Source organism: Dorea sp. D27 (genome assembly GCF_001185345.1).
Classification (GTDB): domain Bacteria; phylum Bacillota; class Clostridia; order Lachnospirales; family Lachnospiraceae; genus Extibacter.
This window is the reverse complement of the sequence record NZ_KQ236745.1, coordinates 195,668-311,010: the sequence shown is the minus strand read 5'-3', so window position 1 is coordinate 311,010 and position 115,343 is coordinate 195,668. Positions and strand designations below refer to the sequence as shown.

The window sequence follows — 115,343 nt, the reverse complement described above, 5'->3', positions numbered from 1 at the left end:
TTTCTATGTACTGTTTGTCCCCTGCAAATGCCTGCTGTGCACTCATCGCCTTCGGATAATAAATCATTGTAGGAATTCCTGCGCTCTTAAGCGCTTCCTGCACCTTTGTCCTTTCTGCCTCATCACTGAAACGTATCGTATACTGTGCCCAGCTGGAATAAAAGCCTTCTGGTACGGCCGGCGTAGGAACAACATCTTTAAGCAGCTCCGTATAGCACTCCGCCACCTTGTTTACAGCTTCCAGCTCATATTCAACAAATGCTTTTAATTTCACCTGTAAAACTGCTGCCTGCAGCGTGTCCAACCTGGAGTTCCATCCGATTCTTACATTGTCATATTTGCCCTTAGTTCCTTTTCCGTGCACTCTGACGGACCTGAGATATTCTGCCACCTCATCATCATTTGTGAATATAGCACCACCGTCACCATAACAGCCAAGCGGCTTAGCAGGAAAGAATGAGGTCGTCGCTGCATCACCAAAGCTGCCAGCTCTCTGCCCGGCTATACTTCCTCCAAACCCTTGTGCCGCATCTTCAAGCAGCAGAAGGTCGTATCTATCAGTCACGGCTTTCAGAGCTTTATAATCCGCAGGCTGCCCGAACAGGTCAACTCCGATGACCGCTCTCGGTGTAAGCCTGCCCTCTTCCAATACTGCCTGTATAGCTCTTTCAAGAGATTCTGCATCTGCATTAAATGTATCTTTATGAACGTCATAAAATACCGGTGTCGCCCCCTCAAAAGATACCACCTCACCAGAGGCAAAAAAAGTAAAATCAGGAACAAATACCGCATCAAGTGGTTTGATGTCCCATGCCATCATCATCATTGTAAGAGCATCCGTACCATTCCCACATGTTACACAATGCTTTACTCCTACATAGTCTGCCAGTTTTCCTTCCAGTTCCTGCACCTGTTTTCCATTAATAAAATTACAGTCTGCCATTACTCTTCCAACTGCTTCGTTAATTTCGCCCTCTAAACGTTTATACTGGCTTTTTAAATCTCTGAATTCCATAAAAACCTCCTAATTTTTAATCCTGCTTTTGAGATAAAGCAATGTTTTTTCATAAAGTCTTCTTTGATATCCATCACTGGCTGCCGATACTGTAGAATTATGCCAAAGTAAAACGGCCTCGCCATTATATTCAAATACGTGGTCCAGCAGCCTGCACACCTTTTTATAAGCTTCCTCTTCCGTTAATCCCATATATTCACTGCCATCTAACGTAACCTCCATCACGGTCATAGGGTGTAAGGTTAAGGGTGTTATTTCTTCTTCATTAAGATCAATCCATTTCACGGCTCTGCAGGTTCCTAACCTGAATCCGGCAGCATCTGCGAAGCCCATTGTAAAATCATCCGTTATACCAAATCGTACTAAATGTTTTAATTCGAGAGGATGTCTGCTGGCCAGATAGTGATATCTGTTTAAGGTTATTTCATGATTGCAGATTCCCTCAATCCTCTTCTTCTCCTTTTTTATATTCTCCGGTGCTTTACCTGCCTCATAACTGATATGAATGCCGACAGTAGCACCGTTATTTTCTACATAATTCACAAAATCTTTTACATCTTTTTCTTTGTCAATGTACCCAAAGTCTCTCTGCGAATGTCTGCACCCCATTATGAAATAAACACATTTGCACTTTTCTGTCAGGGTCTGTACCGAATTATCCATCTTTAAAAGCCATGGAAACGTATATATGGGGTCATATTTTTTATAATTCAACCGCGCCTTGATACTTTCTGTTTTATTGCTTTTATTTAATACGATTCGTTTTGCCATAGTCCTCATCGCACTTAATAAATTTTTCCATTGCCATATCTGATCGACGTCATGGGTGAGATATATACGCTCGAATCCTTTCTTTACCGTTCTAACGGGAATGCCCAGTTCAGCAAGACATGTTCTCAATAAATTTCCATATTCATCAACCAAAGGCCGTTCCAGACAGCCGGCTTTATATAAAATAGAACCCTTACCCAGATACCGGCCATGTCCGTCTCTGTTATCTGTCCGGATATATTCCTCATATCTCGTAATCATAAAAAAAGCCGAGGCGATGATATCTGCGCCCAGTACAATCTTATTATCTTTTTTCTCTATAGTATTATCACCAAATAAGATAGGTAAACCTTTCAGTTCCTTTAAAGGAAATGAAGGTAAGCTGTTTTCAGTCATATAAGTATCCGGCTTAAAAAAACCAGATTCCTTGATTACTACTCTTCCACTGTCCTCACCATATGAAATATATCGGGACAGCTCATCATTTTGCGGACCTAGAAGAAACTTTATGACATAATCTATAATTTTAGTTTTCATTACATTCACACTTGTTTAAACCTGTTTAATATTTTATAATATAGTAACTTCACCGGGGATACAAATTCTTTTTCTATTTTAAAATAAGGCAATTGCCTGGTTCCTAATTTACTAAATGAATCTTCTACACTTTCAATCATACTGCCTTCCATATCAAAACATTTCACCTTGCCAGACAACCTCTTTATCATTTCAAATACTAAAAGTGTCAGAGCACCACTACTTCTAAAATCAGGGTAAATAGCCGAAATCAAATCAAATGCACATTCATCGTCCCAAATACAAAACACAGCAGCTTTTATATTTCCATCAGCATCTTCAGCATAAATTGCCTGTCCAGAATTATTATCATATGCTGCATTATAAATTTTTTCAAATAAGCAAAATGAATATGAGATGTCAATACCACTCAATATTAGACTCTTTTTATGCAATTCATAAAAATCTTTAGCTGACAAATTTTCTCCAACCTTAACTCCACATTTTGTGGCATGTCGTATCTGTTTCCTTTTAGACGAAGAAAAACTGTCAAACACTGCATCAGCATTTGATATATCCATGATACGATATGAATAAAAGGTTGTTTGTCTATAACCTTTCCAATAAAAAGGAAGCCAATTTGTTACTCTATAATCTTGTGTTTGTAAATAGCTAATTAAATTTTTACTTTCAAGCTGTTCAATTAGCTTTTTCATAATCTCTTTTTCATAAGACAATTTTCTTTCATAGTTTTGATTCGGCGGGTATGAAATTACCACTCCACTAGACTGAGTAAACTTAGGCTGTATGACCCTTATTCTATTACCTAATCGAATAAAAGCATAAACTAAGCAGCCTGCTATTTGTCCACCTTTTTCTACTAAAATAACATCCCAATTATCTTCTCCGCAAACTGCATCCATCCAAAATGGCTTTTGAAAAATATTAACTCTTTCTTTAGTACAAAATTTTATATATTTTTCTTTATTACTTAGATTTAAACTGTTATTTTTTTCCATTTAAATTTCCACCATTCTACATAATAATATCTTTTTAAATAACTAAATCCCACTTTTTTCAAACCGAGCTGAGAAGGTCTGTTATCAAAGGATGTTGTTATAGTGAACTTCATAATATCTTTGTCAGTACTGCATGTCTCAATCAAGTACTTCAACATTAACGGATATATATTATTGCCCCTGTACTTTGAATCAACATAGCAATAGTGTATATACGCACTATTTTTTACCTTAAAAGCCCCTTCAATATTATGCGGCAGCACACACGCAGCATGTCCCGCCATCCTACCGTCTACATAAGCAAAAACACATACTTGTCCTTTGCTAACCATATTTTCAAACGCATACTGAACATTCTTATTTCTCACAGCACAGACATCTTTACACATATGATTTGTAACCGTCTCTATCCTGAGACGTGGTTTTAAATTAGAATCAACTTCTACTTTCGTCCCCTGGTCGAGATAAAATATTATACCTCTTTTTATATGAGGCAGATATTTGTATATTTTATTCATTATGCTCATAACGATATCCCACTTTCGATACTATAGCTGTGACACAAAAAAATAAATACCATAGATGACCACCGAACTGCCGACAATATATTTTGCCACAAAACCGGCGAATCTCTTCATACTAAACTGCGTAGTCTTTATACACAAAAAAATATTCACAAAATTGCAGATACCATCACAGAATGCATAAAAAATTACCGTCTGTACTACCGTCAGGCTTAATACTCTTGCTATTACAAAACATGCAATGTACTGTAATAATGAATATATTGAACAAATCAATGCCAGCTTCTGCTTTTCCACAATTACAAAAGTTCCGGATATACACGCAGAACAATACTTCAGCAAATACAGAAAGCCCAGGGCTGTAATATATATTCCTGATACAGCCCATGCAGAACCTAATACAAACTCAACTATCTGCTTACCTGCTATTACAAGGATTCCTATAGGTATTACTGCAAGTTTTATATTCTTCTCCACCATGTCAAAACATAGGCCACCGATGTCTTCCCCTCTGCTGTACCTCTCGGCAGCTTCTCTGTAATACACTCGATTTACAGGCGTAGCAAGTAAGGTTACGGGTACGCTAAGAATCTTACATGCCATTGTGTAACCACCTAACGCAGCGCTTCCAAATATACGTCCCAGAAACTGAATCGGTAATTGAGCTGAAACTATGGACACCATATTGGCGGGCATCTGTACGAGTGGATACGCTTTATATCTGATAAGAGTGTCTTTTAAATCCTTCAAGCCAACATGCCCCTCATATGGATTAACTTTCCTGCGCATATGGATTATACATACAATATATGACAATAATGTTCCAATAATATAGCCTGTTGTACCCAGCCCTGCTGCTCCCAATGCAATTGAAAACCCAGAGTTCGCTATTGCAGAAAGGATAGGATTCCAGAACAATATCTTATACATCTTCTTGCGGTTAACAAATGCATAATAAACATTCTGTTCATTAAAGAGCAAAACATATAAAATCAAAAATACTACGGATAAGTAATAATTTCCCTTAACATTAAATATATGAATATTGGGTGAGACAATAAGAATGCCGACAAAAATCACTAAAAGGAATAAACAATTAGCTGTCCTGATCAGCTTGCAGATTTTTACCGCCTCACCGTCCTCTTTCGGTATCATTATTGCAACCAGCAAAGCCATGGTCACAAAACTGGATATGATATTTCCATTACTTAAAATCAAATCATATTCACCCAATTCAGATGGGGTAAATATTCTGCTGATAACAGGCAGAAGAAGCATATTAATTGCATAACCAATAACAACTCCCGATGCAAGCACGGCTATATTCTTTAATATATCGGAATTCTTTATCTTCTCAATATATGATTTTATCATAAATATACTGCCTCTATCTCTCCAATTTTTTCCCGCAGACCGGACAGATAAGATTATCCGGCAGTACCTCTCCGCATTCGCAGACCCAGCCAATCTGTCTGGCCGGAACTCCGGCCACAAGGGCATGGTCCGGGATATCCTTCGTAACAACAGCTCCCGCCGCAATCATAGCCCATTTTCCAATTGTATGCCCACAGACAATCGTCGCATTGGCACCAACCGTGGCTCCTTCTCTTAAGATGGTCTTCCTGTAGCCGGCATTTCCTTTTGGATATTTTGCCCTTGGAGTAGTATCATTGGTAAAAACCATAGAAGGACCACAAAAAACGTAGTCCTCTAATTCAACACCTTCATAAATCGAAACATTATTCTGTACTTTAACACCATTGCCAATTCTGACATTATTAGATATATTGACATTCTGTCCAAAGGAGCAGTTCTTTCCTATAACGGCCCCACTCTGGATATGAGAAAAATGCCACACTTTCGTGCCTTCTCCTATTATAACATCCTCATCTATATAACTGCTTTCGTGAACAAAATAAGCACTCATTAAAACTCTCCTGTCATATCGATGCTGGCAAAATGTTCCACCGGAAACTTCACCGGCTTACCTTCCTTCTGACTCTTATAGATTGCCAGAACGAGTTCCAGTGCATTCTTGCCTGCACGTGCATTAACATATGGTTCTCTGTCGTTTTGAATTGCATCAATCACATCTGCATACAGGCTTGTATGTCCGTTGCCATATACATTACTTGTCTCCTCCTCAAGGCCTTTGTTCTTTTTATCCTCATCGGTTTCATCGGCAAAATCCCACACATCGATGTTGTTGGTTGATTTTCCTCCCAGCTTGACAGTACCATTCTCTCCAAATACGTATAACGTTTCCTCCAGATTCTGCGGATACACATTCGTAGTTCCCTCGACAGTAGCGACAGAGCCATTCTTAAACTTGACAACAGCCATGCCAATATCTTCCGCCTCCAAATAATCGTGGAACTGCTGGCGTGTCACACCGTAAACCTCATCTATATCATCTCCCATCATCCACCGCAGCAAATCTATACCGTGTATACACTGATTCATCAATGCGCCGCCGTCCTGTGCCCATGTTCCGCGCCAAGGTGCCTGGGTGTAATACCCTTTATTACGATTCCATCTGACGTGTATCGCCCCATGTGACATACGGCCAAACCGGCCTGCTTCTACTGCTCTTCTCAATTCCTGAACAGCTACGTTAAAACGATTCTGATGGCAGGCAGATACTTTTACACCTTTTTCGTCCGACAATTTAATTATCGCTTCTGCATCATCCAAACTCATAGCCATCGGTTTTTCAATAATGACATTGATTCCATGCTCGATACAATAAAGGGCAATTTCTGCGTGATTCCCACTTTCAGTCGCAATTCCGGCTAATTCAATCTCATTTTCTTCAATAAGTTTTTTATAATCAGTATATCTCTTAATCCCCACATCCCCTTGTAAATCATGCTTCGCTAACAGCTCCTCCATATGCTCGGGGATAACATCACATACCGCGACAAACTCGAGGTTATTATTTACAACCGCCTTCACATGGTTCGTAGCAATACGGCCACAGCCAATCAGTGCATATTTCATCTTATATGTCCTCCTATAGTATTTCTACATTCTCTTTATTTTCCACATTTTTCATAACATTCTTTGTATCAAATACAGCGGTTGCATTTTCCTGTACCATCTTATAATCCACATTAGAATGAGCTGTCGTAATCATAACCAGATCATAGTCTTTTATTATCTCTGGAGATATCTTTTCAATGCCTTTTTTTACAGTGCCGTTATATTTGTATTCAGCTACCCACGGATCATAGAATTCCACATTAGCCTTCTCTCTCTTAAGTATTTCGATTACCCTAAGAGCCGGGCTTTCACGATAATCGTCAATATCCTGTTTATATGCTACTCCTAATACCAACACTTTAGCACCATTCATAGCCTTCGAGTGCCGGTTCAAAATCTTGCTGGCCCTCTCGACACAGTATTCAGGCATCCTGTCGTTAATCATCATTGAACTCTCTATCATGGAAGTATGGAAACCATACTCTCTTGCTTTCCATGTGAGATAATAAGGATCAAGCGGTATGCAGTGTCCTCCCAGACCCGGTCCCGGGTAAAATGCCTGGAAACCATATGGTTTCGTCTTTGCGGCATCAATAACCTCCCACATACTGATACCCATTTTCTGGCACAGCATTGTCAGCTCATTTACCAGTCCTATATTGATATTCCTGTATGTGTTCTCCAATATCTTTTCCATCTCAGCAATTGCAGGAGATGACACTTCACATACATCACCCTCTAATACGGAACGATACATGGAAGCGATAACTTCTGTAGCGTCTTTTCCGATGGCTCCTACTACTTTTGGTGTATTCTTTGTCTTATAGATTAGATTACCCGGATCTACTCTTTCAGGTGAAAAGCCCAGATAAAAGTCTTCCTCACATTTTAATCCAGAGCCCTCTTCCAATATAGGCCTGATGAGTTCTTCAGTTGTACCCGGGTATGTAGTAGACTCTAATACTACCATAGTACCCTTCTTTAAATATTTGGCTATCGCTTCTGTAGAAGATTTGACGTAGCTGATATCCGGCTGTTGATGCTCGTCCAATGGGGTCGGAACGCAGATAGCAATAAAGTCAACATCCTTCACAAAACTGAAGTCTGTTGTTGCCTTAAACATACCACTCTCTACTAGCTCTTTCAAATCATCATCCACAACGTCACCGATATAATTGTGCCCTGCATTAACCATCTCAACTTTGGCATCCTGGACATCAAAACCTATTGTTTTAAAACCAGCTTTAGCTTTTTCAACAGCTAAAGGAAGGCCGACGTATCCAAGACCTACAACACCTACCGTTAATTCTTTTTTTTCGATTTTCTTCAATAATTCCTGTTTCATGTTTCTCTCCTAACTATTTTTATTTTCAACTATTAACTGTTATCTTTTTTCCTGTCAAATTTTATCTTTTTAAAATCATCTTCTTTATTATAGAACAAACAAAGAAAAATTAAAACTGTAAGTGGGCCAAAGAGTATCGAATCTATAATACCTCCATCATTTAATATAAATATCGCAAAAAAACTGATTCCTAACGCAAATGAGTATCCGTTCCATTTTGCAAACTCATCAATCACAAGGATTAGCAGCGCAAATAGTATACCTACCAACAGGATACCGAAAAGCCCAAATCTATAATACCCCTCTGCCCAAAAGCCTGTATTAGAATTCATCTCCGGTTTATTAAAATACTCCTTAGATATAATAATACCAATACGTTCTTTATACGGAAATTCTATGCCCAGGAACTTCCCCCACAACGTCCCTGCAAGACCTATCAATGTATGGGTTGAGAAATAATCATAATATATAAATTTTAAGTTTGCCGACAGAATAAGCACTCTTCTGACGAACAAATCATAAAGCTGATAGAAGAAATTCAATTTGAACCCAAGTGATGTTACTAATACAGTACCCATTGACAGTCCACAAAATGCCAGCTTATTAAAACTTTTTAAGTTAGAAACAATCGCAATTCCTACAACAAGCGGTATGACAAACAATATACTTTTCTGCGCCGCATATAAATAAGCCAGGAATTGTAAACCGCATAGTGTAATCACAGTTACATACTTTTTTCTGTCTATTGCTCTGACAATAAGAAACGGTGTTATTATCGTATACTGCCAGTTAAACAGATAACCTACATACTTGTTTAATTGGAAGTCGCTTCTTACAGAATATACTTCATATATATCAAGTGCTTTTAAACTAAACATTCCATTTTGCAGTACGATTGTAATATATACGATAATAGTTATAATATAGAATGCTATAATGATAATCTTACTCGCCAGATTTATTTTTGGTATGACTATATCCTTTCCCATCCAGACGACAATTTCCGCCACGGCAAAACCGGAGCAGACAGCTGTATAGTACAAGATGTTTTCATTACTGAATGCAAAGATAACCGTAATTGGTATAATAGCCATAAAATATTCAAGTTCCAAAAAAAAGACAGACGGTTTTCTTATATCATGTCTAATCATGGCAAAAAGCAAAAAACACCAGATAAAGCCTAATAAATATTTCCCCAGATTAAAGTCATATCTATATACTCCCAGGCCCCAGTATGCCTTTGACAGCAAAAACCAAAAACCCAATTCCAAGGCTAGTTTATATATCAGCATTATTATCAGCAATATCATACTATTTGTCAAGTTTTTATTTCTCTGCTGCTTCTGACACACATTCACTGCCTCCAGTCTATATTAGGATTTTTAAATATTCTTGAACAACCTTGTTCCAGGTATACTCTCCCTTTAGATTCTGCACACCCTTCTGTTTCTCCAGAAGCAGCTCTTTCTTTTCAACTATCTCTGATAACAGTGCTCTTAAGCTATCAACATTATAGTCAAATACAAATCCACAGCCGTTAGATATTACGAACCTCTCCGGCGCCATCCCTTTGCACAAGATAACCGGGATTCCCGTGGCAATGGCTTCATACAGCTTAATCGGATATGCCGCCCTCCAGTTTGGTACTTCAATATTGTATGCGCAGTAAATAATATCCGTATCTGCAAACAGCTTTTCCGTATCCTCCGCGTAATTATAATAACCTGTTATGTCAACGTTCTTATAAGCGTGTTCAATGCTCTTTAATTCTTCATAAGCCTCGCCCATTCCATGAATCCCAATTTTAATGCCTTTCAGCCCTTGCGCTGCATCCATCAGCATTTTAAGCGACTTCACATCTCTTACGGAACCAATATAATTAATCCGGATCATAACGCTTTCTTTATGAACGATCTTGCTATAAATCTCTTCCTTAGGATAATTGGGTATATATATTACTTTATTTCTATTCTTTTCAGATGTATACTCCATTTGTTTGGGTACAACATGTACGAGAAAATCGCTGCGGTTCTGAACGTAGCCGCTTACCAGTTTGATAACCCGGTTCTTCAATGCCCGTGTACTTTGTCCCTCGTACATTTCCCTCATTACAAATACAATATTATCAACTTTTTTTCTGCCGGCCCATACTCCCGCCAAGGCCATCTCAATATTATGGCAGATAAGGCTGTCAGGTTTTTCACTTTTCAAATACTTCCTCAGCCATAATATAAAGCGTACATACCATCCAAAATAGACTACCTTTTTTAATCCGTTTCCTATTCTGCTTTTAGAAAGTCTGGATATCAGTCTGTCATCTTTACATATGAAATGCAGGGTATTTATATCTGCTATTTTATTTGCAGCTACTTTATTTCCCGCCACTTTCCTCTCCATAAGGATTGTCTCCACATTGCAGTCATGCGCCTTAAAAAAACGAGCCTCTTCCATAGGGCGGTTTTCATAATATTGTATTGTCTCGTATGGATTGATTGCCAATATTTTTATATTCTTCATCACTTATCTTCCTGAATCTTCCAATAACGATTAACCTTTTAACACTTTAATCTTCCTCTTTACCATACGGAGGAATGCCAGCATTTTTTTCCTGGAGTGATACATATCCTCCGTCTTCTTTACACCCTTCATTATACCTTCCCACTCGGAATCAGAAATATCAAGCTTTTTAAGTATGTATTCCTTATCCTCCATCATCTGGGCTTCTGTATAATCCGAATCATCCTTCATCGCTTCCAGTGCTTCTTCTCTCGTCATCTCACCACCTAATACCAGACTAGACAGATGAGAACGCTTTTTATCGTAGCCAAATCTCTGAGGCAGAAAATACCCCTGAAAGAATTTGGTGAATCTGGATTCATAATGCTTTCCACCATAATACTCCCAGCCGAACTCTCTCTCCAGTGTTTCCATTGCCTCTTTTTTAGAGTAAGGCACGTAATTGAGCAAATCTACTCTGACAATTTCAGACTGGTACTTTAGATACTTCAGTACTCCAAAATGAGGATATTTCTTTAAGCTCTTTCCCCGTCCGTATTTCTTATATACGCTCTTTATGTTGGCGTAATCTGTTGCTGTATATCCCCATGCTACAGGTGAAACGCCTTCCGTAGCAACATTGCTCCCGTTCAGCATATATTTTACATGACACTTGGAAGCATAGTTATACATAGCTGCAAGAAAAACATGGTCTTGAGGTACATCCAGATTAGCCAGGCCGGAAAACATGTATGCTCTTTGCAGCTCCTTCATAGTCGGCCAATCGATAACTACAGTGTGCAGATCTATTTTCAATTTTTCGCACATCTTTTTAATATTCTTTACGGCAACATCGCTGTTCCATCCCGCGTCAACATGGACAGCAAGCACCCGAAGATTCAGTTTTTTAGTGAGATAAGCCATATATGCACTGTCTACGCCGCCTGAGATTCCCAGTATACAGTCATATTCCTTTCCCTGACCGTCTTTTTTCATCTGGGCAACTAACCTCTTCAGCTTTTCATCGCTGCTCCCCTCACGATATCCATATAGTTCCTCGTTAGCATCAAAACGATGGCAATGATTACATACTCCATTGTCATCAAAATAAATCTTTGGATCTGATGTGTCCATTATACACCTTGTACAAATCTGATATTTACTCATCACAATAAACTCCTTCTCTATATAATTCACTTTCTTCGGGTACATTAATCAGCACTGCTTTTTTTCTGCCGAAATATACAAACATACTGCCGGCTGATACTGCATGGGCACCACCCTTCTCCAAGGCTAGCTTTAAGTCGGGCACCCCCCCTGCACCGCCGCAGGCAACTACAGGAATATTTACCGACTCAGTGACTTGGCGAATCAAATCGATGTCATACCCCTGCATCATCCCATCATTATCAATAGAATTAATAATTATCTCACCAGCACCTGATTCTTCATAATGCTTTGCCAGCTTTGCAGGAGACACTTTTATCTTTGTGTTCCCTCCGTCTATAAAGCATGAGTATTTTCCAAATAACTCTCTCTTTGCATCTATTGACGCCACAACACTTTGGCTCCCCGCATATTCCACCGCCTTCTTCAACAATGAGTCATCTTTGTTTATTGCGGAATTAATAATAACTTTTTCAAAACCAATAGCAAACAATTCTTTAATCTGATTCAGTTCCGTAATACCACCTCCATAACTTAATGGCATAAATGCTTCAGAGGCTATATTCTTAAGATAGTCAAAATCCGGGCTGCCACTGCTTTTCGCAGCCCCAATATCAAGCAGGCATAATTCATCCACGCCTTTTTCATTAAATATACGTACTGCATTAATCGGATCGCCCAGATAATTTGGATTCTTAAATTTTGTCGTCTTTACTAATCCCTGCTCCTGTAGCAGAAGACAGGGAATTACTCTCGGTCTATTATACATTGTCAACACTCTTTCGAAAAATTTTCTAATAATTTCATTCCGAAGTTATGGCTCTTTTCAGGATGGAATTGTGTTCCATAAATATTGCCATTGATTACTGCTGCTGCAAATTCATATCCGTAATCACATGTCATCAGCACATTCTCTCTAGAATCACAGACAGCATGATATGAGTGTACAAAATAGTATCTTTGCTTTTCCTCAATATCCTTCACCAGATTATTTTCTCTGTTAATTATATCAACATAATTCCAGCCCATATGCGGAACTTTCAAGCCATCATCCGCAAAGCTGAATCTTTTATTATCAAACGGAATTAAATCCAATCCTTTTTCTTTGCCCTCTTCGCTCTTTCTTCCTAACATCTGCATTCCCAGGCATATGCCAAGTATCGGTTTTTTATTATCACATACCTGTTCAATTATTACCTTATCAAACTCTTTTTCACGCAGGCATCTCATACCATTGTCAAAAGAACCTACACCTGGAAGAATAAGCTTATCAGCTTGTTCTATTTCTTTAATGCTGTCAGCTATCACCGTTTCCGCACCAATTTTATTTAACATGTTTTTTATGGAACCTAGATTACCTATTCCATAATCAAGTATTGCAATCATGCTGCCCTCTCCTCTGTTTACCTTGCTAATCGCGAATATATATCAACCAATTTCTTTTCTTCTATCCCCCAGTTATATTCTCTGCAGATTGCCTCACGTCCATTCTTGCCTAATTCATATGACATTTCTCTATCCGCAAGCAGTTTATTTACTGCATCCTCTATTTCTTTTACATTTTCGGGATCAGTTGAGATACCACATTCACTGCATTTGATAATGTCCTTCCACAGCTTAAAATCAGACGCTATAATCGGTATTCCCGCTGCCATATATTCAAACATTTTAATAGGAAGCGCCTTTCTGTGGTTAGGCGTGTTTTTCAAAATAACCAGACCAATCAGGCTTCTATTATATAAGTCATTTATCTCGGAACGGCTTAGATATCCAAGTAGCTTTACTTTTTTCCATCCCGGCAGCCGCTCAAGCTCTTTTTTATACTCCTGATTTATGGCTCCCGCAATCTGAAGCTCTGCATCAATATGCTCCATCAGCTTTACCAGTTGCGTAATGCCCCTCTGCTCCGTTATTCCACCTGCATAGCACAAGATTCTATCACGCTTTGTATAATCATCATTTTTACATTGAATATCAGATAACAGGGGATAGTTCTTGATAGATCCTGCCTTACATCCATATTTTCTAAAAATATCAGCAATATGATCTGTCGCCGTTACAATGTAGTCTAGTTTCCTTGCAATCCGTTTCTCATAATGTTCATATGTTTTTGATACAAAAGTCCTCATCTTCAACGGTATCCAGGTCTTCGCCAATATTTGCCTGGGCACATCCTCATGACTATCATATACAACTATCTTATTTTTCTTTTTAAGTTTTAACGCATATGGAAGCAATTCCGGATCATGAAAATGATATATATCCGCATTAGCAGCCAGTGCCTCCTTGTACACAAGTCGGGTCATAAATAACATGCGGTATAAACGGCTGCCAGACTTTCTCGTAACCCCTTTGACTTTTACATTATCCCTGTCAAATGATTTTCCTGGTACTACTAGAATAGTATCATACCCTGCTTTTGCCAGTGATACACACTCTTTATGAAAAATCCTTACATCCCTGCTGTCATGTGCGCTTGTCATATGGCAGACCCGTTTAACACCCATTCGTTTATGCCTCCTAATACCGCTGAATATTTCAAATTGTTACATTTTTTTACACTTGTTACATAATAACAAATTTTTTCCTCAAATACAATCTTTATGTGATACTTAATAGATTTTGCACAAAAGGGAGAGATACAGCTCCGCACCCTCCCCCATAGTTTTTATTTAATATACAACAACTGTTGTACCTTTCGGTATATTATCATATATCCATTTTGCATTAGGAATCTGAAGCCTTACACATCCGTGAGATAATGCCATACCTACGCGCCCGTCCATAATGCTTCCATCTTTATAGCACAAAACTGTATGGAAAAGATAATTGCCATAAAACTGGGTATACCAGAAGCACCTTGCAGAACCCGAATCAAAATAATACCCTTTCATCCCTACCTTGAATATTCCTCCTACCGTAGGCGTAGACGGAGCTCCATCTGCACAGTCCCAATAGTACAGATTGTTCCATAGGCCCTTGCCCCCTTTGAACACACCAACTTTGTGGGAGGCCCTGTCAACCATTATCAGATATGGGGTGGTGCTGGAGTATCCCTGGGCCATGCTGTACATACGTGCCATACGGGTAGGCACTGCGACACCATTGGCACCGATTTGATAACCGTTGATCGTCGTATTTCTCGCCATTATCTTAGAATCAGGATAAAAGTAGTACAGCTTTCCGCCAATGGTATAGAAGCCGCTGACCATATGTCCCTTAGAATTAGCATAATATTGCGTGGAACCAAAAGATACCCACTGATTCTTGTATGGGAAGCCGGTAGCCGGATTGAAATAATATTTGTTCCCCTTATATTCTCCCCATCCGCTCTTTTTTATCATTGCACCCTTCTGATCAAAAGAGTAAGCAACTCCATCTATAGCATAATTTCCTTTGACCACTACATATGCTGAGTTGCAGAAATAATTATTGCTGTCTGCGTAAAGCCAGCCTTTCCTAAGACTTCCGTCTTCCATTGCAAAGTAAGTGTTTCCATTTACCGTTATCCATCTCGACTGTCGAATGCCTTCAGCATTAAAGTAATACCTCTTCCCACTTACAGTCTGAAATCCCTTCAGGACCGCTCCGTCAGCTCCGCAGAAATAATAGTTTCCTCCCGTATACAGCCAGCCGTTTACACGAAGACTTCCGTCCTCCATTCCAAAGTATTTTTTACCATTTAAATCTATCCAGCTCCTCTGGCGGATTCCATCCGTGCCTAAATAGTATCTTTTCCCACTTATTGTCTGGAAATTCTTCAGGACTGCTCCGTCTCCTCCGCAGAAATAATAGTTTCCTCCCGTATACAGCCAGCCGTTTACACGAAGACTTCCATCCTCCATTCCAAAGTATCTTTTCCCGCCTAAATCTATCCACCCCGTCTGGCGGATTCCATCCGTACCGAGATAATATCTTTTCCCGCTTATTGTCTGGAAATTCTTCAGGACTGCTCCGTCTCCTCCGCAAAAATAGTAACTGCCTCCTGTATACAGCCAGCCGTTTACACGAAAGCTTCCATCGTCCATAGCAAAGTATTTCTTGCCATTATAATCAACCCATCGCGTCTGTCGTACCCCATCTGCATCAAAGCAATACCTTTTTCCGCTTATTACCTGCAGTCCCGAGAGCACTGCACCGTCATTGCCACAGAAGTAATAATTGCCGTCAGCATACAGCCAGCCACTTGTATGTATACTTCCATCATCCATGGCAAAGTACTTCTTGCCATTGCTATCAACCCATCGCGTCTGTCGTACTCCATCTGTATCAAAAAAATACTTTTTCCCACTTATTGTCTGTAAGCCTGAAAAAACAGCCCCATCTTTTCCGCAGAAATAATAATTACCGTCAGCATACAGCCAGCCACTTGTATGTATGCTTCCATCATCCATGGCAAAGTATTTCTTGCCGTGATAATCAATCCATCGCGTCTGAAGAATACCCGACTCGTTAAAATAGTATAATTTTCCTTCAATTGATTTCATCCCGGTTACTGCTAAGCCCGAATCATCAATATATTTCCTGCCTGCATCCGTATCCTGCCAGCCAGTAAGGATATCATCTGCAATCTCTGCTGGTTTATCTGCCTCAGAATTATTATATGCAGCTATATCTTCACTTGAATTACCCTCAGATTTCTGGACTTTATTATCGTCTTCCTTATTATTGCCCTGATCCTCGATTTCTGTATCGTGGCTGTTATCGCCCGCTATCTCCTTAAAATTTCCTTCATTATCAAATTCATAAGTTCTATCGCTGATAGTCTTTGTTACATTCTCATATCGAAAACCAGTATCCAAATCAAAATAATATACTGCATCTTCGATTTCCTGCCAGCCGGCTTGAGCATATCCCTCTTCGCTAAAATAGAATGTTTGATTTCCAATTCTATATAGTCCTGTTGCTTTTTCACCGTTTTCATCTATATATGTTCCGGTGCCTGCCGCAATATCACCTTGCCAGCCGACTGTTCCAATCTCAGTTGAATTCTCAGTCTCCGTGTCCGCAGCTGGTTCTTCTGCTATAACTGAGACAGACATGCTGCATACACATGTTATCACAAGAAGAACAGACATTACTTTTCTAAATATTTTTTTCATCGTTTCCCTCCTCAAGATTAATAATCAATTACCTATGAATTATATAGCCTCTCTGGATAAATGCCAACAGCAACCAGTTTTTGAATTGCCGCTACTACCGTCTCTTTATCTTCCTTGTATGTTACTCCGAACCATTCATCTGATGACTGCAAGACTTCAACTTCTATTTTGTTTTGACCTATCTGTTCCCCTATTATCGTTGGAAGAAGATATTCTCCATTCATATCATTTTCTTCCAGGGCATTCAAGAAATTTGTAAAGCCGTCCTCAAGTGTTTGGAAAAAATCAGGAAAACCTCCCCACATATTCATAGATACTATGGAATCTAAATCGATTTCCCTTTCATGACCACACTCGGCAACTATCGCCTTATCCCCCCTTCTTTCTATATTATGAGTCTCTACGATGCCTTCGAGAAGACCATTCGTACCCACAGTGCATATTCCCCTCGTTACACCCCCATTGTCACTTAATGTATTCTTTAATATAAAACCTATCATGCACATCTGTTTCTTATCCTTACCTTTTTGAGCATTGGATAGATAAGCGTAGGACTTTTTAAATGCTTCTTTACCATAATAATCGTCCGCATTGATAACTGCAAACGGTCCATCCACAAAGTCTCTGCAACATAAGATGGCCTGTCCAGTTCCCCACGGTTTCTTTCTGTATTTCAACTTGTGTTTGTATGCCGACGGAATATCATTCAATTCCTGATAGGCATAATCAACATCTACAATTTTCTCTATCCTGCTGCCCACAATACGTTTAAATTCCTTTTCCAAATCCTTCCTGATTACAAATACTATCCTATCAAAACCAGCATCCAATGCATCATAGATAGAATAATCCATAATAATCTCTCCATCTGGTCCGATTGATTCCAACTGCTTTATACCGTCACCGAAACGGCTTCCTATGCCTGCCGCCATAATTATTAACGTTGTTTTGTCCATCAATGCATCCTCCTGCCATGTCACTTTGATACTGCATGGATCTTATTTTTAATTTCTTCTATCTTGCTCCAGTCCGGAACCGTTACAAATAAAGGTCCTCCATCGTAAGAATAGCACCACTGCTTACCGGAATCATCTCCTGTTGCTGCCACCGACTCTATATCCCATCCCTTTCCATCATTTAACTGCATTTTAATCAAAGCCTTTATCTGCTTCTCAGACATGTTCGTCTCCGAGTTCCCCGATACACTGTTAATCATTCCATTGGCCCGAAATACAATCATTGGCGACATTGTCTTTTTAATCAACGCGGTCAGCAGCGCCTGCTGATTCTTACCCCGTTGATTATCACCGGTCGGCAGGTTCTGCCTCTCTCTTACAAAAGCCAATGCCTCTTTTCCGTTAAAGTGATTATCTCCATCCTTCACATCCATCACAAGGCCCGAGTCCTCGCTCGTCGTAAAAGCAAGCTCAGATTCCACGTCCACACCTCCCATCACATCCACAATCTCTTCCACAGATGTAAAATTTACCCTTACATAAAATGGAATCTCTGTGTCATACAGATTCTCCAGCGTCGCAATAGATGTATCTATCCCATAGATGCCTGCGTGCGTAAGCTTGTCACTCGCGTCCCCGGAGACCCCCGGAATCCTCACATAATAATCCCTGGGCGTCGTCGTGATGAGCACTTTGTGTGTCTTAGGATTCACCGTCGCTATCAGGTTCACGTCACTTCTGCTGTTCTGCGTGATATCACCATACACGTCAATACCGCTTATATAGACGCTGAAAGGTCGTTCTGTCACATCAATCCCATGTTCTTCACCATACTTTCCGCTCTCTTCACCAGTTGCAATCTTATCCAGCGCAGCATTTCCCTTCAACGCATAGAATCCGGCCACGGCAAACACCACGCTTGCGCAGATACATAGCCCTTTGCCGGACCTTTTCTTCTTACGGCTCCTACAGGCCCTCTTCTGCATATACCGCGTCAGTATCAATAGTACAATAACAATGAAGGCAAGCAATATAAGATATTTGAAAGGAATGATGCCAAGTATCAGAACCGCCACGAGAAAAAAGGCAGAAGCAAGCACTTGAATGAGCCATAGAAATCTGCTGGCTATACCCGGCTTTCTTTTTTTGTTATTCTTCCTGGGTCGCTCTTCTCTTGACCCGGTCTCTTCGTTCCATTTATGTGATTTGATAATCTTCAGCTGTTCTCTGTATTCCATGAATTCTGACTTCCCTTACAATTATTACATCCAACGCAAACACTTACGTAACCCATTATAAACTAATCTACTTTTTATAGCAACAAAACAGGGCAGGATTCCTCCTGCCCTGAAGCCTTATTTTTTTATTAATTTCCGAAATCTGATAGCAAACGCGGCAGCCAGCGCCGAAAGCAGCAGCAACAGTCCCCAAATTACTATTCGAGATTCGTCTGCCGTCTTGGATGCCTTTGTCTTATCTTCTTTGTCCGACACTTTTACCTGGGCGGACGCTTTTGATGTCTTATCAACCGTCTCACCCGAGGCCGCTTTTGCATCTGCGTCTGAACTTTGCGTCGACGGGCTGCCTCCATTCTGGCCTGATACAGGCCCGGAACCTTCCGGACTCCCTGCTGGCGGTGTACTTACTGTACCAGAAGATGGGTTCGAGCTGCCAAGCAGATTGTTGCTTCCATCCTGCACTCCTCCGTCAATATCAGGAGGAAGTACATCATTGTCAGGCCCGCTGTCAGATGGGCCTTGTTGGTTCCCGTCATCAATCGTATTTGCTCCTGCATCATTCAGTGCAATGACGTACGGCGAGAAGCCGGTGACCTCAATCGTTACAGTACCATCCGTTACAGTTGCATGATACGTTTCGAGATATGTCCTGCCATCCTTCTCCGCATAATGGAGCACCACCGCTTCCTTACCATTATGCTCTGTATCGACGTTGAAGCCGAGCTGTACTACTTCATCTTTTCCCAAGTCCTTATCAAGGCTGATATCATAAACGCCAAGGATGGTGTGGGTCTTTACAGGCTCTGTCAGCGTGCTGTAATTATCACTGCCTTTATCAATGACCTCTACCTTAAGAGATGCATCAGCAGGGATAGTTCCGCTTACCTTGATGCCATTCTGCTCATTTTTCACTTCAACCGTATTATCAGCATCGTTTCCAGAACCATTATTCTGTGACGAATCCGGACCCGGTTCTGCTTCTGGTCCATCTCCGTCCGGAGCATCCGCATCCGGTATATCTGCGTCTGGCTTACTGTTGTCCGGCTGCCCATTATCTGGTACATCTACATCCGGCGTCTCTGTATCCGGACCTGATACTTCGTCTTTTAACACCTTCACTGTCGCTTCCGCATACTTGGACGTATCGACCGTCGTCGCGGCCCTGACCGTCAGGCTCTCCGCCGTCTCGTCTGTGCCTATCTGAAGTTTTCCGGTGCTGTCTATCTTCGTATCAGCACTCTTGGCACCTGTCACGCTCCAGGTCACTGTCTGGGCCGGATTTCCCGTCCCGGCAACCGCCACGCCAAATGTCCTTGAACTACCCGTCTTCATTTCGACTGAAGCCGGATTGATGCTGACTTCTGTCACTGTAGTTTTCTCATTTACCGTAATCTTCTGTGCAGCCGTCTTAGTCACTTGGTCGGCAGTATACTGTATTGTTACACTTGCTGTACCTTTCGCTAAAGCCTCTTTCGGAAAAGTAATGTTCTTCGTCACATCCGACTCCGTGCCATCGCTCCATTTCGCCTTGACAACCATACCGGTGGCGTCGAACTTCTCCCCTTCCGTATATACCGTCTTTGCCGGAGGCGTGCTTATGCTGATTGAGCTGAGCGTCTTTGGCACTGCCGTGTCGCTTCCCTTATTTACAACCGTGACATAATCCGAGGAAATGAATGCATACATATTGTCAAAATTATATTCCCCGACGCCCGCACTCACAGCAGTTCTGCCGGAATTCAGCACCGCGTCACTCTGAATCTTATAAAAAGAGCCCGCCGCCTGTGATTCCTTCAATAATACCGCATAGCTTGTGTAAATTCCTGTTTTATATAATGCGGTGGAAGAAGTACTGTTGGAGCTTCTCACATTCACATTATTGCCGCTTCCGTATAGTGTATCCTTGATTCCTATCGTATATCTCCCAGAATCCTTGCCTCCGCCGGATGCATCCAGCGTATACATGACAGCGGCAGCTTTCTCACCCCAGAATGGATCTGACGCGTACTTGACGTTCATGCCGCTGCCCTTATTGCCAAGGAATCCTCCTCTATATCTGGAATCATTCGGATACACATATCCTCTGGACATCCAGCCGTTGGCAAACTGGCGGATGCACTCATCCACACTGGCGTATTTATCGGCACTTGTTCCGGGCGAACTGTCGACCGCGTTCAACCCGAACAGGTTATTTTTGCTCTGGCAGATGGAACTTATCCCCCATCCGCTTTCATTAGCGGCGATGCCGGCCATGACGAGCGCATTTATGCCATATGTATTCTGCTGGTTGACGAACTGTGTTCCTGTATTCCTCATCTTCGATGAAGAATTAGTTGCCTTTCCATTGATAGCGCTGCTCAACTGTGCCGCACTGTATCCTGTCTTGCTTCTGAGCGGCAGGTACTGGAAATAATTATAATATGGATTGTTCGCATTTACGGAATGGGAGCGTGTATTCTTCTGATAATCCGTAATCATCGTACCATAATTCGTGTAAAAATAATGTCCGTCATAGCTGTAATATGTAGTACCGCCGCTCAGATATGACGGTGCCGGCCCATTGTCCAGCCTGGATGCATATCCCGGCGTCGTCATATCACCCACAACGCCGTGAATCAGTCTGCCTCCTGATACATAGTAGCCGCTGACGACCGCTGTGTCAGAAAGTCTCACCACTTGTACTTCACTTGCCGAGACAAGCCCTATGACACCTGACATCATAAATTTCACTTTGCCGTTCTCCATACCAAGGTATGCCCCGTCAGCTCCATAGGCGCCGTTCGTATAGCCGGCGTTGCCGGACGCTGCCTCTGTATAATTTGTGACCGCATTACCTTTCGTATTGAAATTTACGACAAGTTCATTGGACGCCGACCTGAAATACTGTGCATTTCCGCCATTTTCAAACGTTCCGTCTGAATCGTCCACTTCAAAGACGTTACCGCTTTCATCCATTCCGGTAACTTTCTCGAGACGCTGTGCGTTCTCATCTTTCATTCCCGATACTGCAGACGTCTGCTCCCCTGACGTTCCCTCTGCATTGCTTTCCGTGCCGAACACCATCGTGGTACTCAAGCACAGGAAAAGCGAAAGTATCAGCAACTTTCGTTTTTTCGTCAATATTCTCCCTCCTTAAAACCCTTATTAATTCGTTTTGTAGATACTGATACAGATTAAACATATCATTATTTTACAAATTTTTCAAGTAAATACCATATTTTGCTATTGGTCTATTTTTTCTATCAAAACGCCGGGAATTGTTATCGTCCCACCCATTGTGGACTGATAACTTATCGTCCCCACAGATGTACCATATATAGTGACATGGTCATCCTCCAGCACTCTGCTGGATACCGTATCGGGAGAATAAGAGCCATACATAATTGTATCATAACTGTCATTTACGGCTAGCCTGATCTGGATATCAGATTTCCCTTCCATTACCTGCACCACTTTACCGCTGAATTTGACCTTTTCCCCTTCAAAGTCATCCGGCGTCCTGGCAAGCTGTTCATACGTAATACCGGTTTCGTATCCCTGTGCTTTCTTCGACTCTTCGGCAGCTTTCGCAGCATCAATCTGGCCCTGGCTCTGTTTCGCAAGCTCCTGGGCTTCTTTATCCTCTTGCGTGCCGTTGTATTTCCCATGCAGTTCTGCAGCCGCGGTTATGACTTCATCCCATTTCTGCGCTTCGTATGAGTTCTTAATTGACACAAGCATGGAAGCAGCTCCATTTTTCAGTTCTTCATTTTCGAGTTCAAGTGTATTGATCTTATCCTTCAATGATGTATTTTCCGTGCAGACGGAATTGTATTCTGCAGTCACTTCACTATATCTGCTGTTTGTCTTGGCAAGCTCCCCTTTTACCTGATAATATTTAACCGCATATACAGCAAGTACGATGACCGCAATTCCTAGCGCCAGCTTCAGCCAATGTTTTTTCAAAGTGCTTACGTCAAGCCGTTTTTTTCCACCTCCGGCCGGCGTACTGTCCCCCTCTTCGTCTGGCTTTCCGCTCTCATCACCGGTTTTTCGTGCTTCTGTTTCCTCTTCTGACACTTTCGCCTCTTCTTTTGGCTCGTCTGGTACTTCCTCAATTGCTTCTTCTGATGCTTCCTCCGGTATTTCCTCAGTTACTTCCACTTCCTCAAGATTTTCCTCGGATGCTTTCTCAGGCTCCTGCGCCGTAACGTTACCAGAGCGTACCTCCGTACCACAAGCATCGCATGTTACCGCATTCTCATCCAATTCTTTTCCACATTTTGTACACCACATATCTTTCCCTCCTCATTTAAAAATACTTAGAACGCCTCCCATTTTGTCATAATTTAATATAATTCTATCATATATTCTGACATTTTTCATCATTTCTCGACATATTTCTTCTTTTATTCAAAAGAACATAGCATGTGTCTTAGCACATTTTCCATCTGCGGTGTGTCACTACAGCGACATAATACCTTAACGCCACTGTACGTATTCCTGCTGAGGAAGAAATGGTTGGCGGTACCAGAGATGCCGCTGTCTAACGTCGCTGTCCCGAGAGAGTGGAACACTTCTCCAGTTCCGGCAATCTCTTCGAGGAGCTCCCGCCGGGCGCCTTCTTCCGGCTTTAGAGATCCCCTTGGGAATTCCAGCATGGTCTTCTGATTTTGTTTATTTGGAAAGCCTTTTCCGCCTCTTGAAGTATCGTATCTTCCTTCTCATTCGTCAGCTTGTGTGCCTCACGCGATGCATCGATGAGTCCGATGTTATATTCTTTCTCCAGCGGATGGGATATCTTCTGGCTGATGAGAGAGATTCCGCCCGTAATGACGGTATCCGCCAGCGGTGCAAGCAGTACGTGGGAAGAAGAGACGAAGTTAAGCCCAAAGCTGATAATCCCCTTTGCCGCGTTCTCGACTTTCGAGCGGATAGAAAGCTTATGCCCCTTCTCCTTCAGACTGGTATAATCCCGAGAAATCATCGCGGCTGCCAGCTTATTGCTCTCCTGGCAGTAGTTGTAAAAATACTGCTTCATCTCGTCCGGGTCATTCTTCTTTAATGCATTCAGGTATCTGGCAAAACTGTCAATCTCTTTGATTGCCAGTATCTCGCCGGCGCCGAGCTGCTCCAGCACCGCTGTATAGAACATCAGCGGATGGTCGCACGATATAGTATTCTCGTTTATCAGATCTTCTGACTGGTAACAAATCTCGTGCAGAAGCTGTGCTTCGATATCTGTATCATCTGCAAGGTGGAAAAACACCTTCTCCGGTCTGAGCAGTTCACTGGAGAGCAGACGCTCCGGATATGCGGAGGCCACATTGAGAGAATTAGGAATATTGAAGCTGTATATGATATCTGTATACTTCTTTATCACCTGTCTCGCCGGATCCGCCGGGGCGTATTGCTTCTCAAGATAATGATAGACAGACTGCCTTGTCAGCGAACGACGTGCCTTCATTGCATCCAGCTCATTTGCAAATTTCTTCGCCTCTTCATCGGATATAGGAAGCATATCCATAGAAGCGTAGATTTTATCACCAAAGTTCTGCGATATCTTCTCTTTATCCCACTGAATCGTCTTCTTAAAATCATAGAGATCCAGAATACGTTTCAATGTATCCGCCTCAAGACCATCATTCAGCGTATCGCTCTGCTTGAAATGATGCAGCAGATCGTTCATTTCTGATATATCCGAACGCGCGGTCAATACGATCAGCCCTTTTTCCAGCAGCTCCCGGCCTTCTTCCAGAAGGAACCTGTGCAGATGGGCGTTGTTGAGAAGAAAGGAATCTGCAATCAGAACCCTCCGGTAAATCAGCAGATAGAATTTCAAAATGGTAGTAAATTGTCCGTAGGTCATATGGCCTGTAAAGACATCATCTGCAAAGATGAAGTAGGCATCCCTTACATCAGGTCTGCGCTTTGGCCATCCTGTCAGCCTGTTACGCATGGCTTCCTCCCGTCTTATCTTTCGTCTGTACCTCTATTATAGAATGTTTCAAGTATATGTGCAAGACTGCCTGCGTCTTCCGTATCTTCCATTCAGATGGGGACATCCGCCTGCAGGCACGTAATCGCGGCAACCCCTACGATATCCTGGACGCTGCAGCCTCTGGACAGGTCATTGACGGGCCGCTTCAGCCCCTGCGTAACCGGCCCGTACGCTTCTGCCTTGGCGAGCCGCTGCACGAGCTTATAGCCGATATTGCCGCTGTTCAGGTCCGGGAATATGAGCACGTTCGCCTTGCCCGCCACACGGCTGCCTCTGCACTTCATCTCTGCTACGCTCTCGTCGATTGCGGCGTCAAGCTGCAGCTCTCCGTCAATCTTAAGATTCGGATACCGCTTCTTCACCCGATCTATCGCTGCGATGACCGGCGCAAGCCTTAAGTTCCCGGCGCTCCCCTTTGTCGAATAAGAGAGCAGCGCCACGACAGGCTCTTCTCCCGTCATCTGTTCAAAGCTTCTCGCAGAAGCCACCGCTATATCAGCCAGCTGTTCCTCGGTCGGATATTCTACAAGCCCGGAATCCGCAAACAGGAATACCCCGCCGCTCCCATATGTACAGTCAGGAACCACCATGAGGAAGTAGGCGGATACTGTCTTGATGCCCGGTGCGGTTTTCACGATCTGCAGCGCAGGGCGCAGCGTGTCCCCGGTGGAGTGGCATGCTCCTGCCACCATGCCGTCCACGCAGCCATCCTCAACGAGCATCGCGCCATAGTATAACGGATTTTCCAACAGCTTCGCAGCCTGCACTGTGGACAGGCCTTTTCCCTTGCGAAGGTCATAGAGCCTACGCACATAGTCTTCATATTTTCCATCGTGTCTGTAGTCCAGTATCCTTATGCCGGCAGCCTCTATCCTGTCCTGTCCCGGCAGCGGGTTCGTCCCGTCTGACAGCAGTACGACTTTTGCCAGATGTTGCTTCGCTATCTCGACCGCCGCCTGTGCAACTCTAACATCATAGCTCTCCGGCAGGACAAGCGTACAATGTTTCTCAGCTGCTCTCTTTTTAATCTGCTCTATCAATTCCATCTTATCGTTTCACCTCGTTTACGCACAGCAGGCAAGAGGAAGATCTGCCCCTTGCCTACTCATTTAAGTTCCCATACTTCGTCTCGATACTGTCTGCCACTGCAATTACACTTGCATCGATTGGCCCGTTATGGCCGCACCTCGCCGCCTGTCTGGCCGAACCGCCCTCCTGTATGACAAGCACGAGATCTCCGATACCGGAATCGGTATCCGCCCCATCAACGGCCACCGTCTCCGGCCCATATAGTTCTCCCGCCAGATTGGCAGCCCTTACGAGCAGCAGCTTCTGACCCTGATAATCTCCGTGTTTTTGCGTGGCTACGATATTACCGACTACTCTTGCTATCATCATGCCCCGGCCCTCCTGCCCTTAAGACGTGTGCAGCCTATCCTGTATACATGTCATCTACGATAGCCGTGATTCCTGCATCGCAGCACGCCTGGGGATTGGGAAGACCAAAGGCTCCTTCTTTGCTTTTTGCGTAGATGACGGTCTCGCCGATGCCACTTCCGACAGCATCCCCCGCCACAAGCGGGCTCCCTGTATTTTCGCCTCTGGAATCCACAGGCTGTATCACCATCAGCCGCACACCTTCCAATAACCTGTCTTTCTCTGTTGCCACAACCGTCCCGATAACCTTTGCGACCTGCATCTTCCTGCCCTCCCCTGTTCACACAATCTTATTCCCGGCCCCTATCATTGCTCTCATATTTTTCAAATATCTTCTTTCCATTGACATCTATATGATCCACCACAGCCATAATCGTAGCATCCACCGGCATATTTGTCGTTACTTCCGTCTGCCTGGCAGAGCTTCCAGATACGACGAGAACAACTTCCGACTCGCCCGCCCCTACCGCATCGACGGCTACAACGGGCCTTCCTTCCTCATGGAGCGTCAGCAGGCTGATCGGCTGCACGACCAGCAGCTTCAGGCCAATAAGCCTCTGCTCCTTACACGTGCACACTGCGCTTCCAACTATTTTTGCCGCATACAAGGCAACACCTTCTTTCAAACTGTTCTAGTACTTATCTGTCACTACGATATCCACTCTGCCTGACGGACACTTTTTCGTACAGTTTCCGCAGCCGACACAGGCATGTCCCGTTTCATCCTTCCCCTTTCCCGTTCCCTCGACGATGGAGATGCCATTGCTCGTCCCGATACGGGTCGCCCCCGCTTCTATCATCGCCTTTGCAGTCTTATAGTCTTTCACTCCGCCGGATGCCTTTACGCCCATATCTTCACCTACCGTCTGACGCATGAGCTTTACATCGGAAACCGTAGCTCCTCCCGTTGAGAATCCCGTGGATGTCTTTACAAAGTCCGCACCTGCCATTTTCGCGATGGCACAGACTTTCACCTTTTCTTCATCTGTCAGCAGGCAGGCTTCGATGATTACCTTCACCAGCGCTTTGCCGCGCGCTGCAAGGGCCACATTCTCGATATCATTCTTGACTAATGTCCAGTCCTTCGATTTGACGGCGCCGATATTGATAACCATGTCTACCTCATCTGCGCCTTTCTTGATGCTGTCGATTGTCTCCTGCACTTTCGCCTCTGTGCTGGCGGCTCCCAGAGGGAATCCGATGACGCAGCATGTTTTTACCCCTGAAGCGGACAATTGCTCTGCCACAAGAGGGACGTACGACGAATTTACACAGACGGATGCAAATTTATATTCTTTTGCCTCTTCGCATAACTTGATAACCTGCGCCTTCGTCGCGTCTGCCTTCAAAAGTGTATGATCTATATACTTTGCAAGGTCAGATCCTTCTTGTCCCTGTCCGGCACCGGCATTTACATCGGAAGTGACTTTGTTATAGACCTGGTCTGTAATTTCAGCTATTAATTTCTCAATATCCATATGTGCTTACACCTCTCGCTTCTCTATTTTTTTTACAGCTTCTTTCTCTTTCTTATCTTCTGGCTTGGGAAGGACGCCTTCCACGTCGGCATGCGGACTTGCAATGACGTGTACGGATACGAGCTCGCCCACCCGTTTTGCGGCAGATGCCCCGGCCTCTACAGATGCTTTTACCGCGCCTACATCTCCGCGTACCATGACCGTCACAAGACCGGAACCTATCGTCTCTTTTCCAATCAGATGTACATTCGCTGCCTTTACCATAGAATCAGCCGCTTCGATTGCCCCTATCAGTCCTTTTGTCTCCACCATTCCCAATGCTTCATTTCCCATTTCGTTACCTCCAAATACATATTATGCTATACTTTTCAAGCGCCGGTGTAAGCCGGCGCTTTCGATTACTGGGGAAGGATTCCCTCCACATCCGCGTGGGGCCTCGGAATCACATGTACCGATACGAGCTCTCCGACGCGCTTTGCCGCGGATGCGCCGGCTTCCACAGATGCCTTCACGGCGCCTACATCTCCACGCACCATGACGGTCACAAGGCCGGAACCTATCTTTTCTTTACCGATCAGATGTACATTTGCCGCTTTTACCATCGCGTCCGCCGCTTCAATCGATCCTACAAGTCCTTTTGTCTCTACCATTCCCAATGCTTCTTTTTCCATATGTCTCACCTCATATTATTCTTTATATGTCATTTAATAGTTACCTAATTACAGAAGTGACTGATACATGTCTTCGTGCAGGGATGGAATCACTTCGATATTTAATAGCATCCCTTCTGTACGCAGCTGTCTCCGGGCTGTCTCTGCAGCGGTTGTCACATCGCTGACGCTGCCGGTCACTATGACGAAAGCTTTGCCTCCGAGCCCTCTGCCAAGCCGTACTTCAATCAGGTCGATTGCCGCGCTTTTGACCGCATAGTCAGCCGCGAGTATGGCGCTTGCAAGGGAGAAGGTCTCAATCACCCCCACCGCTTCTTTCTGCTCTGGCGCCGTAGTCCTCATAATTGCAGGTATCACGTCGGAATCGATACTGGCGATTATGACGGAGTCTACTACTTTGTCCCGGCCTGCCCTTTTTCCTGCCTCTACCGCCGTTTCGACACTTGAAGTGTCTCCTGCCACGAGCAGCACATACTTTCCCGGACAGACAGGCTGGGCCATGACAAGCTTCACATCTGCTGCTTTTAACATCTCGTCCCCGGCAGCCACTCCTGATGCAATACTGTTTAATTCTACTGTTCCAATTGACAATCCCATGTTTACACTCCTATATCCTGCTGATCTCTATGTACTCTGCATTTACCGCCGTCACTGTTCCCTTTACGGATGCATGGATGTCTGCACCTAAGGAACCGTCTGCCATGCTGCCGATACACTGTCCGGCTTCCACCATGCCTCCTTCTTCCACCGCAGGCACGCATGGCGCCCCGATATGCTGCTTCAGAAGGATTCTCACCGTTCCAGGCGTCTCCAGGGCGTCTGCATAGCGGATATCTACATCGTACGGAGTCAATCCCATCCGCTGAATCAGCCTTTTGGAAGGAACTTTCGACTCATTCCGGAAGACGTTGACCATCCCTGGCTTTTGGCTGCTCTTTACCTTTTTCGCCAGTAGCTCCTGCCTCACCGCCGTTACGAACCGGCCGGGCGATAAGCCCATATTGCAGCCTACATAAGTGCACAGGCCGCAGTTGCAGCAGCCAAGGGCCGCCTGCCCGTCTGCCAGCGGTCCTGCGTTGTGAAGTGTCAGCGCCTGCATGATCTTGTGCGGCTGGACTCCAAGGCCCAGATTGCTCCTTGGGCAGATAAGCGTGCAATAATTGCACTGGCAGCAGGCTGCTTTCGCTATCATTAACTGATGGTCAAAGTCGTCTGTCTTCTTCTGCACGAGCACATGCTCTGACGGTAGGATAATGATACCGTTCGTCGTCTTCGTCACCACTTCCTGTTCAGGATGACTGGACACCCGCCCCATGAGAGGCCCGCCCAGAATCATGGCGTAATCATCCACAGTCGTTCCTCCCGCCAGCTTCAGAAGATATGAGATTGGTGTACCGATCGGCACCATCGCTGTCATCGGAGACTGCACTTCTCCTCCTACCGTCACCATCCTGCCTGTCACCGGCTGTTTTTCTACCGCCTGCGAGATATGGTACAAGGTCTGTGCATTGAGCACCACGCAGCCTGCTTTTATCGGGATATCGCCGACGGGGATGACTCTTCCTGTAACTTCATAGATGATCTGCTGCTCATCACCCGCCGGATAGTAGTTGTCCAGCAGATGCAGCGCTATCTTTTTCTTGCCTTGCATGGCCCGTTTTAACTTTTCAACTGCCGTTTGATTCTTCTGCTTTACTGCAATCACGGCTCTGGAAGCTCCTGTGATAAAGAGAACGCTCTCCAGTCCGCTCACAATCTCATCTGCATATTCTTCCATCAGATACTTGTCTGATTTGATGATTGGTTCGCATTCGGCACAATTGGCTATGACGGTATCCGGGCTGCAGTTCAGCTTCACATGTGCGGGAAAGCCTGCCCCTCCGGCCCCCACCACTCCAGCCTTCCTGATCTTATCTAACAACTGTTCTTTCATAGGCCACCTCTCTACACGATGCGGAAGGAGCCGTGAAGCGTACATCGTCTGGATCTTGTGAAATTTCTGGCAGAGGTCAGCCCCTCGCCTGTCGGCGTCGCAATGGTAAGCGTTGTATAGCCTTCCCCGTCTATCCCAAGTCCTGCGTAGGACGGAGCATTTTTCACGAAGATTGTCGTATCGGCTGCGCGCGCCATCTTCGTGAGATTACTTACATTCTCCGAATGCATCATGGCCGTATGGTGGCATCCGTTCTCGGCAATCACTGCCTTTTCTATCGCCTCCTCCACGGTCGCAACTCTTGTCACAGGAATGACCGGCATGAGCATTTCCGTCATGACGAGGGGATGCCCGAAGGGCACTTCTGCGATAATGATCTTCGCTTCCCTGTCCACGCAGATTCCTGCCTCTTTCAGTATGTACGTGGCATCTCTTCCTACATATTTCTTATTCGGTGCGTATGACCCGTCTTTTGCCGTAATCATTACTTTCCCGACGATAGCGGACAGCTCCTTTTCATCGGCCAGATAGGCGCCTTCCTTAACCATCTCCCGAATCAGTTCATCTGCCACGCACGATTCCACCAGTATTTCCTTCTCTGCAATACACAGGATACAGTTTTCATAGTGGGCGCCCTTGACGATATCCGCTGCCGCCCTCTTGATATCGGCCGTACCGTCTACGACGACAGGCGGGTTTCCGGGACCTGCCGCTATGCATTTCTTCCCTGTCTTCATCGCGGTCCGAACGACCGCTTCTCCTCCCGTCACTACGAGAAGTTTGACGAGCGGATGGGACATGATGACGGAACTTGTGTCCAGAGTCGGTTCTTCTGGAGCGCACAAGAGGTTATCCGGCCCGCCTGCGCCTACGATTGCCTCGTTCATTAGCTTTATTGTCAGAAGGGACGCCTTTTTCGCTCCAGGATGCGGATTAAATACGACAGCATTGCCCCCCGCAATCATGCCGATTCCGTTATTGATTACGGTTGCCGTAGGATTCGTTGACGGCGTGATTGCGCCAATCACCCCATATGGGGCCATCTCCGTCAGCATCAGTCCGGCGTCGCCGCTTACGGCCATCGTGTTGAGATCTTCTATCCCCGGCGTCTTATCTGCCGCCAGAACATTCTTGGCCACCTTGTCCTCCACATGCCCATATCCTGTCTCATCATGTGCGGTTTCCGCCAGCTTCCGCGCGTTCTCTCTTGCAGCGGCACGCATGGCTTCAATGAACGTTTCTCTCTCCTTAAGGGAATATTCCATCAGCCTTTTCTGCGCTTGAGACGCCGCCATGATTGCACATTCTGCATCTTGGAATATGCCATGCTCTCCTGCCGACATATGTGCCGGCGAAGGAGAATCTCCCTTTAATTCATTTTGCAGATCCAGGATGTACCGGGATATCTGCGAGGTTGATATTTCCATGCCTCTGACCTCCGTTCTTTTTGTATTGTGGGTTTTCTATGTTGTTGTAATATGTACGTTCCGTTCTTTTGCCCTCTCAAGCGCGAGCGGTGTCACGACGGCGCCTTCTTTGACGGTTAATTCCCGGTATCCTCTCTCATAATACATTTCGACCAGCTCTTCTGTGATAAGGCTGTCCGTCTCTGACGCTTCTGCCCCAGGGACTTCAAATCCCGGCACAAGCCCCGCAAAGGAGACTCCCATATCCCAGAGATCTGCCGCCAGATCTCTGATCCGTTTTGCAAACTTGCCATCCGGCAGCTCTCCGGGATCATACGGAAGACGTACTTTCACAGTCTTGTTCGTCATCAGGAAGCAGAGGGCAGCCCTTACAAATATATCTTCCTCCCTTCCTTCCCTTAAGTTCCTCAGGAAGTCGATAGAAGGGGCGTATATCTCCAGTCTCTTATATCTCCCTGTTGCTCCGAACACCTTTTTTACATCTTCCTTCCTGCCCTTATACAGAACTCCTGCCGTACCGGATGTGCATAACACAGGGCATTCTTCCTCCAGAAAAAATACCACGTTTTTTAATTCATCATATAACTCATACTCTGCAATCAGTTCCTCCGGCGCGATTGGATAACCTGGAATCATGAACAATATCTTGTCCGAATCTTCTGCTATATCTTTTTTCTTCACATAATACATGAGCACCCGGCGTATGACGGAACTGATTTCTTCCTTGCTGATCTTCATAGGCAACCGTCCAGACTCAACCGTTTGATTATATTTTTAAAGCTCTCCGCCTTCAGGCTCGCCCCGCCTGCCAGAAAGCCATCTACAAAGGGAACAGAGGCAATCTCCTTCACATTACTTTCATTGACGCTTCCGCCGTACAAGATCTGGAACCTGCCTCCGGCATTATTGCATTCGGATGCGAGGACGTCATGAATATACCGGTGGGTTTCCCCAATCTCTTTTATCGTCGGGATGACGCCCGTTCCGATGGCCCAGACCGGCTCGTATGCGATGATGCACTGCGCGAGCCTCTCTTTGCATACTTTCGCAGCCTCTTCTATCTGCCCCTTCAATACTTCTTTATAAGCGCCGCTTCTGCGCTCTTCTAACGTCTCGCCGATGCAGATGACCGGAACAATCTCGTACTCCAGCGCCTTAGACGCCTTCCTTGCCACAACGTCTGAAGTCTCTCCATAATATGCTCTTCGCTCCGAATGTCCCGCCAGGGTGTAAGAGCAGCCGCAGTCGGCCAGCATCGCGGCGCTTATCTCTCCCGTATATGCGCCCTTGTCCTGTTCCGCAACATCCTGAGCTCCATAGGCTACCGCCTCATACCGGAGCATCTCCTGAGCGTACGGCAAGTAAGGAAACGGGGGAAATATGATTATGTGCAGATATTCCGGCACATCCGTATCGCATATCTCTTTCAGAAACGCTTTTATCTCTTTTGCACTCATATTCATCTTCCAGTTTGCCGCGACAATATATTCTTTCTTCCCTTCCGGCTCCAGCCTCCGTTCCATATGCGTACGGACCAGTTGTGCAATCTCTCTTCTCTCCACCTTGTCTTCCTCTCTTCAGTTTATGTCACTGCATTTCAGGTGCAAACAGCACTTTTGTAAAGACTTCCGTCCGGTTGTACATCATATCAAACACTTCCTTGCAGTCTTCCAGGCGGACCTTATGTGTTATCAGTGGTTCTACATTTATCTTACCGAGATTCATATATTCGAGGGCACTCATCCACTCATTGATCGGAAGCGGATTGATGGATGAATTCCAGCTTCCATGTATCGTAAGCTCTCCTCTCAATATGGCAGCTATCGTGCTGTTCGGATATGTGACGTCATCATACGTAATGCCTCCATATACGACTTCGCCATTCTTTTTACACGACGCGACCGCCTGGACATGTGTGAACCTGCTGCCGGCAAACTCAATCGCGATGTCTACGCCTTCACCACCGGTCATCTCCTTGATTGCTTTCACCGCGTCTGTATCTTTTCCGTTTATTCCATATGTAGCCCCGAGCCGCTTGGCCAGCTCCAGCTTTTCATCCGCCACGTCTACGGCGAATACCTTCGTGCACCCCAGTTCTTTCAGCCACTGTACGGTGATATATCCGATAGCCCCAAGACCAAATACAGCGGCACTTTTTCCGGCCTCCATCTTCACCTTTCGCACGGCGTGAAGGCCTACGGATACCGGGTCTGTCATCGCCCCCATGTCATAGCTGACATTCTGTGGAAGCTTCAGGCAGTTCCCGGATTCGACCACGATATATTCTGCCATCGCGCCGTCTCGTCTGGAGCCGTAATAATCATATGTATCGCACAAATGTGACTGACCCACCTTACAATACTGGCACGTCCCACATGGAAGCAGCGGCATGACCGATACCCTGTCGCCGGCCTTTAAGCCGGCCCGAGCCTTTGTCCCGCACTCCACGACCTGTCCGGCAAATTCATGTCCGATCGTGGTCGGGAAGTGATACGTCCCCTTTACCATCACACGTGGTATATCGGAACCGCACACTCCGCAGCTCTTCACTTTAATGAGTACCTGCGTGTCCTTTTCAATCTCCGGAACATCCACTTCCACACATCGAATGTCTTTTGGCGCAAACAGGCGTACCGCTCTCATTTTCTGTGGCATATCTTATCCCTCCTTAATGAACATTCGTTCATTACTTAGTATATTTTGTTCCTCATTTCGATAGTATCACCGCTTCCGCCAAATGTCAATAACAAATTCTACTAGCTATGTAACATATGTTACTTATGGTTTTACGAGGACTTTCAGTGCATTATTGTCTCTGATGGAGACAAACCCGTTCTGGATGTCTTCCAGCTTACATACTTCCGAGACATATTTCTCCAGGTCAAGCCTGCCTTCTTCCACATATGCCAGAATCTGCCGCATCATTGCCGGAGTCGTCGCATGGACACCGTGGACGGACAGCTCCTTATAGTGGATCAGGTTGCTGTCGATATATCCTTTCCCGTCACCTGCCAGTCCTCCGAACAGGCTGATTCTCCCCATCTTGGAGGCAATCACCTGCGCCTCCGTATGGACAGACGGCACCGAGAGTGCAGTGATAACGACATTGGCGCCACGTCCTCCGGTTATCCGCTCTACTTCTTTGACCGTATTCTGTTCCTTCGGATTGATCATGATAATGCCCGGTATCATTTTCTTTGCAATCTTCGCCCTCACTTCGGCGATTTCCACCATGATAATCTTCGTGGCACCTGCTAGTCTTGCCAGCTCTGCATGGATGCATCCGATATACCCGGAGCCGTATATGACGACAGTATCCTCCGGCTGTATATTCAGATATTGCTGCGCGTTCCTTGCACATGCCGTTGGCTCTGCCAATACTGCCGACATGTCAGGGACGTTATCCGGCACTTTGATTACATTGCCCATCTTGATTGCCTGCTTCGGAACTTCCATCTTCTCCGCAAATGCACCTTCATATTGGAAACCGACCGTTTCCAGATGGTCACACATGTTCGTATGTCCTGTCTGGCACGGCCAGCATTGCCCGCAGCCGACAGCCGGCGCCACCGTCACCCGGTCTCCTTCCATGAGCCCATACGCCTTTGCATATGCTCCCGCATGAGTAAGCACTCCCACAGATTCATGTCCCAGGATACGGGGAGGAGTAATCTTTTCATTTCCTTTCATAAATGTCCGGAAATCCGTTCCACAGATAGACGCATATTTGATCTGTATAATCGCGTTGTTTTCCGTCGCAATCGGTTCCGGCATGTCCTGCACCTTCATATTTCTACTTTCATCCATCACATAAGCCTTCATCTTAATCCACCACCTTCCTGTTCCGCCGCATGTGCAATATCCTGCAGGTGTTTATAAAACTCATGCAGTTCAACTGTGTATCTGTCATACAGATCCATATATTTCCTGTATGTTCTGCCCATCTTCGCATCGGGTTCATATTTCTTGACTACTGTGACATGCTCTCTTGCCGCCTGCTTCAGCTCTCCGAAGATGCCGACCGCGTTTCCTGCAAGAAGCGCAGCTCCCCACATCGCCACATCCTCCCGGTTGAGCGCAGCGTAAGTTTTGCCTTGTACATCCGCGCACATCCGGCTCCATACCGGAGATTTGGCGCCTCCCCCGATGATCTTGACGCTGTCCATGGCATACTCCGGGTACAGCCTTTCGATACTTCTCACAGAAAGTGAAAAATCATAGGTAAAGCTTTCCAGCAGCGCTTTATAGAAATGTTCCCGGGAATGGCTCCAGTCAAACCCCATCCACATCCCCCTGAGCGCCCCGTCGAGCGGCATAGAGCTGCCGCCTAGCAGACCAACTGCCATGACGCCGTCACAGCCCGGCTTAATGCCGGACATCATTTGCTCCATCTGTGCGAACATCTCTTTCGTCGTTATGCCCTCATGCTTTACAAAGGTATTCATGAACCAGTCCAGCGTAATCCCCGAACCGGCGACAAAATGGGTGGCAAAGAAGTCCCCCGGTATAGCAGAGGGGATGACGTCCAGCCGCCTTGCCTCCATATCCGGACGGTATTCCTCCACGCAGCAGCTCACCTCTCCATAGGAAGAGGCTTCAAATATCATGTCCCCGTAATCGACGATTCCCGCACCAAGGCATCCAGCCGCCTTGTCACCTGCCCCTGACACGAGTGGAATTCCTGCCTTCAGTCCGGTCAGAGCCGCCATTTGCTTATTCAGGCGCGCACAGACATGGTTTGAATTCACTATCTCAGGCAGGTACTTCTGGTCCAGACCGACCGCGTCACATATCTCATCGGACCATCTGTCATTCCGGACATCTGCCAGGCCTGTCCACTGTGTAAAGGACCGGTCGATTACCGCTTCTTCTGCCGGGATATCTCCGAGCTTCCCTATCACATATCCGCTGATCATCAGATATTTGGCAATCTTCTTGCTTTCCTCCGGATATTCGGTCCGGAACCATTCGTACTTGGGTGCCATCTGCGGGAAGTTCGTGCCGCCGATACATAAGAACTTGTCTTTCAGCTCCTTCATCTGCCGCTCTGCATACGGCATATATCTGCTGTCCAGAGAGCAGGACCAGGTGGTGATGTCATTCCAGTCTCTGTCTACGCCCATGAACCCCGACATCTGGCCGGTAAATGCAATCGCTTCCACCTTCCCGCTCCTGTCACCGAGCGTCGCGGCAGCTTTCTTCATACACTCCACGACAGACCCAAGCAGCTCTTCTCCCTTTTGGATAAAGATGCCGGGGGCCGGCCGGTAGTCTTTTACCGGCTCCGTCTCTACTGTTACACAACTGCTCCCGGCATCGTATACGCCGACCTTGATAAAGCTTGTTCCCAAATCAATAGCCATCAACAATGTATCCTTCATTCCAGACATCGTCACACCTCATCTCTCATCATTTTTTTCAAGTTCTCATACAGCTTCAGATATGTATCAAACACTGTCTTGTACTTCTCATTTGCCGACATATCCGGCTCTATCACCTCGCTTGTGGTGACCATGGCATCAGCCGCCTCTTCAAATGTCTTATAGTACCTCCCCTGTGCCGCGGCGACGACACAGCAGCCGAGCACTCCTGCCTGGCTTTCTCTGTTCACCACGATTGGCCTGCCTGTGACATCTGCGATAATCTGCAGCCATGACCTGTCTTTTGTCACGCCGCCGCAGGCGACGATCTTATCGATTCTGCATCCCTGCTCCTCAAAATTTTCTACGATGTTGCGCGTACCAAATGCAACCGACTCCAGCACCGCCCGGTAAATGTGCTTCCACGTATGCTTCATGGTGAGCCCATATATGACGCCTTTGGCAAACGAATCTTTATAAGGGGTCCGGTTCCCCTGGAAGAAATCCAGTACGACGACACCCTCGGCTCCGATGTCCGTATCCTTCACGCTCTCCATCAGCCTGGCATACACGTTGTCCTTGCTGCCTTCTATGTGGAAGTTCTTCCGGAACCAGTTCACCAGGCCCGCAGCAGATATCTGCCCGCCCTCCAGCAGCCAGCTTCCGTCTATGATTGCGCTGTCATATGGCCCCCATATCCCTTTCACATCAATTCGTTCCGGGGTGAGGCACAGGTGGACAAAGCTTGTCCCCATCGTCACAGCCAGTTTGCTGGCAGTGATTGCATTCGTACCGAACATTGCCATATGCGCGTCTATACATCCCTGCACAATCTTCATATTCGGATTGATACCATACTTTTTGGCAAAGTCCTCTGATATGGTACCTACTTCTTTCCCTATCTTTATGACTTTCGTTATCAGCTTTTCCTCGTAGTCTTCCAGCCCTATTTTTGTAAAATAATCTTGGCTGAACCCGCCTTCCGACAATACATAATTCCATTTACACGTTGCATTGCAGATGGACGCGGCCATGCAGCCGGTCAGTTTGAAATTGATCCAGTCCAGCTGTTCAATAATCTTATGGCTCCTGTCATAGACCTCTCTATCGTAGCGTTTGATCCACACAACTTTTGGTATGAGCCACTCGGGTGACACTTCATACCCGCAATGCTTTAATCTATCGTGCTTTGTCGCGTTGATTTCTTCCGCTACCCCTCTGCTTCTGACATCCATCCACATCATAGCATTCGTAATCGGAACCCCTCTATCATCGACAGGTACCGCTGTCGATGAAGTCGCACACACCGTACCTGCCACGATAGCCTGCTTCTGTTCATCCGTCAGGTCAGCGCAGCATCTGCCGAATGTCTCCTCTATACTCTTCCACCACATCATCGGGTCTTGTTCCGCCCACCCCGGACGCGGGTACTCCGTCTCCCACTTCGTCTCATGGATGGTGACGATCTTGCCCGTTTCATCTGCAATTCCTATCCGTACGCCTTGTGTACCTGTGTCGATACCGGCAAACAAATTCCCCATATATGCCTCCTGTCATAAATATGGAAGGAGCAGAGACTGCCACTCCGCTCCTTCCCCTGTTACACCTCAATGAAAAGTTCTTTTTCAGACATATCTACAGAGGATAAATCATTGTGATATGCTCTCTCTGGCAGCACGACCAATACGTTAACTTCTGTTTTATGCATCGGAAGCGGCATGGAATGCCATACCCCCGGATTCAGATGAACCATCGAATACCGGGGAACGATAAATGCCTCCAGATCCTCCTGGCATGGCTCTGCTTCCGAGCCGGCCCTCGCCAGGCACAGTACCATATCATCATCCATAGGCATCATGACTTCCGCAGTATAATTGTGATGCTCCATCGCCAGTATCTGGAACTTGTCATCTCTGGCCACCGAAAGCGTGGACAGTCCCATGTTTGGAGACACCGCGCAGTATCTGACGCAATCCCTGTAAAAGATAAACAAGCCATTCCCAAAGCCAGCCGCTTCTTTGTCCAGCATGTTATGTACCTGTCCGTATTCAGAAAAGTTTTCCTTTGATATTTCTTTTGCTTTCATCTTCCTGCCCATCCTCTCTTCATGGCTTAATAATGACTTTTAACGAACCTTCTCCTTTTGCGTTCTGTTCAAATGCGTCCTGCCACCGATCAAGGCCAAATGTATGCGTCACGACGCCATCCGTATCAATCGTATTGTCCGCAATCCAGTCTGTCACAACGTCGAAACAGTATGGGCCCAGATGAGAGCCCAGGATATCCAGCTCTTTGCCGTCGCCTATGACCGACCAGTCTACCGACACCTTCTGCCCGAATACGCTGAATTCGATAAACCGTCCGAGCTTTCTGATAGAATCCAGCCCTTGCTGTACACTTGAAGGGTGGCCCGTCGCTTCTATATAGATGTCGCAACCATAGCCCTTCGTCAGAGACTTTATCTCCTCCTCTATATTACATTTCGCCGGATTCAGCACAATGTCAGCCCCAAACCGCTTTGCTATCTCAAGCCGGTCATCCATCATGTCTACCGCCACCAATGTCTTTGGATTTCTCAGACGGGCGTAATTGACCATCGCAAGCCCAAGCGTCCCGACACCTGACAGCACGACGACATCCGTATTGGATATGTCTGCCCTGTCGACCGCGTGCTTCGCACAGCTGTATGGCTCAATCAGCACTGCCTTTTCAAGTTCCAGGCCTTTTGGAATCTGGTAGATTCTCGTCTTTGCAGGCAGTACCATATACTCGGCCATGGCTCCGTTGACATGTTCCCGGAATCCGAAAATGTCTGCTTTATCGCACATCCAGTATTTCCCCGTCTGACAGAACATGCACTCCCCGCACGGTACAATCTGTTCTCCCGTTACTCTGTCCCCGACATTTACATCCCCTTCATATCCTTCGCTTACTTCCACTACCTCACCGACAAATTCATGCCCTGGTATGAATGGGGTCTTCACCCACGGTTCTGAAGTACCATCTCCCCAGTATCCTTCTGCGCCATGCCAGTTTTTGATATCGCTTGCACACACACCGCATGCCTCTATTTTTATGAGAACCTCTCCGCGTTTTAATTCAGGAACAGGATAATTTTCCTCCAGCACATATTTTCCTTTTTCGTATACCACTAACGCCTTCATTGTCTTTACTGTTTTTGCCATATCGGCACCTCCGTCAAACCGCTGTTTATTTACCTGTCAAATGGTTTCTGATTTGTTTGCTGTAAATTCCTGCAGCAGAACTGATGCTATAATGATTGCCCCTTTGATGATATCCTGGGGGTAGGCCGGCACTGCCAGCAGGTTCATGATATTGCTGATGAAGGCAAGCACGAACACACCGACGACCGTCTTAAGGACCGAGCCCCGCCCTCCGCTTAAGCTCGCGCCCCCGATAACACAGGCTGCAATGGCATCCAGTTCCAGCCCCTGTCCGATGATCGGGGTCCCGATAGCGGTTCTGGAGGATGCGATAATTCCTGCCATACCGGAACAGACACCCGATATCGCATAGACCGCCAGCTTGTACCACCTTGTCCGGATACCCGCCAGCCGTACTGCCATCTCGTTGCTGCCGATTGCGATTACGATCCGGCCGAACGAAGTGTATTTCAATACTATCCAGAACAGTACGACAAAAAGTAACGCGATGATGGCAAGCCACGGCACCGCTCCCGCAAAATTGGCGACACCAAGACGGCCAATCGTATTCTGCGGCGTCTGTACCGGCTGTCCGTTAGAAATGACATACGCGACGCCCCTGGCTATTGTCATCATGGCAAGCGACGCTACGAACGAGGCCATATTCGTAATCGCCACGAAGAATCCGGTCAGCAACCCGCAGGCCAGTCCACAAAGCAGTGGAAGGGCAATCGCCCCAAACATCCCCAGACCTTTCGTAGTGAGCGCATAGGCTACCATTACACTTCCAAGCGCAACGATGGAGCCGACCGACAGGTCAATGCCGCCTGTCAGGATGACAAAGAGCATCCCCATGCACACAATAGTTGTTCCGGAATATTGTCTCAACAGATTCGTTATATTCTGTAACGTAAAAAAATCAGGTGATATGACTGCACATATAATAAGTAATAGCAGCAGCATGATATATGTATTATTATTGATTAATATTTTTCCGATTTTATTTCCACTATTCTTCATGATCGTTTACTCCCATCGAATATCTTATTAGTCTGTCTTCGCCCAGTTCATCCTTTTGAAGTTCTCCTGCTATCGTACCCTGGCGCATGATCACCGCCCTGTCGCACATGCCGATAATCTCTGTCATCTCTGAGGAAACCATAATGATAGCCACACCCTGTTCTGCCAGATCGTTGATATTTTTATATATTTCAACTTTTGCACCTACATCGACACCTCTCGTAGGTTCATCTAATATAATACATCTGCAGTCCGCAACGAGCCATTTTGCCAACGCCACTTTCTGCTGATTGCCGCCTGACAGGCTGGCAGTAGCATCTTCGATAGAATGATACTTTGTCGCAAGCTGGCGCAGGACATCTGTCGTCACCGTCTTGTCCTTTTTCATATTGATCAGGCCTAGCAGATGGGTCACCTTTTTCAGCGAAGACATGGTCGTATTGACGCGGATGCTCTGGTGCAGCAGGACGCCCTGCTGTTTCCGGTCTTCCGGCAGCAGCCCGAGCCCATATTTTACAGCCTGCCTTGGGGACTTGAAGTTCACCTTATTGCCAAGGAACAGGACTTCCCCGGAGTCCCTCTTGTCGGCGCCGAATATGACCCGCATCGTCTCCGTCCTTCCCACACCTACCAGTCCGCTGAAGCCGAGCACTTCCCCCGCACGGACGGAAAAGGATACATCGCGCACCATCTTGCCCCTGTTCAGATTCCTGACTTCTAATACCACTTCTCCGATATCCGCATTTCTGGCCGGAAAGAGGGTGGACATGTCCCTGCCTACCATCAGGTTGACAAGCCGCCCTTTGTCAATGTCTTTCGCGTCTACCTGCTTCACGAACGTCCCGTCTTTCAGAACAGTGATCGTATCGCAGATGCGGAATATTTCTTCTAGTCTATGTGAGATATAGATGATGCTGACCCCGCTTTTCTTCAGCTTGTCAATCAGCAGAAAGAGCTTTTCAATCTCGGTAAATGTCAATACCGCGGTAGGTTCGTCCAGGACGAGTATCTTTGCATTCCTCGTCAGATTCTTGCATATTTCCACCACCTGCTGGTATGCCACAGATAACGTCTCCACCCTCTGTTTTGCGCTGATTTCTGAAAAGCCCAGCTCTGCCAGAATCTCCGTGGCCTTCTGATTCAGCTCTCTCCAGTTGATAAATTTATTCTTTGACGACAGCCTGTCGATGAATATATTTTCGGCAACCGTCAGATGAGGAGCGAGCATAAATTCCTGGTAGATTGTGGCCACGCCTAATTGCTTTGCATCTTTTGGAGAAGAAATCTTTACTTCTTCTCCATCTATGAATATAGCGCCATCATCTTTTTGAAAAGCTCCGGATAGAATTTTCATCAAAGTTGATTTTCCAGCGCCGTTTTCTCCTACTAACGCGTGTACCTCCCCCGGCCCGATCTGAAGCGACACATCATTTAATGCCAGAACCCCGCCAAATCTCTTAACGATGTTTTTCATTTCAACCCTGTAATTGTCCGCCATCCCTTCAACTCCTTATACATTTTATGCTATTTTTGTAAAGAGGATATTTCAAAAGAAATATCCTCTTTCAACTCATTCATTTTCAAATATCCCATTTAAAATGCTGCGTCTGCGTTGTAATACTCGCCCGCATTGTCGACGGTATAGCATAACGGCGGTGTGCGTGTCACTTCCTCATAATCATCGGCAGTCTTGCCATTTTCCAGCACATCTACGGCAATTTCCAGTGTCATTGCAGAAACGGTCGTCGGGCTGTTATCACCTGTCGCAAGATAATCTGTCCCGTCGGCAATCAGCTTCAGCGCTTCCTTCTGCCCGTCTGCCGCAGCGGCCAGCTTGATGCCGGACATACCTGCATTTTCAATAGCCGTCATCGCGCCCAAGAGCATATTGTCATTTTCACCGAGAACGAGGTTGATGTCCTTGTTGGCGACGAGCAGGTCTTCCATGGCCGGAAGCCCTTCATCCGCCGTCCAGTTTCCCCATCCCTGTCCGTTGATTGCAAAATCTGCTTCCTCATGATATGCCTTGCCCGTATCGATCAAGGTCTGCTCCATCTCTCTGGCCTGCTTCCATGCATCATCTTCAGAACAGCCCGTTCTCTGCTCTATGATTCCGCATATCAGACCGGTACGTCTCTCCTGTGAAACGACAGCCCCTTTGACACCTGACAGCAGAACAGAGATGATAGGTTCCTCTCCAAATGACTCGCCTACATATAAGCCGACAGCCCTTCCGTTCCTCTCATTGTCGGAACATACGATTGTCACACACTCTGCGGAAGAATCCGGTGCATTATCAACTGCGATGACCGGAATTCCGGCGTTAGCCGCATTTGAGATAGACTGGAGACATGCTTCGGAATCAATCGGATTGATAATAATCAGGTCATACCCCTGGCTTACGAACGTCTCCATATTTTCCATCTCTTTGTCAATATTTTCATCCGCATTCAAGCTGGCATATTCCCATCCAAGGGCCTCTACATCTTCTTTCAATGCCGCGTCCAGAGCAACAAAGTAAGGATTGTTCAAAGTTTTATTTGCGTAGCCTACCTTGAAGCTTTTCTTCGTCTCTTTGTCCGCGCCGCTGTCTTTACCGTCTCCTCCTTTGGAGCCCCCGGCGCACCCTGCCAGTGCCATCACCATCGCTGCCATAACGAGAATGCTGAGCAACTTTTTCATTTTTCCTTTCATTCTTCTTTCCTCCTAATCATTTGTTTTTCCGCATGCGTTTGATACTATTATTTCGTCAAAAGTAAACTTTAGTATCATTTGTTCATATATGAAACACTTTTGTAAACCAATACTATCATAGAAACAATTCATTGTCAACATCAACAAAACATTTTGTCGTGCTTAATATTTTTTGTGCATTTTATGTATAATAAAAGCCAGCGTACGATTATCCTAAACCGCACGCTGGCTTTTGCTTCTCATATTCATGTTTTATTCAAATATTTCAGGCTTTGCCTCCCTGATTGCATCTACCGTGTTTTCGTTTGTTACGAACACATTTACCACATTTCCCTTGAGAGCGCCCAATATGCTTTCAACCTTGCTCTCCCCGACAGCGACGCCAATCCTTGTGTCAATCCGTTTGATCTGCTCATAGGGGACCGCCACCGTCCTTACATCCAGATCCGGGTCGCATATATCGCCGTTGGAGTCAATCACGTGTGTACAGATATCACCGACGGCACCTCGCAGTCTCAGCTTGCTGATCTCATCCGGCCTTAAGTAGCCTGCACGGGCAAGGGCACACTGTTCCCCGAACTTCCCCATCGTAACGATGGCGATATTCACCCGCTGTGCATAGCGCAGCACGTCTGTCATCGTATGTTCCTTATCTATGGCTTCCTTTATCTTTTTATCATCGACAATGGCCGGGAAAGGCAGCACATATCCCGCACTGTTCAGCATGGCAGAAAAAGCTTTTGTTATCTCGGATACATAGACGTTTCTCTTGATATTGCTGACCCCGCCGCACATCTGGACGGCTATCATATCTTTCAGGTCATCCCGTTTCGGCAACGCTTTGGCACACTCGTATATGGTCTCTCCCCAGGAAAAACCGATGACATCTCCATTTTTCAAAATGCTGTTCATATATCTAGCCGCTGCTTCTCCCACTTGCTGCAAAGGATTTATATCCTCTACCTTGGGAACGACAATCACTTTATTCAGTCCATAATATACTCTCAGCTTCCGTTCCAGCCAGTTTTCAGACATGACAGGGTCCTCGATGTTGATTTTGACAATCCCTGCCTGTTTAGCCTCATGCAGCAGCTTGGAGATATACGGCCTGGACAGATTAATCTTTTTTGCGATTTCGTTCTGGCTCAGATCATGTTCATAATATAATCTTGCCACCTGTACAAGCAATTCCGTTCTTTGCATATCCTTGTTCCTGTTATTTCCCATCAAATTTTCCTGCCATTCTTTCATTCTATACGTATCACCACGTATACGGTATTTCAATTTCATATTAACAGCCACGCTATTTTTTGTCAATATTATCCGAACTTATGTTCTCGGTATGCTCTTGCTATAATGAAGCCGTCGTATACGAATTATAATGATTGCCTGTATACTGCAGGTGGATGACTTTCGATACCGGCCCTGCGGCATATGGATGAGGAGCCTCTATCTTGTATATATGTCCATGGACATCATAAATATAGATTTCGATACAGAGAAAATCCGCAGCCATGGCAGGACCCATATCGTCCACCCACCTGCCGGGAGTGGTAAGACTATTGATATACCGTTCACACTCTCCGTTCGTCAAAGGTCCAAAATGGGATACGGCGAGCCGGACATTCGTCCTCATGCCGTCTGCAATAGCATTCCGGATCTGCTGCTGTGATTCAGCCGTTGATTTTTTATCATTCATAGCTTCATAAACGGCATGGAAGAAGCAGTTGCCGTCCCCTTTCGTGTGATTGCACACCAGTCCTTCCGGCACATCTGCCCGCGTCTGTTCGGAAGAATGTGGTATGTGCTCTCCTTCCGTGTGTGAGACAGCAGGCACAAACCGGGCCGGTCTTTTTCCGATATCCGTGGGTATCTCCCCATTAAAAGAAGCTGTACTCCGAGATCTCTTCATTCCTGCTGTGACACGTTCTGACGCAGACGTCCGGCCGGAATAGCTCGTTGTCCTCATCAGGCTCCTGACAGCATTCTTATCCGGCAGAACTGCACCGTATACGTCCTCTTCCGTGTCAAACTTATACTTTCCCACATTTTGTATCATATTCCTGCGGACGCTTATGAGCATTTCCCTTGCGGACATATGCGACTGGGGCGGCACGATCGTGGCTATGATGTCTTGCACCGGCAACGTATCTGTGGAGGCCGCATCCAGTAATACATAGCAGTTCTTATCCTCCAGGTCATCGGGAATATAGAGTTCAAAGGCTGGTACGGTGGCATGTTCACAGGCAGAGGCAAGCTTCTCCACATACCTGTTATGATGGATCAGCACTTTGGACCCTTTGAAGAAATAGCGTTCCGACAATATATCCGCAAGAGGGCGGATTTTTCCGGATTCATGGCCGAAGCGGTCCATGATGGTACCATTTTCGGCCATTTTCATCAAAAACGGTATGAGGTCGGCCTTGCTGCTCCCTCCCATGATACGGCTCTGGTAAGTGGCGACATACTCTTTTAAATGACTCGTTGAATACGGGAGAATCCTTACACGTGTCAGATAAGACAGCTGCGGCTTCACTGCTTTCTGCAGCCTCTCATTATTCTCAGAATCAGACATGACAGACTGGAGGTACCGGTAACCGGCCCGGATGTAATTAAAATCCGGCTGCATCGGTCTGCCGTCTATTGTGAAATAAGCGGTAAGTCCCTTTTTAGCCCGCCCGGCTTCCTGTATTCCTGACGGTATACCTATCTCTGTAAACGACACCTCCCCATCGACAATGAGAGGCGCACAGCCCGATTTCAACTTAACAGGCATGATATTGTCCTGGTGCAGATCCTGCATACTGTATACCTTGGCCGCAAGCTGCAGCATCCCAAGATTGAAGAAGTAGCTGGCGGCCTGTACTGACGTCATGTCTGGCTGCTTTACAGCATACGCAGCAATATGGCTCTCATCATCGACAGGCAGTGTGGCAAAGCCCACCTGGCAAAATCGAATCTTCTCTAAAAACTCGTCCTCAGAATGTTCTTCTCGGAAAGCAGCAAAGTTTTCTTCTGTCAAAAGCCGATTCAGATAAGAAAGTATACTTGCAGGCCCGTGTCTGGCAGACTGGTCTCCTGCGGACATACGGTCCGAGGCCATATCATGTGGTTTGTACACTCCCACCGGTCTGGACGAAGGTCCATAGGTCTCTCTGTCATACAAGAAAACCGCATGCATGCCTGCCACATGTGGATCCGACCCTGTTGATTCTAGTAAAAAGCGTTCTCCGTAGGCTGCTGCCTGCTGTGTATTTGGTATCCGAGCTTTGGCAATATCAAGAATAAACTGGCTCATCATGCGAAGGCGGGGCAGGAATATATCCATATAACCTGCTATCTCTCCCTCTTTTGCAGACTTGCCCACAAAAAGAAGATGGCTTCCGGCACTTAGCTCTGCCGCTCCATTGATGAGCATATGGATTCCTTTCAGCGTACTGACAGGCAGGAGGCTGTCCAGACATTTCAAAAAGGCAGATCTTCGCTCAGCGGCTGCAGCTGCCTCTACGCCGACAGACAGATATTCTAATATCCGTGCTACGGACATAGGAGCATGAAATCTGGCGCTTGCATATCCGGCTTCTATCTGAAATGTCTCTGACGCAAGCGCATTGCCTCTTCGAACCACAGAATCCGGCTCCGTGCCAGAGTCTGTCGTCTCCGCAGCGAGCACTGCACGCTCCATGGCTTTCCACTCATCCAGAAGCCTTTTTCTGATACAAAAGCTATCATAAAAGCCGTCCCCTTCCTCCAGCAACACATTCTGCATCTCTTCCACCACCTGCATGAACAGCCTGCCGCGCACCTCGTTTCTGGCAGATCTCGGCTTATTTCTCTGCCAGATTGTAAGCTCCTGCATGATCAATTCCAGCATATTCTTTTTTTCCTTTGTGGAAGATGCATCATGGTACATTTCCAGATAGCGGTCCAGCCTGGTATAGTAGTCTCTGTTGCGTTTCCCCCTTTTGTCTTCGCCTCCCCGGTCTGTCATCTGCCGGAACTCCTCGAGAGACATCAGACGCCGCTGTATGACATTACTGTATGTCCATGGAAGGGGAGATTCCTGGACCAGCAGAAAGCCGGCACCTGTCTTCCGGTTTCCTGCCGTTGTCTGTCTCTTCTGCTTTCTTTCTGCCTGTTCATAGCTCCACATAACGCACCATCCTTTTATGCTCAGATACCGTAAGGTTACATATGGTCTGCCTCCCTCTCCAGCGCTGAATCATCATTCACCGGCTGCCCGTTTACCTTTTTCGTGGGGGCTACTCTTCCTTCCATCTGCTGTACGACATGGCTCAGTTCATGGCCGAGATGCCGTTCCTGTCCGGGACCCATATACACGTCCTGCCCCTGCGTATACGCAAGCGCCTGGAACTGTGCCGGCCGGTCAGAATTATAATGCACCTTCACATCATCAAAGGAATACCCCGAACGGTTCTCGAACTTTTCTTTTACATGATCCGGTATTCCGGTCCTGTTGACCTGTGTCCTCTTTTTTTCTTCGTACTGGTACATAGGGCACCTCCTGTCTGAACTGTATTACACATTTACTTTGAACTGTCCGGGGGCAGTTATCGTTATGACGCCCATGCCGTTCATGCACATCAGCTTTGCATCGCTGCGAAGACACGGCACCTTTTTGACAAGAGGCGCCTTTCCCGGGTTCATCCATGGTGCCGCAGCCATACAATTGCACGGCTGCGGGGTGAGCACACCGAGTGCCGCTGCTGTGGCGGACGCCACCTGCGGGTTCGCCAGCGATGTACACATGGCGAATCCCGATATATTAGTCTTCCCTGCCATATCCTGTATCGTTGCCACCGGTTTTCCGCACGCCTGGCACATCTGCTGTGAAGTTACGCGGAGCGTACACGGTACTGTGCCAAAGCTGCACGTCAGCACCGCACCGTCAATTACTGCCTGTGCCATCCCTCCTACCTCCTTTTTCACTCACCTTTCCTGTCCCCGATCATCTATCTGCCTTCCAGCTCTTCCGGCAGCATCAGTTTGCCATACTTCAGATAGCACTGCTTCACCGCTGCCTTAACGTGTCGGTCTGCTATCGCTCCCCCCTCTGCCGCTGCAAGGAACGCCGCGTTCAGCATCGTCTCTTTGATCTCGCTGCCGGAGAGCTCGAACTGCCGGGCATAAAAGTCCAGATCCACGTCGTCTCCAGAGGGAGCCTTTGCAGGCAGCGCTTTCTGCCAGAGGAGCCTGCGTTCCTGTTCGTCCGGCAGCTGGAATTCTATCATCATCTTGATACGCCGCCGGAAGGCCTCATCCATATTGTCCCTCAGGTTCGTCGTAAGGATGGAGATTCCCTCGTAGTCTTCCATCCTCTGGAGCAGATGGGCAATCTCTCCGTTCGAGTGCCGGTCATGGGAATCCTTTACACCGGTCCGCTTTGTAAAGAACGCATCCGCCTCATCGAAAAGCAGCACGATATCCATATCCTTTGCCTTGTCAAACAGGCTGCTTATATTCTTCTGCGTCTCTCCGATATATTTGCTCATCATCTGGGACATATCCACCCGGTATAGCGACAGCCCGAGCTCCCCTGCGATAATCTGGGCTGCCATCGTCTTGCCTGTGCCGGAAGGACCGTAGAACAAGGCACTGATTCCCCGTCCATACGGCTTTCCTTCATAAAATCCCCACTGTCCTCCTACGAGGCTCTTATACTTGACCTGACCGGCCAACTCCTGGAGCCGCGCTCTTGTATCTGCACATATAATCAGGTCCTCCCATGAATATGCTGCCGGCACCAGCACCGCAAATTCGCTGAAACTTTCATTTTGATACATCTCCACAGCCTTTACAATATCCTGCTCCTCAATCAGGCTTCTGCCCTCGCCGTCACGGTAGAGTCCGGCAGAACGCACTACCCGCTCAACCGCTCCCGCGTTCAGCGTATACCGCCCCGCCAGAAATGGGGCCTTTACTTCTTCAGAGACCTTTGCCTGTCTAAGATAATACTCCCAGAGCATCACCCGTTGTGTGATATCGGGAGGCCAAAGCCTGATTTCCGCCTGTTCATAGCACCCTTCCCTTGGAAGTGCAATTCTTCTGTCGGTTACCACGTAGCAAGAAATTCCTTCTTTTATAAGGCCATACAGCAGTTCGCTCCACCGTTCCTCATCGTCTTCCTTACGTCCTGCAATCAGGCAGAACATTGCTCTCTTCTCTGTAACCATGACAGACAGCACACGAAAAACGGCCGTTCCATTCTCCAGGCAGCACTGATACAGCATCTCCATATCTGCACATATGAGCTGCTCTCCCAGCCGCGCGGCCGCCTTACGCATCAGCGTTCGCCTGCCGCAGCCTTCTGCCCCCAGGATAACGATTATCCTTGGACATCCTTGCCTGTGCCGTTCTTCCATGCGGTATATCTGAACTTCCTGTTCCGCATAAACGGCTGGCCTTACCGCTCCCGTCTCTTCTTCCAAACCTGCTGTCCACAGCACATATCTAAGCTTTTCTTCGATCTGTCTTGTCATATCCATCGTCATTTTCTCCACTGCCGCCTGCATACTATCCTTAACGTCACATCCGTTTCATATTGACCCTGCGTTCTCTCACCCTTGTAACTTCCTTTGTAAGCGCGGAATCTATAGCAACCGGTGACACTTTATAAAAGAGTGACACTTTAAATGGCTCTTCCGGGAAGGACCACAGTTTCAGCTTATCTTCCGTAGACACTCTCTGCAGTTCAATCCGCGTCATGTTATCGCCAGGCAGTATGAATGAATAATCATGAAAATACTGGATAATCCTTCCGAGAATCCTCTCCTCCTGCACAGACCGGAAACGCACGTCTCCATCGGAATACGCTGTTATCATATAATAGAGCGACAGGCAGACAGGAGGATACTGCTGCCTGTCCGCGGATATGTCAATCATCGTCTGGGGACGTACCGCCTCGCTTTCCTGGATATCGTACAGGAATATGCCAAGGCTTGCATTCTCCCGCTGCGCAGGGCTGCATAGCACAATCTGCCCCGGGAACCGGATAAGCTCCGGCACAAGCTGTTCTTTTAAGCTGTCCATCATCGATTCACTGACCTTTGCAATCGCCGTAAATGCACCCATTTCCTATACCTCCCTCATGGGTCAGACCCCCACGCATTTTCCACACTGTTCCCCTGTGTCCAGGGCTCCTTCCGGGAACGGGGCTATCACGCCGTTGACATCCAGATACATATGCCCGTCGCAGCAGGCAGGTTCCTTGCCACATACGATGCGTACACGTAAGCCCGCGGGCAGGAAGCGTCCGAGTATGCGTGCGAACTTTTTGTTCCTGTCTGCGTCTGCCTGGCGCTCAAATGCAAGGAAAAGTTCCTCTTTGCCCACTTCCATAACGTTCGGTCCCGCTTCCATAAAGATGTCGCACAACCTGAGAACAGCCTCTTTCGTCCCTTTCCTCCGGTTCAGCCAGTACAGGTTCATAAGCAGCATCCTCTCTTCCTTTTCCGACAAGCCCAGACGTGCGCCGTCAAACCCCAGCCACCTTGTATACAGACGGACGAGTTCCCGGTCAGCAGTCTCCTCGTCAAGCAATGATGCGCTTTCATCTATCTTCTTCTGCATATCCCGATACAACGTAGACAATACGGAAAGGTACCGCTGGAAGAAGCCGCCCGGTTCCTGGTACACTTCCGGAAACATCTGCATAAACTCATCCCCTGGATTCTCGATAAATATATTATCCAAAACTGCTCTGCCCGGTCCTGCCACTTCTATGTATATCCAGAGATAACGTCCTCTCATGTCGTACAGCAGTACATCCTCGCTGTTTGTTCCGGCTTTCCTCCCATATGTATAGAAAAGTCCTGCTTTTTTATCCGGCCCTGCCTCTGTACACCGAAGCAGCTGTTCTATCTCTTCCCTATCATTGCCGGCCAGCGTATATATGTGGCACAGCCCTTTTTCCGGCAGGCGCATCCTGGTATGAAGCCTTCCCCACATCGTGTTCTTCTCCATACTGTCTGTTACCGGGAGAAAGACGCGTCCCGTCTCTGTACCGGGCATTACTGAAAATGTCCCATCAACTTTATATCTTTTCATAAGAGCATCCTACTCCTCACGTATTACAATTTCACCCGGATAACATGCCGCGTCCGGAGGGATGGGGATGTCTGTACCCGGGCGGATGAGTCTGCCGGGAACGCCGGCTGGAACGGTCTTAAGCTCCAGTATATGTCCGGTTCCTGGACATGCGCGTATCCGGCCGGACAAGCGGTCAAAAGAAATCATCTGCCCGATTTCCCTATCGTTTCTTCTGTCGTCCAGTTCCTTTGCAATCTCCTGCCTGGCCTTTTTAATATCCCATCTTTCCCTGTCTCTGACAGAGACGGTCACATACACGTCTACCCGTGTGTATGTGGGATCTTTGACTGTCACTTTCGCGGTCAGAATCTTTCTTCTGTCCAGATACCGCTCTATCTGCCTTCGATACAAAGGGGACAGCCGGGGAAAGGATTCTTCTGTCCCTGCCATGACGACTACACATATCTGGTCTCTCCTCTCCTCATAATAAGCCGATACCTTACGGATGCACAGACCAGGTGTCTGCATTGCCAGCACCTTATAATCCTTTTCTGTCACAGCGGATACCGGCCGGATCAAATCCTGCAGAAACCGTTTTCTTATGTCTTTTACAGATTCCCACGCCCGCCCTGCCCTTCCTTTCACAGGATTACGAACATGGACGCCTTCATTCCCGCCGGCAGATATAAGCTCGTTTCCAAAACGGATATTGCCCCCATCCCACACTGACAGCGCATAATCCGCAAGAAAGACATGGCAGCCAGTATATGCCCCTGCATCATGGATGCAGATCTGACCGCTGCCGTCATCGTAAGTGTAATAGACACTATCCCTCTTATCTGCACCCGGGCGGAAGAACATACAGCCGGCGTTCTCTTCGGTATCCGGACGTCTCACTCCGATTCGAAGCGCTTTTGCATCCGTGCCCCCGCCGGGAGGGAGGTCGAACTTCTGGTTCTCCCATCCCTCCAGCACCCCAAGCTCCCGGTGCAGCATCATCTCCCTGTTGCAGCAGATGACGATGACAGCATTTTCTTCCTCTGTAGGTGAGAATCCATGCCGTCTATCTAAAAAGCGGATCTGGATCCTTCCGTCTTCCATCTTACGTTGCTCATAATGTCTGCCTCGTACCTCTTCACTGCCCGGGCCGGCCGATTCTGTGTATCTGACATAATCCCGGCGCCCCTGCTCCTTTACATACACAAAGAGAAAGGTCTCCTCCGGATAGACCGGCCAGATCCGGATATCTTCTCCTCCTTTAAAGTTCACGGAAAAGGATTGGGTGTCCCTCTGCAGGAGAAAGAAAAGTGGACCATACACTGCTTCGATTTCCGGAGGTCTGTCATAAGCTGCTTCAACTATCCGGCAGCAGAGCATATAACCCTTCCTGGAGCCGACCTGCTCTTTTACAAGCCGGTCCGTATCTATCCACAGTACAATCCCTCCACTTTGCAGAAATCCATGTGTATCATCCTGGAATACTATATTTTCATGCCCGCGGGAGGTCAGGCAGCTCCACTGCATTCTGGCAAAATCCACCGGCTCTCCCTCAGAAAATGGGTTCCTGTTTCCCGATGTCCTTACCTCTGCATACAGCCGTACTCCTACGTTTCTTCCACGAGGCAGCTCATCAAAGAGGAAGTATACCGCATCTCCTGCCGCCGGATAGCTGCCGAAAGGGCGTGCGTTCAGCGGCACGCCTTCTTTCAGTTCCTTTACCTCATGGAATCCGTCCTTCCCCTTTACATATACGCCGAGAAGGCGGCCCTGTATCTCTCGGATACCTCCCTCTGTCTCAAAGCAGACATCATCTACATAGAACTTCTGGTGTTTCGGAAAGCTGAGCGGTCCTTTCTGGGCCAGTTCCACCGCCAGCCTTGCATTCTGCGGTTCCTGCGGCATGAATCCTGCCAGCTTCAGCAGACGGATTCTTGCATCCTCTGTCACTTGTGCAGCGGCCTCTCTCTGTACGAAATGCAGCGCGGACAGATTCTCCAATATTGTAATACCCGGGTCTGAAGGATACCTGTTCGTCCACTCCTCTGAGTATATTCCGGCTAAAGATACCGCCTCTTCCATCAACTGTTCTAATTCCTCAATCATACATGCACCTCATGTGTCCCGTTCGTACACACCATGAAGGGGGACCGGGAAAGCCTGCCAAGCTCTGTCGTATGCTTTCCATGCTCATCGGCATAGCTTACGGTGATAGCGGCATGTTCCATCCTTGTTATGGCAGAAAAAGAACGCACCGCCATAAGTATCTGGGATTCCTTAGGCATATAGCCTGCCCGTGGTTCCACACGTCCCCTTCTCTTTACCGGCCGGAAGAGATTGTACAGTCCTTCCAGGATACGGCTCCGTTCTTCCAGCGCACGTTTCCATTCCTCTACTGCTATCCATAACTCCACGGACACGTTTACAAATATCGGCTCCCTTACCAGCAAGTCTTTCTTTTTCACAGACGCCGGCGCCATCTGCAGCAGATATGCCGTCAGCTCTTCTTTTATCTGCCGGAAAGAATGAGGTCCTGCCTCGTAGTCCTGCATAAGCACTGCAAGGATAATCCGTCTTCCTCTTACCTCGCACCAGGCATTTGCAACCGTACCGGAAAATGCCTTTGCCGCGTTGACATAGTCCTGTTCTGATACAAGCCTTCCTCCTGTTCCAAGCATCATACGTCCCCGCCGTTTCACACTGTCTTCTGTCTCCAGGCTGCTGCCGCCGGATGCCGCCAGGGGGTTGTATATGCGGTTCACGTTCGGTAGAGAAAACGCAGCATTTGCTATTGCATTTTCCGGCACATTTCCTGCCTCGCCGTCACAGCTTACGATTTCCATGGTGAATGCGGCACCTTCAGTGTTCCACGGGATTCTGACTGTACGTCCGTCTCCGAATACAACTTCCTGCCTGGCCCTGTCTACCACGTAATGCCTGTCTTTTACAGTGGAAAGGTCAAAAGACGGGGTCTCCTTATAGCAGACCGTCCTCCCCCCTTCTTTTGCCCAAATCTTCACGTCCAGCAGCTGAACCGCAGGGGCGGGGAACGACATGCCCGGAACCACCTGTTCTGCGTACTGCGCTTTTATAGGGCCTCGCTCCACATTCCAGACTTCCGTGCCATTGACATAGATATGCTCCGCCACAGGATAGACAATTTCGGCCGCAGCTGATTTCCTGGCCGTGAGACGTATCCAGTATCTCGTCTCGCCCTCGACATTCATGGGAGACATGTTGGCCGGCGGTACAAAAAGGATGGTTCCCGAATTCTTCAAGTCCTCCGTATTGTTCAATACTTTAAGTGGCTGGAATCCTTTAGGGGAAGAATATTCAAAAGTAGTCTGGATCCCGCTGAAATTGATGTTTTTCTTAATTACAACGTACAGGCTGACCGGACCTCCTGCCGGCTTCTTGTCCAAACCGAACAGCATGCTCTCTCCTCTGTAAGGGAACTTCAAGAAGCCCGGCACAGGTTTCTTTTTCTTGATATATCCGGTCAGATCTGTCTCCATATTCCCCTGTCTTCTCACTACCTGCTCTGGCAGGAGCCGCGTCTCCCGCTGAGAGTACACTACCTTCATATTTGTGAGATACGGATAATGGTGCCTGGCAGGACGGTGATAGCAGTAATCTGCCTTTACAACCTGAAGGCGTATCAAATGCCCTCCATATCCCTCATGTTCCATCTCCTCCCAATCTTTCGGGCAGAGGAATGCTATCCTTCTCTTGCCTTCATATTCCGGCCCTGAGAAGATGTGGGACAGGCTTCCCTGCACTTGCAGCCTGCGGAATCCCTGTCCGTTATAATAGGATAACGATACCTCCTGTATATATACTTCCGCCATCTGCTCTTCTGTCAAAGGATTGGGCCTTCGCTTGATCATCTTCAGCTCCTCTTCCTTCGGAACGGCATCTCTCATTTCACACGATTTGAACACTAGCCCGAAGTCCACCGCAATCTCTGTTCCCTCCCTGATAAGATTGCTGTCAAAGCCGATATAGCATTCTTTATATAAGCTTATCTCTTCTCCAAAGACAGCTGCCGTATCCCCTGTGATTTCCTGCGTGCCGTCATACAGATACTTTGGCGGTGCTGACTGGCAGGCCGCAGTAAAGCATATGGAGGGGAGAAAAAACTCATCATCTGGTATACCTCTGCGTTCAATCAGAAGCGTGTCGCTCTCCGCTCCCTGTCCGATTACTATATATTCCCCGCGCCGTGTTTTTTTCGTTACGGGAATCTTCTCCCCTCCTACAAGCAGCGAAAAGGCAAACCGGCCGTCATCCATGAGAAGCTCTGCCGTTTCCGCGCTGCCAAATCCGATGGAAAACTCGGACAGCTCTCCGCGGAACAGCCAAGGATGTCTGATATACAGCTCATTCTTATATGGAATATAGGGCTCGAACCGGAAGAGAGAAATCGGGTATGCAGGTGCTTCCTCCTCTTTACAAAGAGGGATGACCGTCCTGTCCTTTTCAGAAATGGCAAAGGCAGCTGTTATTCTTGTATCGGTCAGGAACACATCGTGTGAGGACTCGAACACGACCGGCGTGTCACGTTCCCTAATCTCCGCATAAAAGCGGCTCCCTTCCTCGATAAGGCTCCCCTCCTGCATCCCCGGGGACGGTTCCAGCACTATGACTGCTCTTGCAGGCTCCGGCTTTCTCGGTACGATTCCAAGCAGCCGCACAAGCTCATCTTCATATCTTGCAGGCAGTGTATTATATTCCTGAATGACTGTTTTCAGCTGCTCTGCAAATATATACGCCAGAACAGACCCGGTATCGGGCTTCTCAAGAGAGAAGTTCCATTCTGGCGTATAAGAAGCGGCCAGCGTCTTTATTTCGGAACAGATATCGTCCATTGTCCTATTATCAAGCATCTTTGCCCTCCTATGCCGTTTCCATCGGAATCGTAAGATCGTCGTCTTTTCCCGTCTGGGCTACAGTATAATGGATGTGGATGTACAGGCAGGCTTCTTCCGCTCTGAATTCTGTTTCCACATCCACCTCCGATATGCGCGGTTCCTGTGTCAATATCGTCTCTTTTACTTGCCGTTCCAACACATGCAGCGTGGTCGGATTCGTATCTGAAAAGGGAAAAGATAAGATTCTGCTTCCAAAATCCGGCCTTGCCGGCCGCTCTCCTTTTTGTGTCATCAAAATCAGGTACACCGAATCTTTTACGCTCTCTTCTTCGTCTGCCAACACGAACCGACCGGTCGTACGGTCGATTTTGGGAGGGAATTTCATGCCTCTGCCAGGTCTTTCTCTCTCCTCCATCTTTACGCTCCTTTCCGTCTGCCTTACCGGCTCCCCAGGCTGCAATCCAGGCTATCCAAGGCTTATGGTGCTGCCCTTAACCGCTGCCATGCCATTACTTTCAAGCTTGAGTGCCGCGGATGCTGAAATCGTCGTGTTCCGGCCGGACAGTGCCGCGGAACCATCTGTCTCATGGCGCATGGAATCGCTGGCGTGGATATGCACCTGCTTTGCCTCTATCGTGACTTTACCGCTGCTGCCGTTCAGCGTCACCGTAATCGTGTCACCCACTTTGATTGTCAGCTTGTCTTCTGCCCTGACGACAATCTGCCTTTTCTCATTTTCCAGCGATATGCTCTGGGCCTTGCCGTTCGTCTGTATCTGAATCTTGTCTTTTTCTCCGTCGCTGTCCTTTACATCGAGGATGGCGATTTCATTGCCATGTCTTGAAACAATCCGTTTTGTCTCATTCTGTTCCCTCGCCGACTGGCTGATGAACCTGTCATTGTTTCTTGGCACCGAACCGACGATAAAAGGACGTTCAATATTGCCATGCTCAAAAGCAAGCAGCACCTGGTCGCCTATTTCCGGCTGGAAATATTGCCCCCACTCTTTGCCACTGTACATATGAGCCACTTTCGCCCATCGATAGATAGAATTCTCTTCCTCTCTCACTGGTATCTGTACCTGCACCATTCCGGGCAGCTCTTTCTTATAATTTTCAACCACGACCGCCAGTATGACACCGTATATTCTTTCTCCCCCGCTTTCCGCAGTCTTTTGCTGCCGGCTGCTTATCTCTTCCATTTCATCATACAAAGACATCTTTCACCCTCCGTCAACCTTTGATTTCTACGGCTCTGCCCTTCATGCGGCACCGGTAGCCTGCCGCGCTGTCCATACTGTGCTGTACCTCCTCCACATAGAAGCAGTTGTCGGCGGGGCTTCCAAGACCGCCGACTTCCATGAACTGTCCGGGCAGCAGCTCCGGTATCCCTACACATTCGCACTCCAGCGTCCCAAACCTGTATGCCGCTTTGCCTGCCAGATATGCAAGCCTTTCGGAAGCCTCTTCCCTCGAACGGAGAGTACTGTCGATATATACCTTCTCCGACTGTCCGACCAGCTTGCCGGCATAATGGCCGAGAGACAGCTTATTGTTCATCGTCTTTTTTGCCTTTACAAGTTCTCCTCTGCCATCCTCCATGCAACGGATTTCGGCTTTACCGAAGAGTCCGCCCAAGTCATATGAAATCCGGTACTGTGTCATGCCTTCTCCCGGTCCGAGCTTATAATACACTTTTTCATCGGACCATGCTTTTCGGAAATGGACTGTACCGAGCGTCGTGAAAAATTCATATCCGCAGCGTTTTGCCCACCTTACGGCAAACTCATAATCGCTTTCCGTAACCATTTCCATTGATACAAGGTTCTTGTCCGCATTTCCCCGGTTCTTGTCCGGTGTAGATTCAATTGCCAGCTTTTTTATGATTTCCCTTGCCGACAGCTCCTGATAGGCCGGCTTATCAAACAATTCACGGACTGCATCACTTACATATCTCGCCTTCAGCTGTCTGGCATAGGAGTTTGCCATCATGATGCCCTTTACATCCACAGCGGTGACTCTCACGCAAGGCTCCCCGTCTTCGTTCAGAAATTCCGTACGGGAGATAAACCCACGGAACACTTCTTTTGTACCAGAACTGTATCCAAGCCTGATAAGTACATATGAACCGAGCAGTATATAGGGCTTCAGCTCTTTAAGCCTATATTCACCTGTCTTCTTGTCCACACAGCCGCTGATAAGAAATGACGCTTCGGACGCTTCATATCCGCAGCTTAAATCTACATATACATTCCCTATCAGCATTCCTGCTTTCCTGCCATCAAAGCTTCTGCCTTCCACTTCCACTTCTGCCTTCGGCAGCTGAAAATCCCCATAAGTATTCTTCAGGCTGCTATAATTCACGATTCACCACCCCTTTAAAGTCATGTTGGATGATTTCCATGTGTACTTTTCCACGGACTGGCCTGCCCTCACTGCTGAACATATCGAAAGAGGCATTCATCCTGTCTACTTCTCCTTCAAAATCCACATCTCCCCAGCTGAATATAATCTTTCTGGCGCTTTCCCGAAAGAGCATGCCCAGAAAGCCCTGTACGGTCTTTCTCACATCACGCCCTCCCTCATCATCTATGATCAGGTCGAAGGAAAGAATAAGTTCGCCGCTGTCCGTGTTCTGCTCCACCTGACTATTCATCATATGAGTCTGTGGGTTTCCATAGGACACTGCCCCTGCCGATACCGACAAGTTCAGCGTAGAAGGATTGTACTGTACCTCAAGAGGATACAAATCACCTGTCCCGCCGGGAACGGTCAATACTGCTTTTTTTAACATCTGTCTATCCTTTGATTGAAAACAACTCTCTGTAGTCTCTATACCATTCTTCTGCAGCCATACTGCCGCTTCTGCTCCCGATGGTGATTTCTATCCTGGCCCGCACCGGTTTTCCGCCTTCCGTAAACATCTCATAAGCGGCAGACATCTGTTCCAGCAGGCCGTCAAAGCACAGCTCGTCCCACTGGAAGATGACACGTCTTTTCAGAGGATCTCTGGCTGCCTCCAGAAACTGCTCTGTCTCTTCTTTTACGCTCTTTCGCTCCAGGCTCTTGTCAAAGATCAGCAGCATCTTCAGCCGGATCCTCATACCCCGGTTGTCCTGTTCCTGCCCGGGTATTTCCCCTTTTCCTGCCTCGAAGTTCAGCTGTGCCGGGTTGAAAGGCACGTGGAACATCGTGCCCTCCCCGCTGTCCGTCCCGGCATCCATGAATTGTATGCACGCTTTTTCGACCATTTCCGGCACCTCTCCCTAAAGTCCCCGGCGCCTCTTTTCATCCTGAAGCTTCTGTTCAAGCCGCCGGTATACCTTTTCCGTCAATGCCCCCGTCTGCTCCCGCATCTGCCTGCGCACGATATAATGGACCTCATCTCTGCTCTCCTGTATGATTTCTTTTTTTATCTCATTCAATTTGTTCTGCTGACGCCTCTGCACGTCGAGTTCCCTCACCAGCTGCGCTGCATCGGCGGTCTGCTCCATATTCTTATAGATGAGCTCCGCCTTTTTCATCTGACGCAGGAATGTCTTCTGTGCCATCTCTTCCTGATAGGTCAGTCCGTTGATCAGCTTTAGTGTAATGCGGGGCTGTCCGTCAATCTTCAGGCTCAGCTGATGGGAATATCTTACATCCCCCTCCCGAATCTGCACGACAGGACGTATCCCCTCCCTATGGGCAAGCTTCTTCGGCCCGTCCGCACGTATATCACTTTCATAGAGCCGTATAATCCTGCTGTTAAATTGTTCGCTTCTCCTCACATTCCGTCACCTGCCTTCAGCTCCTGATAGCTGATGGTTATCGTCTCCACAAAGATACCACCCTTCTCTGCATTCAGCTCTCCATAGCTTTTGCGCGTCACTACACAGCCTTTGAAGGTGAGCTTTACAGAAGGATTCTTATCCTTGTCCGTACTCTTTCCTACTTCAAGCACAAGGTCATGGTTCAGATGTCCGCCTTCGGGAAAACAATCCCGGTAACCGTCTGTTACATAACGTTCAATCTCAAGCGTCGAAGGGGTGGATGCCGGTTTGGGACGAATATGTACATAACCGTTTTGCCCCCCTTCTTGTATGTACTCCTGCTCACATTCCCGGTGGAATCCGTGGATGCTCCTGCATGGAATCACTTCCTTGTCAAGCTTAAGCAGGAAGTTCATGTTCATCACCATATCGCTCATTACATTTTCCACTCCAGTATACTTTTCTCTCTCCCGGCAGACAGGCTCTGCCCCTTGTTGATGGCAGATATCTCATCACACCACCGGCGCCGCTCAGCATGTCCAAGTGCCTGCACTTCCTCCTGGCTCCAATGGTAATAATAAGCGATGAAAGACATCTCCCGGTACAATTCTTCTTCCGGGTAGAGGGTTATCCCTCCCGTGTAAAATTTACAGGTACCTCATGCACGTGTCCGCATGACGGGCACACAACCTTCATATGTGGAGGCTCCACGTCATTGATCTTCTCATACATATCCTGTAGATAGGCAAGATCTGCCGTAAATAGCTGCTCTATGACTCCTGCCGTCAGAATCTCCACGCCCTCAAGTTCCGTGATGACATAAGACAGCACCACGATTGTGAGATAAGACGGATTTGAAAGTACCCTTGGATCTCTCGTCGCACGGATTTCATCACCTGCGGTCGCAAGCCGCATTTTCCCCCGTTTATGTATGGTTCCCTGGGCATCCATGTACCCCTTTGGAAGTAAAAAGTCGTATATCGTCTGCATGTGCAGCTCCTCCTTTTATTGTTTATCTGGCCTGTACCTCCGTATCAAGGCGTATCCGCTCCGCCTGACCCACCTGATGCTCCGCCTCCCGGCGTGACAAGTTCTTCATAAGCCAGGTCGATAGATTCAATCGCGACCTCCTTGCCGGATGCATTCAGGTCAGGGGCCGAATACTTCGTCACCCAGGCATTCTTAAGCTTCCATGCCGGACGGCCGGATGCAGACTGCACCGGCTGGGCCGGTGACTCGGTCCTGATGTCTATGAGCTCTATCGTCACGTCTTTGCGCTCAAACCCGCTCCTCTGTTCTTTGATACAGTTATAAATCCACGTAATCAGCGCATTGTCTGTCGTGTACCCCATTTTCATCGTCACGCTGCCATGCTTGACGAGCCCCGGTATCTTTACGGGCGCAAGACTTGTAGAATTCCCCTGCCGGAATTCTATCTCCTCCACTGTGGCTTCTACGCCGTTGACCTCTGTAAAGGCCGCGGTCAGATTCTCCCCGAATGTCACGAGGAAGTTCATATTCGTCAAAGGATAGCTATATCCCCCGTTTCCTTCATCTGCCATAATTCTTTTCCTCCTCTACTTGCTTTCTATGCCCCTGACTCCGCTGTATTCTGTGTAACGCGGAAGATTACAAATTCTGCAGGCCGTACCGGTGCGATTCCTATGTTACAGATAAGACGGCCGTTCTGTATATCATCCTGGCTCATCGTAGTCGGCCCGATATCTACGAAGAAGCTCTCGCCTGCCGATGTCCCGGCCAGCATTCCATTTCTCCACAACGTCTCAAGGAAGGATGAGATGGAGGCGCGTACTCTGTTCCAAAGCGTCTCGTCATTTGGCTCGAATACGACCCAGTTCGTATTGGCCTTAATGCTTTCCTCCACATAGATAAATAGCCGCCGTATATTCACGTACTTGAACGATGCATTGCTGCTCGCCGTCCTGGCGCCCCAGATGCGGATACCCTGCCCCGGCAGTGCTCTGATCAGATTTACGCCTTCTGGATTCAGTATATCCTGTTCCCCTTTTGAATAGCTGACACTCAGGCCGGTACAGGCGACCGTCTCATTGGCCGGTGCCTTGTGCACCCCTCTTGTCGTGTCTGTCCTCGCATATACGCCTGCCACCGCACCGGACGGTGGAAAATAAGACGACTTCTGGCATGAACGGTCAAATACTTGAATCCATGGATGGTACATGGCCGCATATGTACTGTCAATCATATCCCTGTAGCCGAGCAGCTCTGCCGTATCGGACATACCCTTTGGCATATCGATAACCGCAAAACGGCTCTTCGTGTTCTCACAGTGGTTAACAAGGGACACGACCACCTCCGGGCTCGTGATTCCTGGCACTGCCAGAATGCTTACGACCGAATTCTCCAGAAATGCCTGGATGCCGGTCCGCTTCCCTGCCTGTTCACTCTTACCGATGAAGGTTCCGTCACTGACCTGATCCAGCGTTCCGTCTGACCCTCCTTCCAGCGTTATCACCACCTCTTCGGCACCGGCAAACAATTCCGCCGGATTTTTGATCTCATCCGTAAGAGAAACCGTTACAGATACGAGGCTGCTCTGCTCCAGCCTCGACAGGGCGTAATTGCCTGATCTCGGATTCATGTTCAGCCCCTCAAAGACTTCTGTGTCATCTCCGCACCGGACACTGACCTGGAACTCCGCCAGGTATAGTACCTTCTCCGGTACGAGGCCGGCATCTACCATATCCGCTTTCAGTTCCTCCTCAAATGTAACCTCCGTACCCTGGATAGCCGCAATCCGGCCGTACGATTCTCCTGCTGTCACTATGCTGCCTTCTTCAAAGCCGGCCACGGATTTGGCACGGTATTTCTTCTCTCCCAATTTTTCCAACAGCTGCATTTTACGCTTGGCTGAAGATTGGACGCTTACCGTAATCTTATTGCCCCAGGCTCCTTCATTTTTCGCTGCTACCGTCACGCTGCCTGCGGAACCTTCGGCCGGTTTTGCGTCCTCCGGAATGACACGTGCGATATAACAGCGCGTTCCACCATTCGCAAAAAATTGTTCTACTGCCCCGGCAAGATAACGGTATTCTCCATGTGTAAATTCGCTCAGGTATCCTCCGTAATTTCTCATAAACTCTCCGAAGCCTGTCACTAGAACAGGAGGCCCTGACGTGGCGCCTTTTTCTGCCATGCCGACAAAGCCCGCCGTGCTCGTGCCGACGCCTTCCACTCCTCTGGGAGAACTGTCATATTCCTCCACATACACTCCCGGTGATAAATAATCTGCCATCTCTTTACTCTCCTTTCTCTAACAGTGCATCGCAGACTTCTGCCGCCTTATCTGCTATGTCTTGATCTATAAGAATACAATACCCGGTATCCGGTATATTGTAGACTTCACACCCAAATTCCTCTTTCACATAATCATCTGGAATATAAACGGTTCCTTTGAACCCTGCTGCTGACGTAAGCTTCTCCTCTTCTTCCTCCGGCCCCCTGACAACAGCCGTGTCAAAGGCAGTAAATTTATAGTACGTCTTTCTGGATGCCAGCACTGCCCTCTTCCTGTTGTCGTTCCATATGTAACGGAACGATGCATACGCCGCCACGACATCCGCAGGAGCATAACGGACACCGGCCGTTCCAGAAAGCCCTGCAAATGCATAGGCCTCTTCTTCCTCCGCATATGCTTTAACTTTTCCTTTCAGCAGGTTCTCAAGCCCGCTTCCGGACGTCTGTTCCAGAAACATGGAAAGCCCCATTATCGCCGCAGTCTTGTCTTTCCCTGCAGTCTCTTCCATTACCCGGACCACTTCCTCCTCTTGAAGCTCCTGATTGAGGACAGATACGTTTTCAGCCAGGATTGCCTCTATGTCATCCAGAAGTCCATCATAGATTTTTGTTTCGTCGAGATATTTTCTGGATGCCATCTTTTCATACAGGTTCTCAAGGCTGCTTCCGGCGAGCGCCGGATTTGTGCCGCACAACGCCCCTATGCCCTCTACTGCTTCCTCCAGCCTTCCTATTCCATCCTCTCCTTCTTCCAACGCCTCCCTCGCTGTTTCTGCCATCTCCTTTATCTTTTTGGATACAGAACCATCGTCAACGCCTGCATCAAGTGCTGCAATTTGATTATCCAGTTTCTGGATTTCATTTTCAAGCTTTTTCTTTTCCTGATCCGATTTCTCGCTGTCGAGCTGTTTCTCCAGTTCTGTCTTCTGTTTGACGAGGGAAGCCGCCTCCTTGGATATGGCGTCCTCCTTTTCCTGGATTTCCCTGGCTGTCACTTCGATAAGTGCTTCCAGCCGTTTGGCTTCGGGCAGATTCTCCTCGTCAAGAGCTGAAAGCCTCTCTTCCTGCAGCTTCTCCTTCTTGTCATACAGGCCTGCCAGCCTGCTGTCTGCCGAGGATGGCCCGCCGTCCCGTGTTGACAGTTCATTCTTATAATAGGCCAGCTCATTTTTTCTAGTCTCTGTCGGATCAGCCGCATAAGCCGCCTCCGCTGCCGGTATGAGCTTCTCTTTCAGAAACTCAGCCTCCTTATCTGGATACACGCTTATGCCTTCCATAATATACGACAAGGTCGTCATATTTAAAAGAATATCATCTTTCGGCTCTTCGATGTACTGCCGGATAAATTCCGATTCCATAACGGCCATAACCGTAAGCGTGTACGTTTTTTCATCCCCTTCCGGATTATCTGGTTCGTCCGGCTCCTCGCCCGGTATGTCCGGTATGTCTGCTTTTGCATCAATATCCAGCATATTGCCGTCTGCCTCTGTCATGCTGTCACTGAGCTGTGTCATCGCGTCCGAAAGTGCATCCACATAGCCCTCGTCTGTACCATCTGCAGCGTCTATGAGCTTCCTGACTTCCTTTTCAGCTTTCTTATATACTTCATACCGTCTCAGGTCGTCCACCTTTCCCATCGCTTTGTCCAGCATATCCAGCCACGCGGCATCCGCTCCTGCAGTCTTAAGTCTTATATATTCTTTGTTCAGCGTATCCAGCCCTGCATCACACCACTTTGTCGTCTTATTCGTCACCTTAGCCTCAAATACTTCTCCTCCCTTTCCGCTCAGCCTTTTCTCTCTTGCCAGCGCGGAAAGCTCCTTCATCCCTTCCAGATCGTAGGGAGAATTGACGTCGTAGACATTCACCATCTTGTCGTCCTTCAACGTGTATGTATAGCCATCGGATTTTGTATGGTGCGTGAAGTATAATTTCTTTATTTTCGACTTGTCAGCTTCTTTCCCCTTTTCTGTTATATCTTTGATGGAGCCGGCGTCGTCAATGGAGTACCATCTCCCTTCTCCAATCTCCGACTTATAGTACATCGTATTCTGCCCTGACTCTTCTGCCGACTGGACCGCCGTCTCATATAGCTTGTCGGTAAGCGCACCCAGATAAATCAAATGCGTACCTATGATAAGTGTAGCCTCTTCGATCTTATCCGGGTCAATGTGCACGGCATCGTCTTCGTTAAAAACGGCCCCGCTCCTCTTTGGAATCTGCCATGCAAGCAATCCTGCAAGAACGAGAATGATTGCCAGGACCGCCGCTCGTTTCCGTCTGACTTTCCTCATACGTCATTCCTCCTGTACCGTAACTTCGAGCGTGTCGGGCTGAAGTGCTCCTACATACAGTATCTCCTTGTCCGCATCAAAAAACTTTATCCGCAGATTCTTCTGATCCCTGGCGGCCAGAGCCAGATAGCGGAACGGCTCATCCGCACGGACAAGCGCCTTGTCATAGATAGCCTGCCCGTCTTTATCAGCCATCTGGTAATATGCGATTCCTTCTCCGGTCACGGGCGTAAATTCAAATTCAGCCGTGCCCGTGGATGCCCGGTACGTATAAGTATAATCGGCAACCTTCTTGCTCTTCTTTTTTGCTTCTGCTTTGTACTCCCCTTTTATATCGAGCGGTCCCCGGGTCACCATGGGGTCGATTTCGCACTCATCCACAAATTTCTCATTATCATAAAAACGGATAGCCGCACTCTGAACATCGTCCAGAGTGAGCGCAAGGTGCTTCAGAGGTTCCCCGGCATCTGTTCTTTCCCCGATCTGGATGCCATCGGCCCAGAGTTCATAAGATGTAGCTTTTATTTGAAATCCTTCAGGTATATGGACGCTGAACAGGAATATATTATCTTCTATTCTGGATTCCAGCGTATAATAGGCTCCCTCTCCTTCATCCTGTACAAGATAGCTGTCTCCTCCTTCTGATACATTGACGGACAGGCTGCCTTTCTCCAGATACTTCGTTACTCCTTTGCACGTCAGGCGGTCGAAGGAATAGAGCTGGCTGCTGTAATTCGCCAGGGAATCGAGCATCTGGGCTTCGGACTCTTCATATTCTTCCTGCTGGGCGTTCAGCTCATCATAAGACAGCTTCCCCTGCTTGTTCAAGGCCTCCTGCTTCTTAAGTCCTGTCTCCATATCCCCCACGGTTTCCTGAAGGGCATCCAGAGCATTCCTGGCCGTGATCAGCGCCTCGAACTGGTCTGATACTGCTTCTTCTATCTCTCTTTTTTTCTCGTCCTGCTCCAGTTTCAGATCCACATATTCCAATACCTGCGTATATGCGGCATAAGGATCATCTTCGATATATCTCACCCCGTCCAATGCGCCTTTGAACCATTCTTTCGGTATCTTTATGAACAATATCTTGATATGCCCCTGCCACCTGCTGTCCAGCGCGTACAAAAACTGGTCGTATGCTGCTTTGAAAGCAATGGTATCTATCTTCTGCCCCTGGCGTGCCTGGTTGATATAAGGCTGGATGTATGACATATACTTATTGTACTTTGTCTTCAGAAGCCGTTCATTCAGCTCCAGGCTTATAAGGCCCGCCCGGGTACCTAGCTTTGCCTCATAATATCCCTGGTCATGGGAAAGTGTATATTCGGTCAGTTCTCCCAGCATGTCTCGTTCCAGCCTGCCCTTCACATACGGGTTCTCAAAGCGGAAGCCCCACGATAGGTCAAGGCCGACAGCAGAGCCGAGCTTTTTCTTCGCAGTTTCAGACTGCCGCATCAGAAGGCTTACATCTGTAGTCAGCTTCTTTACCTGCGCTTTTATCTTATCCACGTCAGCCTGCGCGCCCTTCCCTGCCTTTACCCTCCATATGTTTCTTTCGAGCGTCTCGTTCAAGCTGTCGAGCCTCCGCTGGGCAAACGTGATTTTCTCCTGGACACAATAGGCGGCTACATAGAGATTAGACACTTTTTCATCTACACTGGATTTTACATCTTCAAGCTGATGCATGAGCGAAGACAAGCCTGTCTGTATCTGCATCGGCTTATACAGCCAGTCATACATCGTAGCCATATCCGGCCTCTCGGGAAATTTGAACTTCAGGAGCGGAGACCAGCGGAAGGTCAGCATATTCTTCTGCTTCAGCGCGATGGATTTTACAGCTTCCGTATATTTGATTTTCTGCAGGTTAATCTTACTCTTTACTTTTGTATAATCTGTACTGCTTAAGTATGCCAGCTTTTTCGCCTGTTCAAGTGACAGGACCCTCTGCCCGGCTTCGGCTGTCCCGGCAGAACCGGTAAATATTCCTGCACATATACAGACAGAGCAGAGCACGCACAGACACTTCTTCCATCCACTCTTTCTCATTCTGCTCCTTTTCCTGCCTGGTCGTCCCTTTCTATCAGATACAGTCCAAATCCACTGTTCTTCGCATAGCTGAAGAACGTATAGCGGAAGCCTCCTTTTTCAAATGTATAGATATAGCATTCTATATTATGGGTGTATCCGGTTACTGTCCTGGCATCTGCAAGTTCTCCTTCCGTCTCTGTAGCAATATCTGCGCCATACTTTTCTTTCACCGGGCTGTAAAGCTGCTCCAATGCCACTACATCTTCAAACTGAAGTACCGTCTTCCCTTCATACTGCAACGTGCTGAAATATTCTTTGAGCTCTTTCACGGTCTTAAGTTTATTATCATCTGTCACAAACTCTTCCGACATGACATAGACCCCTGTCGTCTCCCATCGGCCGTCTATGCTGCCATCACCGCTTCGGGCGCTGTAGAGCGCATGTATCTCTGGCATGGATGCACATACCGTATCATCCATCTCATATAGGATAAGCCGGCCGCTATACCTTTCCGCAACCTCCTCTGTCGCCGTCCCAGCCAGTTCCTCGTATACAATCTCATTGTTGCGGAAGTTTCCTGTATATATAAGCTCCTCCCCGGCATTATAGAGCTTTCCCCGTCCCTGCTTCTTGCCATAATCAAACGCTCCTGTATATTCTTTCACCCCATTGGCGTGGTAGAGCGTACCTTTTCCGTGGTATTCATTTCCAGAAAATTGCCCCCTGTACAGGATGTTTCCTTCCTTCGTATACAAAGTGCCTTTCCCCTGTGCTTTTCCTTTCGCCATACGTCCGATATATGCGGTATATCCTGACTTGGCCAGCACCTCAGCCTCTCCCTCATAGAATTTTAGAGGCAGTGAATTATAGCGGAAGACCGGAATGCCTTTCTCCATACCACTCACGGATACCGGAAGCGACTTAAAGATACACCACACGCTTGCCATGCACACGATAATTGTAATCAGAACCGCCAGCCGCTTGCTCACAAGCCAGAAGCCTATCCGATAATAGTCTTGTCCATCTCTGGGAGTCAAATCAATTCCTTTTTTCGTAGGCCCTCCCCTCCCTCCTGCTCACCTGAGCAGTGACTCTGTGCCAATCTTTCTAACTGCGGACGAAAAAGCCCGCAGCAGTGGAATGTCGCCGAACATAAGCTGTGAGGCAACGAGGAGGACCGCTGCCGCCACAAGTACCGCTGTAATGATGAGCAGGATTCTGAACAGCTTATCTTTCGTGCTCTGTTCCGGATAGGGAATCCTGCCCCAGATAAGGCTTAACCTTTTCCTTCCGTCAATAAACTTTATATCATGTACCAGTTCTGTGAAACTGTTATATGCATTCCTTCTCAGCTTCTTACGTATAAGTGCAAGGCAGGACCGTTCCTCTTTCTTACCGTGCAGCTCCATGAGCTCCGCCAGCAGCCCTGCGGCAAGTCCTGCACAGTCTTTTTCTGCTTTGTCGGTATCCAGATTATCAAGCAGGATATAGTACGTAAAATACATGCTGTCGTCCTGGCGTATATTGATGCACCTCTCTTTGAGAAGCAGATATAGCAGTGGATATGGTACAGCCGCATTCACACAGGCTTCGACGATGTTCCCGTATATCCTGCGCCGCTCCTCCCAGGTGTACAGGCCTCCCTGGTAGAACTTTCCAAGCGGTCTCGGCTCCTCATATGACAGCAGTACGCACAATCGCTCCCCGTCCATACGACATTCTGCAAAAGGCGATGCTCCCTGCATTTCCATAAGCAGTCTCGCTGTCTTATGTTTTTTTATCTCCCACAGGGTATGCCATTCATCACTGTCAGTATCTGCACATACGCAGACCGTGTTCACTCTGCCCTCCTTTAAAGTCCCTATCTTCTTTAGGCTCATTCCTTTCCTCCCACAACCGCGTACACATAAGTACATACTTTCTTATATTCGCTGCAGCATATCCGGATCTCGTATATCCCGCATTTGGCAGGTGCCGTGTATATGCCGTCAGGACTGACTTCTCCGCCGTCTGCATCCATCACTTCATACAGCAGGGCGCAAGGTTCCATATTTTTGAATCTGACAGGAAAATAGTGCTTTTTTCCGGGAGCCATCCTGACGGTCGGCGTTTCCGGCACGATCTGCATGGCTCTGCCGCTCTCCTCCTGCTTTGGTAAGGCAGGAACCCGGACCGCTGTCCACCTGAGCGGGAGAACAATCGTATTCTGCTCTCCCGTAAGCCTTGCTGCAACCTGGAAGCTGCCCCGTGCCTCATATACTTTCACGGATGTCTGTGCCGAAACGCCGCGTGCGGATTTGCCGTCAAAGAGTCCGGCATCTCCATAAACGACGATATCACCTGCATTACCAGTGCCGGCGCCGTCTTCTATGTTTCGTATCCCCACATCCACATATACAGGACCTGGTCCAAGACCATGGATTATCTCTTCCGAACAGTAAACCTTTCCTTTTTTCTGCTTCAGATCCAATGGTATCTCCAATGTCCCGCCGCGTATCCATACCGGCCTCTCCCGCACAGGGGCCGTCTCTTCTCCCGCCCTCTCCGTATATGCGGGCTGCACGTTATCACTTCCATCATAAGAATAGCAGGCCAGATATTTCCTGCATATGTCCTCCGTTTCCGGCACTGGTATATATCTCTTTATACCGAACTCCTTCACCTCTTCCAGTATATGGTCATGAGCCATGTCCGCAATGACAATCCAGGCAAGGCGGACGGCATCTTCTTCATTTCCCCGGGCCTTCTCTTCCAGGTTCCTGCGTCCTGCATTCCACCTCACAAGCTCTTCAGGCGTGTGTTCCGTAAGCAGCAGTGCCATCTCCGGCTCCGGCTCACATTCTGCCTCATCTCCGTTAATGCATATGCCGGACGCTTCTTCATCCCACAGGATACTCGTAGATTCGTATCCTACTTCTTTCGTATATAGCCAGTAATCCTGCCTTTTGGTTTCTCCGCTCCCGAGCGTAATCTCTTCCTGGCTGACCCGCAGCTCCTGGGCTCCGTCCGCGGTAAGGAACGCGGGCAGCTTAAGCAGTCCATTGACAGAAACCGTTCCTTCGCTGTCAGACATATTTTTCATATACAAAGAGAGCCTTACGTGCCTGCCTTTGCACACGGCAGCCGGCATGTTAAAGCTTACTTCATAATCGGATTTGTCTAGTATCACCATCTTTGCAAAAAATTCTTCTTCCGTCGAGCACTTCTTCATATCTTCCGGACTATCCGCCAGAAAGAACTCATAATTGTCTCGTATTCTGTTGTCTTCGTATTCTTCTTGTTCTGCTCTTCTGTTCACGACACAGACAGGCTGCACCGTCTCCTCTTTGTGTTTAAGATATAGCACTGCTGTCGATTTTGTCAGACTATCGTATCCCTCAAACGCAGCCAGCTTTTTCACCGTATCGCCCGGAACGACGATGTCCCTGCCTGCACCGTCAACCGCCGCCCCGCTTTCAATCAGCAGTGTCCGTTCATCCAATGCCCGAACCCCCAGGCCGCACAGAATTCCTGTTCCCAGAACCATCTGATTCAAGAACATGCGTTTAGCGTCATGGTATCTCTGTTCTGCCTGGAAGTCCGCTGAAGTCAGCATCTTTCCGTAATAGTATCTGTTCTTTTCGAATGGATACGGCCGGTCACTCATCCTCTCTCCCCCTGTAACTTCTGTAATTATAAAGCCTGAGACGCTTTTTCACCTCAGGTGACAGTCGCTGTGCATAGGTACAATATATGCTGTCATTGAAATAAAGAATCCGGTTCTTCGTATCTACCTTTTCGACCAGATCCAAATTAACGAGTGTGGACGCCTTCGTCCGAAACAAATATGGAGCGAACTCCTCTTGCAGCGGCGTGATATCTGCACGTATCTTTCCCACTCCGTTTTTATAGACAATCTCGCAGTAATGAGTGGATTTGATCGTCTCGATATAGTAGATATCAGACAACATTACTTTCCTCCAGATATGCTCGCTGTCTTGAATGTAGATGTACTCCTTGTCTTCCGTAATGATTCACTCCTTTAGTCCGCTTACATTGAGAAAAACCTGTATTATATATAAATTACTACATAAATCCTGCCAGTGTTCATAAAATTCATATTTTGTCGTTATTTGTCATATTATGGTGGGCGATAGTAAGGCGGGAAGCCGGCTGATTGATCGTGTCGGGCTTGTGTGCAAGTATTTGCAGGTATTGCTCTCTTATCACACTGATTTTCCTGTAATTTCACATGACTTACAAAAAGACCTCTGGGGAAAGAAATCTTTCAAGATTTCTTTCCCCAGAGGTCTTTTCAAGCAATTCACGTTCTTCATGTCTTATTAATCCACGGCAAGGCTTTCAGCTTCTTTCACCTTTTATTTTGTACAAATACTGCCATGACCAAGTTCCTCACGTCAGCCAGCAGCGTCTCTTCCACAAAGTTAGGAGGCCGTGGGGTAGCCGGAGCCTCGGACACATCAGAGCAGATGTCATCCGGCTTCTGCCCGGCGTCCACTTTACCACCCCGAATTAATCCTCAAGCCCGCGTTCGACGATTGCCGTCATAGCTTTGAGCGCTTCCTCTTCCCCTTCTCCATCGCATATAAGCTCAATCTCATCCCCCTCTTTGACACATGCCCCGAGGATGCTCAGGATGCTCTTTGCATTTGCCGTCGTGTTTCTTATCTGGAACATCACTCTGCATTCATACTTTAGAGCCTCGTTGCAGAATATTCCTGCCGGCCTCAGATGCAGTCCTGTTGGGTTGGTAATCTTTACCTTCTGACTAACCATAATATCCTCCTATTCCTTATCCTCCAGTACAACTTTCACCTTGATACTCTGCTCAAGCGAACAGCTGGCCGGATATTGTATATTGACTGGTACCTCATATGTTCCTGCTTCTTTATAGGTCTTCAGGTCTATGCTCGCAGTGACATCCACACCTGCTTCCAGCTCATCCAGGATTTCTCTCGGTCCGCGTATCTGTATCTCTATATTCTCAGCCATTCCGTATGTCAGCTTCAGATTTTCCGGCAGATTGTTGACTGTTATGGAACCGAGCGGCAGCTCAAAAGATTTTGTCCCGTTCTTTTCCACGCTGATGGATACGACCACCGTACCTGAATTTTCGTCCGCCAGGTTAATATCTTTCGGAAGATATGGGGTGATGTCGACTATCTTTTCTGTCTTTTCTTTTATATCAGACACCTCCAGCGCATCCGCCGGAATCTGGATGCTTGTAATCTCTTCCAGCGCGTCCGCCTCCCCTGATATCTGTATTTCCTGCGGTTCATAAGTAATCTCAGAGTATGAGTAGCCGTCTGCTGCAGATATCCTCGACGTGTCGAACTCCAGCCCGACCTTCTTCGTGTGCAGCAGCTGTATGCTGACTCCCACTCCCTTGCTGCCCAGGTTATTCGTAAGCAGCGACTGGTCTATCTCGTTGTTGTCTTCATCATACAGCGTCAGCTGAGACTTCAGCACCGCGTCTGATGACATACCCGATACGTCTACTTCCGCCGCCACTCTGCTTATTTTACTGATGACAGATTCCGGCCCTCTTATAAATACGGACTCGGGATCTGACGCTATCTCTCCGAGCACGTAGCCGTCTCTTACAGTGCCGGTCGTCATCGGGGTAATCGGGAATTTCTTGCCCTGTTCCTTCTCAAGCTTTACCTGCAGATTTCTCGGCGTGGCATAGGCGCTGCTGTAGCGGCCCTCGTATCCATTTACCGTAATATCTATAGGAATCTGGGTCTTTAATGTCAATTCCTTCATATCAGCTGTAGCTAGGATATCCTCCGCTTTTATCTCATTCAGCAGCTTCCTCTTTCCAACCACGGTGACGCTCACCGTCTGGGTTCCGTCTACAATCTGATAGGTCTGCGGATTCTTAGGATCCGCCGTCAGTACTTCCTCATTGGTCACGGTTACCGGTATATTGGAAAATGTCTTGTCAATAACCGGATTGTCGATATTAACCACTATGAGCCACAATAGCAGTGCCGCAAAGAAGGCTAATATCTTAAGACCAATATTATTCATCAGTCTTCTCTTCATGGCTGTGCCTTCCTTTCCACATTGCTATTAATTTGTTCGTATCTGTCTTTTTGTTCTGGATAGCGGTAAGCTTATCCTTCAGCTCCTCGCGGCTGATATTCCGATACAGCTGTCCCCCGGACGCCACGGATACTGCCCCGGTTTCCTCGGAAACCGCTATCACCAGCGCGTCGCTGACCTCGCTCATCCCCACTGCCGCCCGGTGCCTTGTTCCCAGGTCTTTGCTGAGACCCATATTGTCGGATAGCGGCAGATAGCATGTGGCGGAGACGATCCGGTCTCCCCGGACGATGATAGCCCCGTCATGCAGAGGCGTATTATGTTCAAATATATTAATGAGCACCTGCCTGGACACGATACAGTCCAGACGGATGCCGGTACTTTCATATTCTGTCAGGCGGATGGCCTGCTCAACAACTATCAACGCTCCTGTTTTGACGGCACCCATGCTGAAAGCCGCATCAATCATGCTGTCCATCGTCTCTTCGCTGAACCTTACTCTCTCCCGGTTCGTCTCGAAAGGTACGACGGATGTAAGAAATTTCCGCTCTCCCAGCTTCTCAAGCGCCCGGCGCAGCTCTGGCTGGAATACGACGATAGCTGCCGTTGCCATAACCGTAACCGAATTTCTTGCCACAAACAGAATCGTGTGCATCTTAAATATAGCTGCAACAAGAATAAAAACAGCAAGCACGATGATTCCTTTCAGAAGCATCCACGCTTTCGTATTCTTAATCCATATCATTATCTGATAAATCAGAAACGTCAGAATCATTACTTCGATGATATCCGTCAGATGTATCTCAGGAAAATAAACGTCTACGATACTCAGATAGCGTTCCATCATCTGTGTAATCCGCTGTTCCATCTTGTCACCTCCTTCTTAATTATCAATACTTCCCCACCGTATTATTCTTTATCCAGATTCAAATCTTTTTTCATGCTCTGTGTCAGCAGAATCTGTTCTGTATTGCCTATCACTCGGCTCTTAGCAGAAGGCCCTTTCCTTGGAGCAGGTTTTTTCCCGCCTGCCACCTGCGCTTTTCTGGATGAATCTTTGCCGGAAGGCGCCTTTTTGGGCACGGCTCCACCGGAACGTCTTGCCTTTCTTCTCACTTCTTCCGTATCTATGATCTCTGTCTCCTGACGCTCATTGATGCGCTTTACCGTCTTTTCCGGCGTAGCGACAGATATCTTCGGAATCGCTTTCACGAAATAATAGTATTCGTCATCCTCATACTGCAGGTTCTCACTTCTGGCATAATCTACCGAAAAGAAGAAAAATTCCAGTACGAGTCCGATTATGACCGCAGCGATGCTTCCCACTATCAGAGTTCCATATGAAGTATGTACTCCAAGAGCGATATCTCCTGCCGCTATGACGACTACGTCCGCCACGGCTCCTGCCACGACAGCAATCTTCCAGGCATGATCCATGGACTGTCTGCGCAGCGTATATACGACAAAGAAACAGATGATAAATGCTACAATCACTATCCACATCTCTTTGCTCTGAAATACCTGTTTGGCATATGCGCTGATCTGTGTCATGAGTCCCTTGCCCCCACTGCCCTCTATGACAGCCGCAGTACTCTTTACATATTTGAGCATATAATATACGACCGTACCGCACGCGACCGCCACGAGTGATACCGGGGCGCTTACCAGGCCGAAAGCTACCGGGATTACATATGGAATCTTAAAGGCGAACGCAATCGGCGTGAGCAGTACGATCAGCGTCATCTTAGGCGTCAGGCGGAAATAGAAGATATACATGACGAGAAATACGATCGCTGTCACTGCAAGCGTTGCAAGAGAAACGGAAAAGGTATGTGCCAGTATAAGTACCGTTGCGGCAATGACTATCATGACCATAGGGAGAAACGTACATATGACCGCCAGCGCGACCGTTGCGGCCGGTGACGCTGCCATCTTCATAAATCCTATGTTATGATTGATCAGATAAAATGTTACAAGTGCAAGCACGAACTGGATTGCCTTATCTATAATCTTAGAATTCCTGGCATACAGTTCCTGCAGCCGTCCCCGAAGTACGAATAAACTTTCCATTTACTTATTCTCCTTTTCATACATCTTAAGCAGTCTCGTCAGATTATGATTATACTTCTTAACACGCTGTCTTGCTTTCTTATGCTTTAAATTATAAACATGGCTCGTTATGACCGCATATACGATGACCAGTACGATATAGCCTATAATCACGGCCACGCCAAGCGTAAGTATCAGACCGTTGGACATCTTGGCCATCAGGCTTTCCATGCCGGCCAGAAATACAAGTGCGAGCGCGCACACATAACCGACCGTAACCCATATGACGGAGCAGATTGTATGCATCCCTGCATAATCTTTTCTATAATATTCACTTATCTTAAAATCCTGCTTCCCCTGCGTCTGTTCATAGAAGGCAAGCTGAGTCATTAGTTTTACTCTCCGCTCATCTAACATAATCCACCTCAAATTCCTGTCACATATAATTAAACATCATTTTTAGTATAACAAATATCAGTATCCTTGTCCAATACTTATAGTCAAAAAATAGACATTTTGGACGCCGGACTTTTTCAGTATTTCGGCAGCCGCATCTATCGTATTTCCGGTCGTATAGATATCATCGACGAGGAGAACGGACGGCACTGGTACGAATCTGTCCGTGACCGCGAATACTCCCTGCATATTCTGCTTCCTCTCTCTGTTACCAAGCATCTTCTGCGGACTGGAGCTGCGTATCCTGGCCAGCCCTTTGCTGTCCACGCGTATATCCAGCAGCTTCCCGAGACAGTCAGCCAGCACTTCTGCCTGGTTGTACCCTCTCTTGCGTCTTCTGCCTGGATGTAACGGAATGGGAACAATTAGATACGGATTACATGCTCTTATAAATATACCGCAGTGTTCTGCTATTTTATTGGCATAGTAGCTTCCATAATTTCTCTGATTCTGGTATTTAAACCGATAGATTGAATTGCTGACAGGTGGTTTATGCAGCCATATGCTTCTCCCCCTGTCATAATGATGATATGTATGCGAACAGTCACGGCAATATTCCTCTTCTGTCCGCCGGACAGGTTTGCCGCACTGCATGCATCTTGGTTCTCTCACTTCCAGCCGCTTCACTATAGTGAGGCAGGCCGGGCAGGCGCCGCCCCTCCGCACCTTTCCGCAGAAAGGGCAGGTGTCCGGCCATAATAGCGACAGAGCTTTAACATCTCTCATTTTAATTCCTGGATTCGTTCCGCAAGACTCGTATTCCGGTTCTGCTCATTCGTGTTCTGAATCATTTCCTTGAATACCGTGTCACTCCCCACGAGCGTTACACACTGTCTCGCCCTTGTCACCGCCGTATACAGGAGGTTCCTGTGATACAGCTGTCTCGGTCCCTGCAGAAGCGGTATCACTACTGCCGGGTACTCGCTCCCTTGAGACTTGTGTATAGTAATAGCATATGCAAGTTCCAGCTCGTCTAATAAGCTATATGGATACTTAACCACTCTGTGTTCATCGTATTCTACCGATATCGTTTCTTCATATGTATTGATATCCTTAATGATACCCATGTCACCGTTGAATATCCCAAGCCCTTTATCTATTGTCATTCCATATTTTGTGGACACTTCCCATTCAAGCTGGTAATTGTTCTTAATCTGCATCACCTTGTCTCCGGTGCGGAATATCCGGTCTCCGTATTCCTTTTCCTTTTTGGACTCTGACGGGGGATTTAAGTATTCCTGTAGAATCCGGTTCAGACGTTCCACTCCAAGCAGACCTTTCCGCATCGGAGTGAGCACCTGGATATCATAAGGTTCTGCAGCTACATATTTCGGCAGCTTCTTCTGTATGAGCTGTATGAGAACGCTGATGATTACATTAGCATCCTGCCTTTTCAAAAAGAAGAAATCCCGGCTCTTGTTGTCGAGCACGACCTCTTCCCCCCTGTTGATCTTATGTGCATTGACTACGATGTCGCTTTCACCCGCCTGGCGGAAGATTTTCGTGAGCATTACGACTGGAAAGCACTGTGCGTCGATGATATCCTTCAGTACGCTTCCCGGCCCTACAGATGGCAGCTGGTTTCTGTCTCCCACGAGCACAAGACGGGTCCCCGGGCTGACAGCATCCAGCAGTGCCGCCATGAGCGGCAGATCCACCATGGACATCTCGTCAATAATGACCACGTCCGCTTCCAGAGGATTCTCCGCATTCCGCAAGAAACCTGTCCTTCCTTCTTCTTCCGGGTTCCCGTTCACCTCCAGAAGACGATGTATCGTCTGCGCCTCATATCCTGTGGCCTCTGTCATACGCTTGGCCGCCCTCCCTGTCGGTGCGGCCAGGAAGATGTCCATTCCTTCACTTTCAAAGAAATGTATCATCGCGTTGATGGTCGTGGTCTTACCGGTTCCTGGTCCGCCGGTCAGCACGGTGATACCGTGTCCGGCTGCTTCCATGACCGCATTCCGCTGCATATCATCGAGCGGAAGCCGCGTATTCTCTTCAATGGCATGAAGCCTGTGCCTTAAGGCGCTCTCTGCCATATCAAAGGCAATATTCAGGTCATGCAGCATTTTCGCAACGTTCAGCTCCATATAATAGTAGTGCGACGCATATACGCGCACGCCATCCACGGCATCCTTCATGACAATCTTCTTCTCCATAGCCAGATTCATGAGATACTTCTCTACATGCTGTATCTCTACGCCGAGCAACCGCCCCGAGCGGTACAGAAGGACTTCCTGGAGCAGATAGATATGCCCTTCATTGATACTCTGGAGAAGGGTATAGAAAATACCGCTGCGTATGCGGTAGTCGGAGTCTGTATGAATTCCAACCTTAGCCGCAATCTCATCAGCGGTTTTAAAGCCCACCCCGGATACATGGTCCGCAATCTGGTATGGGTTCTCTTCTATTACCCTGTATACGTTCTGTCCGTAATGCTGGTATATCTTTGCGGCCAGGGCTGTGGATATCCCATACTTCTGAAGGAATATCATAGCCTGGCGCATGTCCTTCTTTTCCTCCACCTGAAGCGCAATTTCCCTTGCCTTGCGCTCGCTGATCCCTTTGACTTCAGCAAGCCGTTCCGGCTCTTCTTCTATGATGCGGAACGTATCTTCCTTGAACCGTCTCACAATACGTCCAGCCAGCGACGCTCCAAGCCCCTTTACTGCGCCCGACCCGAGATAACGCTCTATCGATACGAGGTCTTCCGGCTCGCACGCTTCCGATGATTCTACAGCAAACTGCATGCCGTACAGCTTATGCGTCGTGTAATCGCCGCTGAGGTTCAAAAGCTCCCCTTCCTCGATAAATAGGAAGTTGCCGACGCACGTCAGTTCCCCGTCATCATTGTTCAGGTTAAATACCGTGTAGCCGTTGTCTTCGTTCCGGTACACGATGTGTTCTACATATCCTTTTATCGTTTCCATCAAATATCTTTTCGCCCACTCATAAATTCGACAAACTGGCCTGTCCCGATTGCGACCACCTTCATCGGATCTTCCGCTGTCATCGTGTTGATTCCTGTCTTCTCCTCGATAAGCTCTTCCAGGCCGCGCAGCATGGCTCCGCCCCCTGTCAGTACGATGCCCCGGTCCAGAATGTCGGCAGACAGTTCAGGCGGAGTCCGCTCCAGGACGCCTATGACTGCTTCCACAATCTGTCCCGTAGTCTCCCTGAGCGCCTCTTCTGTCTCAGAAGAAGTAACCGTTACCGTCTTCGGAAGCCCGGTGACCAGATTCCTCCCTCTGACTTCTATCGCCTCGTCCTCAATCAAAGGGTAGGTCGTTCCAATCTTAATCTTTATATCCTCAGCCGTGCGCTCTCCAATCAACAGATTATGCTTCTTGCGCATATACCGGACGATCGCTTCGTCGAAGTCATCCCCCGCTATCTTAATAGAAGTGTTCACTACCGTCCCGCCAAGAGAAATCACAGCAATATCAGCAGTTCCGCCGCCGATATCCACAATCATGTTCCCACACGGCTTGGATATATCGATACCCGCACCGATTGCCGCTGCTACCGGTTCTTCTATAAGGTTTACTTCCCTTGCGCCTGCCGCGTAGGTTGCTTCTTCTACCGCTTTCTTCTCTACTTCCGTCACGCCGCTCGGCACGCAGATGCTGATACGCGGCTTTTTGAACGTACGTTTTCCCATCGCCTTCTGGACAAAATACTTAATCATCTTCTCTGTCACCGTGTAATCAGAGATAACGCCCTGTCTGAGCGGCCTGATAGCCACTATATTGCCCGGTGTCCTGCCGAGCATCAGCCGCGCCTCTTCTCCTATCGCCTTAATCGCGTTCGTATCCCTGTCAAATGCAACGACAGATGGTTCCTTCAGTATTACGCCCTTGCCCTTCACATATACGAGGATACTGGCAGTCCCTAAATCGATTCCAATATCTACTGACATTCTTCTTCCCCTTTCATTATGCTATCTATATGATTATCATTTGTTTATCATCCACAGCACGTAACTGGATAATCCTGGATACGTGCATGTATCATTATAATCAAATTTTCAAAAAATGGAAACCCCCTTTTTCCTTAATTATTTGTGAATCAATGTGTAAATCCAGGAACTGCAGGCGTTTTTCTAATAATATGCAACTATCGGGAGAAATTTATTCATCCATTGTCAGTAAATCAGCAGGAGAAGCGGGCTGCTGCGCCCTAACTTAATCAATCGGCATTTTTCTTGTGAAGCATCGCGTCGATATATTTCCCTGTATATGAGACTGGATTTGCCGCAATCTCCTCCGGCGTGCCTTCGGCGATTACCGTCCCTCCCTTGTCTCCGCCTTCAGGTCCGATATCAATGATATAGTCCGCTGTCTTAATCACATCCAGATTATGTTCGATTACGATGACCGTATTGCCGTCAGATGCGAGACGTCTCAGAATCTCCGTCAGCTTATGCACGTCTGCAAAATGGAGACCTGTCGTCGGCTCATCCAGGATATATACCGTCTTGCCCGTGCTTCGCTTGCTGAGTTCCGTCGCAAGCTTGATACGCTGCGCCTCTCCGCCGGACAGCTGCGTAGACGGCTGGCCGAGGCGGATATAAGAGAGTCCGACGTCATATAGCGTTTCCATCTTTCTGCGTATGCTAGGTACGTTCTCAAAGAATTCCAGTGCTTCTTCCACTGTCATGTCCAGCACGTCGTATATGCTCTTACCTTTATACTTCACATCCAATGTCTCTCTGTTATAGCGTTTACCTCCGCACACTTCGCAGGGAACATATACATCCGGAAGAAAATGCATCTCAATCTTGATGATACCGTCACCGCTGCACGCTTCGCAGCGGCCTCCTTTTACATTAAAGCTGAACCTTCCTTTTTTATAACCTTTGGCCTTTGCATCCGGAGTGGCTGCAAATAAATCCCGTATCAGGTCAAACACTCCTGTGTAAGTGGCAGGGTTCGAGCGGGGCGTCCTGCCTATCGGTGACTGGTCGATATCTATTACTTTGTCAAGCTGGTCTATGCCTTCGATATCTTTGTGCCTTCCGGGAATGGTCCTGGCACGGTTCAAATCCCTCGCCAGCCGCTTATACAGAATCTCATTGATGAGAGAGCTCTTTCCGGAACCGGACACCCCGGTCACGCATGTCATGATTCCAAGCGGAATCTTAACATCAATATTCTTCAGGTTATTCTCCCTGGCGCCTTTGATTTTCAGCCATCCTGAAGGCTTGGATCTTCTGTCCGGGACAGGAATTGCCAGTCTGCCGCTCAGATAGGCACCGGTGATGGAATCTTCCTTCTTCATAATCTCTTCAGCCGTTCCCTGGGCCACGACAGCACCGCCGTGTTCCCCGGCGCCCGGTCCGATATCCACGATATTGTCTGCCTCACGCATCGTGTCCTCATCATGCTCGACCACGATGACAGAATTTCCAAGATCTCTCAGATGCTTCAGCGTATGCAGCAGCTTGTCATTATCCCTCTGGTGAAGTCCAATGCTCGGTTCATCGAGTATATAAGCCACGCCGACAAGGCCGGAACCAATCTGGGTCGCCAGACGGATCCGCTGAGCTTCCCCGCCTGACAGGGATCCTGTCGCTCTGGACAAGGTCAGGTAATCCAGCCCTACATCCATGAGGAATTTGATTCTCGCTTTTATCTCTTTTAGTATCTGTCCGCCGATAAGTATCTGCTGATGATTCAGTTTCAGCCTGTCTAAAAATTTCTGAAGCCTTCCTATAGAAAGGGCGGTCACTTCCGCGATGTTCCTGCCCCCTATCGTAACAGCGAGCGCACCTGGCTTCAGGCGCTGTCCGCCGCACTCATGGCACGGGGTGATGCGCATGAAAGTCTCGTATTCCGCCTTGGATGATTCGGAACCCGTCTCCCTGTAGCGGCGCTCCACATTCTTAATCAGCCCCTCAAAGGCCACATCGTATACACCTTCGCCCCGCTGTCCTTTGTAATGCACCTTGACCTCTTTTCCACCGGTGCCGTATATAAGGACGTCATGTACTCTCTTCGGATATTTTTTAAAGGGCGTTTCCAACGAGAATTTGTATGCATCTGCCAAAGCATCAAGTATTGCTCTCGTGAAGCTTCCTCTGTCCGTGCACGACTGCCATCCCATAACCGCAATCGCTCCTTCCGCTATGCTCAGATTCTTGTCCGGAATCATCAGGTCCTCGTCAAACTCCATCTTATATCCAAGTCCGAGGCATTCCGGGCAGGCTCCGAAAGGATTGTTGAACGAGAAGCTTCGGGGCTCGATTTCATCAATGCTGATACCGCAGTCCGGACAGGAGAAGCTCTGGCTGAAGTTCATCGGCTCCCCACCGATTACGTCCACGACGAGAAGCCCCTCCGCAAGCGCAAGTACACTCTCCACAGAGTCTGTCAGCCGCTTCTCGATACCATCCTTAACAACAAGACGGTCTACAATAATCTCTATATTATGTTTGATATTCTTATCCAGGATGATATCTTCCGACAGTTCATACAGGCTGCCGTCAATACGCACGCGGACATAGCCGCTTCTTTTCGCCCGCTCCAGAAGCTTCTCATGTCTGCCTTTTCTCCCTCTGACAACCGGAGCCAGAAGCTGGATCTTCGTACCGGAAGGAAGTTCCAGAATCTGGTCTACCATCTGGTCTACCGTCTGCTTCCTGATTTCCTTCCCGCACTGCGGACAGTGGGGCGTCCCTACCCGCGCGTACAGCAGCCTGAAATAATCATAGATCTCCGTCACCGTGCCGACCGTAGATCTCGGATTGCGGTTCGTAGACTTCTGGTCTATAGAAATCGCCGGAGAAAGACCCTCGATGCTCTCTACATCCGGCTTCTCCATCTGTCCAAGGAACTGCCTCGCATAAGAAGACAGAGACTCCATATACCGCCTCTGCCCTTCCGCATATATCGTGTCAAACGCCAGCGAAGATTTCCCCGAACCACTAAGGCCAGTCAGGACAACGAGCTCGTTCCTGGGGATATCCAAATCGATATTTTTCAAGTTGTGCTCATTGGCACCTCGTATCTTGATATATTGTTTCTCATCTGATTTGTTCTGCATCATACATTCCTTTCCATCAATTTCCATAGGGGTCTGACCCCTTTATACTACAGGGGTCTGACCCCTATGGAAATTTTATAAATCTTCTGATATCTTTTTTAATTCAACTAATTTATCGCGCAATTCTGCCGCTGCCTCAAAGTTCAGCTCTGCCGCCGCGGTCTTCATTCTCTTTGTTATCTCTTTTATAAGTTTGTCCAGCTCTTTCTTGCTCATAGATTCGGGGTCTTTTTCCATACGCATCTCTTCTGCAGCTACTTTCTTCGAGATACTGATGAGGTCGCGGACAGCTTTCTGAATCGTCTGAGGCGTGATGCCATGCTCTTCATTATACTTCATCTGAATCTGCCGGCGGCGTCTCGTCTCTTCAATGGCAAGACGCATGGAGTCGGTCATCTTGTCCGCGTACATGATTACATGTCCTTCCGAGTTACGGGCCGCGCGGCCGATGGTCTGAATCAGCGATACTTCAGAACGCAGGAAGCCTTCTTTGTCCGCATCCAGAATCGCTACAAGCGTAATCTCCGGAATATCTAGGCCTTCTCTCAGCAGGTTGATACCTACGAGCACATCAAACACATCGAGACGCATATCCCTGACAATCTCGGTCCGCTCCAGCGTATCGATATCAGAATGCAGATACTTTACCCGTATGCCAAGTTCGCGCATATAGTCCGTCAAGTCTTCTGCCATACGTTTTGTCAGCGTCGTTATAAGTATCTTGTTCTTTTTAGCCACTTCTTTATTCACTTCACCGACCAGATTGTCTATCTGTCCTTCCACCGGCCGCACTTCCACCTCAGGGTCCAGAAGCCCCGTCGGACGGATGACCTGCTCGGCCCGCAGAAGCTCATGTTCTTCTTCATAGCGGCCCGGTGTGGCGGAGACGAACATCACCTGGTTCAGCTTACTCTCGAATTCGTCAAAGCTGAGCGGCCTGTTGTCCTTAGCCGAAGGCAGACGGAACCCGTATTCTACAAGCGTAGACTTTCTTGACTGGTCGCCGTGGTACATGCCGCCAATCTGCGGCACTGTCTTATGAGATTCATCTATCATCATAATAAAATCATCCGGGAAATAATCTATCAGCGTATGCGGCGGCTGCCCCGGAGCCAGACCAGTCAGATGCCTTGAATAATTCTCTATCCCGGAGCAGAATCCGGTCTCCCGCATCATCTCTATGTCAAAATTCGTCCGCTCAGAGATTCTCTGCGCTTCAAGGAGCTTTCCCTTTCCCTTAAAATACCGAATCTGTTCTTCCAGTTCCACTTCTATGTCTTTTACCGCCCGCTCCATGCTGTCTTTGGATACTACGTAATGAGAGGCGGGAAATATTGCAATATGGTTCAGTTCGTTCTTTATCTCTCCCGTCAGCGCATCTACCTCCGTGATACGCTCTACTTCATCTCCGAAAAACTCAATACGGAAAACGTCACAGTCATTCATTGCCGGAATGACTTCCAGCACATCTCCCCGTACCCGGAACGTGCCACGCTTAAAGTCCATCTCATTGCGGTCATACTGGATATCTATCAGCTTCCTTATAATATCGTCCCTGTCCTTTATCATGCCCGGACGCAGGGATATTACCATCTCCTGGTAGTCGATCGGGCTGCCCAGGCCGTAGATGCAGGACACGCTGGCAATGATAATCACATCCCTGCGCTCAGACAGGGCTGCCGTAGCAGAGTGGCGGAGCTTGTCAATCTCGTCATTAATGGAAGAGTCCTTGGCGATGTATGTGTCGGAAGATGGTACATAAGCCTCCGGCTGGTAATAATCATAATAAGAGACGAAATATTCCACCGCATTGTGGGGGAAGAATTCCTTGAACTCTCCGTAAAGCTGCGCTGCCAGCGTCTTATTATGCGCGATAATCAATGTCGGCTTATTCAGTTCCTGTATAACATTAGCCATGGTAAAGGTCTTACCCGAGCCGGTGACGCCGAGAAGCGTCTGACATTGATTTCCTTCCTTAAAACCTGCAGCGAGCTCAGCTATAGCCTGTGGCTGATCGCCGGTAGGCTTATATTCAGATACTAATTCAAAATGATCCACGAAAGTTCCTCCTTTATGAATGCATTTGTAATTACATGTATTATTCCTGCAACTAGATAAGATTATATCAGATGGCATGAAAAAAGTACAGAGCAAACTCGAATGTTTGTTCTGTACTTTTAAAACCGTTTCTTACGCGGTCCCGTTTTCTTCGCTTTATCCTCATATCCATCCCTGTCCAGCTGCCGGAGCAGAATCAAATCATATCATCCCGAAGCGCATCTATAATGTTTTCTTTCTTTATCTTGCTCACGGCATATAACATCGTTATGAATATGACAAAGAACACGCCAAGTATGCTGGCTCCGATACTGCTCCACGGGAATACAAACTTAACCTGTCCGCCGGCGGCCTCCATCCCCTTATAGATGAGCCAGGACAGAATCCCCGCGGCAGGCAGACCGAATAGCATAGTCCGGAATCCGTAAAGTGCACACTCAAAACGCATCATCTTATTGAAATCACGGTCTGACATCCCTACAGAACGGAGCATGGCAAGCTCCCGCCGGCGCAGCTTGATGTTCGTAGATATAGTATTAAATACATTGGCCACAGCAATGAGTGTCATCATTATGACAAAAATGGCTGTAAACAGATTGACGATAAATAATATGTTCCTATTCTCCTCAAGCATCTGATGGACATTATACAAGGTATACCCGGAAGTGATGCCCGCCCCGTCGAGCATCGTTTTCATCTGCTCCACAGACTTCCCCGCATTGTCGGACCAAAACGTCAGGTCCAGCTTTTCAGGTGCGCCCAGCGTGTCAAACTGAGGCTTCATCTCATAAGGAGCCACTACCATAAAGCTGTATCCCTTCACTTCAGACGGATCCACCGGTGGAGGATCCAAAGGATACGTATCTACAAATGTCGTGTGAATCGTCTTTGTCTCTCCCCCGGATGGAACGGTTAGTGTAAATTCCATCGAGCGGCTTTTGAACATATCGGTATGCGCAGTCTTTTTACCTACGGCAATCATCTTCGCATCCTGTCCTGCATATTCTGCCGCGGACAGACCAAGGCTTTCGATGAAGCCCTCGTATATGTTATCTTCAATAAACTGTACATCCATCAGCAGGTCTACCGTTTCATCTGCCGCATCTAATCCGGCCGACTCCCCGTAGCTGTCCCAGAAAGCCTTGGTAAGATCACGTCTGTTGACCTTGCATGTATAGGTGGAGAGCGCCTGATAGGTGCTTTTGGTGACCCCATCGGCAGCTTTCAGATTGTCATAGAGCCGGAACAGGTCACTTTCCTTCATATCTTTCGTATAGAACAAGATATCGCCGTCTACGTCCACCGCCGACTGCTCGCCCATCTGTGCCAGATAGGTCCGAAAGGATCCTGCCGATACAAACAGCACGACACTTAACGTTAGTGACAGGACAATACTACGGTACCGCCGCTTATTCCGCTTAAAGTTCTTCGATGCAAGCATTCCCTCTAAACCGTATATGCGTCTCATGAATCTGGATGTCCTGACAGCTTTCGCTTCAACCTTCACCTCATTTGTCTGGCGAATACACTCCATCACCGGCATCGCAGCTGCTTTCCGGGCCGGAATATATGCTGAAACGAGAATCGTGGCCAGGCTGGTAAACGCTGCCGCTGCAAGAGCCGGGGCGGATACCTTCAAAGTCAATTGTACATTGTCATACAGAAGGTTTGTAAAATTCTTTGCCACAAGTGAAAGTACGAGCTTGATACTTGGAATGCCTATCAGCATGCCGAGAGGGATTCCGACCGCTCCGATGCAGAGCCCTTCAAACAGTACAGAATTGCGCAGCTGCTTTTGCGTGGCCCCGGCTGACATAAGGATACCGAACTGATGCGTACGTTCATTTAATGATATGTTGAAGGAATTATATATGAGGAACACGGAACCAAGCATAACGAGAGCGGTCAAAATGCCTCCAACTGAATAGAGCAGTGCATTAAAAAGCTTATCATCTGAATATCCCATGAACCGCAGCACGTCATCGTTCAGGACGGCATCATGTCCATCGGCGGCGCCTTCCGCATATGAGTGGACCTCAGCAGGATTCTTCAGTGTGACGAACGTGCTGAAGCTGTCCGACAAAGCTGCCGGATCCGCTGCAGTAATCAGCGTATATCCCGGAGCGGAAATCTCTTCAAATGACGGTCTCTGACAGATACCTACGACGGTATACGTCTTTTCCGGGCCGGGGGACAATGTCTCTTTTCCGGCGCTGTACGGGTCATGCTGGTTCAGCGTCTCCCCTTCGGCCTGTCTCGTTCCCACGGAAAGAGCCAGTGTATCGCCAACCGATATCTTTACGCCGCCGTTTGCGGCAACATGTGCCGGTACAAGGATTTCCCCGCTGTTTTTCGGCATCCTTCCTGAAATCAGCTGGATTGGCAGGGTATCAAAAGTCTCCTTATTAAAACCTGCTATAAATAGATATGGCTTATCCGGGTTTTCCCCGCCTTCAAGCGAAGCATAGCCAACATTTTCATATGACGCTACATTTGCGGTTCTGCTGTCTTTTGCCTGTTTCTTTACAAAAGAATAATCTGTATCTTGAAATGCGACATGCCAGTCTCCGTACTTTACAATTGCTCCATTTATGACATAGTTCTGCAGCGATACGGCAAATGTAGCGACCGCGGTAATCATAGCCGCCGCCAAAGCCACCCCTATAATTGTTACGAATGTTCGGGCACGGCCCTTTTTCAGCCCCTGCAGGGCTGCTTTATGAAAGATGTTCATTACCGCGCCACCTGCCTCTCATCCCGTACCACTTTTCCATCGGCAATGGCAATAATCCGGTCTGCCTGCATAGCTATGTTATCGTCGTGAGTGACAAGTATCAAAGTCTGCCCATATTTTTTATTACTCTCCTTCAACAGCCGTATGATTTCCTGCCCGTTACGGCTGTCCAGGCTGCCTGTCGGTTCATCTGCCAGACAGACCTGGGGGGCATTCATCAGGGCACGCCCGATAGCGACACGCTGCTGCTGGCCTCCAGATAGCTGGTTGGGCAGATGCGCTCTCCTGCCTTGCAGGCCGAGCAGTTCCAGCAGGTCGTTCAGTCGTTCCCTGTTCACGTTCCGCTTATCCATCAGAATCGGTAGTGTTATGTTTTCCACCACGTTCAAAGTAGGTATGAGGTTGTGGAACTGATATATGAGCCCGACCTGCCGCCTGCGGAACACAGCAAGCTTTTCATTACTTTGCGCGTACACATCCTGTCCGTTCAGATACACTTTTCCGCTCGACGGCACATCTACACCGGCGATAGCGTGCAGCAATGTAGATTTGCCGGAGCCAGAGGAACCGATGATTGCGGTAAACTCCCCTTTTTCAATCGTAAGAGAGACATGGTTCAAGGCGGTAACCTGATTTTCCCCTTTGCCGTACACCTTACACAAATCCGCAACTTTTAAAAATCCCATAACATGAGCCTCCTTTTATATGTCTGTTCAGATTCCTGCCAGTCTTCACCGCCAGCCCTGAACATACCCATATATTAGAACAACACCCTTACATCTTCGTGACTTTTCGGTGACTGTTTCGTCACTTTGGAAAACGGATTGAAAAGAAAGCCCCGCCCTGAGGATGGTTTTTTGCTGCTACCGTTCCTCCCTGCCGGGTAATGATCGTCTTGCAAAGAGCCAGTCCTATACCATAGCCCGTAGCGCTGGAATTCCTTCCGCGGTAAAACCGGTCAAAGAGATGGGGCAAGTCTTCTTTTTCAATGCCCCCGCCGCTGTCGCGTATTGTTATTTCAGTAAATAGAAGGGTTTCCTCACAGGCAATTTCTATCTTTCCATTATCACCCACGCCTTCCATACAGTTTTTCAGTATATTTTGGACAGCTTCCGAAAGCCAGCCCGAATCACCTGAAATCATCGTCCCTTCCGGTATGTCTGTCTGTACCCGGATGTCGTGCAGCTCCATTGATATCAGAAACGGGCGGAGCGCAGCACTGATCAAGCTGTTTACGTCTACCTGTCCACTCTGAAACACTACGATGCCTGCATCCAGACGGGATAATTTCAGCAGAGAAGTGATGAGCCATTCCATCTGTATAAACAACTCCTCCGCCTCCCGCAGCAGAGCTTTCCGTTCTTTTTCTTCCGGGTTGTGTTTCAGCAGGGACAGAATAAGGTTCGCGGAGGTGAGCGGGGTACGGAGCTGGTGGGCGATATCGGCGAGAGACTCCGCAAGATGGTTTTTCTCTCTTTTCAGTGCCTCATTCTGTTCCCGGATACGCAGCGTCATTTTTGTAATTTCACTCTGGAGAATGGAGAGCTCGCCTTCTTCTGAATCACTTATATACAGATGATCCGCATTATGAAGTACAAGATCAATCTGATCCGAGACCTGCGCAATGCTTCTGTACCGGGCTCTCGTAAACACGAAAAAAGCAATCCCAAAGGCTGCGGCAGAAGCAAGCGCCAATATTGCGGCGGACGGACGGACAGCATACCCAGCCACAGCCGAAACTGTGGTTATTATAGAAAACACGATGGCGAATTGCCGAATCTCTCTATTTCGAAACATAGCCGCCCCCCAGCCTGTATCCCATGCCCCTGACAGTCAGGATAATGCGCGGACGCGCGGGATCGTCCTCAATCTTTTCCCTCAGCCGCTTGATATATACGGTCAGTGTATTATTATTGACAAATTCGCCGGCAACATCCCATAATTCGTCCAACAGCCTGTCCCGTGTGATGATGGCATCGGGATTGTTGATGAAAACGAGCAGCAGTCGGTATTCCAGCGCGGATAGGAAAACTTCTCCGCCTCCTTTTTTTACTATTCCACTCGCCGTATCTACAGACAGCCCGCAGATTTCAAACGCGGAAGGAGCACGCCCGGATTTGCGCAGGGCAGTTTCTATCCGGGCAACCAGCTCACGCGGGCGGAAGGGCTTGGTGATATAATCGTCCGCCCCCATGTTGAGCCCGGTAACAACGCTCGCCTCATCGCCTGACGCCGTCAGGAAGATAACGGGGATGTCCTGCGTCTGCTTGATTTCTGTGCAGACTGCAAAGCCATTGCCATCAGGCAGAGAGATATCGACGAGAGCCAGGTCGAATTTATTCTCCGCAATTATTCCGGCAGCTTCTTTCTGCGTAGGGGCATGGCTGACCAAGAAACCTTCAGAGCGCAGCAGGCGGGCAAGGTTTTTAGCAATTTCCTTATCATCCTCGACCAAAAACAGCTTTTTCATTAACGTTTATCTCCTTTTAAAGAATTAAATTCTATTATATCCCAACGCTGCCAATATGACAATGTCATTAACATTGCAGCGGTACCCGGCCTGTCCGATAAGTTCGCAGTTTTGCTATACTTGCGTACCGTGATGTTGTATAATGAAGTTAATTTGATTGTTAGTCAATAGAAATGTGGAGAACGATAGTATGAGAAAAATATGGACAAAATTGGGGGGTATCTTTGTTCCCGTTATTTTATGCGTTGCACTGGTTTTCACAGCATTGATGTCATTAAATCTAATCGACGATTTACAGGGGAATGCCAGAGTTATCAATTATATCGGTATCGTCCGCGGCGCGACACAGCGGCTTATAAAAAAGGAGCTGAACCATGTGCCTGATGATGAACTGATGCAGCGCCTGGATAATATTTTGTCCGGACTTTCAGACGGAAGCGATGAATTAGATTTAAGAAGGCTTGAATGCGATGAATTCCAGTCCATGTTAGTCGAGATGAAAGAGGACTGGGAAGATATCAAGATGCAGATAGCAGGCTATCGGGATGGTTCCTCTGCCAGCCAGCTCTATGAACTGAGCGAAGATTATTTCGAATTAGCAGATGACACGGTATTTACAGCTGAAGCTTATGCAGAGCAGACAGTACAGAATGCAAGACATACATTGATTATAATGAATTCCATATTTATCGTGATGGCTCTCGGATCCTCAGTTTTTACCTTCTATCAGCAAAAACGGCAGAGGAAATTACTTGCAGCTGAAAATGAAAATATAAAAAGGAGTGAACAGTTATCAAAAAGGGCCCAGGAATTGCTGGCACCTATGAATGAAATATCAGAACTAATGTATGTTTCAGATATGAATACATATGATCTGCTATTCGTCAATGAAGCAGGTAAGAAAATCTTTCATATTGACGACAGCCGGCCAGATTTAAAATGTTATAAAGTATTACAGGGATTTGATGAACCATGCCCCTTCTGTACTAACCAGCTTCTAAAAGTGGATGAAACATATTCCTGGGAGTATACGAACCCTGTGATTAACAAGCATTACCTGCTAAAAGACCGTCTGATAGAATGGGACGGGCGCATAGCAAGAATGGAGATTGCCTTTGATATCACAGAAGCCAATGAAGAAAAAAAAGAATTGCAAAGAAGGCTTGAGAGAGACGAAATCCGCCTTGCATGTGTAAGGGAGCTCTATGATAACCGGGATATTAAAATCGCCATGACTAAGGTTCTGGAATATATCGGAACATTGTTTTCGGCAGAACGCTCCTATGTTTTCTTATTTCATGGCGATTATTATTCAAATATCGCAGAATGGTGTAAGGAAGGCATCTCTCCGGAGATTGACCATTTGCAGAATATACCGATAGGTGACTATCAAGTATGGCTTGATGAGCTGGATAAGCACAAGAAGGTTGTTATCAACGATATAGAGGATTTAAAGGATACATTTCACACCGGCTATGAGCTGCTTTCACAGCAGGGCATACGGAATATAGTCTGGGTCCCGTTAATGAAGAATGGAAAAGTAAACGGATCCATAGGATTGGATAATCAAGATTTAGATATGGCCGAAACAGCTGTTCCATTTATGCAGACTATCCAGTATTTCCTCTCCCTCACGATGCAGAGAAACGAAAATGAAAAGATGTTATTTGAGTTAAGCCAGGTAGACAAATTGACTTCTTTCTATAACAGGAATCGTTTTATCCAGGATGTTTCTGAACTTGAAACATGTGAAAGTTCTGTCGGTGTCGTCTTTTTAGATATCAACGGACTGAAAGAAATCAATGACTCGTTTGGCCACGATGCGGGAGATGATCTGATAAAAGAATGCGCCGGTATCATGAAAAGCAGAGAATCATCGAACTATCTTTACCGTATCGGCGGTGATGAGTTCGTAATCATATATGTGGATATCACAGAGGAATGCTTTTATGACAGCGTCCAGCTATTGAAGAATGATTTTGAGAACAGCAAATGTCAAATCGCGATAGGATGTAAGTGGAATAGACAATCCTCACATATACAGGACATTATAAAAGCTGCAGATGAAATGATGTATGCCGATAAAAAGAGATTTTATCAAGGTCATCATACAACTGCCCGTTACAGACATACTAATGATATGTTGAAATTTCTGGCCGCACCTGATGTATTAATGGAACATATAAAAAACCATAATTTCAAAGTGTATCTGCAGCCCAAGATAGATGTAGAAGATTACAGGATTGTCGGGGCCGAAGCACTGATTCGCTACGAGGATGAAAATGGCTCCATCATAACACCTGACAGATTTATTCCGGTATTAGAAGAAACATACTTCATCAGCAAGATCGATTATTATGTTTTTGAAGAAGTGTGTAAAAATCTAAGCGCCTGGGAGCAGCAGGGTAATTCTTTGATTACGATTTCAAGCAATTTTTCAAAGATTACATTCATGGATGATGGCTTTGTAAATAAGATTGAAGCTATCAGCAGCAAATATCACGTACAAAGAGAATTTTTGGAGATAGAAATCACCGAAAGCTCCAGCTGTACGGATTTAGAGACGTTGGTAACAAGAATAGATCAAATAAGGAACGCCGGATTCAAAGTCGCGATGGATGATTTTGGGGTAGAGAGCTCAAATCTGGCGCTGCTTTCACTGGTAAAATTTGACGTATTAAAGATTGATAAAGGCTTTGTAAAAGGCATTATCGCAAATAAAAGATCTCAGATAATTATTGGAACCATGGCAAAAATGTGTGATGAAATGAGCATTCAATTAATAGCCGAAGGAATTGAGGATAAACAGCAGCTGGAAATTTTAAGAAAATATGGCGTCAAAACCGTACAAGGCTTTCTATTTAGCAAGCCCATATCGATTCCAGAGTTTAATAGGGGATTATTATGATGAATAAGTATATACCTTTGCTTCAGAATACAAAAATGTTCAGCGGAATTGATTCACAGGAGATAGATTATATGCTGAGCTGCCTGTCTGCAAAAATTCATAAATACGACAAAGATTCCTATATTATCCGGTCGGGCGACCCCGTTGTCTCTCTCGGGATGGTCTTATCTGGTTCTGTCCTGATCATAAAAGAGGATTTTTGGGGAAACCGCTCCATCCTATCAGAAATCCTCCCGGGAACGATATTTGCGGAATCATATGCCTGCCTGCCAGATATGCCGATTGAGGCAAGTGCAGTGGCAGATTCCTATGTTGAGGTAATGTTCTTCGACATCAGAAGAATATTGACAGCCTGTACCTCAGCCTGCACCTCCCACACGAGACTCATACAGAATCTGCTGGCTGCTATCGCCGCGAAAAATGTAATACTCACGAAAAAGATAGAACATCTCACGAAACGCACCATAAGGGAACGGCTGCTGTCCTATCTGTCTGCAGAGTCACTAAAGTACGGCTGCCCCACATTTGAAATCCCTTTTAACCGCCAGCAGCTGGCGGATTATCTATCCGTAGACCGGAGCGCCCTTTCTAACGAGATAAGCAAGCTCCAGTCGGAAGGCATTCTCATCTGTAAAAAGAATCGGTTCACAATGAACAAAAATATCCCGTAATGCAATAGGAAAACTGCCTCTGCACTACGGGATATTTAATTTATATTTAATAGACAATTACATTATACGGTGCCGTCTCGTCTCCCAGCTTAAAATTCAGCCGATACGTGCCGGATACCTCCTCAGGTATCTTCACCCTGATCTTCTGCATGCCGGATCCGGCTGCACTTTCATTGCCACTGGCCTCCCAGGTTGGTACCGACTCGTATGTTCCGCCGTTCTTCTTCTGCAGACTTACCTCAACGGAAGCTCCGGCCACCCCTGTAACAGCATACTGTACGTCGAATTCTACCGTCTGTCCTGCCTCTACGCTTCTGTCCTGTCCATCGGAAAGCGCAACCGCAATTCCATATTCCGGATTGGCGCTGACTGTGTATTCCGCGGTCTTCTCTATGGCGGAAGGTACCGCGCCTCCGGCCTGAAGTCCTGCCGGGAACACATTCGCCGTCAGCGTATAATTCCCCGGAGCCAGTCCGTCAGAGCTGCCGGTATCCATCACAATCTCACAGCATCCATCCTCAGATAATGCGAGAGGTACATATACATATCCCCCGATAGGATGATACGTCCTGCCGCCGCATTTAAATACCGTCCCTTCCGGAAAACGGCCGCCGGGCTGGGATATCATCGCTGCCGCTCCATCGTTATACCGTGTGTCATACCCAGCTTCCACGCAAAGCATAAAATGATGCTCTCCTCTGGACAGCCCGGTTTCGCCTGTCTTAGAAAAGCTGACTGCCGCTTCTGATGAGCCAACGGTAAAAGCAGCTCCAGAAGAATCCGCCCCCGTCTCGTTTTTCAGCCTTAGACTGTATCCGCCGTCTGCCAGTCCTCCGGAAGCAGAAAAGTCTACGATAACAGTAAGAGTATCTCCCGAATTGACATTACCAGGACCTCCGGTTTTCCACATTTCCGTAAATTCAGACAGCATAACTCTATCCTTCTTCCCGCCATCGGTTTCATAGACGTAGAAACTGGAGCGTTTCTTCAGCGTAATCTTCGTTCCCTCAGGAATATCCACTTTGATTCCATTCGGATCCTGCATCTCAAGCCATATCCTTGCCGCCTGTTCTGTCCCGGCAAATTCAAGCTCATACGAAGCAGTGACTGCACTATTACGAGCAATGGCAGCGCTGGCATCTGCAGCTGTACTGTTGTACTGCTTTCCCTGTGATATCTTTACATGTTTCACAATAGAAGCATTCCAGTGTATATTGAGTGTCACTTTTATATCCGTGTTATTGCTGCTGTCATGTAATGTCAAAGTTATCACGTCCAAAGTTTTAGCAGTAAACTTCGGAGAATTCTTAATTGAAAATGCAACAGACGCTTCGTACCTGCTGTCAGTTACACCGATAGGAATACTGGCCCCGGACATATATGCCGCCAGATCAAAGGCGTCTTTCATCAGGCCCGAACTGTTCCAGCCCCCCGACTGCACAGGCTGCATGGTAATAGAATACTTGCAGCCGCCGAGTGTGGATTCTGCCTGAACGAGTTCGCCGGCCTCCCCTGTCTGTACATCTGCCAGGCTTAAGTTTCTGGATGTTCCTGACGGAATGATAAGATTCCCGGTATAGCTGCCACTCTGCGCGGCATAAAGATTTATCGTCTGCTCAGACAGGCTGCCGGCCTTTGTAACAATCTCCACTTTCATAGTCGTCGTTTCTTCTTCCTTGCCGTTAACAGAACGTGACATCGTCACTTCCACATCTCCAAGATTCTGGCTGGCCGTAATCTTGTCATTAGCATATGTCAGGCAGAAGGTAATCCGTGGTATGATATCCTCCCCTTCATACGTAACTGTCTGGCCTATAATATTGTTCGTTCCTCCCTGCTGGGCCGACTCGTTAGAGATAACCTTGCCGGTTCCTGCCGGAAAGCCATCTCCAAATCCCATATACAGACCAAAAGCAGACAGGGGATTCTCATCTATCTTCTTTTTCTGTCCGGCCAGATCCACTTCGCTTCCGGCTGTCGTATTAGATTCAGTTGTTAGCCATCTGCCGCCATCTGCCTTGTCTTTCGCGGCATCTACAAGCGAAACTCTGCCAGGCAGGGTAATGCTTTTGATTGTGTAATCTGAACCTTTCTCAGCAGGCGGCAGTTCAATTATCCCAGCCACGGACGAATATCCATCGGCTCCGTAACCTGCCTCGCCGTTTTTCAGCTCTATCGCCGTCAGTACCGTATTTCGGGCAGCGCTCGCGGCACTTCCTGATATCTTCCAATAGCGGTACATTCCGTTGACATCTGTATATGCCAGCTCCTTGTTGTCTTTCAAGGATACAAAGCCGCCGTCATTTTCACCTTCACCCGTCTTCGACCGGGCATAGGCATATGCAACCGACGTATCTGCGACTGCCATATAAGCATGGCCGTATACTCCGCCGTAGGTCTCCTTATCCGTATCTAAATCTGTATAGGACAGTCGGAATACTGTACCTGAGGAGAACGATATCGTATTCGGAGAAGCGGTAAGCCCGTCTGTATCTACCACAGTCCCGGACGCATCTATGCTCCTTAGATTTGCCACTTCCAGAACATCGGAGTCAAGTATCAAAGTGCTTCCCTCCTGAAGTACAAGACTGTTTCCTAATGCTCCAAGCACTGATGAATTCCCATGATTGCCGATTCTGTTCAGTGAATACTTTGCAGTTTGATTGACATTCGCCACATCAGACTGCCCGGACAGCTCTACATGTGACTTATGTACCACTACACGGTCTGCCCGCTGCACGGCTGTGAGCGTACGGGTCGCACCGACAATATTTCCATCGGCATCCTTCTTAGCCGCGCCATAATGATCCAGCGTGACGAGGCGGGTCTTGCCCGCGTCACAGGATGCCCCGCTGCCGAACACGCCGCCTCTGATGTTCATGTCCGCCCTGCCATTCCCCTGTCCCGTATCATATTCCGTCCCGTCAATATATACGTGGGATGTGCCAGCAACCGTAACGGCAGTATAATCCTCGCCGCCATAATCGCCTCCTGCATAGGCCGAACCTCCGACAGACAGGTCTGCTGTTATCTCCAGCGACGGCTGCTCGCCTGTATGTGAGCTATAATAGGCACACTTGCTAATGGCATCCTTGCCGATATGCAGATGGGTAGAGCCGTTGACAATACCCTGGTATCCTCCGCCAAACACGTTGCCGTCTATCGATCCGCCGACCAGGTTGACAAATATCCGGTCATCTGTATTTCCTTCCGGCCCGTTATCGCTTACCTCGCTGCCTCCGTAGATATTGCCATTTACAGTGCCGGCCGTCATATTGATAGTTGACTGTACGGATACAAGAACAGAGTCTTCACTTCCCTTAGCTCCTCCATACACAGACTTTTCCACCAAACCTCCGGCGATATTGATTGCCGTGCTGCCTTCCACCGGTCCCTGATAGCCGCCGCCATACAGATTCCCTTTTACAGTTCCGCCTGTTACGTTTACTGACGTAGACGCCTCTGTCTTCGCGTATTGTCCGCCGCCATAGACGTCTCCCGTCACGACACCTCCATTGATATGAACAGAGACGTCCGTACCGGCAGCCACCCGCGCACAGTTCTCATAACCGGATTCCGTTTTTCCAGCCCCTCCTCCAAAGATGCTGCCGACCGTACCATTGTTCAGAATGATTTTGGCACTTCCCCTAAGGTAGGCATTCTCCTTTGTTTCATATGTCAGTCCGGATACGGCGTATCCCTGGCCGCTGGCATAGATATTATCGACTACAGGCCCGGTATTGCCAGATGTATCGGCATTGCCTACGACTATGTCAACATTACCGGTTACGCTTCCAAAATCCTCCGGCTTTCCGCTGAATTCTGCCGACCCACTCTTTTTTACCGTGCTGTCTCCCCCCACGCCTGCACCATATATGTTCTTAACCTTCCCATTGCCGGATATATGCATGTTTATGTCAGATGTGACATCACTTCCTGAAGTCACATAAGCTGCTGAGCCGGCGCCATAGAGGCTGCCCACTTCACCACCCGTAACATTGACCGATATGCTCCCTTTATAGTTTGGTATGCTTTGATCTCTGCCTGATCCTGCGGAATAAATATTTTCCACCTTTCCTCCAGACACATTGATCCGCGTCCTGCCGCTGAAGGATGCATCTAACGTCTGATACCCCTGGTTCCCACCGCAGACTGCATTGACTCTTCCTCCTTCTATGCTTATATCTACATTTCCGTTATTCACTGCGCCGTTGGCCAGTCCTCCTACGATCGACGATACTGACGCGTTTCCACCCACGGTAATAGATGCCTCTGTCCCCTGTGCATCTAATCCACCGGCAAAGCTTCTGACATAGCCAATAATTCTGGAATACGACCCCCCATACACTTTTATTTTACCAACGCCATTATTGATGTCTGACCTTCCCCCACCATACAGATATATATCCCCCTTATTTGTCACGCTGCTGTTCACCGTAATGTCATGGCCGTTTCCGTATATATGCGATATCTGATGTATCATTATACTGTCAAAACAAATATTACCGAACAGATTGATAAAATTGTTCTCTGTATTAAAATCGTTGTCGTTAAATATATGAAAGCCAATCTTAATATCCTTTGAAATGCCTTTTATCGTCACATGCCTTGGATTGTTTTTCATGAAGTCCTTATCTGCGTCCGTCTGCTCCAGCTGATAATCATCCATCAGAACAAGCACGTTCGTATCCGCCGTACCGTCAGCAGGCAGAACCGAAGCCGCCTTATCCATTGTTGCATACGGTTTTGCCTCGGTTCCGTCACCCGTACTGTCATCACCCCCTGACTGGCTGACATAGAGCGTTGTCTCTGCTGCCACACTATCCCCGGCGGCATATGCAGCTGCCTCCGGCTGTCCGGCTGCCCCATCCCTTCTTTCGGCATCATCAGCGCCATCTTTGCCTGCAGCATCCCCAGATATATACCCTGCCGCTAGTGCTGCCTTTATAAAAGAAGTATTTTCTGCAGCACAGGAATATGTCCCTGTCCGGCTTCTGTAAAAAAGCGTCTCCGGAGATTCGATATCCTGTATGCTTTGAGCCTTATTGACAATCGTAGAAAATGAAGGCGCACAATCCGCGCTGCCGCCAGAGAAGGCACACGTTCCAAATCCTGTAATGCTGGCTGGCAGAGTCAAATCTCCGCAGAGATTCCCAAGCCCATAGAAGAGGTACGAACCAATATAGTTTATCCCCTCTTCAATCGCAAGCTGTCTGATGTCCGCTGAATACTGCGTAAAAGGAGCATCTTCCTTTGTAAAATCCTTCGTGCCCCCCTGCCCTGACAGTGTCAGTCTTCCATCCTCCAGCAGTGCAGTCACATTCTCTCCCACCTGGATGGTTACAGGGCCCTTCTCTTCCGCATAGGAAACCATCGAATCCATATTTACCTGTCCGAGGAACAGGCAGAATCCTAAAAGAACTGCCGTCCAGCGCCAGCCGGGACCTCTTTCTTTCCTTTTCCTTTCTGTATTGTGATGCTTTACGCCCATGGTAACTCCTCCTGTATGATAAATATGCCCACACATTGTATCATTTTCTATTTGAAGATGCTCCGCAGATCAATCTCATCCGAAAATATCGTTTGGGCCGTAACTTCTCCGTCCATTTCTGGATTTGATTTCAGCAAAACAACAGAGTATAACCCATTTTCCGGAAACGTATAGATAAAGTCCCCTCCTGAACGCGACACGCTGTCATCCGTGGCATCCGGCACCACTCCCTCTGGAAGCTTCAACGTCACCTTCCTGCCCGCCGTATGATCTGTACAGATCATATCCAGTACAGCTGCCGTATCGCCAGCCTTATTCTCTAACGTGTAACTATCTCCAGACTGAAGATGGAACGTGGCGGCAAGCTCCTTCTCGTAAGGCGCAGTCGTTTGTACCGTGACGGCTATCTCATCTGTCCCTGCATCTGGACTGACAGCAATAGTCTCAATTCTCTTTCCGCCTTTTGCAAGCGTTCCCTCTGTCTTATCTGCAGTTCCCCCGGAGCTGACACTAACTTTGTACTTGATATCCTCCGTCGAAACTCGCTTAACATCTGCGAAATTATAAAGCTGTATCTCAAACTTCCCCGCCTGCGGATCAATATAATAGTCCTCTCTACTCTCCTTCAGGAAATTACTCGCAAAATAGAAGTCCTGTGCAGACAGAATTCCCCTCTGGCTCTGGTGCATCACGTACCGGGCTATGACAATGCCCGCCAGCAGCACCACCACGACCCCTACTGCCGTTGCCAGTCCAAGACGCCTCCTCTCTGCGTCAGATTTGCCTTTTTGCTCATTCTCCATACCGTCTGTTCCTTCCCTATGATATTCTATCCTTCTGATTTTCTTAATTATGGCGTCACTGTCTTATCCTGCTCCGCATCAACCGTCAGCGTAACCATATCAATCTCATCCGCATACCCGGCTGCTGTCTGTCCTTTCGGCCAGGTAATCTTCAGAATATATTCATGTCTGACTGCTGTCGTATGAGGCAGCCTGCCGCCGGACAGTCTGCTCTTGCCCTGCGACATATCCAGACTCTGCTCCAAAATCATTGTCCCCGCCGTGCTGCTCCCGACAGGGGATAACTGATATGCAAGTGGCAGGTTATTCGTCGACTCTACAGTGAATGTATAGGTTTGGGCCACGTCGCTCGTGACGCCGTCCTTGCTGTTTGTTATGTAAAATTCATATGTTTTGACGGTACCGGGCTTCATCCCGCCCACATCTATCGTCAGTGCATCGCTCTGTGACTCCCACACAGCCAATGCTGCCTTACCGTTCCCGTCCACTGCGGACGTAAAACGGGCGTAAGTCATGGACAGTACGAGCAGGGTTGCCACTGTAACAAGCAGCAAGTATACCATTATCCTTGATTTTGATAAATGCTTTCTCATCGTTCCCGTCTCCTTGCCATCTGCTATCGGGCGGCCTGCTCAGCATGAATCCTGAGCTCTACGGCATATACGCCATTTTCATCTGTTCCTGCCAACGTATCTGCCGCGTCGTCTCCGCCTTCATACAGCCATTCCCATTCCAGGTTATAATTGACGGTTTCGCCTGCTGGCAGACGAACTGCTTCACTGGCCGACACAGCATTCTTCATTGTATTCCCCCATCCGGACAGCACTTCTTTTCCACTGTCGGCATCAACAACACGGAAGCGCATCGGAATATGCAGACTCCCTTCCCTGACAGACATATCAAAATCTATTGCAAAGGAATTGCCGTTTTTAAGTGTAAACGGATAGTACCCTTTGGAGCCCGGGCGTATCTCATCTCCGTCTCTGCTGCCGTCCGTCCTTCTGGCAAACAAATCGATGTCCGCACCCTGCGTCCAGCTCACTTCAAAATCCGGAAGCTCTTCGTCCGGTTCCGGGATATCCGGGGTATCCGGGATATTGGGCGTATCCGGGACTTCAGGTGTATCCGGAACGCCCGGCCCCGGAGTATCAGAGCTATCTCCTCCGCCTTGAGAACCGGATGATGCATTATCCCGGCTGCCCGCCCCTGCAGAGCCGCCCCCTCCATCCGTGTCAGCATTCAGTCCCGCTTTACCGTTGCTCCCTGTCTCCGGTCCGATAGGTTTCACCGTATTACTGCCTGATATGATTACTCCGCTCTTTCCCGGCCTCATCTCTTTCCCGTCCGGGGCTGTAATGACCGTGCCGCCGGCTAACGTAATGACAGAACCATTGGGCAGCGCAACCGTTCCCTGGTTCGTAATCACCGTACCGTCTGTCAGTGTCGTCTTCTTATCCGGATATGTTATGCTTTCATCTGTCGAGACAACCGCGATGCCAAGCGGTCCCACGCTGCTCGGGGCAATGATTATACCGTCCGTAGTGATTATCGTACCACAGGGAGTCACCACCGTTCCTTCTCTGTAGAAGGCTTCTCCGGTAGGGGTCACGACACTTCCCCTGCCCGTTACGTAAGTCAGCTTATCAGGATTGATATCCAGCATGCCGGAACGGCTGTTCAGCTCGACGACAACCTCTAAAAGCCGGACATCCACAGCAATCTCGGCAGTATACATGCCGTCTTTTTCTTTGTTGATGCTGGCTCCTGTATTCTCTGGTGCGTCAGACAAGTCCAGCGTGCTTTCTGCCAGTATCTTTCCCTGCTCATCCATCACGCTGATGGTATGTCTGCCTCGCGCTATATTGAAAAATGCGAACCGGCCCACGCTGTCCGTAACCGTCTCCTTTACATCGCTGTGGAGCTGCACCCTTCCTTCCGCGTAAGGTGTGCCATCCGGGTGGACAATCTGTCCGGTCAGGTGCAGCGGCTGCACTTCCTCCTGGGCCGGGGTAAGTAATATCGTATCGATAATCCTGCCGGATGATTTCGGCACTGCATTCTTACCCAGCATATAGCCGACAAGCCACGATGTCGCCAGTGCAAGGAATGCCAGCACGGCCAGCACCTTTACCAACATTCTCTTCTTTGAAGTCCCCGGTAAAGGAGCGGTTATATTAAAATGTTCCTGCATATGTAAACTCCTTTACATTAGTCTCTTCGGCCTTCGGCAAAGAACACTTTTCAAGGTGTTCTTTGCCCAGGGCCGAGGCCCTGGAATGCTCTGCCCGGACACAGCGGGAGAGGCTTGACTCTTAAGGAGCCGGTGGATTTGGATTCTGCTGCGTTCCGGTTACTGCTATGTCAAAAGTCATGCTCTTCTCTGCCGGCACGGTATCTGCAGTACTGTCGTTGTAAGGCCACTTCCAATAAATGGTATGAGTCGCTTTTTTATCAGCCGCGTCCGCCTCAATAGTGCCTTTAACATCTTGATACGCGCTTAAATCCGCAATTTCAGTTGCATATGCGCTGTCTGAATAAAACTTTAAATTAGCCGGCTTGTTCTTTATATTGGAAAATACAGCTTCATAATCAATGGCAACTTCGCTGCCGGTACCGTCAATACGTATCTCGAACGAGCCTTCAGATCCCGGCACTAATTTGCCGTCAGCTGTCGTCCCAGACCCATCTTCCAATGCAACCGTAAAGTTCTCTGTCTCTTCATTTACTTTGAACTGCCAGTCTGCCACTGTCGCCGTCCCCTTTCCTTCCACGGTGGTCGTATACCTAGCCATCGTACCGCCAAGCAGGCAGGTCGACACAAGAGTGAGCGCCACTGCCGCGGCCGCTAAACGTCCTGAATATTTCTTCATAATCACTTCCTCACTTTCCTTGTTATTTTAAGGGAATCAAGCCTTAACAAATGTAATGCACGGTTCCCGTGTGCCCGCGGCACTTAACTTTGCCCGGGCACATGACCCGGCTTTTTATGTAATGCCCTTTCTGCACTGTGTCTGCAAAAGCCGGGGCACTGCATACAATCTATCATCTATCTGCATCAGTCAGGCGCTTAGTTATCTGCCCCGCGCTGAGCCTTGAGGGCTGCAAGTTCAGCTTCCAGCTTATCTGCCCGCGATTTTTCTTTCCTGTCCGTCCGCCATCGCAGAATAATATCCCCTATAAGAAATAGAACTACAGGACATACGATGAACACGATCATTCCCGTGGTGCTGGAAAGAAACAGGACAAAATTACCCATCCCCCCTACCCGCAGACCGGTCCATATGCCTTGAATCTGCCCGGGTTCTATTGCCTTCTGATCTTCCGCATTGTTGGCATCGCCTTTTGTTATGTACTTCGTCCCTCCGTCACCGCCTGACTCCGTCCTGGCAATCCGGTGCGTCACTGCCTGACCGGATTCTAGATAGCAGATGACATCCCCCTCTTTGAGAGATGCTGTATCTGTCTTCCTTATGAATATCAAGTCCCCGGTCTTAAAAGTGTCTTCCATGGAACCCGAAAGAACCGCTACCGGCTTGATTCCAAACAGCCCCGGTATTTCTTCAGGATGCACATAAGAATTAATGATAACCGCAACATTTATGAGAATAACAGGTATCAATATAGCACACAGCAGAATGTTTACCACGGTTACAAGCCGCCTCTTTTTTCTCTTTGCTTCTCTCATTTCTTACCATCCTTCCCTGCCATTTCACTACGTAACTTCTGACTTTTTTCTTAAAAACAGCCACCTGCCATATGGAATGTCAGAACTTTAGAATGAATTCATGATATTCCACACGGCAGATGGCTTATTTTGTTGCACTATAATCAGGTTGTATTATTACGAAAATACATAAAAAACACGTGGAAATACTAGTGTACATTCTTTTCCGCGGCATCTATAAGCACCTGTTTGCAGCTTATCAATTATAATTCACTCCTAATGTACCTATCGTACCAAATTATTATAGCAAACAAATCCTTACAACATCCTTACAACCAAAGGGCAAATCCTCTAATATCGTACTTTATTTACTTTTTCCTTTCTTGACACCAGCGTTGCCACCGTAGGCTCGGCCCATGAATATTGCTGCATGTAATCTCCGTCGAACAACTCCTCTCTGCCATCCAGGTATCTGTAATAATCGCATATGAAGCATTCCGTCCTGACTCTGCATTTGCCGTATTCTACCTCCATCAGCCCGCTGACGCCCTCCTCTGCCAGCGTCCGGCGTAGCCGATATGATACGACATTATAGTATTTCTTACCCTGTTCCTCATCCTGTTCTCCGAAAATATTGTATACGATATTCCCTGTCTCCACCCAGTTCCCCTTGTTATGTATAAGGTATGCAAGCAGCTCCTTTGCTTTTTTGTTTGGAAATTTAACAGGACTTCCGTCCACAAATAGTTCAAATGCAGGAAAGCACTTCACCTCGATTCTGTGCGCGGTTCCAGCCCTGCTGAAACTCTTGCACCGTTCAACAGCATGGCGGACATCCGCCTGTCTGTACGGCTTGAGCAGATAATCGACCGCCTCGGCCTCCCAGGCGGCATACGCATACTTTTCATATCCTGTAACAAATACAATCTTTGGAGGACAGGGCAGACGCAACAGCTCCCCGGCCATGAATATCCCGTCCATCCCCGGCATCTCTACATCAAGAAACAGAATATCCACCCCCTCTCCATGTGTCTTTATATAATCCAAAGCTTCATAAGGACTCTGGAACTCAGCCTCCAGTTCCACATCTTCTATCACTGACAGCATGGATGCCATCAGATTCAGCGCCCGTTTTTCATCATCTACTATGATTGCTTTCATCTATCCTCCCCTTTCTATACGGGAAACTTATCGTAATACGTGTCCCCATACCAATCTTGCTTTCTGCAGCCATCTCTCCATCCAAAAGCTTTTCGATACGCCTGCCTACATTTTCCATGGCGCTGAATCCCTCGCTCTTTCCAAGCAGATTAGTATCAAGGCCTACCCCGTTATCTTCTGTGATGATGTATATCCGTCCATCCCGGTTTTCCACCACGAGCCGGACTATTCCTCCTCCGGGGCAGCCTCTGATTCCGTGCTGGACGGCATTCTCTACGATGGGCTGGACAGACAGCGGCGGAACGTAAAAGTCTTTACAGCGTATATCCGTCGTAAACTTTAGTTCACGGCCAAATCGTACCTGCTGAATCTCCATATAATTCTCCACGTGCTTTAGTTCTCTCTCAAAAGGTACCAGCGGTTCCTCTTTTAGAAAATTCATATTGCTTCTCAGGTAATCGGCAAATGTGACGATTGTATCCGCCGCCTTTTCCGGGGCAGTATAACAAAGCTCCTGGATTGCCAGCAATGTATTGTATAAGAAGTGTGGTCTGATCTGGCTTATCATCATCTTCATCCTGCTTTCTTCCAGCTCACGTGCAAACATATCTGCCTGATCAGCCTGTATCGCCGCATCCTTGAAAAAGCTGACCGTTAAAATCAATATGTAGAGGATAAGCGCGCTCTGGACATACGTACCAGTGCTCCTGTATTCGTCCACATAAAAAATGATACCTTCCGCAATAATTGATACAATCATCCCCACCGTCCCGAGAAATTCTATGACATTATACCACGACCCGTCCTTGTATCGTTTTGTCCGCTTCCATTCTTTACCCCAGGAATAAGCGATAAATCCTGCTATCAGAAATATCACGATATGAGTCGGGTAGAGCGTGTCCACTATGTCTGCCAGTCCAAGCAATGTGACCAGAATTCCCCCCGCCGCATTTATACAGGCTATGGACAGGACGATATGGTAATCTCTCCTGGTACTTCCTTCTGTCAGCTCTCGGATGAAAAGCAGATAGACAATCGGTACAATCATCAATATGGTACACGACAGCCTCATCGAATTGATGCCCCAATAATCTACGGGGATTCTGGTTTCTGAGCATATCCATACTGATATGAGAAGTATGAAAAGCCCGAGATATAATCCTCTTTTTAATGGAAAATGCCTGCTTTTCATGAGCAGCGACGCCGCTATGAGAAACACTCCGAACAGAATAAGAAGCTGTCCGATGATATAGTCCGGGTAGTACCGGTTCATTAGAAAATACTGGATTTCCGGGTAATACCCCCATATCACGGGACGGATTTGACCAGCATATATGCTGTATGGACATATCTTTTCAATGATAAGTTCCTTGCCCGCCTTGTCTTCCGGTATGTATACATGATTCCATATTCTGTCCACATCCGTATCCGTACCGTATTCATACAACAGTTCTCCGTCAGCCCACACTCTTACGCTTTCCATCGTGCTCCAGAAGCTCAGGCTCATGCCATGGCCGCCTTCTTCAGGAATCTGGTTTTTGATAATAAGAGGCTCCCCCTTGCCAATCTTTACCCTGTCTCTTACTTCGACCGGTACCTCTGTACCATCTGATTGCACCCACATCCAGCCATCTTTCAAAATCTCGACTTCTCCGCCTCCGGGATAAACGCGCGCACCCTCTTTTACTACAATGATGCCTGTTAGCAGAGCAAAATAAATAAGCCCTGCGAATACGTTTCTCTTCCATTTCTGCCTTCTACGCATTTCACCCATTCTGTCCCCCTCCGTAGCAATCCGGAATGCAGATTTAAAATGTATCCCAGTCCATATAAGATTACCTGGCCCTGTCTACTACTTCTTTTATAGTCTTCCTCAGTATATCCACATCGACCGGTTTCGCCACATGGGCATTCATTCCGGCGTCTTTGGCTGCTCTCACATCTTCGGCAAATGCATTGGCGGTCATGGCGATAATCGGAATATCTGCGGCATCGTCGCGATTCATCCCGCGGATAGCGCGCGTGGCCTCATATCCATTCATCTCCGGCATCTGTATATCCATAAGAATCGCATCATAGGTGCCCGGCCTGGCGTCACGGAACGCTTCCACCACCTGCCTGCCGTCCTCTTTCACGTCCGTTTCCGCCCCGTACATGGCCAGCAGTTCACACAGTATCTCTGCATTGATCTCATTATCTTCGGCGACGAGAAACAGCATCCCTTCAAAGATGTGGTCATCTGTTTCACCCGCCCCGGATGCTTTTTTGTCCGCTCCTGTACCGTCACTTTCCGTATTCGAATATTTGCATTCCAGCTCCACCTGGAATCGGCTGCCCTTACCGGGAACGCTTTCCACAGAAATCTCTCCTCCCATGAGATCCACAAGCCCCTTCGTAATGCTCAGCCCCAGGCCGGTACCCTCGATGCGCTGTGTCCCGTTGCTCCGCGCGAACGGGTCAAATATATGCACAAGAAATTCCTCCGACATCCCGACTCCCGTATCGCTCACTATAAACCGGTATCGCGCGGCATCTGCACGCTTGACGGGCGGTATCTCTTCTGTCAGAAACTCCACACTTCCGCCTTCCCGGGTGTATTTCACCGCATTGCTCAAAATGTTGATGAGAATCTGATTGATGCGGAGTGCATCTCCGTAAAAGTATCTGTGCCGGATATCTCCAATCTTTATCTCGAACCGCAGGCCGGCTTCTCTCGCCTGCGGGGAGATGATTGCAGAGATTTCCTCCAGCACCTCCGGAAGATATAGCTCCGTACTGTTCATGGATATCTGGGCACTTTCAATCTTGCTCATGTCCAGGATATCATTGATCAGGCTCAAAAGATGTCTGGAAGAAATGGATATCTTGTCAAGACAGTCTGCCACACGCGCCTGCTCCCCGAGATGGGCTTTCGCCAGCGTCGTCATCCCGATGATAGCGTTCATCGGTGTCCGGATGTCGTGGCTCATGGCAGACAGGAAGTCGCTTTTAGCCCGGTTAGCCTCTTCCGCAAGTACGAGCGCATTCTCCAATGCCTTTTTATTTCTCCTCTCGGCAGCAAGCATATCTGTCACGTCTGCACGCACAAGACAGATTGTACGATGGTTGATATCTCCCCACATGACATTGATCTGCTTATACCGCTCCTCATCCCCGCGTGCATATGGAAATAAAAAGTCGTACCCATTTTGTTCTTCCTCGAGCTTTCTCCTGATCGTTTCCGTCTGAAAGCTGTGATATATTTCCTCTCTGACTTCATCCGTCCCGTAATCCTTTACAAAATCAAGGACCTCTGCGTCGTAGTCCTCGATAAAATAAGGCTGCAGGTTATTGAGTACCGTATCTCTCGTATACATCGTAAAGCTCCCGGAGCTGATGTCGATAAATCCGGCCAGTTCAAACGTATATGCAATGACACGGAGCAGCGCCTGCTGCTCGCGGACCGGCTCTGTAATATCTGTTCTGGAAAGGGATACTCTGCCAATCCGCAGATCCACGGCAGATACGGTCAGGTTCTTCGTGCGGATGTCTCCATTATTCTCCATCACGGAATATGCGAATGTATAAGAGCTTTTATCTTCAAGTTTTTTCCGCATATGCGCGATATCCAGGTTCTTCCTGAACCGCTCTCTGTCTTTGGGCACTACCCTCGAATCAAGCATCATATCCACCCATCTTGAATGGCTTCCTTTTTCAGGGGGGATGCCGACTCCGGTTACGCCATATGACAGAATGGTATAAGTATCCTCGTCCAAATCTACGTCCGCGATAAAATCATAGCCTGACGATGAGAGCTGGTACATGATACGGTCCGTGACCGTCTGGCGGGTGCTGTCCGTCACTGTCAGCACACCTGTGACATCCCCGCTGTCCGGCGTGGACACAAGGTTCATCTTGATCTGCACATACCTCCCCTTCTCTTCCCCAGGCAGTTTTAGGAAGCACCCCATCTTCTGTTCGGTCTCGCCTCGCTCGAACGCCTCCAGCGAAGGCTTGTTCAGATATCTGTCATAAAACTGCTGCCGCTCCTTCTCATCCGGGATAAACCGTCCGATACCCGTGAAGAACTCCTCCCTGACGGTACCGAACGTATGGAGCAGTTCTGAGCCTGTGTAATCGCTGATTTCCAGAATCCTGTTCCGCGTCACGTTACAGTGGCCGAGAACGAGCGTATCCGCTCCATGCGTATGATAGTGCTGCATGAGCATATCCTGATACTGCCGGCGCAGCTTTTCCTGTTCTTCACGCTCTTTTGTCATGTCCTGGTACATGGCATAGACACGCATTTCACCCCCTTCATTCTCTATGAGGGACAGGTTGTTCTTCACCCAGACATAACCGCCGCTGCCTTTCCTCAGGCGATATATGATCTCCCAGCTGCCGGCTTCGCTGGCAATATATTCATTCATCTGTTCCGCCACATATGCCCGGTCGTCAGGATGTACCCCCTCCATGGCATCTGCACGATACAGCTTCCACATCTCTTCTGGTGTCATGTCCGTCATGGCCGCAAAACCATCAGATAAGAATTCCGGCGTCATGCTGCCGTCTTTTTCATAGTGGACAACAGCGACGCCTCCGGGCAGATTGCGGAGGATTGTCTGAAAATACTGTTCCAGACGTTCCTTTTCCTTCCGCGTTGTGACTTCATCTGTAATATCACGGACGAATTTGACATAAGCCGGTATCCCGTTCCAGACCGTCTCACGAAAACGTGTGCTGAAGTACCGCCCCGTACCAGGGACTGCCATCTCATGTTCCCCTCCATCCGGCTCGTGGCTCTCGAGCGTACAGAACCCGCACACTTTCTCCCGGCGGTGAAGCGCTTTGTAGCATTTCTCTCCGATACAGTCCCGGCTGCCCGCAAAGAGGGCCTTCGATTCGTTGACATAGAGCAGCTCGTAATTCTCTTTTGCAATGACATAGATTCCATCTGCCGTCTCATTGGCCATTTCCTGAAAAATCCGTGTCTCTTCTGACATACCCGTAAATACGGCATAAAAACGCATACTATCCGCCTGCGGTCCCATCCGCCTGCCATTGAGATGTACCCATATGAGGTTCCCGTTCTTATGCCGCATTCGATAGGATACATCCAGGACATCGCCGCTTAAGAGGGCCCCCGCGGCAGCGTCCATCACCCGCTCCCTGTCCTGCTCATATATGATGTTCAGCGCGTCTCCACAGATGATCTCCTCATACTCCTTTCGAGTATGGCCCGACAGTTCCATCACGCCATCGGAATAGAAAGTTGGAATAAACCGGTTCCCCACTACCTGGTAGCTGGCAATTCCGCCAGGTATGGAGTTGATGATATGCCTCATCTCCAGCTGAGCTTCCTTAATCTCTGAAATGTTGTGGAATACACAGTGGAGCAGAGGGCAGCCATCCTCCTCCTCCATCCATTTGACCTGTGCCCGGACCCACACGATATGCCCGTCCCTGTGCTGCTTGCGGAATTCGATGCTGGCTATCCCACGGGAGTCTATAACTTCCCGTGCCTTTGACACTACCATCTCCGTGTCTTCCCGATAGGTCATCTCGGCGGCGTCACCTTTGACGAGCTCTTTGTATTCTTCCACGGAATAACCAGACAATTCCGGCACTCCATCAGAGAAATACACCGTCTCAAATCTGTCCGAAACTTTATAGATTGCCACGCCGCCGGGAATTGCGTTAATGATGTCCTGCATCTTCTCATTGGACGCCTTCAGCTCTTCTTCCAGCCGTCTGAAACGCTCTTCCTCTTTATGCATCTGTTCCGCCCTCCTCAAACTATCCGCGTATTTAACGTATATTGTTCTCCAGTACCTCTTCCACGTTGTCTATCGTCACTTTAAAATATGGCAGGTAACAATATCTTTCATTCGTGAGTCCGATCTCCTCGATATCCCCGCCGGTTACAAGCACCTCCGCCAGCTTTGCCATAGCTTCTGCCTGCCCTTCTTTATCATTATACACCGTTCCGGCCAGGCGCTGGCCCGCAACTGCTTCTAAGCCCACATCCGTCCCGTCGATTCCGAATACTACCGGCAGATTCGTCTCCGTATAGTTCAGCTTCTTGTAGGCATCAAGTGCTCCAAGCGCCATGTCGTCATTGTTGGCCAGGACAAGTTCAATATCATTCTTATACTGGCTGATCATCTGTTCCATCCTGTTCTGTGCCTGCGCCCGGTTCCAGTTTGCAATCTGATAGCCTTTTTTCTCAAGAACTATCCCGTTCTCCCTCAAGCTTTCGACCGCTGTCTCTGTCCGGATAATCGCATCCTGGTGGCCCGGTTCCCCTTCCAGCACCACGTATTGGATCCTGCCGTCCTTATTGCGGTCGACCCGGCTGTCTGCCTTTATCAAATCGGCAGCCAGTTCGCCCTGCATCTGGCCGGACTGCCTGGCATATGCGCCGACGTAGTAAAGCTTGTCCCACTGCATCATATCTTCTGCAACCGGCTCTCTGTTAAAGAATATGATCGGCACATCATATTCCCTTGCAAGGTCAATAATTTCTGACGGATCAGACCTGTCTACGAGATTGACGCAGAGAACATTGCAGCCTGCATCGATCAGTTCTTTTACCTGGTCATTCTGGGTCTTCTGCGAACCGCCCGCGTCCTGGATTATCACGGAAGTCTCCAGGCCGTCCCGCTCACACTTTTTAAGCTGCTCTTTAAAATCCGTGAGCAGCTCACCTAAAAACGTATCGCTCTGATCATAGTATGTGACCCCGATATGCACCTTTTCCGCCGTATTCTGTTCCGCCTTGCCGCAGGCACATAACAGCTGGATACTTATGCACAATACAAGCCCTGACGCCAACATTTTTTTCATCTTCATTCAAATACCTCTGGTTTTCTCCCTACTGGCTCATCGTAAAAAGAATTTCCTGATTTTCTTTTGAGAACAGTGTGTCGCCTCGGATGACCGTGTACGACACCGTGATATCCCTGGTCTTTCTGAGACGGTTTCCGAGACTTTCCGCAATCTCTGTCAGGCTCTGGTATCCTACGTTGAATTCATCCGGCACAACGAGGCATTCCACGTAGCCCGCATCCAGATAATACGCTGCTTCCGTAGAATTTCCGATACCATACACAATGGCGCCATGCAGATTATTCGCTGCAGAACATTCCCCGGATGTCGTCAGGCTGTTATCATCAAGTGCCACTACAAGATCCACCTCAGGCTGGTCCTCCAGCGAAGCGTCGCTGCTTTCATCAAAGATACGGGCAGCCGTCCATCGAATCTTCGCACCGGCATCTTTTATCCCGTCTTTGAATCCCTGCCTGCGCTTTTCCGAAGCCGCAGAGTCCCCTGACTCCATCAGAATCCCTATTGTCTTCCCGTCTAAATTGCCGTTATAATCTTTGAGCAGCTCCTCCGCCAGCGCTGTACCCATAGAGTAGTGATCCGGTTCCGTCGTCGGGAGCACGGAAGGATCCCTTTCCCCGGATGCAGTATCTTCTACCTGCATGACCGGGACCCTGTTTCTGGCCTTTTTTAACATCTCCCCTGTGTCCGCTCCCGGCACGGGCTGGACGATGACCGCGCCGGCTCCATTCTCTATCTCGCCGTCTATGAGGTCCTTCTGTTCTTCCGCTGTCAGCATCGTTTCGGTATTGACAACCAGCAGCTCAACCTTTTGGTCTGCCGCCGCCATTTTCAGCCCATATATAAAGGCGGCCCACTGGTTGTCACCTGAATTCTGGACGATGACAGAGACCTTATCCATATCTGCCTCTGATTTTTCCGATAGCAGAAAGATTGCCATTGCAAGTACAATCGCAGCCAGAACTGCTTCTATCAGAATAAATACTTTTTTGTCATTCTTCATCGCCATTCTCCCTGTCGCTCATTTCTTCCATGCTGAAGATATGACCCTGTTCCAGAACCTTTTTATTCTCCTCTGTGTACGGAACTGCCGGCAGGCGGATGGAAACCGTCGTGCCCTCATCGGGTTCACTCTCGATATCAAGGCCATACTCTTTTCCAAAGAGAATCTGGATACGGTTGTTGACGTTCACAAGTCCGACTCCGGAACCATGTTTGTGTACCCGCTCACTGTCTGTCAGGACCAGCTCTGCCTCCTCCCTTGGCATCCCCATTCCATTGTCTGTCACCGCAAGAATCAGATTGCCTCCCTCCAGCCTTCCGGTTACCGTGATTTCCCCGCTGTCGTCCATGCCGCTGACCCCATAGTTGATTGCATTTTCGAGTATTGGCTGTAAGATCAGCTTTACCGTACAATACGAATAGATGGACCGGTCTACTTGGAATGTTATGGAAAATGTATTCTTATAGCGGATCTTCTGGATATTCATATAGCTTTGTGCATGTTGCAGCTCATCCTTCACGGTGATTACCGTACTTCCCTTGGAAAGGCTGATGCGGAAGAGCTTCGCCAGCTGCGAAAGCATGAATACCGCCTCATTGTTCCGCTCCCCTTCAACCATCCATACGATAGACTCTAATGTGTTGTACAGAAAATGAGGATTTATCTGGCTCTGGAGCGCATCAAGCTCGCTTTTCCTCCGCTCATTCTGTTCCATAACAATTTTCTTCATAAGTGTATCAATCTGCTCATACGAACGCTGGATAGAATGGCCAAGATGCCGGATCTCCAAAGACCCGCCTATGTAGATTTCCGGCGTTTCCCCCGCTTCATATCCTTTGACTGAATCATCCAGTTTCAAAATAGGGCTGGAAATCCTGACGGAAACGACCCGGTTAATCACCACCAGCATCATAGCCATCAAGAGCACGAGGATGGCTATAAAATATCGGATACTGACCGTTCCGTGGGTAAACGTGGCATTGGGAATTACGCCCACCAGCTTCCATCCGGTATAGCTGATCGTATTGACCACGACCTTGCGGGACTCGCCTTCAAAACGTTCATCATAGACGCCATCTTTATAGCCCGCAGCTACTTTGCTGTTTTCATTATATATCCCGTCGCTGATCTGTATCTGACGCGGATGATAGATAATCTGCCCGCTGCTGTCGCACAGATAGTAATATTGTTCCGTATTCAGCGTATTGATCTGTTTCATCATACGTGAAATGCTGGAATAATCCATATCCACAAGCAGAACGCCCAGCTGCGACACTCCGTTGCCTGTCAGCTCCACGACACGGCTTAACGATATCACCCAGTAATAGCGGAACGTACCGTCATCAAACAGATTCTGGATATGAGGAATGGAAAAATGTACATTCTCCATCTCA

Annotated in this window: 94 protein-coding genes and 1 pseudogene (2 of these 95 running past the window's edge); 2 read left to right on the top strand and 93 right to left on the bottom strand. The window is 47.9% G+C overall.

The window, feature by feature from the left end:
• The 81 genes and pseudogenes from HMPREF0980_RS12675 to HMPREF0980_RS12275 form a co-directional block, all read right to left on the bottom strand.
• Nucleotides 1–1,015, bottom strand: partial view of a DegT/DnrJ/EryC1/StrS family aminotransferase gene (locus HMPREF0980_RS12675; protein ID WP_049729462.1) — the 5' portion only. 113 nt of this gene lie to the left of the window's left edge; the window shows 1,015 of its 1,128 coding nt (coding positions 1–1,015); the start codon lies at nt 1,013–1,015; the stop codon falls past the left edge of the window.
• A 9-nt stretch (nt 1,016–1,024) separates the two neighbouring features.
• Nucleotides 1,025–2,323, bottom strand: a complete 1,299-nt coding sequence (locus HMPREF0980_RS12670) for a UDP-2,3-diacetamido-2,3-dideoxy-alpha-D-glucuronate deacetylase VimE (RefSeq protein WP_049729461.1) — start codon at nt 2,321–2,323, stop codon at nt 1,025–1,027.
• Between the two features lie 5 nt (nt 2,324–2,328).
• A complete protein-coding gene (locus HMPREF0980_RS12665; RefSeq protein ID WP_049729460.1) occupies nt 2,329–3,321 on the bottom strand; it encodes a hypothetical protein in 993 nt (330 codons plus the stop codon).
• Complete coding sequence (locus HMPREF0980_RS12660; protein WP_049729459.1) at nt 3,300–3,848, bottom strand: GNAT family N-acetyltransferase; 549 nt, start codon at nt 3,846–3,848, stop codon at nt 3,300–3,302. The genes HMPREF0980_RS12665 and HMPREF0980_RS12660 overlap by 22 nt, the downstream gene beginning before the upstream one ends.
• A gap of 21 nt (nt 3,849–3,869) precedes the next feature.
• Complete coding sequence (locus tag HMPREF0980_RS12655; protein WP_049729458.1) at nt 3,870–5,219, bottom strand: lipopolysaccharide biosynthesis protein; 1,350 nt, start codon at nt 5,217–5,219, stop codon at nt 3,870–3,872.
• A 13-nt stretch (nt 5,220–5,232) separates the two neighbouring features.
• The gene (locus HMPREF0980_RS12650; protein WP_049729457.1) at nt 5,233–5,772 is read right to left on the bottom strand and encodes an acyltransferase; all 540 of its coding nucleotides are present in this window, start codon (nt 5,770–5,772) and stop codon (nt 5,233–5,235) included.
• A complete protein-coding gene (locus HMPREF0980_RS12645; protein ID WP_049729456.1) occupies nt 5,772–6,845 on the bottom strand; it encodes a Gfo/Idh/MocA family protein in 1,074 nt (357 codons plus the stop codon). The genes HMPREF0980_RS12650 and HMPREF0980_RS12645 overlap by 1 nt, the downstream gene beginning before the upstream one ends.
• Nucleotides 6,846–6,858: 13 nt before the next feature.
• Nucleotides 6,859–8,172, bottom strand: a complete 1,314-nt coding sequence (locus HMPREF0980_RS12640; protein WP_049729455.1) for a nucleotide sugar dehydrogenase — start codon at nt 8,170–8,172, stop codon at nt 6,859–6,861.
• A gap of 32 nt (nt 8,173–8,204) precedes the next feature.
• The gene (locus HMPREF0980_RS12635; RefSeq protein ID WP_049729454.1) at nt 8,205–9,524 is read right to left on the bottom strand and encodes a hypothetical protein; all 1,320 of its coding nucleotides are present in this window, start codon (nt 9,522–9,524) and stop codon (nt 8,205–8,207) included.
• A gap of 16 nt (nt 9,525–9,540) precedes the next feature.
• Nucleotides 9,541–10,689, bottom strand: a complete 1,149-nt coding sequence (locus HMPREF0980_RS12630; RefSeq protein WP_049729453.1) for a glycosyltransferase — start codon at nt 10,687–10,689, stop codon at nt 9,541–9,543.
• A gap of 30 nt (nt 10,690–10,719) precedes the next feature.
• On the bottom strand, nt 10,720–11,835 hold the full coding sequence (locus HMPREF0980_RS12625; protein WP_049729452.1) for an N-acetyl sugar amidotransferase: 1,116 nt from the start codon (nt 11,833–11,835) through the stop codon (nt 10,720–10,722).
• Nucleotides 11,828–12,604, bottom strand: a complete 777-nt coding sequence (locus tag HMPREF0980_RS12620) for an AglZ/HisF2 family acetamidino modification protein (RefSeq protein ID WP_049729451.1) — start codon at nt 12,602–12,604, stop codon at nt 11,828–11,830. Before HMPREF0980_RS12620 ends, HMPREF0980_RS12625 begins: the two co-directional genes overlap by 8 nt.
• A gap of 2 nt (nt 12,605–12,606) precedes the next feature.
• Nucleotides 12,607–13,221 (bottom strand): imidazole glycerol phosphate synthase subunit HisH, encoded by a 615-nt coding sequence (gene hisH / locus HMPREF0980_RS12615; RefSeq protein ID WP_049729450.1) that lies wholly within the window; start codon nt 13,219–13,221, stop codon nt 12,607–12,609.
• Nucleotides 13,222–13,238: 17 nt separating this feature from the next.
• Nucleotides 13,239–14,342 carry a glycosyltransferase family 4 protein gene (locus HMPREF0980_RS12610; protein WP_049729449.1) on the bottom strand — a complete coding sequence of 368 codons (1,104 nt, stop codon included), beginning with the start codon at nt 14,340–14,342 and terminating at the stop codon, nt 13,239–13,241.
• 165 nt (nt 14,343–14,507) lie between these two features.
• Complete coding sequence (locus tag HMPREF0980_RS12605) at nt 14,508–16,937, bottom strand: L,D-transpeptidase family protein (protein WP_049729448.1); 2,430 nt, start codon at nt 16,935–16,937, stop codon at nt 14,508–14,510.
• Nucleotides 16,938–16,969: 32 nt separating this feature from the next.
• Entirely contained in the window at nt 16,970–17,893 is a 924-nt protein-coding gene (locus tag HMPREF0980_RS12600) for a sugar phosphate nucleotidyltransferase (RefSeq protein ID WP_049729447.1), read from the bottom strand.
• 20 nt (nt 17,894–17,913) lie between these two features.
• Entirely contained in the window at nt 17,914–19,131 is a 1,218-nt protein-coding gene (locus HMPREF0980_RS12595; protein WP_049729446.1) for an LCP family protein, read from the bottom strand.
• Between the two features lie 117 nt (nt 19,132–19,248).
• On the bottom strand, nt 19,249–22,251 hold the full coding sequence (locus HMPREF0980_RS12590) for a glucosaminidase domain-containing protein (protein WP_049729445.1): 3,003 nt from the start codon (nt 22,249–22,251) through the stop codon (nt 19,249–19,251).
• A 102-nt stretch (nt 22,252–22,353) separates the two neighbouring features.
• Nucleotides 22,354–23,406, bottom strand: a complete 1,053-nt coding sequence (locus tag HMPREF0980_RS18685; RefSeq protein ID WP_084002764.1) for a zinc ribbon domain-containing protein — start codon at nt 23,404–23,406, stop codon at nt 22,354–22,356.
• Between the two features lie 337 nt (nt 23,407–23,743).
• Nucleotides 23,744–25,069, bottom strand: coding sequence for a hypothetical protein (locus tag HMPREF0980_RS12580; RefSeq protein ID WP_049729444.1), 1,326 nt, complete (start codon nt 25,067–25,069; stop codon nt 23,744–23,746).
• Nucleotides 25,070–25,161: 92 nt separating this feature from the next.
• Nucleotides 25,162–26,157 (bottom strand): phosphate acetyltransferase, encoded by a 996-nt coding sequence (gene pta, locus HMPREF0980_RS12575; protein ID WP_049729443.1) that lies wholly within the window; start codon nt 26,155–26,157, stop codon nt 25,162–25,164.
• A gap of 55 nt (nt 26,158–26,212) precedes the next feature.
• Nucleotides 26,213–26,509, bottom strand: a complete 297-nt coding sequence (locus tag HMPREF0980_RS12570) for a EutN/CcmL family microcompartment protein (RefSeq protein WP_049729442.1) — start codon at nt 26,507–26,509, stop codon at nt 26,213–26,215.
• A 34-nt stretch (nt 26,510–26,543) separates the two neighbouring features.
• Nucleotides 26,544–26,810, bottom strand: coding sequence for a EutN/CcmL family microcompartment protein (locus tag HMPREF0980_RS12565; RefSeq protein WP_049729441.1), 267 nt, complete (start codon nt 26,808–26,810; stop codon nt 26,544–26,546).
• A gap of 28 nt (nt 26,811–26,838) precedes the next feature.
• Entirely contained in the window at nt 26,839–27,156 is a 318-nt protein-coding gene (locus HMPREF0980_RS12560) for a EutN/CcmL family microcompartment protein (RefSeq protein WP_049729440.1), read from the bottom strand.
• A 138-nt stretch (nt 27,157–27,294) separates the two neighbouring features.
• Nucleotides 27,295–27,912: pseudogene (gene deoC, locus HMPREF0980_RS12555) on the bottom strand (deoxyribose-phosphate aldolase); the annotation flags it as partial.
• 120 nt (nt 27,913–28,032) lie between these two features.
• Nucleotides 28,033–28,359 carry a BMC domain-containing protein gene (locus HMPREF0980_RS12550; protein WP_049729439.1) on the bottom strand — a complete coding sequence of 109 codons (327 nt, stop codon included), beginning with the start codon at nt 28,357–28,359 and terminating at the stop codon, nt 28,033–28,035.
• A gap of 65 nt (nt 28,360–28,424) precedes the next feature.
• Entirely contained in the window at nt 28,425–28,697 is a 273-nt protein-coding gene (locus HMPREF0980_RS12545; protein WP_049729438.1) for a BMC domain-containing protein, read from the bottom strand.
• Between the two features lie 48 nt (nt 28,698–28,745).
• Complete coding sequence (locus HMPREF0980_RS12540) at nt 28,746–29,294, bottom strand: BMC domain-containing protein (RefSeq protein WP_049729437.1); 549 nt, start codon at nt 29,292–29,294, stop codon at nt 28,746–28,748.
• 10 nt (nt 29,295–29,304) lie between these two features.
• Complete coding sequence (locus HMPREF0980_RS12535; RefSeq protein ID WP_049729436.1) at nt 29,305–30,630, bottom strand: 4Fe-4S dicluster domain-containing protein; 1,326 nt, start codon at nt 30,628–30,630, stop codon at nt 29,305–29,307.
• 11 nt (nt 30,631–30,641) lie between these two features.
• Nucleotides 30,642–32,057 (bottom strand): aldehyde dehydrogenase family protein, encoded by a 1,416-nt coding sequence (locus HMPREF0980_RS12530; protein WP_049729435.1) that lies wholly within the window; start codon nt 32,055–32,057, stop codon nt 30,642–30,644.
• Between the two features lie 36 nt (nt 32,058–32,093).
• The gene (locus tag HMPREF0980_RS12525) at nt 32,094–32,795 is read right to left on the bottom strand and encodes a hypothetical protein (protein WP_049729434.1); all 702 of its coding nucleotides are present in this window, start codon (nt 32,793–32,795) and stop codon (nt 32,094–32,096) included.
• Entirely contained in the window at nt 32,792–33,619 is an 828-nt protein-coding gene (gene tpiA / locus HMPREF0980_RS12520; protein WP_049729433.1) for a triose-phosphate isomerase, read from the bottom strand. The genes HMPREF0980_RS12525 and tpiA overlap by 4 nt, the downstream gene beginning before the upstream one ends.
• Nucleotides 33,620–33,644: 25 nt before the next feature.
• Nucleotides 33,645–34,712: a galactitol-1-phosphate 5-dehydrogenase gene (locus HMPREF0980_RS12515; protein WP_049729432.1), complete on the bottom strand. Its 1,068-nt coding sequence runs from the start codon at nt 34,710–34,712 to the stop codon at nt 33,645–33,647.
• A gap of 123 nt (nt 34,713–34,835) precedes the next feature.
• The gene (locus tag HMPREF0980_RS12510) at nt 34,836–35,879 is read right to left on the bottom strand and encodes an alcohol dehydrogenase catalytic domain-containing protein (RefSeq protein ID WP_049729431.1); all 1,044 of its coding nucleotides are present in this window, start codon (nt 35,877–35,879) and stop codon (nt 34,836–34,838) included.
• On the bottom strand, nt 35,876–37,447 hold the full coding sequence (locus HMPREF0980_RS12505) for a xylulokinase (RefSeq protein WP_049729430.1): 1,572 nt from the start codon (nt 37,445–37,447) through the stop codon (nt 35,876–35,878). The genes HMPREF0980_RS12510 and HMPREF0980_RS12505 overlap by 4 nt, the downstream gene beginning before the upstream one ends.
• A gap of 2 nt (nt 37,448–37,449) precedes the next feature.
• Entirely contained in the window at nt 37,450–38,958 is a 1,509-nt protein-coding gene (locus tag HMPREF0980_RS12500; protein WP_049729429.1) for an FGGY-family carbohydrate kinase, read from the bottom strand.
• 59 nt (nt 38,959–39,017) lie between these two features.
• The gene (locus HMPREF0980_RS12495; protein ID WP_049729428.1) at nt 39,018–39,503 is read right to left on the bottom strand and encodes an ureidoglycolate lyase; all 486 of its coding nucleotides are present in this window, start codon (nt 39,501–39,503) and stop codon (nt 39,018–39,020) included.
• A 19-nt stretch (nt 39,504–39,522) separates the two neighbouring features.
• On the bottom strand, nt 39,523–40,602 hold the full coding sequence (locus tag HMPREF0980_RS12490) for an alcohol dehydrogenase catalytic domain-containing protein (RefSeq protein WP_049729427.1): 1,080 nt from the start codon (nt 40,600–40,602) through the stop codon (nt 39,523–39,525).
• A 36-nt stretch (nt 40,603–40,638) separates the two neighbouring features.
• Nucleotides 40,639–41,601: an ABC transporter permease gene (locus HMPREF0980_RS12485; protein WP_049729426.1), complete on the bottom strand. Its 963-nt coding sequence runs from the start codon at nt 41,599–41,601 to the stop codon at nt 40,639–40,641.
• Nucleotides 41,591–43,099, bottom strand: coding sequence for a sugar ABC transporter ATP-binding protein (locus HMPREF0980_RS12480; protein WP_049729425.1), 1,509 nt, complete (start codon nt 43,097–43,099; stop codon nt 41,591–41,593). The genes HMPREF0980_RS12485 and HMPREF0980_RS12480 overlap by 11 nt, the downstream gene beginning before the upstream one ends.
• A gap of 95 nt (nt 43,100–43,194) precedes the next feature.
• Nucleotides 43,195–44,295: a substrate-binding domain-containing protein gene (locus tag HMPREF0980_RS12475; RefSeq protein WP_049729424.1), complete on the bottom strand. Its 1,101-nt coding sequence runs from the start codon at nt 44,293–44,295 to the stop codon at nt 43,195–43,197.
• 252 nt (nt 44,296–44,547) lie between these two features.
• Nucleotides 44,548–45,522, bottom strand: coding sequence for a sugar-binding transcriptional regulator (locus tag HMPREF0980_RS12470; RefSeq protein ID WP_049729423.1), 975 nt, complete (start codon nt 45,520–45,522; stop codon nt 44,548–44,550).
• Between the two features lie 124 nt (nt 45,523–45,646).
• A complete protein-coding gene (locus HMPREF0980_RS12465) occupies nt 45,647–48,448 on the bottom strand; it encodes an OTU domain-containing protein (protein WP_049729422.1) in 2,802 nt (933 codons plus the stop codon).
• Between the two features lie 35 nt (nt 48,449–48,483).
• A complete protein-coding gene (locus HMPREF0980_RS12460; protein WP_049729421.1) occupies nt 48,484–48,810 on the bottom strand; it encodes an eCIS core domain-containing protein in 327 nt (108 codons plus the stop codon).
• Nucleotides 48,811–48,834: 24 nt separating this feature from the next.
• Nucleotides 48,835–49,224, bottom strand: a complete 390-nt coding sequence (locus HMPREF0980_RS12455) for a DUF4280 domain-containing protein (RefSeq protein WP_049729420.1) — start codon at nt 49,222–49,224, stop codon at nt 48,835–48,837.
• A 44-nt stretch (nt 49,225–49,268) separates the two neighbouring features.
• Nucleotides 49,269–50,801 carry an ATP-binding protein gene (locus HMPREF0980_RS12450; RefSeq protein WP_198146266.1) on the bottom strand — a complete coding sequence of 511 codons (1,533 nt, stop codon included), beginning with the start codon at nt 50,799–50,801 and terminating at the stop codon, nt 49,269–49,271.
• 40 nt (nt 50,802–50,841) lie between these two features.
• Nucleotides 50,842–51,387, bottom strand: coding sequence for a Pvc16 family protein (locus tag HMPREF0980_RS12445; RefSeq protein WP_049729418.1), 546 nt, complete (start codon nt 51,385–51,387; stop codon nt 50,842–50,844).
• Nucleotides 51,388–51,408: 21 nt separating this feature from the next.
• Nucleotides 51,409–52,362 (bottom strand): hypothetical protein, encoded by a 954-nt coding sequence (locus HMPREF0980_RS12440; RefSeq protein WP_049729417.1) that lies wholly within the window; start codon nt 52,360–52,362, stop codon nt 51,409–51,411.
• Between the two features lie 9 nt (nt 52,363–52,371).
• Nucleotides 52,372–54,447, bottom strand: a complete 2,076-nt coding sequence (locus tag HMPREF0980_RS12435) for a baseplate J/gp47 family protein (RefSeq protein WP_049729416.1) — start codon at nt 54,445–54,447, stop codon at nt 52,372–52,374.
• Nucleotides 54,444–57,227, bottom strand: coding sequence for a baseplate J/gp47 family protein (locus tag HMPREF0980_RS12430; RefSeq protein WP_049729415.1), 2,784 nt, complete (start codon nt 57,225–57,227; stop codon nt 54,444–54,446). Before HMPREF0980_RS12430 ends, HMPREF0980_RS12435 begins: the two co-directional genes overlap by 4 nt.
• A 10-nt stretch (nt 57,228–57,237) precedes the next feature.
• The gene (locus HMPREF0980_RS12425; RefSeq protein WP_049729414.1) at nt 57,238–57,627 is read right to left on the bottom strand and encodes a GPW/gp25 family protein; all 390 of its coding nucleotides are present in this window, start codon (nt 57,625–57,627) and stop codon (nt 57,238–57,240) included.
• A gap of 51 nt (nt 57,628–57,678) precedes the next feature.
• On the bottom strand, nt 57,679–58,431 hold the full coding sequence (locus HMPREF0980_RS12420) for a phage baseplate assembly protein V (RefSeq protein WP_049729413.1): 753 nt from the start codon (nt 58,429–58,431) through the stop codon (nt 57,679–57,681).
• 13 nt (nt 58,432–58,444) lie between these two features.
• Nucleotides 58,445–59,575: a hypothetical protein gene (locus HMPREF0980_RS12415; protein ID WP_049729412.1), complete on the bottom strand. Its 1,131-nt coding sequence runs from the start codon at nt 59,573–59,575 to the stop codon at nt 58,445–58,447.
• Nucleotides 59,565–60,005 carry a CIS tube protein gene (locus HMPREF0980_RS12410; RefSeq protein WP_049729411.1) on the bottom strand — a complete coding sequence of 147 codons (441 nt, stop codon included), beginning with the start codon at nt 60,003–60,005 and terminating at the stop codon, nt 59,565–59,567. Before HMPREF0980_RS12410 ends, HMPREF0980_RS12415 begins: the two co-directional genes overlap by 11 nt.
• Nucleotides 60,006–60,009: 4 nt before the next feature.
• On the bottom strand, nt 60,010–60,462 hold the full coding sequence (locus HMPREF0980_RS12405) for a CIS tube protein (RefSeq protein ID WP_049729410.1): 453 nt from the start codon (nt 60,460–60,462) through the stop codon (nt 60,010–60,012).
• Between the two features lie 15 nt (nt 60,463–60,477).
• On the bottom strand, nt 60,478–60,981 hold the full coding sequence (locus HMPREF0980_RS12400) for a hypothetical protein (RefSeq protein ID WP_049729409.1): 504 nt from the start codon (nt 60,979–60,981) through the stop codon (nt 60,478–60,480).
• Nucleotides 60,978–61,400 carry a hypothetical protein gene (locus HMPREF0980_RS12395; RefSeq protein ID WP_049729408.1) on the bottom strand — a complete coding sequence of 141 codons (423 nt, stop codon included), beginning with the start codon at nt 61,398–61,400 and terminating at the stop codon, nt 60,978–60,980. The genes HMPREF0980_RS12400 and HMPREF0980_RS12395 overlap by 4 nt, the downstream gene beginning before the upstream one ends.
• Nucleotides 61,400–61,570: a DUF6760 family protein gene (locus HMPREF0980_RS18935; RefSeq protein ID WP_157039369.1), complete on the bottom strand. Its 171-nt coding sequence runs from the start codon at nt 61,568–61,570 to the stop codon at nt 61,400–61,402. Before HMPREF0980_RS18935 ends, HMPREF0980_RS12395 begins: the two co-directional genes overlap by 1 nt.
• Before the next feature lie 20 nt (nt 61,571–61,590).
• On the bottom strand, nt 61,591–61,953 hold the full coding sequence (locus tag HMPREF0980_RS12385; protein ID WP_049729406.1) for a hypothetical protein: 363 nt from the start codon (nt 61,951–61,953) through the stop codon (nt 61,591–61,593).
• A gap of 44 nt (nt 61,954–61,997) precedes the next feature.
• Nucleotides 61,998–62,525: a phage tail protein gene (locus HMPREF0980_RS12380; protein WP_049729405.1), complete on the bottom strand. Its 528-nt coding sequence runs from the start codon at nt 62,523–62,525 to the stop codon at nt 61,998–62,000.
• 26 nt (nt 62,526–62,551) lie between these two features.
• Nucleotides 62,552–64,237 (bottom strand): phage tail sheath family protein, encoded by a 1,686-nt coding sequence (locus HMPREF0980_RS12375; protein ID WP_049729404.1) that lies wholly within the window; start codon nt 64,235–64,237, stop codon nt 62,552–62,554.
• Between the two features lie 4 nt (nt 64,238–64,241).
• Nucleotides 64,242–66,533, bottom strand: coding sequence for a stalk domain-containing protein (locus tag HMPREF0980_RS12370; RefSeq protein ID WP_049729403.1), 2,292 nt, complete (start codon nt 66,531–66,533; stop codon nt 64,242–64,244).
• A gap of 3 nt (nt 66,534–66,536) precedes the next feature.
• The gene (locus HMPREF0980_RS12365; protein ID WP_049729402.1) at nt 66,537–68,579 is read right to left on the bottom strand and encodes a TolC family protein; all 2,043 of its coding nucleotides are present in this window, start codon (nt 68,577–68,579) and stop codon (nt 66,537–66,539) included.
• Nucleotides 68,576–69,598 carry a toxin-antitoxin system YwqK family antitoxin gene (locus tag HMPREF0980_RS12360; RefSeq protein ID WP_049729401.1) on the bottom strand — a complete coding sequence of 341 codons (1,023 nt, stop codon included), beginning with the start codon at nt 69,596–69,598 and terminating at the stop codon, nt 68,576–68,578. Before HMPREF0980_RS12360 ends, HMPREF0980_RS12365 begins: the two co-directional genes overlap by 4 nt.
• A 39-nt stretch (nt 69,599–69,637) precedes the next feature.
• The gene (locus HMPREF0980_RS12355) at nt 69,638–70,441 is read right to left on the bottom strand and encodes a hypothetical protein (protein WP_049729400.1); all 804 of its coding nucleotides are present in this window, start codon (nt 70,439–70,441) and stop codon (nt 69,638–69,640) included.
• Nucleotides 70,438–72,207 carry a PIN domain-containing protein gene (locus HMPREF0980_RS12350; protein ID WP_049729399.1) on the bottom strand — a complete coding sequence of 590 codons (1,770 nt, stop codon included), beginning with the start codon at nt 72,205–72,207 and terminating at the stop codon, nt 70,438–70,440. Before HMPREF0980_RS12350 ends, HMPREF0980_RS12355 begins: the two co-directional genes overlap by 4 nt.
• The gene (locus HMPREF0980_RS12345) at nt 72,200–72,511 is read right to left on the bottom strand and encodes a LytTR family transcriptional regulator DNA-binding domain-containing protein (RefSeq protein WP_227185743.1); all 312 of its coding nucleotides are present in this window, start codon (nt 72,509–72,511) and stop codon (nt 72,200–72,202) included. The genes HMPREF0980_RS12350 and HMPREF0980_RS12345 overlap by 8 nt, the downstream gene beginning before the upstream one ends.
• 562 nt (nt 72,512–73,073) lie before the next feature.
• Entirely contained in the window at nt 73,074–73,337 is a 264-nt protein-coding gene (locus tag HMPREF0980_RS12340; protein ID WP_049729397.1) for an HPr family phosphocarrier protein, read from the bottom strand.
• Nucleotides 73,338–73,346: 9 nt separating this feature from the next.
• Nucleotides 73,347–74,609, bottom strand: coding sequence for a CdaR family protein (locus HMPREF0980_RS12335; protein ID WP_049729396.1), 1,263 nt, complete (start codon nt 74,607–74,609; stop codon nt 73,347–73,349).
• Nucleotides 74,587–75,477 (bottom strand): diadenylate cyclase CdaA, encoded by an 891-nt coding sequence (gene cdaA / locus HMPREF0980_RS12330; RefSeq protein WP_049729395.1) that lies wholly within the window; start codon nt 75,475–75,477, stop codon nt 74,587–74,589. The genes HMPREF0980_RS12335 and cdaA overlap by 23 nt, the downstream gene beginning before the upstream one ends.
• A 41-nt stretch (nt 75,478–75,518) precedes the next feature.
• Nucleotides 75,519–76,679 (bottom strand): hypothetical protein, encoded by a 1,161-nt coding sequence (locus tag HMPREF0980_RS12325; protein WP_049729394.1) that lies wholly within the window; start codon nt 76,677–76,679, stop codon nt 75,519–75,521.
• Nucleotides 76,680–77,075 (bottom strand): hypothetical protein, encoded by a 396-nt coding sequence (locus HMPREF0980_RS12320; protein WP_049729393.1) that lies wholly within the window; start codon nt 77,073–77,075, stop codon nt 76,680–76,682.
• A 57-nt stretch (nt 77,076–77,132) separates the two neighbouring features.
• Nucleotides 77,133–77,840, bottom strand: a complete 708-nt coding sequence (locus tag HMPREF0980_RS12315; protein ID WP_049729392.1) for a ComF family protein — start codon at nt 77,838–77,840, stop codon at nt 77,133–77,135.
• A complete protein-coding gene (gene recD2, locus HMPREF0980_RS12310; RefSeq protein WP_049729391.1) occupies nt 77,837–80,047 on the bottom strand; it encodes an SF1B family DNA helicase RecD2 in 2,211 nt (736 codons plus the stop codon). Before recD2 ends, HMPREF0980_RS12315 begins: the two co-directional genes overlap by 4 nt.
• Nucleotides 80,047–81,036 carry a rod shape-determining protein gene (locus HMPREF0980_RS12305; protein WP_049729390.1) on the bottom strand — a complete coding sequence of 330 codons (990 nt, stop codon included), beginning with the start codon at nt 81,034–81,036 and terminating at the stop codon, nt 80,047–80,049. Before HMPREF0980_RS12305 ends, recD2 begins: the two co-directional genes overlap by 1 nt.
• Nucleotides 81,037–81,305: 269 nt before the next feature.
• Nucleotides 81,306–84,188 (bottom strand): excinuclease ABC subunit UvrA, encoded by a 2,883-nt coding sequence (gene uvrA, locus HMPREF0980_RS12300; RefSeq protein WP_330375909.1) that lies wholly within the window; start codon nt 84,186–84,188, stop codon nt 81,306–81,308.
• Between the two features lie 48 nt (nt 84,189–84,236).
• Nucleotides 84,237–86,219: an excinuclease ABC subunit UvrB gene (gene uvrB / locus HMPREF0980_RS12295; RefSeq protein ID WP_049729389.1), complete on the bottom strand. Its 1,983-nt coding sequence runs from the start codon at nt 86,217–86,219 to the stop codon at nt 84,237–84,239.
• A 196-nt stretch (nt 86,220–86,415) separates the two neighbouring features.
• A complete protein-coding gene (locus HMPREF0980_RS12290; protein WP_049729388.1) occupies nt 86,416–88,953 on the bottom strand; it encodes an ABC transporter permease in 2,538 nt (845 codons plus the stop codon).
• Nucleotides 88,953–89,639 carry an ABC transporter ATP-binding protein gene (locus HMPREF0980_RS12285; RefSeq protein WP_049729387.1) on the bottom strand — a complete coding sequence of 229 codons (687 nt, stop codon included), beginning with the start codon at nt 89,637–89,639 and terminating at the stop codon, nt 88,953–88,955. The genes HMPREF0980_RS12290 and HMPREF0980_RS12285 overlap by 1 nt, the downstream gene beginning before the upstream one ends.
• 121 nt (nt 89,640–89,760) lie before the next feature.
• The gene (locus HMPREF0980_RS12280; protein ID WP_049729386.1) at nt 89,761–90,750 is read right to left on the bottom strand and encodes a sensor histidine kinase; all 990 of its coding nucleotides are present in this window, start codon (nt 90,748–90,750) and stop codon (nt 89,761–89,763) included.
• Nucleotides 90,737–91,423 carry a response regulator transcription factor gene (locus tag HMPREF0980_RS12275; protein ID WP_049729385.1) on the bottom strand — a complete coding sequence of 229 codons (687 nt, stop codon included), beginning with the start codon at nt 91,421–91,423 and terminating at the stop codon, nt 90,737–90,739. The genes HMPREF0980_RS12280 and HMPREF0980_RS12275 overlap by 14 nt, the downstream gene beginning before the upstream one ends.
• 190 nt (nt 91,424–91,613) lie before the next feature.
• Here HMPREF0980_RS12275 and HMPREF0980_RS12270 point away from each other — a divergent pair, with 190 nt between their 5' ends.
• Together HMPREF0980_RS12270 and HMPREF0980_RS12265 are read left to right on the top strand one after the other, a co-directional pair.
• On the top strand, nt 91,614–94,331 hold the full coding sequence (locus HMPREF0980_RS12270) for a sensor domain-containing phosphodiesterase (protein WP_049729384.1): 2,718 nt from the start codon (nt 91,614–91,616) through the stop codon (nt 94,329–94,331).
• On the top strand, nt 94,331–95,002 hold the full coding sequence (locus tag HMPREF0980_RS12265; RefSeq protein ID WP_049729383.1) for a Crp/Fnr family transcriptional regulator: 672 nt from the start codon (nt 94,331–94,333) through the stop codon (nt 95,000–95,002). Before HMPREF0980_RS12270 ends, HMPREF0980_RS12265 begins: the two co-directional genes overlap by 1 nt.
• 46 nt (nt 95,003–95,048) lie before the next feature.
• On the opposite strand, the gene HMPREF0980_RS12260 is transcribed toward HMPREF0980_RS12265, so the two are convergent.
• The 12 genes from HMPREF0980_RS12260 to HMPREF0980_RS12205 form a co-directional block, all read right to left on the bottom strand.
• Complete coding sequence (locus HMPREF0980_RS12260; RefSeq protein ID WP_049729382.1) at nt 95,049–100,493, bottom strand: hypothetical protein; 5,445 nt, start codon at nt 100,491–100,493, stop codon at nt 95,049–95,051.
• Nucleotides 100,494–100,540: 47 nt separating this feature from the next.
• On the bottom strand, nt 100,541–101,296 hold the full coding sequence (locus tag HMPREF0980_RS12255; protein WP_049729381.1) for a hypothetical protein: 756 nt from the start codon (nt 101,294–101,296) through the stop codon (nt 100,541–100,543).
• Nucleotides 101,297–101,343: 47 nt separating this feature from the next.
• On the bottom strand, nt 101,344–101,889 hold the full coding sequence (locus HMPREF0980_RS12250; RefSeq protein ID WP_049729380.1) for a hypothetical protein: 546 nt from the start codon (nt 101,887–101,889) through the stop codon (nt 101,344–101,346).
• A 23-nt stretch (nt 101,890–101,912) separates the two neighbouring features.
• A complete protein-coding gene (locus HMPREF0980_RS12245) occupies nt 101,913–103,487 on the bottom strand; it encodes a hypothetical protein (protein ID WP_049729379.1) in 1,575 nt (524 codons plus the stop codon).
• A gap of 121 nt (nt 103,488–103,608) precedes the next feature.
• On the bottom strand, nt 103,609–104,166 hold the full coding sequence (locus HMPREF0980_RS12240) for a hypothetical protein (protein WP_049729378.1): 558 nt from the start codon (nt 104,164–104,166) through the stop codon (nt 103,609–103,611).
• Between the two features lie 197 nt (nt 104,167–104,363).
• Nucleotides 104,364–104,981 carry a signal peptidase I gene (locus HMPREF0980_RS12235; RefSeq protein WP_049729377.1) on the bottom strand — a complete coding sequence of 206 codons (618 nt, stop codon included), beginning with the start codon at nt 104,979–104,981 and terminating at the stop codon, nt 104,364–104,366.
• A gap of 330 nt (nt 104,982–105,311) precedes the next feature.
• Complete coding sequence (locus HMPREF0980_RS12230) at nt 105,312–106,121, bottom strand: response regulator (RefSeq protein ID WP_049729376.1); 810 nt, start codon at nt 106,119–106,121, stop codon at nt 105,312–105,314.
• The gene (locus tag HMPREF0980_RS12225; RefSeq protein ID WP_049729375.1) at nt 106,099–107,895 is read right to left on the bottom strand and encodes a sensor histidine kinase; all 1,797 of its coding nucleotides are present in this window, start codon (nt 107,893–107,895) and stop codon (nt 106,099–106,101) included. Before HMPREF0980_RS12225 ends, HMPREF0980_RS12230 begins: the two co-directional genes overlap by 23 nt.
• Nucleotides 107,896–107,956: 61 nt before the next feature.
• Nucleotides 107,957–111,877: a PAS domain-containing hybrid sensor histidine kinase/response regulator gene (locus HMPREF0980_RS12220; RefSeq protein ID WP_084002759.1), complete on the bottom strand. Its 3,921-nt coding sequence runs from the start codon at nt 111,875–111,877 to the stop codon at nt 107,957–107,959.
• Nucleotides 111,878–111,908: 31 nt separating this feature from the next.
• The gene (locus HMPREF0980_RS12215) at nt 111,909–112,952 is read right to left on the bottom strand and encodes a galactose ABC transporter substrate-binding protein (RefSeq protein WP_049729374.1); all 1,044 of its coding nucleotides are present in this window, start codon (nt 112,950–112,952) and stop codon (nt 111,909–111,911) included.
• A gap of 22 nt (nt 112,953–112,974) precedes the next feature.
• Nucleotides 112,975–113,949: a sugar ABC transporter substrate-binding protein gene (locus tag HMPREF0980_RS12210; RefSeq protein WP_049729373.1), complete on the bottom strand. Its 975-nt coding sequence runs from the start codon at nt 113,947–113,949 to the stop codon at nt 112,975–112,977.
• Nucleotides 113,939–115,343, bottom strand: the 3' portion of a protein-coding gene (locus HMPREF0980_RS12205; protein WP_049729372.1) for a cache domain-containing sensor histidine kinase. The gene runs 452 nt beyond the window's last position; only the last 1,405 of its 1,857 coding nucleotides appear in the window; the start codon falls outside the window, past its right edge; its stop codon occupies nt 113,939–113,941. Before HMPREF0980_RS12205 ends, HMPREF0980_RS12210 begins: the two co-directional genes overlap by 11 nt.

What these genes read in the sequence shown, in the direction of transcription:
- HMPREF0980_RS12670 (WP_049729461.1), bottom strand. Translation starts at nt 2,323, where the DNA reads ATGAAAACTAAAATTATAGATTATGTCATAAAGTTTCTTCTAGGTCCG.
- HMPREF0980_RS12665 (WP_049729460.1), bottom strand. Translation starts at nt 3,321, where the DNA reads ATGGAAAAAAATAACAGTTTAAATCTAAGTAATAAAGAAAAATATATA.
- HMPREF0980_RS12660 (WP_049729459.1), bottom strand. Translation starts at nt 3,848, where the DNA reads ATGAGCATAATGAATAAAATATACAAATATCTGCCTCATATAAAAAGA.
- HMPREF0980_RS12655 (WP_049729458.1), bottom strand. Translation starts at nt 5,219, where the DNA reads ATGATAAAATCATATATTGAGAAGATAAAGAATTCCGATATATTAAAG.
- HMPREF0980_RS12650 (WP_049729457.1), bottom strand. Translation starts at nt 5,772, where the DNA reads ATGAGTGCTTATTTTGTTCACGAAAGCAGTTATATAGATGAGGATGTT.
- HMPREF0980_RS12645 (WP_049729456.1), bottom strand. Translation starts at nt 6,845, where the DNA reads ATGAAATATGCACTGATTGGCTGTGGCCGTATTGCTACGAACCATGTG.
- HMPREF0980_RS12640 (WP_049729455.1), bottom strand. Translation starts at nt 8,172, where the DNA reads ATGAAACAGGAATTATTGAAGAAAATCGAAAAAAAAGAATTAACGGTA.
- HMPREF0980_RS12630 (WP_049729453.1), bottom strand. Translation starts at nt 10,689, where the DNA reads ATGAAGAATATAAAAATATTGGCAATCAATCCATACGAGACAATACAA.
- HMPREF0980_RS12625 (WP_049729452.1), bottom strand. Translation starts at nt 11,835, where the DNA reads ATGAGTAAATATCAGATTTGTACAAGGTGTATAATGGACACATCAGAT.
- HMPREF0980_RS12620 (WP_049729451.1), bottom strand. Translation starts at nt 12,604, where the DNA reads ATGTATAATAGACCGAGAGTAATTCCCTGTCTTCTGCTACAGGAGCAG.
- hisH (WP_049729450.1), bottom strand. Translation starts at nt 13,221, where the DNA reads ATGATTGCAATACTTGATTATGGAATAGGTAATCTAGGTTCCATAAAA.
- HMPREF0980_RS12610 (WP_049729449.1), bottom strand. Translation starts at nt 14,342, where the DNA reads ATGGGTGTTAAACGGGTCTGCCATATGACAAGCGCACATGACAGCAGG.
- HMPREF0980_RS12605 (WP_049729448.1), bottom strand. Translation starts at nt 16,937, where the DNA reads ATGAAAAAAATATTTAGAAAAGTAATGTCTGTTCTTCTTGTGATAACA.
- HMPREF0980_RS12600 (WP_049729447.1), bottom strand. Translation starts at nt 17,893, where the DNA reads ATGGACAAAACAACGTTAATAATTATGGCGGCAGGCATAGGAAGCCGT.
- HMPREF0980_RS12595 (WP_049729446.1), bottom strand. Translation starts at nt 19,131, where the DNA reads ATGGAATACAGAGAACAGCTGAAGATTATCAAATCACATAAATGGAAC.
- HMPREF0980_RS18685 (WP_084002764.1), bottom strand. Translation starts at nt 23,406, where the DNA reads ATGTGGTGTACAAAATGTGGAAAAGAATTGGATGAGAATGCGGTAACA.
- HMPREF0980_RS12580 (WP_049729444.1), bottom strand. Translation starts at nt 25,069, where the DNA reads ATGCGTAACAGGCTGACAGGATGGCCAAAGCGCAGACCTGATGTAAGG.
- pta (WP_049729443.1), bottom strand. Translation starts at nt 26,157, where the DNA reads ATGGAATTGATAGAGCAGATTAAAAAGAGAGCAGCTGAGAAACATTGT.
- HMPREF0980_RS12570 (WP_049729442.1), bottom strand. Translation starts at nt 26,509, where the DNA reads ATGATGATAGCAAGAGTAGTCGGTAATATCGTAGCCACGCAAAAACAC.
- HMPREF0980_RS12565 (WP_049729441.1), bottom strand. Translation starts at nt 26,810, where the DNA reads ATGCAGGTCGCAAAGGTTATCGGGACGGTTGTGGCAACAGAGAAAGAC.
- HMPREF0980_RS12550 (WP_049729439.1), bottom strand. Translation starts at nt 28,359, where the DNA reads ATGGGAAATGAAGCATTGGGAATGGTGGAGACAAAAGGACTGATAGGG.
- HMPREF0980_RS12545 (WP_049729438.1), bottom strand. Translation starts at nt 28,697, where the DNA reads ATGGAAAAAGAAGCATTGGGAATGGTAGAGACAAAAGGACTTGTAGGA.
- HMPREF0980_RS12540 (WP_049729437.1), bottom strand. Translation starts at nt 29,294, where the DNA reads ATGGGATTGTCAATTGGAACAGTAGAATTAAACAGTATTGCATCAGGA.
- HMPREF0980_RS12535 (WP_049729436.1), bottom strand. Translation starts at nt 30,630, where the DNA reads ATGAAAGAACAGTTGTTAGATAAGATCAGGAAGGCTGGAGTGGTGGGG.
- HMPREF0980_RS12530 (WP_049729435.1), bottom strand. Translation starts at nt 32,057, where the DNA reads ATGGAAATATCAACCTCGCAGATATCCCGGTACATCCTGGATCTGCAA.
- HMPREF0980_RS12525 (WP_049729434.1), bottom strand. Translation starts at nt 32,795, where the DNA reads ATGAAGATCAGCAAGGAAGAAATCAGTTCCGTCATACGCCGGGTGCTC.
- HMPREF0980_RS12515 (WP_049729432.1), bottom strand. Translation starts at nt 34,712, where the DNA reads ATGCCACAGAAAATGAGAGCGGTACGCCTGTTTGCGCCAAAAGACATT.
- HMPREF0980_RS12510 (WP_049729431.1), bottom strand. Translation starts at nt 35,879, where the DNA reads ATGAAGGCTTATGTGATGGATGAAAGTAGAAATATGAAGGTGCAGGAC.
- HMPREF0980_RS12505 (WP_049729430.1), bottom strand. Translation starts at nt 37,447, where the DNA reads ATGTCTGGAATGAAGGATACATTGTTGATGGCTATTGATTTGGGAACA.
- HMPREF0980_RS12500 (WP_049729429.1), bottom strand. Translation starts at nt 38,958, where the DNA reads ATGGGGAATTTGTTTGCCGGTATCGACACAGGTACACAAGGCGTACGG.
- HMPREF0980_RS12495 (WP_049729428.1), bottom strand. Translation starts at nt 39,503, where the DNA reads ATGAAAGCAAAAGAAATATCAAAGGAAAACTTTTCTGAATACGGACAG.
- HMPREF0980_RS12490 (WP_049729427.1), bottom strand. Translation starts at nt 40,602, where the DNA reads ATGGCAAAAACAGTAAAGACAATGAAGGCGTTAGTGGTATACGAAAAA.
- HMPREF0980_RS12485 (WP_049729426.1), bottom strand. Translation starts at nt 41,601, where the DNA reads ATGAAGAATAGTGGAAATAAAATCGGAAAAATATTAATCAATAATAAT.
- HMPREF0980_RS12480 (WP_049729425.1), bottom strand. Translation starts at nt 43,099, where the DNA reads ATGGCGGACAATTACAGGGTTGAAATGAAAAACATCGTTAAGAGATTT.
- HMPREF0980_RS12475 (WP_049729424.1), bottom strand. Translation starts at nt 44,295, where the DNA reads ATGAAAGGAAAAATGAAAAAGTTGCTCAGCATTCTCGTTATGGCAGCG.
- HMPREF0980_RS12470 (WP_049729423.1), bottom strand. Translation starts at nt 45,522, where the DNA reads ATGGGAAATAACAGGAACAAGGATATGCAAAGAACGGAATTGCTTGTA.
- HMPREF0980_RS12465 (WP_049729422.1), bottom strand. Translation starts at nt 48,448, where the DNA reads ATGTGGAGCTATGAACAGGCAGAAAGAAAGCAGAAGAGACAGACAACG.
- HMPREF0980_RS12460 (WP_049729421.1), bottom strand. Translation starts at nt 48,810, where the DNA reads ATGTACCAGTACGAAGAAAAAAAGAGGACACAGGTCAACAGGACCGGA.
- HMPREF0980_RS12455 (WP_049729420.1), bottom strand. Translation starts at nt 49,224, where the DNA reads ATGGCACAGGCAGTAATTGACGGTGCGGTGCTGACGTGCAGCTTTGGC.
- HMPREF0980_RS12450 (WP_198146266.1), bottom strand. Translation starts at nt 50,801, where the DNA reads ATGGATATGACAAGACAGATCGAAGAAAAGCTTAGATATGTGCTGTGG.
- HMPREF0980_RS12445 (WP_049729418.1), bottom strand. Translation starts at nt 51,387, where the DNA reads ATGGGTGCATTTACGGCGATTGCAAAGGTCAGTGAATCGATGATGGAC.
- HMPREF0980_RS12440 (WP_049729417.1), bottom strand. Translation starts at nt 52,362, where the DNA reads ATGAAAAGATATAAAGTTGATGGGACATTTTCAGTAATGCCCGGTACA.
- HMPREF0980_RS12435 (WP_049729416.1), bottom strand. Translation starts at nt 54,447, where the DNA reads ATGATTGAGGAATTAGAACAGTTGATGGAAGAGGCGGTATCTTTAGCC.
- HMPREF0980_RS12430 (WP_049729415.1), bottom strand. Translation starts at nt 57,227, where the DNA reads ATGCTTGATAATAGGACAATGGACGATATCTGTTCCGAAATAAAGACG.
- HMPREF0980_RS12425 (WP_049729414.1), bottom strand. Translation starts at nt 57,627, where the DNA reads ATGGAGGAGAGAGAAAGACCTGGCAGAGGCATGAAATTCCCTCCCAAA.
- HMPREF0980_RS12420 (WP_049729413.1), bottom strand. Translation starts at nt 58,431, where the DNA reads ATGTCTTTGTATGATGAAATGGAAGAGATAAGCAGCCGGCAGCAAAAG.
- HMPREF0980_RS12410 (WP_049729411.1), bottom strand. Translation starts at nt 60,005, where the DNA reads ATGTTAAAAAAAGCAGTATTGACCGTTCCCGGCGGGACAGGTGATTTG.
- HMPREF0980_RS12405 (WP_049729410.1), bottom strand. Translation starts at nt 60,462, where the DNA reads ATGGTCGAAAAAGCGTGCATACAATTCATGGATGCCGGGACGGACAGC.
- HMPREF0980_RS12395 (WP_049729408.1), bottom strand. Translation starts at nt 61,400, where the DNA reads ATGAGCGATATGGTGATGAACATGAACTTCCTGCTTAAGCTTGACAAG.
- HMPREF0980_RS12385 (WP_049729406.1), bottom strand. Translation starts at nt 61,953, where the DNA reads ATGCAGACGATATACGACTTTTTACTTCCAAAGGGGTACATGGATGCC.
- HMPREF0980_RS12380 (WP_049729405.1), bottom strand. Translation starts at nt 62,525, where the DNA reads ATGGCAGATGAAGGAAACGGGGGATATAGCTATCCTTTGACGAATATG.
- HMPREF0980_RS12375 (WP_049729404.1), bottom strand. Translation starts at nt 64,237, where the DNA reads ATGGCAGATTATTTATCACCGGGAGTGTATGTGGAGGAATATGACAGT.
- HMPREF0980_RS12370 (WP_049729403.1), bottom strand. Translation starts at nt 66,533, where the DNA reads ATGAGGAAAGTCAGACGGAAACGAGCGGCGGTCCTGGCAATCATTCTC.
- HMPREF0980_RS12365 (WP_049729402.1), bottom strand. Translation starts at nt 68,579, where the DNA reads ATGAGAAAGAGTGGATGGAAGAAGTGTCTGTGCGTGCTCTGCTCTGTC.
- HMPREF0980_RS12355 (WP_049729400.1), bottom strand. Translation starts at nt 70,441, where the DNA reads ATGAGCCTAAAGAAGATAGGGACTTTAAAGGAGGGCAGAGTGAACACG.
- HMPREF0980_RS12350 (WP_049729399.1), bottom strand. Translation starts at nt 72,207, where the DNA reads ATGAGTGACCGGCCGTATCCATTCGAAAAGAACAGATACTATTACGGA.
- HMPREF0980_RS12345 (WP_227185743.1), bottom strand. Translation starts at nt 72,511, where the DNA reads ATGTTGTCTGATATCTACTATATCGAGACGATCAAATCCACTCATTAC.
- HMPREF0980_RS12340 (WP_049729397.1), bottom strand. Translation starts at nt 73,337, where the DNA reads ATGGTTAGTCAGAAGGTAAAGATTACCAACCCAACAGGACTGCATCTG.
- HMPREF0980_RS12335 (WP_049729396.1), bottom strand. Translation starts at nt 74,609, where the DNA reads ATGAAGAGAAGACTGATGAATAATATTGGTCTTAAGATATTAGCCTTC.
- cdaA (WP_049729395.1), bottom strand. Translation starts at nt 75,477, where the DNA reads ATGGAACAGCGGATTACACAGATGATGGAACGCTATCTGAGTATCGTA.
- HMPREF0980_RS12325 (WP_049729394.1), bottom strand. Translation starts at nt 76,679, where the DNA reads ATGGAAAGTTTATTCGTACTTCGGGGACGGCTGCAGGAACTGTATGCC.
- HMPREF0980_RS12320 (WP_049729393.1), bottom strand. Translation starts at nt 77,075, where the DNA reads ATGTTAGATGAGCGGAGAGTAAAACTAATGACTCAGCTTGCCTTCTAT.
- HMPREF0980_RS12315 (WP_049729392.1), bottom strand. Translation starts at nt 77,840, where the DNA reads ATGAGAGATGTTAAAGCTCTGTCGCTATTATGGCCGGACACCTGCCCT.
- recD2 (WP_049729391.1), bottom strand. Translation starts at nt 80,047, where the DNA reads ATGGAAACGATAAAAGGATATGTAGAACACATCGTGTACCGGAACGAA.
- HMPREF0980_RS12305 (WP_049729390.1), bottom strand. Translation starts at nt 81,036, where the DNA reads ATGTCAGTAGATATTGGAATCGATTTAGGGACTGCCAGTATCCTCGTA.
- uvrA (WP_330375909.1), bottom strand. Translation starts at nt 84,188, where the DNA reads ATGGAAATTGATGGAAAGGAATGTATGATGCAGAACAAATCAGATGAG.
- HMPREF0980_RS12290 (WP_049729388.1), bottom strand. Translation starts at nt 88,953, where the DNA reads ATGAACATCTTTCATAAAGCAGCCCTGCAGGGGCTGAAAAAGGGCCGT.
- HMPREF0980_RS12285 (WP_049729387.1), bottom strand. Translation starts at nt 89,639, where the DNA reads ATGGGATTTTTAAAAGTTGCGGATTTGTGTAAGGTGTACGGCAAAGGG.
- HMPREF0980_RS12280 (WP_049729386.1), bottom strand. Translation starts at nt 90,750, where the DNA reads ATGTTTCGAAATAGAGAGATTCGGCAATTCGCCATCGTGTTTTCTATA.
- HMPREF0980_RS12275 (WP_049729385.1), bottom strand. Translation starts at nt 91,423, where the DNA reads ATGAAAAAGCTGTTTTTGGTCGAGGATGATAAGGAAATTGCTAAAAAC.
- HMPREF0980_RS12270 (WP_049729384.1), top strand. Translation starts at nt 91,614, where the DNA reads ATGAGAAAAATATGGACAAAATTGGGGGGTATCTTTGTTCCCGTTATT.
- HMPREF0980_RS12265 (WP_049729383.1), top strand. Translation starts at nt 94,331, where the DNA reads ATGAATAAGTATATACCTTTGCTTCAGAATACAAAAATGTTCAGCGGA.
- HMPREF0980_RS12260 (WP_049729382.1), bottom strand. Translation starts at nt 100,493, where the DNA reads ATGGGCGTAAAGCATCACAATACAGAAAGGAAAAGGAAAGAAAGAGGT.
- HMPREF0980_RS12255 (WP_049729381.1), bottom strand. Translation starts at nt 101,296, where the DNA reads ATGGAGAATGAGCAAAAAGGCAAATCTGACGCAGAGAGGAGGCGTCTT.
- HMPREF0980_RS12250 (WP_049729380.1), bottom strand. Translation starts at nt 101,889, where the DNA reads ATGAGAAAGCATTTATCAAAATCAAGGATAATGGTATACTTGCTGCTT.
- HMPREF0980_RS12245 (WP_049729379.1), bottom strand. Translation starts at nt 103,487, where the DNA reads ATGCAGGAACATTTTAATATAACCGCTCCTTTACCGGGGACTTCAAAG.
- HMPREF0980_RS12240 (WP_049729378.1), bottom strand. Translation starts at nt 104,166, where the DNA reads ATGAAGAAATATTCAGGACGTTTAGCGGCCGCGGCAGTGGCGCTCACT.
- HMPREF0980_RS12235 (WP_049729377.1), bottom strand. Translation starts at nt 104,981, where the DNA reads ATGAGAGAAGCAAAGAGAAAAAAGAGGCGGCTTGTAACCGTGGTAAAC.
- HMPREF0980_RS12230 (WP_049729376.1), bottom strand. Translation starts at nt 106,121, where the DNA reads ATGAAAGCAATCATAGTAGATGATGAAAAACGGGCGCTGAATCTGATG.
- HMPREF0980_RS12225 (WP_049729375.1), bottom strand. Translation starts at nt 107,895, where the DNA reads ATGGGTGAAATGCGTAGAAGGCAGAAATGGAAGAGAAACGTATTCGCA.
- HMPREF0980_RS12220 (WP_084002759.1), bottom strand. Translation starts at nt 111,877, where the DNA reads ATGCATAAAGAGGAAGAGCGTTTCAGACGGCTGGAAGAAGAGCTGAAG.
- HMPREF0980_RS12215 (WP_049729374.1), bottom strand. Translation starts at nt 112,952, where the DNA reads ATGAAGATGAAAAAAATGTTGGCGTCAGGGCTTGTATTGTGCATAAGT.
- HMPREF0980_RS12210 (WP_049729373.1), bottom strand. Translation starts at nt 113,949, where the DNA reads ATGAAGAATGACAAAAAAGTATTTATTCTGATAGAAGCAGTTCTGGCT.